The organism is Mesorhizobium sp. M6A.T.Ce.TU.016.01.1.1, assembly GCF_003997065.1.
Classification (GTDB): Bacteria; Pseudomonadota; Alphaproteobacteria; order Rhizobiales; family Rhizobiaceae; genus Mesorhizobium; species Mesorhizobium mediterraneum.
This window is the reverse complement of record NZ_RZTJ01000004.1, coordinates 1-115,343: the sequence shown is the minus strand read 5'-3', so window position 1 is coordinate 115,343 and position 115,343 is coordinate 1. Positions and strand designations below refer to the sequence as shown.

Annotated in this window: 99 protein-coding genes, 1 tRNA gene and 1 pseudogene (1 of these 101 running past the window's edge); 48 read left to right on the top strand and 53 right to left on the bottom strand. The window is 63.3% G+C overall.

Annotated features, from left to right (window positions below):
• On the top strand, positions 1-1,502 hold the 3' portion of the coding sequence (locus EOC94_RS09300; protein ID WP_127289995.1) for a glycosyltransferase. The gene continues 73 nt to the left of window position 1, outside the view; only the last 1,502 of its 1,575 coding nucleotides appear in the window; its start codon lies off the left edge, out of view; it ends in the stop codon at positions 1,500-1,502.
• A 52-nt stretch (positions 1,503-1,554) separates the two neighbouring features.
• On the opposite strand, the gene EOC94_RS09295 is transcribed toward EOC94_RS09300, so the two are convergent.
• Together EOC94_RS09295 and EOC94_RS09290 are read right to left on the bottom strand one after the other, a co-directional pair.
• A complete protein-coding gene (locus EOC94_RS09295) occupies positions 1,555-2,463 on the bottom strand; it encodes a hypothetical protein (protein WP_245465530.1) in 909 nt (302 codons plus the stop codon).
• A gap of 109 nt (positions 2,464-2,572) precedes the next feature.
• Positions 2,573-4,009 carry an aldehyde dehydrogenase family protein gene (locus EOC94_RS09290; protein WP_185928209.1) on the bottom strand — a complete coding sequence of 479 codons (1,437 nt, stop codon included), beginning with the start codon at positions 4,007-4,009 and terminating at the stop codon, positions 2,573-2,575.
• Positions 4,010-4,283: 274 nt separating this feature from the next.
• Between EOC94_RS09290 and EOC94_RS09285 the strand changes: the two genes are divergently transcribed.
• Positions 4,284-5,315, top strand: a complete 1,032-nt coding sequence (locus EOC94_RS09285) for a hydroxyacid dehydrogenase (protein WP_127289989.1) — start codon at positions 4,284-4,286, stop codon at positions 5,313-5,315.
• A 28-nt stretch (positions 5,316-5,343) separates the two neighbouring features.
• Here the strand turns inward: EOC94_RS09285 and EOC94_RS09280 are convergent, their stop codons facing one another.
• The 13 genes from EOC94_RS09280 to EOC94_RS09215 all read right to left on the bottom strand — a co-directional run bounded on the left by EOC94_RS09280 (position 5,344) and on the right by EOC94_RS09215 (position 20,174).
• Entirely contained in the window at positions 5,344-5,829 is a 486-nt protein-coding gene (locus EOC94_RS09280) for a hypothetical protein (RefSeq protein ID WP_127289987.1), read from the bottom strand.
• A 103-nt stretch (positions 5,830-5,932) separates the two neighbouring features.
• Complete coding sequence (locus tag EOC94_RS09275; protein ID WP_127289985.1) at positions 5,933-8,770, bottom strand: nitrate reductase; 2,838 nt, start codon at positions 8,768-8,770, stop codon at positions 5,933-5,935.
• Positions 8,771-8,772: 2 nt separating this feature from the next.
• Positions 8,773-9,102 (bottom strand): nitrite reductase small subunit NirD, encoded by a 330-nt coding sequence (nirD, locus tag EOC94_RS09270; protein ID WP_127289983.1) that lies wholly within the window; start codon positions 9,100-9,102, stop codon positions 8,773-8,775.
• Between the two features lie 5 nt (positions 9,103-9,107).
• Complete coding sequence (nirB, locus tag EOC94_RS09265) at positions 9,108-11,558, bottom strand: nitrite reductase large subunit NirB (RefSeq protein ID WP_127289981.1); 2,451 nt, start codon at positions 11,556-11,558, stop codon at positions 9,108-9,110.
• 19 nt (positions 11,559-11,577) lie between these two features.
• Complete coding sequence (locus EOC94_RS09260; RefSeq protein WP_127289979.1) at positions 11,578-12,879, bottom strand: nitrate/nitrite transporter; 1,302 nt, start codon at positions 12,877-12,879, stop codon at positions 11,578-11,580.
• 55 nt (positions 12,880-12,934) lie between these two features.
• Positions 12,935-13,126: a hypothetical protein gene (locus EOC94_RS09255; RefSeq protein WP_095484334.1), complete on the bottom strand. Its 192-nt coding sequence runs from the start codon at positions 13,124-13,126 to the stop codon at positions 12,935-12,937.
• 397 nt (positions 13,127-13,523) lie between these two features.
• Positions 13,524-14,321, bottom strand: coding sequence for an ABC transporter ATP-binding protein (locus tag EOC94_RS09250; RefSeq protein ID WP_095484335.1), 798 nt, complete (start codon positions 14,319-14,321; stop codon positions 13,524-13,526).
• Positions 14,322-14,331: 10 nt separating this feature from the next.
• On the bottom strand, positions 14,332-15,228 hold the full coding sequence (gene ntrB / locus EOC94_RS09245; protein WP_127289977.1) for a nitrate ABC transporter permease: 897 nt from the start codon (positions 15,226-15,228) through the stop codon (positions 14,332-14,334).
• A gap of 65 nt (positions 15,229-15,293) precedes the next feature.
• Positions 15,294-16,610, bottom strand: coding sequence for a CmpA/NrtA family ABC transporter substrate-binding protein (locus tag EOC94_RS09240; protein WP_127289975.1), 1,317 nt, complete (start codon positions 16,608-16,610; stop codon positions 15,294-15,296).
• Positions 16,611-16,970: 360 nt separating this feature from the next.
• Positions 16,971-18,209: a CmpA/NrtA family ABC transporter substrate-binding protein gene (locus EOC94_RS09235; protein ID WP_185928197.1), complete on the bottom strand. Its 1,239-nt coding sequence runs from the start codon at positions 18,207-18,209 to the stop codon at positions 16,971-16,973.
• A gap of 2 nt (positions 18,210-18,211) precedes the next feature.
• On the bottom strand, positions 18,212-18,811 hold the full coding sequence (locus tag EOC94_RS09230; protein ID WP_095484340.1) for an ANTAR domain-containing response regulator: 600 nt from the start codon (positions 18,809-18,811) through the stop codon (positions 18,212-18,214).
• Between the two features lie 725 nt (positions 18,812-19,536).
• A tRNA-Ala gene (locus EOC94_RS09220) sits at positions 19,537-19,612 on the bottom strand.
• A 172-nt stretch (positions 19,613-19,784) separates the two neighbouring features.
• Positions 19,785-20,174 (bottom strand): TIGR02300 family protein, encoded by a 390-nt coding sequence (locus EOC94_RS09215; RefSeq protein ID WP_095485047.1) that lies wholly within the window; start codon positions 20,172-20,174, stop codon positions 19,785-19,787.
• Positions 20,175-20,368: 194 nt separating this feature from the next.
• Between EOC94_RS09215 and aroA the strand changes: the two genes are divergently transcribed.
• From aroA to EOC94_RS09190, 4 genes are all read left to right on the top strand, one after another.
• Positions 20,369-21,727, top strand: a complete 1,359-nt coding sequence (aroA, locus tag EOC94_RS09210; RefSeq protein ID WP_095484342.1) for a 3-phosphoshikimate 1-carboxyvinyltransferase — start codon at positions 20,369-20,371, stop codon at positions 21,725-21,727.
• Between the two features lie 275 nt (positions 21,728-22,002).
• Positions 22,003-22,653 (top strand): (d)CMP kinase, encoded by a 651-nt coding sequence (gene cmk, locus EOC94_RS09200; RefSeq protein WP_095484343.1) that lies wholly within the window; start codon positions 22,003-22,005, stop codon positions 22,651-22,653.
• Between the two features lie 203 nt (positions 22,654-22,856).
• Positions 22,857-24,554, top strand: a complete 1,698-nt coding sequence (gene rpsA, locus EOC94_RS09195; protein WP_095484345.1) for a 30S ribosomal protein S1 — start codon at positions 22,857-22,859, stop codon at positions 24,552-24,554.
• Between the two features lie 216 nt (positions 24,555-24,770).
• On the top strand, positions 24,771-25,073 hold the full coding sequence (locus EOC94_RS09190; protein WP_127289971.1) for a hypothetical protein: 303 nt from the start codon (positions 24,771-24,773) through the stop codon (positions 25,071-25,073).
• A 57-nt stretch (positions 25,074-25,130) separates the two neighbouring features.
• Here EOC94_RS09190 and EOC94_RS09185 read toward each other — a convergent pair whose 3' ends face one another.
• From EOC94_RS09185 to EOC94_RS09175, 3 genes are all read right to left on the bottom strand, one after another.
• Positions 25,131-25,838 (bottom strand): SDR family NAD(P)-dependent oxidoreductase, encoded by a 708-nt coding sequence (locus tag EOC94_RS09185; RefSeq protein ID WP_127289969.1) that lies wholly within the window; start codon positions 25,836-25,838, stop codon positions 25,131-25,133.
• 162 nt (positions 25,839-26,000) lie between these two features.
• Complete coding sequence (locus tag EOC94_RS09180; RefSeq protein WP_127289967.1) at positions 26,001-27,581, bottom strand: 5-guanidino-2-oxopentanoate decarboxylase; 1,581 nt, start codon at positions 27,579-27,581, stop codon at positions 26,001-26,003.
• A complete protein-coding gene (locus tag EOC94_RS09175) occupies positions 27,578-28,426 on the bottom strand; it encodes an arginine deiminase family protein (RefSeq protein ID WP_164897457.1) in 849 nt (282 codons plus the stop codon). Before EOC94_RS09175 ends, EOC94_RS09180 begins: the two co-directional genes overlap by 4 nt.
• A 219-nt stretch (positions 28,427-28,645) precedes the next feature.
• Here EOC94_RS09175 and EOC94_RS09170 point away from each other — a divergent pair, with 219 nt between their 5' ends.
• The 7 genes from EOC94_RS09170 to EOC94_RS09140 all read left to right on the top strand — a co-directional run bounded on the left by EOC94_RS09170 (position 28,646) and on the right by EOC94_RS09140 (position 34,993).
• Positions 28,646-29,458, top strand: coding sequence for an ABC transporter ATP-binding protein (locus EOC94_RS09170; RefSeq protein WP_127290421.1), 813 nt, complete (start codon positions 28,646-28,648; stop codon positions 29,456-29,458).
• A gap of 51 nt (positions 29,459-29,509) precedes the next feature.
• Positions 29,510-30,304 (top strand): transporter substrate-binding domain-containing protein, encoded by a 795-nt coding sequence (locus tag EOC94_RS09165; RefSeq protein ID WP_127289963.1) that lies wholly within the window; start codon positions 29,510-29,512, stop codon positions 30,302-30,304.
• Between the two features lie 216 nt (positions 30,305-30,520).
• Complete coding sequence (locus tag EOC94_RS09160) at positions 30,521-31,186, top strand: ABC transporter permease (RefSeq protein ID WP_095484354.1); 666 nt, start codon at positions 30,521-30,523, stop codon at positions 31,184-31,186.
• Positions 31,186-31,995 carry an ABC transporter permease gene (locus EOC94_RS09155; protein ID WP_127206013.1) on the top strand — a complete coding sequence of 270 codons (810 nt, stop codon included), beginning with the start codon at positions 31,186-31,188 and terminating at the stop codon, positions 31,993-31,995. Before EOC94_RS09160 ends, EOC94_RS09155 begins: the two co-directional genes overlap by 1 nt.
• Positions 31,996-32,089: 94 nt before the next feature.
• The gene (locus EOC94_RS09150; protein WP_126103912.1) at positions 32,090-33,091 is read left to right on the top strand and encodes an Ldh family oxidoreductase; all 1,002 of its coding nucleotides are present in this window, start codon (positions 32,090-32,092) and stop codon (positions 33,089-33,091) included.
• 340 nt (positions 33,092-33,431) lie between these two features.
• Positions 33,432-33,884, top strand: coding sequence for a DoxX family protein (locus tag EOC94_RS09145; RefSeq protein ID WP_127289961.1), 453 nt, complete (start codon positions 33,432-33,434; stop codon positions 33,882-33,884).
• Positions 33,885-34,018: 134 nt separating this feature from the next.
• Positions 34,019-34,993 carry a complex I NDUFA9 subunit family protein gene (locus tag EOC94_RS09140; RefSeq protein ID WP_127289959.1) on the top strand — a complete coding sequence of 325 codons (975 nt, stop codon included), beginning with the start codon at positions 34,019-34,021 and terminating at the stop codon, positions 34,991-34,993.
• 16 nt (positions 34,994-35,009) lie between these two features.
• Here EOC94_RS09140 and EOC94_RS09135 read toward each other — a convergent pair whose 3' ends face one another.
• Entirely contained in the window at positions 35,010-36,380 is a 1,371-nt protein-coding gene (locus tag EOC94_RS09135) for a cytochrome P450 (RefSeq protein WP_127206010.1), read from the bottom strand.
• 345 nt (positions 36,381-36,725) lie between these two features.
• Here EOC94_RS09135 and gyrB point away from each other — a divergent pair, with 345 nt between their 5' ends.
• Positions 36,726-39,197 carry a DNA topoisomerase (ATP-hydrolyzing) subunit B gene (gyrB, locus tag EOC94_RS09130; RefSeq protein ID WP_127206009.1) on the top strand — a complete coding sequence of 824 codons (2,472 nt, stop codon included), beginning with the start codon at positions 36,726-36,728 and terminating at the stop codon, positions 39,195-39,197.
• 255 nt (positions 39,198-39,452) lie between these two features.
• A complete protein-coding gene (locus EOC94_RS09125; protein WP_095484363.1) occupies positions 39,453-40,370 on the top strand; it encodes a hypothetical protein in 918 nt (305 codons plus the stop codon).
• 110 nt (positions 40,371-40,480) lie between these two features.
• Here EOC94_RS09125 and EOC94_RS09120 read toward each other — a convergent pair whose 3' ends face one another.
• From EOC94_RS09120 to EOC94_RS09070, 11 genes are all read right to left on the bottom strand, one after another.
• Positions 40,481-41,980, bottom strand: coding sequence for a hypothetical protein (locus tag EOC94_RS09120; protein WP_127289957.1), 1,500 nt, complete (start codon positions 41,978-41,980; stop codon positions 40,481-40,483).
• A 161-nt stretch (positions 41,981-42,141) separates the two neighbouring features.
• A complete protein-coding gene (locus tag EOC94_RS09115) occupies positions 42,142-43,539 on the bottom strand; it encodes an NAD(P)(+) transhydrogenase (Re/Si-specific) subunit beta (protein ID WP_127289955.1) in 1,398 nt (465 codons plus the stop codon).
• Positions 43,540-43,545: 6 nt separating this feature from the next.
• Positions 43,546-43,968 carry a proton-translocating transhydrogenase family protein gene (locus EOC94_RS09110; protein WP_127289953.1) on the bottom strand — a complete coding sequence of 141 codons (423 nt, stop codon included), beginning with the start codon at positions 43,966-43,968 and terminating at the stop codon, positions 43,546-43,548.
• Positions 43,968-45,221, bottom strand: a complete 1,254-nt coding sequence (locus tag EOC94_RS09105; RefSeq protein WP_127289951.1) for a Re/Si-specific NAD(P)(+) transhydrogenase subunit alpha — start codon at positions 45,219-45,221, stop codon at positions 43,968-43,970. The genes EOC94_RS09110 and EOC94_RS09105 overlap by 1 nt, the downstream gene beginning before the upstream one ends.
• A 100-nt stretch (positions 45,222-45,321) precedes the next feature.
• Complete coding sequence (locus tag EOC94_RS09100) at positions 45,322-45,546, bottom strand: aa3-type cytochrome c oxidase subunit IV (protein WP_095484367.1); 225 nt, start codon at positions 45,544-45,546, stop codon at positions 45,322-45,324.
• A gap of 193 nt (positions 45,547-45,739) precedes the next feature.
• Positions 45,740-45,889: a DUF3096 domain-containing protein gene (locus EOC94_RS09095; protein ID WP_065006071.1), complete on the bottom strand. Its 150-nt coding sequence runs from the start codon at positions 45,887-45,889 to the stop codon at positions 45,740-45,742.
• 127 nt (positions 45,890-46,016) lie between these two features.
• Positions 46,017-46,787 carry an acyl-homoserine-lactone synthase gene (locus EOC94_RS09090; RefSeq protein WP_095484368.1) on the bottom strand — a complete coding sequence of 257 codons (771 nt, stop codon included), beginning with the start codon at positions 46,785-46,787 and terminating at the stop codon, positions 46,017-46,019.
• Positions 46,788-46,935: 148 nt separating this feature from the next.
• The gene (locus EOC94_RS09085) at positions 46,936-49,248 is read right to left on the bottom strand and encodes an EAL domain-containing protein (RefSeq protein WP_127289949.1); all 2,313 of its coding nucleotides are present in this window, start codon (positions 49,246-49,248) and stop codon (positions 46,936-46,938) included.
• Positions 49,249-49,383: 135 nt separating this feature from the next.
• Positions 49,384-52,863, bottom strand: a complete 3,480-nt coding sequence (locus tag EOC94_RS09080) for an indolepyruvate ferredoxin oxidoreductase family protein (RefSeq protein WP_127289947.1) — start codon at positions 52,861-52,863, stop codon at positions 49,384-49,386.
• Positions 52,864-53,079: 216 nt separating this feature from the next.
• Positions 53,080-53,613: a hypothetical protein gene (locus EOC94_RS09075; protein WP_127289945.1), complete on the bottom strand. Its 534-nt coding sequence runs from the start codon at positions 53,611-53,613 to the stop codon at positions 53,080-53,082.
• Entirely contained in the window at positions 53,606-54,217 is a 612-nt protein-coding gene (locus tag EOC94_RS09070; protein ID WP_095485049.1) for a CGNR zinc finger domain-containing protein, read from the bottom strand. The genes EOC94_RS09075 and EOC94_RS09070 overlap by 8 nt, the downstream gene beginning before the upstream one ends.
• A 101-nt stretch (positions 54,218-54,318) precedes the next feature.
• On the opposite strand from EOC94_RS09070, the gene EOC94_RS09065 reads away from it, so the two are divergent.
• The 4 genes from EOC94_RS09065 to EOC94_RS09050 all read left to right on the top strand — a co-directional run bounded on the left by EOC94_RS09065 (position 54,319) and on the right by EOC94_RS09050 (position 58,889).
• On the top strand, positions 54,319-55,224 hold the full coding sequence (locus EOC94_RS09065) for a branched-chain amino acid ABC transporter permease (RefSeq protein ID WP_126103923.1): 906 nt from the start codon (positions 54,319-54,321) through the stop codon (positions 55,222-55,224).
• Between the two features lie 254 nt (positions 55,225-55,478).
• The gene (locus EOC94_RS09060; RefSeq protein WP_127289943.1) at positions 55,479-56,084 is read left to right on the top strand and encodes a TRAP transporter small permease subunit; all 606 of its coding nucleotides are present in this window, start codon (positions 55,479-55,481) and stop codon (positions 56,082-56,084) included.
• Positions 56,084-57,847 (top strand): TRAP transporter large permease subunit, encoded by a 1,764-nt coding sequence (locus EOC94_RS09055; protein WP_127290419.1) that lies wholly within the window; start codon positions 56,084-56,086, stop codon positions 57,845-57,847. Before EOC94_RS09060 ends, EOC94_RS09055 begins: the two co-directional genes overlap by 1 nt.
• A gap of 19 nt (positions 57,848-57,866) precedes the next feature.
• On the top strand, positions 57,867-58,889 hold the full coding sequence (locus tag EOC94_RS09050) for a zinc-dependent alcohol dehydrogenase family protein (protein ID WP_127289941.1): 1,023 nt from the start codon (positions 57,867-57,869) through the stop codon (positions 58,887-58,889).
• A 61-nt stretch (positions 58,890-58,950) separates the two neighbouring features.
• Here EOC94_RS09050 and EOC94_RS09045 read toward each other — a convergent pair whose 3' ends face one another.
• Entirely contained in the window at positions 58,951-60,060 is a 1,110-nt protein-coding gene (locus EOC94_RS09045; protein WP_126103926.1) for a TRAP transporter substrate-binding protein, read from the bottom strand.
• 286 nt (positions 60,061-60,346) lie between these two features.
• Here EOC94_RS09045 and EOC94_RS09040 point away from each other — a divergent pair, with 286 nt between their 5' ends.
• Positions 60,347-61,120, top strand: a complete 774-nt coding sequence (locus tag EOC94_RS09040; RefSeq protein ID WP_095484375.1) for a gamma-glutamyl-gamma-aminobutyrate hydrolase family protein — start codon at positions 60,347-60,349, stop codon at positions 61,118-61,120.
• Positions 61,121-61,168: 48 nt separating this feature from the next.
• Here the strand turns inward: EOC94_RS09040 and EOC94_RS09035 are convergent, their stop codons facing one another.
• The 6 genes from EOC94_RS09035 to EOC94_RS09010 form a co-directional block, all read right to left on the bottom strand.
• Positions 61,169-61,843: an outer membrane protein gene (locus tag EOC94_RS09035; RefSeq protein WP_185928196.1), complete on the bottom strand. Its 675-nt coding sequence runs from the start codon at positions 61,841-61,843 to the stop codon at positions 61,169-61,171.
• A gap of 346 nt (positions 61,844-62,189) precedes the next feature.
• The gene (locus EOC94_RS09030) at positions 62,190-62,576 is read right to left on the bottom strand and encodes a hypothetical protein (RefSeq protein ID WP_095484377.1); all 387 of its coding nucleotides are present in this window, start codon (positions 62,574-62,576) and stop codon (positions 62,190-62,192) included.
• Positions 62,577-62,660: 84 nt separating this feature from the next.
• Entirely contained in the window at positions 62,661-63,641 is a 981-nt protein-coding gene (locus EOC94_RS09025) for a 2-hydroxyacid dehydrogenase (RefSeq protein WP_127289937.1), read from the bottom strand.
• A complete protein-coding gene (locus EOC94_RS09020; RefSeq protein WP_095484379.1) occupies positions 63,638-64,660 on the bottom strand; it encodes a LacI family DNA-binding transcriptional regulator in 1,023 nt (340 codons plus the stop codon). Before EOC94_RS09020 ends, EOC94_RS09025 begins: the two co-directional genes overlap by 4 nt.
• Positions 64,661-64,729: 69 nt before the next feature.
• Positions 64,730-65,614 (bottom strand): DMT family transporter, encoded by an 885-nt coding sequence (locus EOC94_RS09015; RefSeq protein ID WP_185928195.1) that lies wholly within the window; start codon positions 65,612-65,614, stop codon positions 64,730-64,732.
• A 151-nt stretch (positions 65,615-65,765) separates the two neighbouring features.
• The gene (locus tag EOC94_RS09010) at positions 65,766-66,173 is read right to left on the bottom strand and encodes a DUF2000 family protein (protein WP_095484381.1); all 408 of its coding nucleotides are present in this window, start codon (positions 66,171-66,173) and stop codon (positions 65,766-65,768) included.
• Positions 66,174-66,208: 35 nt separating this feature from the next.
• Here EOC94_RS09010 and EOC94_RS09005 point away from each other — a divergent pair, with 35 nt between their 5' ends.
• Complete coding sequence (locus EOC94_RS09005; protein WP_127289933.1) at positions 66,209-67,087, top strand: AraC family transcriptional regulator; 879 nt, start codon at positions 66,209-66,211, stop codon at positions 67,085-67,087.
• Between the two features lie 16 nt (positions 67,088-67,103).
• On the opposite strand, the gene EOC94_RS09000 is transcribed toward EOC94_RS09005, so the two are convergent.
• Both EOC94_RS09000 and EOC94_RS08995 read right to left on the bottom strand, forming a co-directional pair.
• The gene (locus EOC94_RS09000) at positions 67,104-67,574 is read right to left on the bottom strand and encodes a MarR family winged helix-turn-helix transcriptional regulator (protein WP_095484383.1); all 471 of its coding nucleotides are present in this window, start codon (positions 67,572-67,574) and stop codon (positions 67,104-67,106) included.
• Between the two features lie 220 nt (positions 67,575-67,794).
• Positions 67,795-68,523, bottom strand: a complete 729-nt coding sequence (locus EOC94_RS08995; RefSeq protein ID WP_127289931.1) for an intradiol ring-cleavage dioxygenase — start codon at positions 68,521-68,523, stop codon at positions 67,795-67,797.
• A 177-nt stretch (positions 68,524-68,700) separates the two neighbouring features.
• Between EOC94_RS08995 and EOC94_RS08990 the strand changes: the two genes are divergently transcribed.
• Entirely contained in the window at positions 68,701-69,765 is a 1,065-nt protein-coding gene (locus EOC94_RS08990) for a GTP-binding protein (protein WP_127289929.1), read from the top strand.
• Positions 69,766-70,025: 260 nt separating this feature from the next.
• Positions 70,026-71,000, top strand: a complete 975-nt coding sequence (locus EOC94_RS08985; RefSeq protein WP_127289927.1) for a WD40 repeat domain-containing protein — start codon at positions 70,026-70,028, stop codon at positions 70,998-71,000.
• A 13-nt stretch (positions 71,001-71,013) separates the two neighbouring features.
• Here the strand turns inward: EOC94_RS08985 and EOC94_RS08980 are convergent, their stop codons facing one another.
• On the bottom strand, positions 71,014-71,469 hold the full coding sequence (locus EOC94_RS08980) for a hypothetical protein (RefSeq protein ID WP_127289925.1): 456 nt from the start codon (positions 71,467-71,469) through the stop codon (positions 71,014-71,016).
• Positions 71,470-71,636: 167 nt separating this feature from the next.
• Between EOC94_RS08980 and EOC94_RS08975 the strand changes: the two genes are divergently transcribed.
• The 3 genes from EOC94_RS08975 to EOC94_RS08965 all read left to right on the top strand — a co-directional run bounded on the left by EOC94_RS08975 (position 71,637) and on the right by EOC94_RS08965 (position 75,265).
• Positions 71,637-73,019: an aspartate aminotransferase family protein gene (locus EOC94_RS08975; RefSeq protein WP_127289923.1), complete on the top strand. Its 1,383-nt coding sequence runs from the start codon at positions 71,637-71,639 to the stop codon at positions 73,017-73,019.
• A gap of 13 nt (positions 73,020-73,032) precedes the next feature.
• Positions 73,033-74,454 (top strand): glutamine synthetase family protein, encoded by a 1,422-nt coding sequence (locus tag EOC94_RS08970; protein ID WP_127289921.1) that lies wholly within the window; start codon positions 73,033-73,035, stop codon positions 74,452-74,454.
• A gap of 76 nt (positions 74,455-74,530) precedes the next feature.
• A complete protein-coding gene (locus tag EOC94_RS08965) occupies positions 74,531-75,265 on the top strand; it encodes a UdgX family uracil-DNA binding protein (protein ID WP_337126997.1) in 735 nt (244 codons plus the stop codon).
• A gap of 2 nt (positions 75,266-75,267) precedes the next feature.
• On the opposite strand, the gene EOC94_RS08960 is transcribed toward EOC94_RS08965, so the two are convergent.
• The 4 genes from EOC94_RS08960 to EOC94_RS08945 all read right to left on the bottom strand — a co-directional run bounded on the left by EOC94_RS08960 (position 75,268) and on the right by EOC94_RS08945 (position 79,642).
• Positions 75,268-76,533, bottom strand: a complete 1,266-nt coding sequence (locus EOC94_RS08960) for a glycerate kinase (RefSeq protein ID WP_127289917.1) — start codon at positions 76,531-76,533, stop codon at positions 75,268-75,270.
• A complete protein-coding gene (locus tag EOC94_RS08955; protein ID WP_127289915.1) occupies positions 76,530-77,033 on the bottom strand; it encodes a heme-degrading domain-containing protein in 504 nt (167 codons plus the stop codon). The genes EOC94_RS08960 and EOC94_RS08955 overlap by 4 nt, the downstream gene beginning before the upstream one ends.
• Before the next feature lie 75 nt (positions 77,034-77,108).
• The gene (gene guaD / locus EOC94_RS08950) at positions 77,109-78,422 is read right to left on the bottom strand and encodes a guanine deaminase (RefSeq protein WP_127289913.1); all 1,314 of its coding nucleotides are present in this window, start codon (positions 78,420-78,422) and stop codon (positions 77,109-77,111) included.
• Positions 78,423-78,424: 2 nt separating this feature from the next.
• The gene (locus EOC94_RS08945; protein ID WP_127289911.1) at positions 78,425-79,642 is read right to left on the bottom strand and encodes a urate hydroxylase PuuD; all 1,218 of its coding nucleotides are present in this window, start codon (positions 79,640-79,642) and stop codon (positions 78,425-78,427) included.
• A gap of 140 nt (positions 79,643-79,782) precedes the next feature.
• On the opposite strand from EOC94_RS08945, the gene EOC94_RS08940 reads away from it, so the two are divergent.
• The 3 genes from EOC94_RS08940 (at position 79,783) to EOC94_RS08930 (ending at position 83,064) form a co-directional block, all read left to right on the top strand.
• On the top strand, positions 79,783-80,703 hold the full coding sequence (locus tag EOC94_RS08940; protein WP_095484394.1) for a LysR family transcriptional regulator: 921 nt from the start codon (positions 79,783-79,785) through the stop codon (positions 80,701-80,703).
• 76 nt (positions 80,704-80,779) lie between these two features.
• Positions 80,780-81,802, top strand: a complete 1,023-nt coding sequence (locus EOC94_RS08935; protein ID WP_127289909.1) for an LLM class flavin-dependent oxidoreductase — start codon at positions 80,780-80,782, stop codon at positions 81,800-81,802.
• Positions 81,799-83,064, top strand: a complete 1,266-nt coding sequence (locus EOC94_RS08930; protein ID WP_127289907.1) for an LLM class flavin-dependent oxidoreductase — start codon at positions 81,799-81,801, stop codon at positions 83,062-83,064. The genes EOC94_RS08935 and EOC94_RS08930 overlap by 4 nt, the downstream gene beginning before the upstream one ends.
• A 51-nt stretch (positions 83,065-83,115) precedes the next feature.
• Here EOC94_RS08930 and xdhC read toward each other — a convergent pair whose 3' ends face one another.
• The 4 genes from xdhC to uraH all read right to left on the bottom strand — a co-directional run bounded on the left by xdhC (position 83,116) and on the right by uraH (position 88,399).
• Positions 83,116-84,117: a xanthine dehydrogenase accessory protein XdhC gene (xdhC, locus tag EOC94_RS08925; RefSeq protein ID WP_127290417.1), complete on the bottom strand. Its 1,002-nt coding sequence runs from the start codon at positions 84,115-84,117 to the stop codon at positions 83,116-83,118.
• A gap of 74 nt (positions 84,118-84,191) precedes the next feature.
• Positions 84,192-86,540 carry a xanthine dehydrogenase molybdopterin binding subunit gene (gene xdhB, locus EOC94_RS08920; protein ID WP_127289905.1) on the bottom strand — a complete coding sequence of 783 codons (2,349 nt, stop codon included), beginning with the start codon at positions 86,538-86,540 and terminating at the stop codon, positions 84,192-84,194.
• Positions 86,540-88,021, bottom strand: a complete 1,482-nt coding sequence (gene xdhA, locus EOC94_RS08915; protein ID WP_127289903.1) for a xanthine dehydrogenase small subunit — start codon at positions 88,019-88,021, stop codon at positions 86,540-86,542. The genes xdhB and xdhA overlap by 1 nt, the downstream gene beginning before the upstream one ends.
• A 3-nt stretch (positions 88,022-88,024) precedes the next feature.
• Complete coding sequence (gene uraH, locus EOC94_RS08910; RefSeq protein ID WP_127289901.1) at positions 88,025-88,399, bottom strand: hydroxyisourate hydrolase; 375 nt, start codon at positions 88,397-88,399, stop codon at positions 88,025-88,027.
• Positions 88,400-88,574: 175 nt separating this feature from the next.
• Between uraH and puuE the strand changes: the two genes are divergently transcribed.
• The 10 genes from puuE (at position 88,575) to EOC94_RS08860 (ending at position 100,119) form a co-directional block, all read left to right on the top strand.
• Positions 88,575-90,005, top strand: coding sequence for an allantoinase PuuE (puuE, locus tag EOC94_RS08905; protein ID WP_127289899.1), 1,431 nt, complete (start codon positions 88,575-88,577; stop codon positions 90,003-90,005).
• A 32-nt stretch (positions 90,006-90,037) separates the two neighbouring features.
• A complete protein-coding gene (locus EOC94_RS08900; protein ID WP_126103941.1) occupies positions 90,038-90,901 on the top strand; it encodes a bifunctional allantoicase/(S)-ureidoglycine aminohydrolase in 864 nt (287 codons plus the stop codon).
• On the top strand, positions 90,898-91,401 hold the full coding sequence (locus EOC94_RS08895; RefSeq protein WP_126103942.1) for an ureidoglycolate lyase: 504 nt from the start codon (positions 90,898-90,900) through the stop codon (positions 91,399-91,401). Before EOC94_RS08900 ends, EOC94_RS08895 begins: the two co-directional genes overlap by 4 nt.
• Positions 91,401-91,994 (top strand): nucleoside deaminase, encoded by a 594-nt coding sequence (locus tag EOC94_RS08890; protein WP_126107271.1) that lies wholly within the window; start codon positions 91,401-91,403, stop codon positions 91,992-91,994. The genes EOC94_RS08895 and EOC94_RS08890 overlap by 1 nt, the downstream gene beginning before the upstream one ends.
• Positions 91,995-92,077: 83 nt before the next feature.
• On the top strand, positions 92,078-94,063 hold the full coding sequence (locus EOC94_RS08885) for a CocE/NonD family hydrolase (protein ID WP_127289897.1): 1,986 nt from the start codon (positions 92,078-92,080) through the stop codon (positions 94,061-94,063).
• A gap of 156 nt (positions 94,064-94,219) precedes the next feature.
• The gene (locus EOC94_RS08880) at positions 94,220-95,809 is read left to right on the top strand and encodes an ABC transporter substrate-binding protein (RefSeq protein WP_095484403.1); all 1,590 of its coding nucleotides are present in this window, start codon (positions 94,220-94,222) and stop codon (positions 95,807-95,809) included.
• Between the two features lie 16 nt (positions 95,810-95,825).
• Positions 95,826-96,785: an ABC transporter permease gene (locus EOC94_RS08875; protein WP_095484404.1), complete on the top strand. Its 960-nt coding sequence runs from the start codon at positions 95,826-95,828 to the stop codon at positions 96,783-96,785.
• Positions 96,786-96,795: 10 nt separating this feature from the next.
• Positions 96,796-97,620 (top strand): ABC transporter permease, encoded by an 825-nt coding sequence (locus EOC94_RS08870; protein ID WP_095484405.1) that lies wholly within the window; start codon positions 96,796-96,798, stop codon positions 97,618-97,620.
• Entirely contained in the window at positions 97,620-99,272 is a 1,653-nt protein-coding gene (locus EOC94_RS08865) for an ABC transporter ATP-binding protein (protein ID WP_095484406.1), read from the top strand. The genes EOC94_RS08870 and EOC94_RS08865 overlap by 1 nt, the downstream gene beginning before the upstream one ends.
• Positions 99,273-99,279: 7 nt before the next feature.
• The gene (locus EOC94_RS08860; protein WP_095484407.1) at positions 99,280-100,119 is read left to right on the top strand and encodes an alkaline phosphatase family protein; all 840 of its coding nucleotides are present in this window, start codon (positions 99,280-99,282) and stop codon (positions 100,117-100,119) included.
• 64 nt (positions 100,120-100,183) lie between these two features.
• On the opposite strand, the gene EOC94_RS08855 is transcribed toward EOC94_RS08860, so the two are convergent.
• Complete coding sequence (locus tag EOC94_RS08855; protein WP_095484408.1) at positions 100,184-101,188, bottom strand: NAD(P)-dependent alcohol dehydrogenase; 1,005 nt, start codon at positions 101,186-101,188, stop codon at positions 100,184-100,186.
• Positions 101,189-101,686: 498 nt separating this feature from the next.
• Between EOC94_RS08855 and EOC94_RS08850 the strand changes: the two genes are divergently transcribed.
• From EOC94_RS08850 to EOC94_RS08840, 3 genes are read left to right on the top strand one after another with little or no spacing between them, the layout of a single operon-like run.
• The gene (locus EOC94_RS08850; RefSeq protein ID WP_127289895.1) at positions 101,687-102,253 is read left to right on the top strand and encodes a sigma-70 family RNA polymerase sigma factor; all 567 of its coding nucleotides are present in this window, start codon (positions 101,687-101,689) and stop codon (positions 102,251-102,253) included.
• Positions 102,250-102,918, top strand: a complete 669-nt coding sequence (locus EOC94_RS08845) for an anti-sigma factor (RefSeq protein WP_127289893.1) — start codon at positions 102,250-102,252, stop codon at positions 102,916-102,918. The genes EOC94_RS08850 and EOC94_RS08845 overlap by 4 nt, the downstream gene beginning before the upstream one ends.
• On the top strand, positions 102,908-104,380 hold the full coding sequence (locus tag EOC94_RS08840; RefSeq protein ID WP_127289891.1) for a S8 family serine peptidase: 1,473 nt from the start codon (positions 102,908-102,910) through the stop codon (positions 104,378-104,380). The genes EOC94_RS08845 and EOC94_RS08840 overlap by 11 nt, the downstream gene beginning before the upstream one ends.
• 68 nt (positions 104,381-104,448) lie before the next feature.
• On the opposite strand, the gene EOC94_RS08835 is transcribed toward EOC94_RS08840, so the two are convergent.
• Positions 104,449-104,937, bottom strand: a complete 489-nt coding sequence (locus EOC94_RS08835; protein ID WP_127289889.1) for a RidA family protein — start codon at positions 104,935-104,937, stop codon at positions 104,449-104,451.
• Between the two features lie 197 nt (positions 104,938-105,134).
• Between EOC94_RS08835 and EOC94_RS08830 the strand changes: the two genes are divergently transcribed.
• Positions 105,135-105,830: a TetR/AcrR family transcriptional regulator C-terminal domain-containing protein gene (locus EOC94_RS08830; protein ID WP_127289887.1), complete on the top strand. Its 696-nt coding sequence runs from the start codon at positions 105,135-105,137 to the stop codon at positions 105,828-105,830.
• 14 nt (positions 105,831-105,844) lie between these two features.
• Here EOC94_RS08830 and EOC94_RS08825 read toward each other — a convergent pair.
• The 3 genes and pseudogenes from EOC94_RS08825 to EOC94_RS08815 form a co-directional block, all read right to left on the bottom strand.
• Positions 105,845-106,028: pseudogene (locus tag EOC94_RS08825) on the bottom strand (transcriptional regulator); the annotation flags it as partial.
• A complete protein-coding gene (locus tag EOC94_RS08820) occupies positions 106,019-106,915 on the bottom strand; it encodes an ankyrin repeat domain-containing protein (RefSeq protein WP_127289885.1) in 897 nt (298 codons plus the stop codon). The gene EOC94_RS08820 and the pseudogene EOC94_RS08825, both read right to left, overlap by 10 nt.
• A 275-nt stretch (positions 106,916-107,190) precedes the next feature.
• Positions 107,191-108,213 (bottom strand): substrate-binding domain-containing protein, encoded by a 1,023-nt coding sequence (locus tag EOC94_RS08815; RefSeq protein WP_127289883.1) that lies wholly within the window; start codon positions 108,211-108,213, stop codon positions 107,191-107,193.
• 364 nt (positions 108,214-108,577) lie between these two features.
• On the opposite strand from EOC94_RS08815, the gene EOC94_RS08810 reads away from it, so the two are divergent.
• The 5 genes from EOC94_RS08810 to ugpC all read left to right on the top strand — a co-directional run bounded on the left by EOC94_RS08810 (position 108,578) and on the right by ugpC (position 115,151).
• Positions 108,578-109,933, top strand: coding sequence for an ABC transporter substrate-binding protein (locus tag EOC94_RS08810; protein WP_127289881.1), 1,356 nt, complete (start codon positions 108,578-108,580; stop codon positions 109,931-109,933).
• Positions 109,934-110,174: 241 nt separating this feature from the next.
• Complete coding sequence (locus EOC94_RS08805; protein WP_127289879.1) at positions 110,175-111,188, top strand: sugar ABC transporter permease; 1,014 nt, start codon at positions 110,175-110,177, stop codon at positions 111,186-111,188.
• Position 111,189: 1 nt separating this feature from the next.
• Positions 111,190-112,344 (top strand): carbohydrate ABC transporter permease, encoded by a 1,155-nt coding sequence (locus tag EOC94_RS08800; protein WP_126103953.1) that lies wholly within the window; start codon positions 111,190-111,192, stop codon positions 112,342-112,344.
• Positions 112,345-112,348: 4 nt separating this feature from the next.
• Positions 112,349-114,013 carry an alpha-glucosidase gene (locus EOC94_RS08795; protein WP_127289877.1) on the top strand — a complete coding sequence of 555 codons (1,665 nt, stop codon included), beginning with the start codon at positions 112,349-112,351 and terminating at the stop codon, positions 114,011-114,013.
• A gap of 25 nt (positions 114,014-114,038) precedes the next feature.
• Positions 114,039-115,151: a sn-glycerol-3-phosphate ABC transporter ATP-binding protein UgpC gene (gene ugpC, locus EOC94_RS08790; protein ID WP_127289875.1), complete on the top strand. Its 1,113-nt coding sequence runs from the start codon at positions 114,039-114,041 to the stop codon at positions 115,149-115,151.
• The last annotated feature ends 192 nt before the right edge of the window (positions 115,152-115,343 follow it).

Genomic DNA, 115,343 nt, shown 5'->3' with positions numbered 1-115,343 from the left:
GCTGGAAACGGCACCATCCCCGCTGGACGACGATGTTCTGGAGCGACCGGAGGCTGCTCGATTTCATCGCCGAGCACTATCCGGATTTCCTGCCGGCTTTTTGCAGCTATGCACATGGTGTGCTGCGCGCCGATGCGGCACGCTATCTGCTCCTGTACCATTTTGGCGGCGTCTACGCCGACATCGACTGCGAATGCGTCGCCGCTTTCGATCCGATCATGAGCGAGGACCGGATCGTGCTCTGTAAGGAACCGGATACGCACGCGCTCGTCCAGGCAAAGTTTCGCGGCCTGCCCTATTTGCTGTTCAACGGCACGATGGCGAGCCCGCCCCGGCATCCCTTCTGGCTGCAGGTCTTGTCCCTGTTGCCGGGCCTGGTCCATGCCAAGGAAGCGCTCGACGCGACCGGCCCCTGTGTGCTGACCTCCGCGCAGCTCGGCTATGGCGACCAGGCGGCCTTCGCCATACACGGCTCCTCCTTGTTCACGCCGGTGGACTCGGCCGGGCGCACGGATATGCCAGCCGGCAGCAGAGCGCTGACGCTGTCGATCCATCACTGGGCGGGCACATGGTGGACGGCGCGGCCGGCAACGCGGCGGCGCGACAAAGTCCGCAACCACGCCTACCGGCTGTGGCACCATCTGACACGCGGCGCACATCTGGACGAGGCCGCGGCGAAAGCGAGCGTCAGCCAGGCGGCGCTTTCGGCATCGCCGCCGTCAGGCTCGAATCTCGCCATTCTGGTGCCGTTGCGCGATGCCGCCGACCATATCCAGCCGTTCCTCGATGCGCTGCAGGCGCTCGACTACCCCAAGGACAGGATCAAGCTGGTCTTCTGCGAGGGCGACAGTTCGGACGGAAGCTGGGAAAGATTGCAGGTGGCAGTGGCGCCGCTTGCCGGCAGCTATCGTGGCGTCGTCCTGCTGCAAAAGCGTCTGGGCACGCGCCTCGATCGGGCGAAGCGAACGAAACCGCGACAGCAGCGCGAGAGACGGGGCGCCATTGCCAAGGTGCGCAACCACCTGATCGATCATGGGCTGGATGCGGACGACGATTGGGCGCTGTGGATCGACATCGATGTGTGGCGATTTCCTAGCGATGTCGTGAATCGGCTGATCGGAAGCGGGCATCGGATCGCGGTTCCCAACTGCGTGAAGATCGCCGGCGGCGACAGCTTCGACCTCAACAGTTTCGTCACCACCCAGCCGGAAAAGAATTATCGCTACTATCGTGAAATACGTGGCGGCCTATACCAGCCGCCTGCCGATTCCATGGGCCGCCTTCACCTTAGCGATGTTCGGCATCTCGAAAGCATCGGTCTCGATGGGGTCGGCGGAACCATGCTTCTTGTCGACGCCGCCTTGCATCGTGGCGGTCTTCGATTCCCGGAAATTCCCTACCGCGATCTCATCGAAACCGAAGGCTTTGGCGCCCTCGCCAACGATCTGGGCATCAGGCCCGTCGGTCTCCCCAAGCTTGAGATACTCCACGTTCCGTGGTGATTAAGGCCGATCGACGCTGTTCGAGCTCCTGCCGGATCGGTTCCAGATAGGCTCACGGCCGCAGCCTTTGCCAGACGTAATCGCGATCGGTCAGATGCGCGACCTGGCCGACCCATTGTCGCATCATTTCGGGGTCCCGAACCTGCCGCCAATCGTCGACTATGATGACGGGCAGCCCTTCATAGAGAGGATCGAGCGGCGACGTCCTGGTCACCACGATGCAGCCTAGATACAGCAGTTCCCACGTCCTGTGGCAGTCGAGGCCGCTTCCAGCCGTCGAAACGACCAGCGGGTACTGTGAATAGCGCTCCCAGATCGAGTGCTGCGATAGCCGCCTGTCAAGAAAATCAACATGCGGGCACCCCTTCAGGGCATCGACCAGATCCCGTCGCTCCCTGGGACCCCTGCTCAAGTTGAGATCACAGAATATTCTGAGCGGGCGACGGTCCGGCGCGTCCTGCCGAAGGCGAATGGTTTCGAGAAGCCTCGCAAGCTGTCCGGGCGTGGTAAAGCCACGCATGGTGTGAAGATCGAGCCCGATCGGGAAAGGTTTGAGCTTGGGGTGATCGCCGACGCAGTTCTGGCTGTACCAGGACACCAGGAAAGGATTGGCGAGAAGCCGATCGACGGTATTTTTCGCGAGATTTGACGGCACCGACGCATCGCCATCCGTTGTCACCAGCGCGAACGGCGCCTTGATGGTCGGCAGGGCCACTTCCACGAAAGTGTCGAGATCGCAGACACGCAATTCCCTGGCCCGGGTGCTCAGGCGTAGCCAGACCACGCCATATGCACCGCTATAGTGCTTGCGGAAGAAGGCCTCCGTCTGTGCCGATTCGGTCGGTGCGTATCGATACCAGCGTGGACCGGCAAAATCGCAAAACTGCCCGATGCCCTTAGACCATAACAGCGGCGGAACGCGAAGAAAGGGCAGCGCGGCGGAATGAACCGCCTTTTGCAAGAGCTTTAGCCGACGAAACCTGCCCATCTGCAAGCATTAGCCCAGGCATCAGCGCCGTTGCAACGTGGGCACGGGCATGCTCGCCCGTGCACCCGCTCTGCCGGCTTTATTAGCCGGCGAACGTATAAGCGGTCTTCACCGTAGTGTAGAACTCCGCCGCATAGCGGCCTTGCTCGCGCGGACCGTAGCTCGATCCCTTGCGCCCGCCGAAAGGCACATGGAAGTCGACGCCCGCCGTCGGCAGATTGACCATCACCATGCCGGCCTCCGAATTGCGCTTGAAATGTGTGGCGTGCTTGAGGCTCGACGTGCAGATGCCCGACGTCAGCCCGAACGGCGTGTCATTGGCCACCGCCAGCGCCTCGTCATAGTCCTTGACGCGGATGACGTTGGCGACCGGTCCGAAGATCTCCTCGCGTGAAATGCGCATGGCGTTGGTGGCTTGCGTAAACAGCGCCGGTTGCAGGTAGAAGCCCCGGGTTTCGCGATCGAGCCGCTCGCCGCCGAAGGCCAGATCGGCGCCTTCCTGGCGGCCGATGGCGATATAGTCTTCGTCCTGTTTCAACTGGCTCTGGTCGACCACCGGTCCGATCTGGGTTTTCGCATCGAGAGCGTCGCCGACGACCAGCTTGGCCAGGCGATCTTTCATCGCGTCGACGAAGCGGTCATGGATGCCGTCCGTCACGACCAGGCGGGACGATGCCGTGCAGCGCTGGCCGGTCGAGAAGTATGCGCCATTGATCGCGCAGTCGACGGCGACGGCAAGATCTGCATCGTCGAGCACGACAAGCGGGTTCTTGCCACCCATTTCGAGCTGGAACTTGCGCATGTGCTCGACGCTGGCGGCAGCGACGCGCTTGCCGGTGCCGACCGAGCCGGTGAAGGTGATGGCATTGAGGTCAGGGCTGTCGAGCATGGCCTGGCCGACCACCGAACCCTTGCCCATGACGAGATTGAGCACGCCCTTCGGCAGGCCGGCGCGATGCAGGATGTCGACAATGGTCCAGGCACTCTCCGGAACCAGATCGGCCGGTTTGAAGACGATGGTGTTGCCATAGGCCAGGGCAGGAGCGATTTTCCACGCCGGGATGGCGATCGGGAAATTCCATGGCGTGATGATGCCGACGACGCCGACCGCCTCCCGCGTGATCTCGACACCGACGCCGGGCCGCACGCTTGGAACCAGCTCGCCCGACAGGCGCAGCGCCTCACCAGCAAAGAAATCGAAGATCTGGGCGGCGCGCACGGTCTCGCCAATGCCCTCGACCAGCGTCTTGCCTTCCTCGCGCGCCAATGCCCGGCCGATTTCATCTTTGCGCGCGGTGATCTCATCCGACGCCTTCCTCAGCACTGCGTGGCGTGCCAGCAGGCCCGATCGCGACCATGCCGGAAATGCCGCTTTCGCCGCCGCGATGGCCTGCCGGGCCTGCTCGGCGTCGCCCGACGCATATTCGCCGACCACGTCGTCGAGATTGGACGGATTGATGTTGCGGGAGCCGGCATCGCCAACCCACTCGCCATCGATGAGGTTCTTACGAATCGGGATCATGTCGCTATCTTCCTTGTCGTCCTTCGATTGCCGTCTATCTGGACCACCGGCCGCCACACCGCAAGGCCGCCGGCGCAAAGTTCTCCTCCTCGACAGGCATGTGCTAAGCAGGTTTCGGAAAAGTGTCCCACGGTTTTCCGATAAAAACCTGCGACAAACAAAAACCTATGCAGGCGAAGCATGGCGAAGCCCCGCAAGCCTGCTTAGGTGTCGCGGCGGCAAAATTTGATTCTAGTGTGGTGCGACGCGGATCGCGCCGGGAGGAACTGCCATGTCCGACAGCGCGTTGCCGCTGGTGATCAGCGCGCCCGAGCCACGCACGCTCGACCTGATTTTCACACCCGAGGCACTGGCGAGATTCCGTGCCAAATACCGTATCGTCGAAACGTCGCCCGAAGGCGTCGCGGCCCTGCCGGCCGACGTGCTCGCCGAGGCGCGCTACATTGTCGGCCAGCCGCCGATCGCGCCGGAGACGCTGGAAAGAATGACGGCGCTGCGCTGCGTCTTCAATGTCGAAAGCAACCTCATCAACAACATGCCGTATGAGACGCTGTTTACGCGCGGCATCCATGTCGTCACCACCGGCCTGGTGTTCGCCGAACCCGTTGCCGAGCTCGGCCTTGCCATGGCGCTCAACCTCGCCCGCGACATCGTCGACGCCGATCTCGCCTTCCGGCAGGGCAAGGAACTTTGGGGCGGCGACGGCAACCGGACGGCGCGACTTCTTTCCGGCGCGGATGTCGGCATCATCGGCTTCGGCGATCTCGGCCGTGCGCTCAACCGGTTGCTGTCGGGCTTTCGCACGCGGACCAAGGTTTTCGATCCGTGGCTGCCGCCGTCGATCCTGATAGAGAACGGCGCCGAGCCGACGTCGCTCGACACGGTTTTGTCGGAGAGCGATTTCGTTTTCGTCGTCGCTTCGGCGACCAGCGAAAATCAGGGTTTTCTCGGCGCTGAGGCCTTTGCCAGAATGCGCAAGGGAGCCGCTTTCGTCCTGCTCAGCCGTGCCGGCGTGGTCGATTTTCCGGCGCTGATGGAGGCCGTTCGCAGCGGTCATATCGTCGCCGCCAGCGACGTGTTTCCGGAAGAGCCGCTGGCGCAGGATCATCCCGTGCGCACGCTGCCCGGCTTCCTGCGCTCCGCCCACCGGGCCGGCGCGCTCGACATCGCCTTCAAGCGCATGGGCGACATGGTGCTGGAAGACATGGATCTGATCGACCGCGGCCTGCCGCCGATGCGTTCGAAGCGGGCCGAACGCGAGACGGTGTCGCGGATGCGTTCGAAGCCGGTCGACAAGAACTGAGCCGTTAAATCCAACGCCTGCGGGTTTCTCAGATGGTGAACGACCAGAACAGGCAGGCCAGCGTCGCTGCGGCGAAGACGACAAAGAACAGACTTCTCAGCAGGATGTTGCGGCGCAGCTCGTTCATGAAGAGATGGCAGCCGACGACTGCTGCGACAAACAGAAAGCGCCAGTTCAGCAGCGCAGGCAGGATATTGCTTCGATCGAAAGCCCATCTGGCGGCGAGGCAGCCAATGATGGCTGCGAACAACACGACGACTGTCCAGAAGATCGCATCCGCGGCGTTCGTCAGGATGACGCTGGCGGCCCTGATCGGCAGGATCATCATCAGCAGCGCGCTGAAGAAATAGACCGATGCAAGCGGGATAAACGTCCCGGCATCGGCGACGTCGTCCAGGCGTTTTGCGCCGATCGCACCATAGGGATAGCCATGCTGGGCCACTGCCAGGCTGAGCGCCATCAGCAAAGCCGTCAATATGGTGACCAGTACGAATGAAGTGAGGGCTTTGCTCATAAGGGTCCTGTTCGGAACGAATCGAATGAGGACGTTGGTAGCCCATGGTTTGTAAATTGCTGGTAAGCGTCGAGGCCCGGCGCGACAGAGTTTCTCGACGCGCTCACTCCGCCGCTTGAAGGCGTCGCGCCTCGATGATGGTCCTGATCTCGGCGCGGCAGGAGCCGCAATTGGTGCCGGCATTCAGTGTGGCGCCGATCGCTTCGACGCTGCTGCAGCCGCCGCGCACCGCTTCCGCGATCTGATTGGCGCCAACTCCGAAGCAGGAGCATACGATGGCGCCCCGGTCGGCGCGATTACCGCCCGGCCGCCCGGCGACGATCGCCAGCCGCCCGCGCCGATCGGCATGGTCCGCGCTCAACTGCTCCACCGCCCAGCTGCGCGACACCGCGACCGGCTTGGGCGCAAGATAGAGCGCGCCAGCCAGCCGGCTGCCGGCGAAGCGGGCAAAGCGATAGTTCCCGCCGGTGACGTCATGGTAGGCGAGCGTCTCGCCTTGCGCGTCCGTCCCGAAAAGCGAGCCTGCGAAAGCCGGCCAGTCCCGGCCGGCTTCCAGCGCAAGCTCGAGGCGCCAGCCGGCGGCGCAGCGGGCGAGGCTCCAATAATCAGCGTCGATTGAGGCCGGCCGTTCGGCAAACACGGCGAAGCCGAAGGCGGCAGCAGCGAAGCGTTCCACGCGGGCAGCAACATTCTTCGAGGCCGGCTGGCCTGAAATAGCATCGGTGATGGGCGCCACCAGCGTATCGACGCGAGCGCGCGCTGAGAACTGGTCCGTCCAGTGCATCGGCACGAAGACCGAGCCTGGCCGCTGCCGCGCTGTCACCAGCGCGCGAACCAGCACCTCGCCATGCACAGTCGAGACGCGCACGATGTCGGCATCGCCGATGCCGAAGTGCTGCGCATCCGCCGGGTGGATTTCGACGAAGGGCTCGGCCATGTGCTGGGACAGGCGCTGGCTTTTGCCGGTCCGCGTCATCGTGTGCCAGTGGTCGCGGACGCGGCCGGTGTTGAGGATCAGCGGATACTCCGGGCTGGTGCGGGTTTGCGCTGTCGGGCGGACGGCGATGAACTTCGCTTTGCGGTCGGGTGTGTAGTAGCCGCCATTGGCGAAGAAGCGGGTGCTGGGTGAGCTACGTCCAGCTTGAACACCCCCCTCTGGCCTGCCGGCCATCTCCCCCTCAAGGGGGGAGATTGGCGGTTTTGCCGGCTGCGCCCACTCATCAACCTTGGAGACTGGCGAAAGCCGAGCAGCAGGCTGATCTCCCCCCTTGAGGGGCAGATGGCCGGCAGGCCAGAGGGGGGTGCCTGGGCTCGGCGCTGGCCACTGGAAAGGCACCAGCACGTTGTAGTCTTCTCTATCGGTCCCGGCGTACGCGCCTATATCAAAATCGCGCGCGCCGTCATTCTCGAACGCCGACAGCGCGGCGTGCTCGGCGAAGATATCGGCCGGCGACGCATGCGAAAACGCTTCGCCAAAACCCATCCGCCTGCCCGCCTCGGCGACGATCCACCAGTCGGCTCTTGCCTCGCCGGGCGTGGCCAAAAAGGCGCGCTGGCGCGAGATGCGGCGCTCAGAATTGGTGACGGTGCCGTCCTTCTCGCCCCATGCTGCGGCGGGCAGGCGGACATGGGCGTGGCGGACCGTGTCGGTCTTGGCCAGCACATCCGATACCACGACAAACGGGCAAGCCTTGATCGCCGCCTCGACGGCATCGGCATCCGGCATCGAATCGACCGGGTTGGTCGCCATGATCCACAGCGCCTTGATGCGCCCGTCGGCCACAGCCTGAAACATCTCGACTGCCTTCAAGCCGGGTTTTTCGGCCACAGTCGGCGCGTCCCAGAAGCGCTGCACGCGGTCGCGATGTTCGGGGTTTTCGATCTCCATATGGGCAGCCAGCATGTTGGCCATGCCGCCAACCTCGCGACCGCCCATGGCGTTGGGCTGACCGGTCACCGAAAACGGCCCGGCGCCGGGCTTGCCGATGCGGCCGGTGGCGAGATGGCAGTTGATAATGGCGTTGACCTTGTCGGTGCCCGAGGACGACTGGTTCACGCCCTGGCTGTAGACGGTCACCGTCTTGTCAGTCGCGGCAAACAGGCTGTAGAAGCGGCCAAGCTCGTCCTCGCTCAGGCCCGTGGCAGCGGCGACACCGGCAAGGTCGAGCGCCGAGGCGGCGAAAAGGGCTTGCCCGAAGCCGGTCGTGTGCGCCGTGATATAGGTGCGGTCCAGCGCGTTATGCTGGCCGAGATAGGCGAGCAGCCCTGTGAACAGCGCGACGTCGCCATCCGGCGCGATCGCCAGATGCATGTCGGCGAGATCCGATGTCATGGTGCGGCGCGGGTCGATCAGCACCACTTTCATCTCGGGCCGTTTTTCCCGGGCGGCGGCGATGCGCTGGTAGAGCACCGGATGGCACCAGGCGAGATTGGAGCCGACCAGCACGATCAGGTCGGCAAGCTCCAGATCCTCGTAGCTGCCCGGCACCGTGTCGGAGCCGAAGGCGCGGCGGTGGCCGGCAACCGACGAGGCCATGCACAGGCGCGAGTTGGTGTCGATATTGGCCGAGCCGATGAAGCCTTTCATCAGCTTGTTGGCGACATAATAGTCTTCGGTCAACAACTGGCCGGAAACGTAGAAGGCGACCGAATCGGGGCCGTGCTCGGCAATGGTGTGCGAGAAGGTCGACGCGACGAGGTCGAGCGCTTCGTCCCAACCGGTGCGGCGACCGTGGATCTCCGGATAGAGCAGCCTGCCGTCGAGGTCGATCGTCTCGGCCAGCGCCGAACCCTTGGAACAGAGCCGGCCGAAATTGGCCGGATGGTCGGGGTCGCCGCGGACGATCACCTCACCGTCCGCAGCGACCTTCGCCAGCACGCCGCAGCCTACCCCGCAATAGGGGCAGGTGGTCCTCACCTCGCGCGCTTCGTCGATCTTCATGCTCAGGCCGCGCGACTGGCCAGCGCTTCTAGCGCAATGAACAGACGCTCGCCGTCGATCCGCACCGGAATGGTGCGCACCGCACCTTCGTCGGCGCCGAGCGCCTTGCCGGTCTCCAGCGAAATCACCCAATTGTGCAAGGGACAGGTCACCGCCGCGCCATGGACGATGCCTTGGCTGAGCGGCCCGCCCTTGTGCGGGCAATGATCTTCGATGGCGAAGACCTGGTCCTCTGCCGTGCGGAAGACCGCGACCTTACCTTGAGGCGTGGCGACGCAGCGCGCGCCGCGGCGCGGAATGTCTGATATCGAGCCGATTGATATCCAGTTCATCATGATCACTCCGCCGCCTGCGCGAAGCCGACCGAAGCCATCGGCCGGAACTCGTGCTTGTCCTTGCCGGAGACGCGTTCCGACCACGGATCGACCTGCGCGAATTTCTGCGAAAAGACGAAGCGGTCGAAATAGGCCTTGCGCTTCTCGCCATCGTCCATGATCTGGCGCTTGATCTCGGCGATGCCGATGCGCTTGGCCCATTTGTAGATGCGCTCGAGATAGCGGCCCTGCTCGCGATACATCTGCGTCAGCGCCACGATATGCTCCAGCGCCTCGTCCTCGGTCTTGACCAGGCCGAGCACCTCTGTGCCCTTGATGTCGAGGCCGGCGGCACCGGCGAAATGGATCTCGTAGCCTGAATCGACGCAGATCACGCCGACATCCTTGCACGTTGCTTCCGCGCAGTTCCTCGGGCAGCCCGAGACCGCCATCTTGACCTTGGCGGGCGTCCACGAGCCCCACATGAATTTTTCAATACGGACACCGAACCCCGTCGAATCCTGCGTACCGAAGCGGCACCAGTCCGAACCAACGCAGGTCTTTACCGTGCGCAACCCTTTGGCATAGGCGTGGCCGGAGACGAAGCCAGCCTGGCCGAGATCGGCCCACACCGCGGGCAGGTCTTCCTTGCGGATGCCGAGCATGTCGATGCGCTGTCCGCCGGTGACCTTGACCATCGGGATCTCGAACTTGTCGACGACGTCGGCGATGGCGCGCAGTTCGGCGGCATTGGTGACGCCGCCCCACATGCGCGGCACCACCGAATAGGTGCCGTCCTTCTGGATGTTGGCGTGGACGCGCTCGTTGATGAAGCGCGACTGGTAGTCGTCGGCATACTCGTCCGGCCAGTCGCAGACCAGATAGTAGTTGAGCGCCGGCCGGCATTTGGCGCAGCCGCAGGAAGTGGTCCATTCCAGCTCCTGCATGACGGCGGGGATTGTCTTCAGGCCCTTGGCCTTGATCAGCCGGCGGACTTCGTCGTGGCCGAGCGTGGTGCAGCCGCACATCGGCTGCACAGCCGCCGGATTGTACTTGTCGCCGATGGTCAACACCATCAGCTTTTCGACCAGCCCGGTGCAGGAGCCGCAGGAAGCGGACGCCTTGGTGTGGGCACGCACCTCGTCGAGCGAGGTCAGGCCCTTTGCCGTGATCGCGCCGGTGATCTTTCCCTTGCAAACGCCGTTGCAGCCGCAGATTTCCGCATCATCCGGCAAGGCTGCAACGGCCGCCATAGGGTCCAGGGAGGCGCCTCCCTGGTATGACTGGCCGAAGATAAGCGTGTCACGCATTTCCGATATGTCGGTCTGCTTCTTCTTGAGGTCGTTGAACCAGGCGCCGTCGGCCGTCTCACCGTAGAGCACGGTGCCGATGATGCGATCATCCCTGAGCACCAGCCGCTTGTAGACGCCGGCGGCGGCGTCGCGCAGCACGATCTCCTGGCGGTCCTCACCCTCGGCGAAATCGCCGAGCGAGAACAGCTCGATGCCGGTGACCTTGAGCTTGATCGGCGTGTCCGAATGGATGAAGGCAGCAGCCTCGTCGCCGGCGAGTTGGCTGGCAGTTACGCGCGCCATCTCGTAGAGCGGCGCGACCAGCCCGTAGACCTGTCCGTTGACCTCGGCGCATTCGCCGAGCGCATAGATGTCTGGATCGTTGCTGCGCATGCCGGCATCGACGACGATGCCGCGATTGACGGCAATGCCGGCTTCCTTGGCGATTGCGGCGTTCGGCCGGATGCCGACCGCCATCACCACCAGCGTCGCCGGGATGATGGTTCCGTCGGCAAGTTCCACCTGCTCGACCTTGCCGTTGCCCGTGATCGCCTGGGTGTTGGCCTTGGTGATGACCTTGATGCCGCGTTCTTCAACCGCGCGCTGCAGGAGATAGCCGGCGGCGGGATCGAGCTGGCGCTCCATCAGCGTCGGCATGACGTGCAGCACGGTGACGTCCATGCCTTGCGCGTTGAGGCCGGCCGCGGCCTCCAGCCCGAGCAGGCCGCCGCCAATGACCACAGCCTTGGCCCGCGACTGGGCGGCAAGCATCATGGCCCGGACGTCGTCCAGATCGCGATAGGTGAGCACGCCCGGCAGATCGTGGCCCGGCACCGGGATGATGAACGGTACCGAGCCGGTGGCGATGACCAGCTTGTCGTAGGACTCGGTCACGCCATGATCGGAGGTGACTGTCTTTGCCTGCCGGTCGATGGCAACGATCTTGTGGCCCTTGTAGAGGGTGATGCCGTGCTTGATGTACCAGCCGTCGCCATGGATGATGATCTCCTCATAGGCCTTTTCGCCGGACAGAACCGGCGACAGCATGATGCGGTCGTAGTTCACGCGCGGCTCGGCGTTGAAGATGGTGACCTGGTAGCGCCCAGGCGCCTTTTCCAGCAGGTGCTCCAGCATCCGCCCGGGGGCCATGCCGTTGCCGATGATGACGAGTTTTTCGGTCATATCCTGATCCACTCCGGTCTCACTCAGCCGCGTAGGAAAGGCCTGAAGCTTCGGCAGACGCCGTGCGCTCCATCCGCCGGATGGAAAAATGCATCCAGGCAAAGCAGGTGGCGACGATGACGAAGAGCAGCATGAAGCAGCTCGACCAGACGCCGGTGAGGTCGTTGAGTGCGCCGAAGGCGATTGGCAAGATAAAGCCGCCGAGCCCGCCAATCATGCCGACAACGCCGCCGACCGCGCCGACACTCTGCGGGTAGTAAGCCGGGATGTGCTTGTAGACGGCGGCCTTGCCAAGGCTCATGAAGAAGCCGAGCACGCAGGCAACGGCTATGAAGGCGAGCGGGCCGATCTCGAAATGGAAGGCGATCGGCCCGCTGATGCCGTGCACGACGTAGTCTGCCGAGGGGAGAGACAGAACGAGAGTCGCGACAGCACTGACAGCGAAGGTCCAGTAGAGCACGGTGCGGGCGCCGATCCGGTCGGAAAGCACGCCACCATAGGCGCGGAAAATACTTGCCGGAATTGAATAGGCCGCGCCGATCATGCCGGCGGTCGCAAGCCCGAAGCCGTAGACGCCGATCAGGTAGCGGGGCAGCCACAGCGACAGCGCGACGAATGCACCGAAGGCGAAGAAATAATAGAAGGCGAAGCGCCAGACCTGCAGATTCTTGAGCGGCGCGAATTCCTGCAAGAAGCTTCTCGCGGGCGCTGCCTTGCAGGCACGGCGCTCGCGGATGACCGGATCGTCGCCGGTCGTGAACCAGAAGACGGCGGCCATGACGACGAGTGCTGCCGCCCAGATTAGCGCGACCGACTGCCAGCCCCAGGAGAGAAGCACGAACGGTGCCAGGAACTTGGTGACTGCGGCGCCGACATTGCCGACACCGAAAATGCCAAGCGCCGTGCCCTGCCTGCCGGCCGGAAAGAAACGCGAGACATAGGCGACACCGACGGCGAAGGAACCGCCGGCGAGCCCAACGCCTAGCGCGGCGACCAGCATCTGTCCGTAGGTGTGCGCAAAAGCGAGCAGGAAGGTAGCGACCGCCGCCGCAAGCATGGTCGCGGTGTATACCAGCCGTCCGCCAAAACGGTCGGTCCAGACACCGAGCACCATGCGCACGAGCGAACCGGTGAGGATCGGCGTGCCGACCAGCAGGCCGAACTCCGTCTCGTTCAACCCAAGGTCCTGCTTTATACGCACGCCGATGATTGAAAAGATCGTCCACACCGCGAAGCAGACGGTGAAGGCGATGGTGGACATCACAAGCGCCTGCTGGGGAGCACTGTCCTGGCTGGGCGCGGCTGGGAGATTTGCAGTCAATGTCTGGCTCCGGTTTGCGGCGTGGGAGGCACCGCGGATGTTTGTGGGTGAATGATCAGCGGCGCGGCATCGGCGCGTGCAACGAGACCGGGTTCGCCACGGTCGGGTCTTTGCTTTCCGTCTTGGCGCCGACGGGAAACAGCAGGAGCGCGGCGGTGAACAGCGCCGCCGTCAGCGCGCTGCTGGCCAGAAAATCGCGGCGCGTGAAGTCCGCGAGGGACGCGCCAGTTCCGATCCGTTTCGTCATCGTCGTCTCCGGTTGGGCGCCGCTTGGGACCAGCGCCGTCGATCGCGTAAAAACAAAAAAGCCGCCGGCCAGGTCTTCGCGCGTCCGTCCATCCGGGATCGCGTATGACCTGAGCGGCAGCTTTGCCTGTGGCGCCCGCCATTGGACGCCGTGTCACTTGGCCCTTGCGGACCTACATTCTAAAAAGCAGGAAGCGTGCCAATTCGACAGCGCTCTAGATTACCGAATGAAATCAATGTGAATCGCAGCCGAGCGATTTTTGACCAAGCCCAGCATCGGATCAAAGATTAGTCAGAATGCCTTGCGCAGCAGCATAATATTTGTGCAATGCGATAGAATGCCCATTGCCGATGCAGATTGCCAATTGTCGATGATGACGCGTTTTTCGGTCATGGCCTTATTCCGCGGCTTCGACGAAGCGGTGGCGTTCGTAGAGGAACTTCAGCACCGCCTCGCGGCAGCGCAGGAAGGTCCGGTCGGAGGAAAGCTCGATGCGCCGGCGCGGCCGGGCGAGCGGCACGGGAAGCACCTCGCCGATGGTTGCCGCCGGGCCGTTGGTCATCATGACAATGCGGTCGGACAACAGCACCGCCTCGTCGACGTCATGGGTGATCATGATCGTCGTCGAGCCAAGCCGGGAATGGATATCCATCACTGCGTCCTGCAGATGGGCGCGTGTCAGCGCGTCGAGCGCGCCGAACGGCTCATCGAGCAGCAGGATCTTCGGCTCCATGGCCAGCGCGCGGGCGATGCCGACGCGCTGCTTCATGCCGCCCGAAATCTCAGCCGGACGCTTGTCCCTGGCATGCGCCATCTGCACGAGGTCGAGATTGCGCATGATCCAGTCATGGCGCTCGGCCCGGGTCCTGGTGCTGCCGAACACCTTCGACACCGCCAGGTTGATGTTTTCGTAGACGGTGAGCCACGGCAGCAGGCTGTGGTTCTGGAACACCACGGCGCGCTCGGGACCGGGGCTGTCGACCTCCTTGTCTTCGAGCAGGACCGCGCCGGCGGACACTCTCGTCAACCCGGCGATCAGGTTGAGCAAGGTCGACTTGCCGCAGCCGGAATGGCCGATGATCGAGACGAATTCGCCCTTGTCTATGGTCAGCCGAATGTCCTTCAGCACCTCGCTGACCTGGCCACCGCGGGCGAAGGATTTGTCGATATGGTCGAGTTTCAGGTAGGCCGTCATCGCTCTCTCCTCACTTTGCCGTTGTGCCGCGGGTGACGAAGGCGCCGACCGCCGCGACCAGGCGGTCGAGGCAAAAACCGGTGACGCCGATATAGGCGAGCGCGACGATGATGTCGGGCAGCCGCGACGAATTCCAGGCATCCCAGATGAAGAAGCCGATACCGACGCCGCCTGTCAGCATTTCGGCCGCGACGATGGCAAGCCAGGACAGGCCGATGCCGATGCGCAGGCCGGTGAAGATGTAAGGTGCCGCGGCCGGCACCATGATCTTCACGAAGAATTCGAGCTGGTTGAGCCTGAGGATTCGGGAGACGTTGCGGTAATCCTCTGGAATGTTGCGGACGCCGACGGCGGTGTTGATGATCACCGGCCAGATCGAGGTGATGAAGATGACGAAGATCGCCGACGGGCTGGAATCGCGGAAGGCAGCCAGTGACAGCGGCAGCCAAGCGAGCGGCGGCACCGTGCGCAGAATCTGGAACACAGGGTCGAGGCCGCGCATCGCCCAGATCGACTGGCCGACTAGAGCGCCGAGCGCGACGCCGACGATTGCAGCCAGGCCGAAGCCGATGGCGACGCGCTGCAGCGAGATCAGCACTCGCCAGGCCAGTCCGATATCCTGCGGACCATAGTCGAAGAACGGATGGGCGATCAGATCGTAGGCCTCGTTCCACACCTGGCTCGGTGGCGGCAAGCTGGCATTGGGCGACGCGCAGGCGATCTGCCAGATGATCAGCATGACGGCGATAACGACTGCCGGCGGCACCAGCGTGCTCGCCAGTTTGCCAGCGATCGCGGCGGGATCGAAGCGGCGCCTCACCTTGGCGGTGAAAGCTATAACCTCTGCGGGCTTGGCAGGCGTGGGGAACGCCTTCACCTTAGTGTCCTCGATGGCTTGGATAGACATTTCGCAAAAGCTCCTTGAGCACGTGGAGTGACAGGCGGCGCCAGCGGCGCCGCTTGCCGTCGACGTCAGGCCGATGCCTTGATCTTGAGGCTGTCGAGATAGGCGGACGGGTTGGCCGGATCGAAGATCTTGCCGTCGAAGAAGGTCTCCACGCCGCGCGATGAAGACGCCGGGATGTCGGCCGCAGCGACGCCGAGGTCCTTGGCCGCCTCGCGCCACAGATCTTCGCGGTTGACCTGATCGACCAGCGCCTTGATGTCGGTGGTCGCCGCGAATTTTCCCCAGCGGATGTTTTCGGCGAGGAACCAGCTGTCGTGGCTCTTGAACGGATAGGACACACCGCCCTTCCAGAACTTCATATAGAGGTCGGTGCCGGTGGCGACGCGGTCATTGCCGTAATTGATGTCGCCCTTGAGGCGACCGATGATGTCGGCGGTCGGCACGTTCATCCATTGCCGCTTGCCGATGATGGCCGCCATCTCGTCCTTGTTTTCCATGGCTTCGCACCATTGCTGGGCTTCCATGACGGCCATCAGGATCGCCTTGGTGGCGTTCGGGTTCTTGTCGATGAAGGCGGCGCGCAGGCCGAGGGCCTTTTCCGGATGGCCCTTCCACAACTCGCCCGTCGTGGCCGCGGTGAAGCCGACGCCCTGGTGGACGAGCTGCTCGTTCCACGGCTCGCCGACGCAGAACACGTCCATATTGCCAACCTTCATGTTGGCGACCATCTGCGGCGGCGGCACGACGATGGTCGAGACATCCTTGTCGGGATCGATGCCGCCGGCAGCCAGCCAGTAGCGCAACCAGAGATCATGGGTGCCGCCCGGGAAGGTCATGGCGGCCTTCACCTCCTTGCCTTCGGCCTTCTTGGCGGCGAAGGCGTCCTTGAACTTGGAGGCATCGAGGCCGACGCCGGTGCCGGCGTACTCCTGCGCGACGGAAATGGCCTGGCAGTCGTAGTTCAGCCGCGCCACGAGCGCCATCGGCATCGGCTGGTTGTTCTGCGTCACCTTGCCGGTGTGCATCAGGTAAGGCATCGGCGTCAGGATATGGGCGCCGTCGATGCCGTTGGCTTCGCCGCCGAGCATCAGATTGTCGCGCGTCGCGCCCCAGGAGGCCTGCTTGAGCACCTCGACATCGGGCATGCCGAATTTTTCGAACAGGCCCTTCTCCTTGGCGATCATCAGCGGCGCTGCATCGGTCAGCGCGATAAAGCCGAGCTTGGCGCCGGTGACTTCCGGAGCTGCCGTCGCCGCATAGGCGCCGGACGGCAGCAGCGCGCGCGCCGCCGCCAGCGTTGCCGCGGTGGCCGCGCTCATCATCAGGAAATCGCGGCGGGTGACGCCCTTGAGGGCGGATTGGGTTTTGATGCGTTTCGTCATCGTCGTCTCCCGTTGGGCACTGCTTGGGATCAGCGCCGTCGATTGCGTGTTCGGTCAAAACAAAAAAAGCCGCCGGCCAGGCCGCGCGCGTCCGTCCATCCGGGATCGCGTGTTGACCTGAGCGGCAGCTTTGCCTGTAGCGCCCGCCATTGGACGCCTATTCCGTGACCCCGAGAAGAGTCTGCCTATTGCAAAGCAGGAACCGTGCCAGTTTCGGAATGGCTGACAAACATCAATGAGATCAACGGCATGCCGCAATCGTCGGCGCGCTGGCCTGCTGGGCGAGCAAGCCAAAGATTGTTCATTAGCGCAGGCGCACGCATAATTTTTGTGCAATGCACAAGAATGGCGCGAAAATGATCAGGCTTCGGCGCGCGCCAATTTCTGCCCGGCAATGTAGGCGTCGATCTCGTCGGGATCGAATATCTGGCCATCGAAGAAACCATCGGGGCCGAGCACCAGACTGGCGCCGGCGGAGCCGACGGGTGTGGCAGACGCCAGCGCGCCCTCGACCTTAGAATTGGCGCCGGGAAGTGCGACGCCGAGCGGCTTCAGCGCCGACCGGTAAAGATCGGGGCGGTAGCAGTCGCGGGCAATAGCGAGGTTTTCCGGCGTGTGCGCGACATGCCCCCAGCGCACCATCTGCGTATAGAACCACAGCGCGTGGCTCTTCCATGGAAAATTCGCTGCCTTGCCGAAAGGAAGAAAGAAGTCCTCAACGGCCAGTTCCGCGCCACCGCCCAGCGCTACATGTCCGGTCAGGATCGGCATCTGCAGCGCCGGCGAAAGACCGAGAACGGAAGGCTGCGCCATCAGGACGGCCAGTTCGCCGCGGTTTGCCGGATCCTGGCACCAGCGGGCCGAATGATGCAGCGCGCGCAGCAGCGCCGCCAGCGCATCCGGATTCTGCTCCGCCCACGCCTTGCGCACGCCGACCACCTTTTCCGGGCTGTTGCGCCACAGCAGCGCCTTGACGGTGACGATATGGCCGGTGCCGGCAACGACCGAGGCGCTGTTCCAGGGTTCGCCGACGCAGTAGCCGTCGATCCTGCCGGCGGCGAGCGCGTCGGCCATGAAGGGCGGCGGCACGATGACGATTTCTATTTCGCGCGACGGATCGATGCCACAGGCCGCGAGCCAGTAGCGCAGTTCGTAATTGTGTCCCGAGTGCGGATGCACGACCGCAAAGCGCAGCGGGTCGCGACCGGCATTTGCCCGCTCACGGATCAGCGCTCCCAAGGCCTTGCCGGCTCGCGCCGGATCGAGGTCGGGCAAGGCGCCGTGCTCGACCATGCCCGCCCAGAGCGTGTTCGAAACCGTCACGCAGTTGCCGCCCAGTCCCAGCGAGAACGGCACGATCGTGTCGGAGGCGAGCGGGGTGAGCCCCAGATTGCAGGCGATCGGCATCGGTCCCAGCATATGCGCCAGATCGAAATGCCCGATCGCGATGCGGTCGCGGATGTTGGCCCAGGATGTCTCGCGGCTGAGCGTCAGATCGACGCCTTCGCGCGCGGCAAAGCCGATCTCTCTCGCTGCAACAAGAACCGCGCTGTCGAACAGCGGTATGAAACCGGCATTGATCTGGTGTTCGGCCGCCATGCTCAACTCTCTCCGGGATCCAGAAGGCCTGCGGCCGTCACCAGACTCTGCGCGATTTCGCTGATTTTGCGGTTCTGGTTCATCGCGGTCTTACGCAGAAGCGCATAGGCTGCGTCCTCCGACAGGCCGCGCGACCTCATCAGGATGCCCTTGGCGCGGTCGATGACCTTGCGGTCCTCCAATTCACTGCGGGCTTCTTCCAGCTCGCGCGCCATCCGCGAGAAGGCGTTGAAGCGACTGATCGCCATGTCGAGGATCGGCTTGACGCGCTCCTGGCGCAGCCCGTCGACGACATAGGCGGAGACCCCCGCTTCCACCGCGGCCTCGATCGAAGCCTGATCCGACCGGTCGACGAACATGGCGATCGGCCGCTTCACCACGCGCGAAAGCTGGAACATGTTTTCAAGCATGTCGCGGTTCGGATTTTCGAGATCGATGACGATTACGTCCGGCTCGATCTCGGCGATGCGCCGCGCTATTCCCGCAACATCGTGAACGACCGTGACCTGCTCATGCCCGGCCTCCCGCAATCCCGCCTCGATAATGGAGGCGCGGATGTGGTTTTCATCGATCACCAGGACGGTGAGGGATTTTCGGATCATGCCGTATTTTGCGCACGCCGCGCGATTGTGCAATGCGGCACGGCAATAATTGACGCAGTCATCTCTTCGAATTCAGAGGGACCACCATATGTTCGCGGAGCCGACCCGTTAAGCTTCTTTAAATACCATTAATAGGGCTGACTTTGGTTTTTGTATCCACTGCGCTATCTTCCAATTGCGAACCTTGTCTCGCTGCCTAGAAGATTGGAGGTTTCCATGGATCGGCGATCATTCTTGACAGGAATGTTTGGCCTTGCTGGGGCAGCAGCCCTTGTGAGCGCAGTTCGGCCTATCGACGCAATAGCCGGTGTACCGGACGCCAGAAGCGGCATTCTCGATGAACTCGACGCGCCGGATATAGAAACCTTCGAGGACGAAGATACTCAAGCAGAGCCGGTCCGCCATCGGCGGTGGCACCGCAGGCGGCGGCGCAGGCGGCGCGCTTGGAGAAGGGTCTGCCGTCGCTACTGGCGGAATGGCTATCGGCGCGTCCGGTGCCGTCGCAGGCGGGTTTGGGTCTGGGATTGGTATTATTAGCAAATAGTGTGCTGAAAACCCCGGTGGTTGCCGGGGTTTTCGCTTCAGGCGACCGCTAGGAACCCTGCGGCGGATGTCACCGCAAGGTGTCGGCTAGCAGAAATCCAGCGAACAGGAGGACCGACCGGTTTTGTGAGGCCTGCCAGTGATAGGCAGGCCTAAAGAGACTGATTTCCGTAGGAGAAAACTGGTGGAGCCAATCGGAATCGAACCGACGACCTCTTGAATGCCATTCAAGCGCTCTCCCAACTGAGCTATGGCCCCACTTCCGGCAGTCTACCGGCGCCGTTGCCGGCGAAGAGATCCGGCGCGGGTTGAGACCGCGCCGTTAGTGCAGGCGGCTTCTAACCCCGCCTTCCGTCAATATCAAGCCTTCAAGAGCGGCTTTTTCTTAAGACGCCGCGAAAGTCGGCGGGCGCTCGCGTCAGAGGCCGGATCAGACTTCGTCGTCGTCGTCGCCGACGCCGATCATGTCGGCGACATCATCGTCTTCTTCCTCTTCGTCGGCGAGGAAAGTATCGTCGTCGTCATCGCCGAGGTCCACATCGTCCTCGTCATCGCCGAGATCGGGAAGATCGTCGGCTTTCGCATCCTCGTCCGCCTCTTCGAGGGAGACGACCTCGACACCCTCTTCCTCCTCGGCGTCCGCTTCCTTCTCGGCAACTTCCTCTTCCTCCTCGATGGGGGCGACCTTGCCTTCCTCGAAATAGGAACGTGGATAGCTCTTGCCGGTATAGGGCGAGACGACCGGATCCTTGTTCAGGTCGTAGAATTTTTGACCCGTCTCGGGGTCGATGCGTTTGGTGCCAAGTTCGGGTTTTGCCACAGCAAGCCTCGTCGATGAAAGTTTGGTCCCCATAACCAGAGTTTACGGCGCTGTCAAAGCCTAAAGCCAACGTCATAAATCCCGGTGTTGAGAGACCTGTTGCAAGGGGATGACCATTTCGGTCCGCCGTGATACGAGACCGCCCAAACCAAAAGAAAAGGCCGGCTGCCGGCGTTTGATCCAGGGAAAACCCCATGTCGCACACTGCCGCCCCGAAACCGGCCACCGCTCGCAAATCGTCAGCGCTTTCAGGCACGGCGCGAGTGCCCGGCGACAAGTCGATCTCGCACCGCTCGTTCATGTTCGGCGGCCTCGCCTCCGGCGAGACCCGCATCACCGGCCTGCTGGAAGGCGAAGATGTCATGCGCACCGGCGCGGCGATGAAGGCGATGGGCGCGCATATCGAGAAGCACGGCACTGAGTGGGTGATCCGCGGCACCGGCAACGGCGCGCTGCTGCAGCCGGAAGGTCCGCTCGATTTCGGCAATGCCGGCACCGGCTCGCGCCTCACCATGGGCCTGGTCGGCACCTACGACATGGAAACGACGTTCATCGGCGACGCCTCGCTGTCCGGCCGGCCGATGGGCCGTGTGCTCGAGCCGCTGCGCCAGATGGGCGTGCAGGTGCTGAAGGCGACGCCCGGCGACCGCATGCCGATCACGCTGCACGGGCCCAAGCACGCAGCGCCCATCACCTACCGCGTGCCGATGGCCTCGGCGCAGGTGAAGTCGGCGGTGCTGCTCGCCGGGCTGAACACGCCCGGCGTCACCACCGTCATCGAGCCGGTGATGACGCGCGACCACACCGAGAAGATGCTGAAGGGATTCGGCGCCAATCTGTCGGTCGAGACCGATGAGCGCGGCGTGCGCCACATCTTCATCGAAGGCCAGGGCAAGCTCACGGGACAGACGATCGCGGTGCCGGGCGACCCGTCCTCGGCCGGCTTCCCGCTGGTGGCGGCGCTGATCGTGCCGGGCTCGGACATTACAATCGAAAACGTGCTTATGAACCCGACCCGCACCGGGCTTCTGTTGACGCTGCAGGAAATGGGCGCCCGGATCGACATTCTCGACCCGCGCAACGAAGGCGGCGAAGATGTCGCCGATCTGCGCGTGCGCTATTCCGAGCTGAAGGGCGTCACCGTGCCACCCGAACGGGCGCCGACGATGATCGACGAATATCCGGTGCTTGCGGTTGCGGCGAGCTTCGCCGAGGGCGAGACCCTGATGCTGGGGCTGGAAGAACTGCGGGTGAAGGAATCCGACCGGCTGTCGGCCGTCGCCGAAGGGCTGAAGCTCAACGGCGTCGACTGCACGGAGGGCGAGGCGACGCTTGCCGTACGTGGAAAACCCGGCGGCAAAGGGCTCGGCCAACACCCCAATGGGCACAACACCGTCGTCCAGACCCATCTCGACCACCGCATCGCCATGAGCTTTTTGATCATGGGACTGGCAACGGAAAAGCCTGTCACCATCGACGACCAGGCGATGATCGCGACCAGCTTTCCGGAGTTCATGGGGCTGATGAAGAGGCTGGGCGCGGAGATTGAGTGACAGTTGATGGCAATCAATAGCCTTGGAGGTTGGGGCCAAACTGGAACGTCGGCGGGACAGCGCCCCCCTCTGTCCTGCCGGACATCTCCCCCACAAGGAGGGAGATCGGCAGCTTCGGCGCTCCGCTCAATCCTGCAACGTAGACAATTGGCGAAAGCCGCGGTGACTGCCAATCTCCCCCCAAGTGGGGGAGATGTCCGGCAGGACAGAGGGGGGCGCGAAGGATCGCCACGCCTATCTGGATCATTGCGCTTTTCGGTTACGGTGGGCGGCGAATGACATCAACCTTCACCATCGCCATCGACGGCCCCGCCGGCGCCGGCAAAGGCACGCTGGCCCGCCGCCTGGCCGACCACTACCGGCTGAACCTGCTCGACACCGGCCTCACCTATCGCGCGGTGGCGCATGCGCTGCTTCGGCTCGGCCTGCCGCTCGACAATGTCTCGGCCGCCGAAACCGCTGCCCGCCAGGTCGATCTGGCAAAGCTCGACCGGTCGGTGCTGTCGGCGCATGCGGTCGGCGAGGCGGCCTCGAAAGTCGCTGTGTTCCCGTCGGTGCGGCGCATACTGGTCGAAAAGCAGCGTGAATTCGCCAAGGCGCCGCCCGGCGCGGTGCTCGACGGCCGCGACATCGGCACGGTGGTCTGCCCCGACGCCGACATAAAACTCTATGTGACGGCGAGCGCCGAGGTGCGGGCACAGCGACGGCTGGCCGAGATCGAGAGCATCGGCGGCACCGCCAATTTTGACGAGATCCTGGCCGATATCCTGCGCCGCGACGAGCGCGACATGGGCCGCGCCGACTCGCCGCTGAAGCCGGCCGCCGATGCGCACTTGCTCGACACGTCGGAAATGGCTATAGAAGCCGCGTTTCTTACGGCCAAGGCGATCATCGACGACGTTCTGGCCAAGAGAAACAAAGCCTGAGCCGGGATTTTCCACCCGTTGCCGATTGCCGGCGGCGAAAAGATACCCATCGGGCACGAACCAGCCTGCCAGCATTCTTCATGCGCCGGAATTGCCGCTTAGGCGGCCAAGGGCTTTTGCAAGCCCGGAACGCCGGCAGGCCAACGCAACGCTAACCCACGGCGCCCGCCCCGCTTGAGATGCGGGGCACTCCAGGAGAAACTATGTCAGTTGCAAATCCCACTCGCGATGATTTCGCGAGCCTGCTCGAAGAATCTTTTTCCGCCGGCCATTCCGGCGAAGGCCAAGTCGTCAAGGGCACGATCACCGCGATCGAAAAGGACATGGCTATCATCGACGTCGGCCTCAAGGTCGAAGGCCGCGTGCCGCTGAAGGAATTCGGCGTCAAGGGCAAGGACTCGACGCTCAAGGTCGGCGACACGGTCGAGGTCTATGTCGAGCGCATCGAGAACGCGCTTGGCGAAGCGATGCTTTCCCGTGAAAAGGCCCGCCGCGAAGAGAGCTGGGTCCGTCTCGAAGAGAAGTTCACCAAGGGTGAGCGCGTCGAAGGCGTCATCTTCAACCAGGTCAAGGGCGGCTTCACCGTCGACCTCGACGGCGCCGTGGCCTTCCTGCCGCGCAGCCAGGTCGATATCCGCCCGATCCGCGACGTCTCGCCGCTGATGCACAATCCGCAGCCTTTCGAGATCCTCAAGATGGATCGCCGCCGCGGCAACATCGTGGTGTCACGCCGCACCGTGCTCGAGGAAAGCCGCGCCGAGCAGCGTTCGGAAATCGTGCAGAACCTCGAAGAGGGCCAAGTGGTCGAAGGCGTCGTCAAGAACATCACCGACTATGGTGCGTTCGTCGACCTCGGCGGCATCGACGGCCTGCTGCATGTCACCGACATGGCATGGCGCCGCGTCAACCATCCGACCGAAATCCTCAACATCGGCCAGACGGTCAAGGTGCAGATCATCCGCATCAACCAGGAAACCCATCGCATCTCGCTCGGCATGAAGCAGCTCGAGAGCGATCCGTGGTCCGAGATCGGAACGAAATTCCCGATCGGCAAGAAGATCAAGGGCACCGTCACCAACATCACCGACTACGGCGCGTTCGTCGAGCTGGAGCCGGGCATCGAGGGCCTCATCCACGTTTCGGAAATGTCGTGGACGAAGAAGAACGTGCATCCCGGCAAGATCCTCTCGACGACGCAGGAAGTCGACGTGGTGGTGCTCGAGGTCGATCCGGCCAAGCGCCGCATCTCGCTCGGCCTCAAGCAGACGCTCGAGAATCCGTGGCAGGCTTTCGCCAGCAGCCACCCGGTCGGCAGCCAGGTCGAGGGCGAGGTCAAGAACAAGACCGAGTTCGGCCTGTTCATCGGCCTCGAAGGCGATGTCGACGGCATGGTCCATCTTTCCGACCTCGACTGGACCCGTCCGGGCGAGCAGGTGATCGAGGAGTACAATCGCGGCGACATGGTCAAGGCGCAGGTGCTCGACGTCGACATCGACAAGGAGCGCATCTCGCTCGGCATCAAGCAGCTGGCCAAGGACACGGCCGGCGAGGCGGCGACTTCAGGCGAACTGCGCAAGAACGCGGTCGTCACCTGCGAGGTCACCGGCGTCAAGGATGGCGGTCTGGAAGTGCGGCTGGTCGACAGCGGCATCGAGACCTTCATCAAGCGCTCCGACCTCAGCCGCGACCGCGACGAGCAGCGCCCCGAGCGCTTCACGGTCGGCCAGAAGGTCGACGCCCGCGTCATCGCTTTCGACAAGAAGACCCGCAAGCTGCAGGTCTCCATCAAGGCGCTGGAAATCGCCGAGGAGAAGGAAGCGGTCGCCCAGTACGGCTCGACCGACTCCGGCGCTTCGCTGGGCGATATCCTGGGTGCCGCGCTGAAGAAGCAGGGCAGCTAAGTCTATAAACGCCGCGCCTCGCGCGCGGCCTGTACACGCAACCCGCGGGCCGAAAGGTCCGCGGGTTTTTTCATGGCCGCGAGGAGTCGCGCAATGTGACTGGGTGGTCCGGCAGCCGATCGTGCTTGAAACGGCCGACGGAGCCTATAGTCTGCCGCATCGGCCCGAAAGATCCGTCCTGGATATGTATGCGAAACGATCGGAGGCGCGAGCTCTGTGATCCGCACCGGTTTTGGCCTTGCAATCCTGTTGGTCGGCACGATCGCGGCATCGGCGGCGTTGCCACCCTACTGGCAACGACAGGCCGAGATCCAGGCCATAGTCGACAGCGGTGCCGTCGCCGGCGTACTGGAAAGCCGCGGCCCGATCGATGCGGTCGAGCGCGTGGGAAACGACCATTACCGGGTGCGGGCAGGCACTTGCGCACTCGACGTGCTGATCGTCGACGATACCAGCGCGGCCTTGATGCCGGGACCGCGCAAGTTCAAGCTCAAGCTCGGCGATCTCGTCTGCAATTGAGCCGCCGGATGACGCTGGTTTTCCAGCGAGCCATCCGCCCGATCCGATACCGGCAAATCAGGCCCTGCCGTAAAGCGGCACCAGAGTGCCGCTCATCGCCAGATTGGCCGGCGAAGCGAGATAGGCAATGGCCTCCGCGGCCGCTTCGAGGCTGACCCATTTGCCGAAATCGGCGGCCGGCATGTCAGCCCGGGTAGCTGGCGTGTCGAGCGTCGAGGGCGCGACCGCATTGACCAGGATGCCCTTGCCCTTGAGTTCTTCGGCCATTGCCACCGTCATTGCCGCGACCGCCGCCTTGCTAGCGGCATAGGCGACCATGCCGGACCCGCGGCGCAGGTCGAGCCCGGCGCGCGCCGTGACATTGACGATGCGGCCCGACACGGAAGATTCCAGCATCGAGCGTATTGCCGCGCGGCAGCACAGGAAGGTGGTACGGGCGTTGGTGTCCATCATTTCGGCGAAGGAGGCGGGCTCGATCTTCTCGACCGGCGCGGCGGTGAAGCCGCCGGCCAGATGGATGGATGCCCACAAATCCGTAACACTGGCGTAGAATGCATCGACCTTGGCGGGGTCGGCGAGATCGACATTGTGCGCCAGCCGGACGCGCTCATGGGCCGGGAAGGGAAAATGCGCAGGCGCGGCAGCATGGGCATTGGGCACATGGCAGATCGCGCCCTCACCCAGCAGTTTGCCGACAACCGCGCCACCGAGCGCTCCGGTGCCGCCGGTCACCACAATATGTCTGCCGTCCAGTGTGTCCGTCATCTTCGACCGCTCCAGTCATTCATATGCCGCGCCGCCGCCGAAGGGTCGCGCCTTTCGCGCGATCACTCAACCAAAATCTCGATGACACAGCGTCGCTTGTGCGCGTCAAGCCGTCGGCTATCCATCGAAGATCGTATCTCCAAGCAGACGCTGCCACAGCACTCAATCGACAGTGATCTCGACGACATACGGCAGTCCGGTCGCCCGCGCGCGCTTAAGTGCGTCTGCCAGATGACCGGTGCCGGCGAGTCGCTCGGCGGCAATGCCATAGGCTTCGGCCAGCTTGCAGAAATCAGGCGGCGCCGGCGATACGCCGACCGGCTCGACGCCGACATCGAGCATCGAGGTTTCGATTTCGCGATAGCCGCGATTGTTCCAGACGACGAAGATCACCGGCGCCGCAGCATCGAGCGCGGCTCCCAGTTCCGGCAGCGTGAACTGAAACCCACCGTCGCCGGTGAGACAAACGACCGGCGCATCGGGCACGGCAAGGGCCGCACCGATCGCGGCCGCCGGACCATAGCCCAGCGCGCCGAAGCCGGTGGCGGCGTTGAACCAGCCGCCCGGGCGGTCGTGGTCGTAATAGAGGTTGGCGGCATAGACCGGCTGGGTCGAATCGCCGACGATGATCGAGCCCGGCAATGCATCACGGATCACCTCGACGGCGCGGGTTTGCGCTTGGAGACCCGGGCTGATTTCGGCGAACGCGGCTTGCCTGGTCGCAGCGGCGCGAGCCTGACCGTCGCCCGATGGCGCCTGGTCCCTACCAATTTCTGAAAGCAGCGCCTTGAGGGCTACGCCACAATCGGCCTGGATCGAAATCGTAGCTGGTCGGCGGGCAAGCTGGTCGGCGCCGATGTCGATGCGGATGAGATTGGTAGGCAGGACAAAGCCGCCATCGCCATATCCGTCATAGTCGGTCGGGCCAAACTCGGTGCCGGCGGCGATGACCAGGTCGGCGTCGGCAATCAGCGCGCGCACCGCCTTCAGGCTGGGGCTGGCCGGCACGGCAAGCGAATGGCGGTGCAGCAAGCCGCGGGCATTGGCGGTCTGAACCACTGGTGCTCCCAGCCTTTCGGCGAGGCGCTGCAACGGCGCTTCGGCTCTCCTGGCGCCGCCGCCGGCAAGGATCAGCGGTCGGCGGGCAGCCGCGCAAAGTCTTGCCGCCTCTGCTATCGCCGCCGCATCCGGTTCGGGCGGCGCTACATTCGTCAGCAAAGCCGCGATGCCGTCGGCCGGCTTGACCATAATATCGGTTGGGATCTCAATATGGACCGGACCGGGACGCGAGGACGAAAACAGGGCGAAGGCGCGGGCGAGCACGCCGGGCAGTTCGCCAGCCTCGGTGACACGGTGCGAGAATAGCGCGACCTTCTCCATCATGCCGCGCTGGTCGGGCAGCTCGTGCAGATGGCCGAGGCCCTTGCCCAGCGTCGTCGTGGCGTTGACGCCTGAGATCACCAGCATCGGAACCGAATCGGCGCGGGCCTGGCCCATGGCGGTGATGGGGTTGGTCAGCCCCGGCCCGGTGATGACGAAGGCGACGCCCGGCCTGCCGCTGGCGCGCGCATAGCCGTCGGCCATGAAGCCGGCGCCCTGTTCGTGGCGCGGCGTGACGTGGCGAATCTTCGAGCGCGCCAGCCCGCGATAGAGTTCGACCGTATGCACACCCGGAATGCCGAAGACGGTGTCTACACCATGGGCCTCGAGCAAAGTGATGAGCGCTTCGCCGACTGTCGTCATTGTCTGAGCACCGGACGTGTGAGGCAGGTCGGGCCGCCCTCGCAGGCGATGCACAGCGCGTCCGCCTCGAAGGTCGAAACCCTGCAGCCGGCGGCCGCCATGGCCGCCGCCGTCTTTGGGAAGCCGGCGACGGCGATCACGTCGCGCGGCGCGGTCGGCAGCACATTGAGGCTGAGGCCGTTGGAGGCGAAGAACTCCTGCGCGTCGCCCTCGACCAGGCGAATGCCGCGTGCCCGCAGCATCTGGTAGAAGGCAGCCGGCAAAAGCGGTGCATAGATCAGCGCCAGATCGTCGGCGAGCGGACTGATCACCGACATTAGATGCAGGCAGGCCTCCTCGCCGTGCCAGAGCGGCAGATCGTAACCGTAGACCTGGATACCCTTGGGTGTGAGCAGGTTGGCGAGTTGCTGGATGCCGTCCTGGTTGGTGCGCATGCCGCGACCGACGGCCAGCGTCCGTGAATCCACCCAGACGCAGTCGCCGCCCTCGACCTGTCCGGGATGCTCGATGCGACCAAGGACAGGCACGCCCATGCGCCTGTAGGCCGCCTCGTGCAGGCCGGGCTCGGCCCGGCGCAACGCCTTGCCCATGGCAAGGATGATGGCGCCGTGGTCGGTCATCAGCGACGGATCGTGGGTGAAGACGGAATCGGCAAGCCCGTCGTCGGCGTCGGTCAGCCATTCGATCTCGGCGCCAGATGCCGAAACCAGCGTCGCCAGCGCCTCATGCTGGGCAGCCGCCTTTTGCGGATCGAAGCCGGGGCCATAGTGCCATTCCGATGCTTCGGCGCGGTGCATGGCGCTTGCGGCGGACCGCATCAGCACGCGCTGCAGGGGTCCGGCCATGGACTGCGACCCGTATGCTCTACCCACCAAGTGCTCCTGAAACATCCCATCCAGCCAATAGCTACTCAGCGAGCCGTGATCAATGGTCCAAAAAGCATGGTTGACGGAGGCAAGCGGAACGGTCCATCTTGAGAATGAGAAGTCTGTCCAGTGATGGGTAATGAGTAAAAGATTCCAGCAGCGACGGGTCCAGCCGCTTCGTGAGGCACCGAAAAGGTGATAACGCAAGGCACGGCCCCCGCCCTGAAGCACACGGCGCAGAACAGCGCCGCCGAAGCCATCCATGTCGAGAACCTGCACAAGAAATTCGGCGAACTGCATGTGCTGAAGGGTGTTTCGCTGTCGGCGCGCGACGGCGAGGTCATCGCCATCATCGGCGGCAGCGGTTCGGGCAAGTCGACGCTGCTGCGCTGCATCAATTGCCTGGAGAACCCGACCAGCGGCATCGTCCGCGTCAATGGCGAGGAGATCCGGATGAAGGCCGACAGCCACGGCCACACGGTTCCCGCCGACCGCAAGCAGATCGAGCGCATCCGCTCCAAGCTCGGCATGGTTTTCCAGAATTTCAATCTGTGGAGCCACATGACGCTGATCGAGAACGTCATCGAGGTTCCGGTGCATGTTCTTGGCGTCAAGCGCGAGGTGGCTATCGCCGAGGCCGAAAAGCTGCTCGCCCGCGTCGGCCTGGCCGAGAAGCGTGACGTCTATCCGGCCTATCTGTCGGGTGGTCAGCAGCAGCGCGCGGCCATCGCCCGGGCGCTGGCCATCAATCCGCGCGTCATGCTGTTCGACGAGCCGACCTCGGCGCTCGACCCGGAACTGATCGGCGAGGTGCTGAAGGTGATCGGCGATCTGGCGCGCGAGGGCCGCACCATGGTGCTGGTCACCCATGAGATGAAGTTTGCCCGCGAGGTCGCGACGCATGTCGTCTATCTCTATAACGGGTTGGTCGAGGAAGAGGGACCGCCGGAGCAGATCTTCGGCGCTCCGAAATCCGAAAGGCTGAAGCAATTCATCCGCAACATCGGTTAAGCCGAGGCGGATGGAAAAACGGGAACAACAACAAAACTGGGAGTTATTGAAATGAAGACCGTTCTGAAGACATTTGCCGCAGCGCTTCTACTCGGCGTTGCCGCGATGGGCGTGGCCAAGGCCGATCCGGTCAAGGTCGGTGTCGCTGCCGAACCCTATCCGCCGTTCACCTCGCCGGATGCCTCGGGCAAATGGGTTGGCTGGGAAATCGAATTCATCGACGCGGTCTGCGCCGAGCAGAAGCTCGACTGCGTCATCACGCCCGTTGCCTGGGACGGCATAATCCCGGCGCTGACGACCAAGAAGATCGACGTCATCGCCAGCTCGATGACGATCACCGACGAACGCAAGAAGACGATCGATTTCTCCGACAAATATTACAACACCCCGACCGCCATTATCGGGCCGAAGGACCAGAAGTTCGGCGCTACCCCGGAAGATCTCAAGGGCAAAATCATCGGCGTCCAGGTTTCGACCGTGCATGCCGACTACGTCAAGAAGCACTTCACCGAAGCCGCGGAAATCAAGGAATACCAGACTCAGGACGAAGCCAATCAGGATCTTGCCGCCGGCCGCCTCGATGCCGTGCAGGCTGATTCCATTGCGCTCGATGCCTTCCTGAAATCGGATCAGGGCATGCAATGCTGCGACCTGAAGGGCATGGTCGCGCCGGATCTGGCCGTTCTCGGGCCAGGCATCGGCGCCGGCGTCCGCAAGGAAGACACCGAGCTGAAGGAGAAGATCAATGCCGGCATCAAGGCTGTCCGCGCCAACGGCAAATATGATGAAATCAGCAAGAAATATTTCGATTTCGACATCTACGGCGACGATCCACAGGCGAACTGACGACATGCATCCCTGAGCGAATAACCACGCGGCGCGGACGGCGCGCCGTGTGGCTTCGTCGAAATCCACCCTTGCAAGCTTTCCGCTGACGGCATCGCCGGCGGTTTTGGCGCCAGCAATTCGGGGGCGACGCTGATCGACGCATTTCTTCCGGCCTCTGCGGCCCGCATCATCGAACTCCTTTCGCCGACGCCGCCTGGCTGGGGCGGAACGCTTCTGGTTGGACTGCTCCACTCGGTCGAGATCGCTGCCGGTGCGTTCGGTCTCGGCCTCGTGATCGGCATTTGCGGTGCGTATGGCAAGCTCTACGGCGGACCCGTGGTGCGCGATCTGCTGGCAGTCTACACCACGATCGTCCGCGCCGTGCCGGAGCTGGTGCTGATCCTGCTGCTCTATTATGCCGGCACCGATTTGATCAACCAGCTGCTGACGGCAATGGGATATCAGCGCATCGACATCAGCGGGCTGGTGGCCGGCATTGCCGTGCTCGGCTTCGTCCAGGGCGCCTATTCGACCGAGGTGATGCGCGGCGCGATCCTTGCCATTCCGCAAGGCCAGATCGAGGCCGCAAGAGCCTTTGGCATGTCTCCCGGCCTCCTGCTGCGACGCATCACGCTGCCGGCGATGCTGCCCTTCGCCATACCAGGCCTTGCCAATCTCTGGCTGATCGCCACCAAGGACACCGCCCTGCTCGCAGTCGTCGGCTTCTTCGAACTGACATTGGCCACGCGGCAAGCGGCGGGCGTAACCAAAGCCTATCTCACATTCTTCCTCGCCGCAGGCATGATCTATCTTCTGTTGACGCTGGTCTCCAATCTGATCATCGGCCGCATCGAGGCCCGGGCCCGGCGCGGCATGCCTTCCGTCAAGGAGGCGCGTTGATGGCTGTCGAAGCGACCATCGTCAACGTAGCCGCCCGCGCGTCGCTGTGGCTGCAGCCGCACCGCATCGTGCTGGTCCTGATCGGACTGGCTCTGGTTCTGGCCGCCGCCTTCTTCATGCGCTGGGACTGGCTGCCGCAATATTATGAAATGGCGCTTGTCGGGATCTGGCGCACGCTCTGGATTCTCGCCGTCACCTGCATACTGGGCTTCACGCTCGCAGTGCCGCTCGGGCTGGCGCAGGCTGCCGGCCCTTTCTGGCTCGCGGCGCCCGCGAAGGCTTTCTGCACCGTCATCAGGGGAACGCCGCTGCTGCTGCAGCTCTGGCTCCTCTACTATGGGCTCGGCTCGCTGTTTCCACAGTATCCATGGATTCGCGAATCCTGGATGTGGCCGTATCTCAGGCAAGCGTGGCCCTACGGCGTCCTGGCGCTGACCTTGTCCTTCGCCGGTTATGAGGGCGAGGTGATGCGAGGCGCCTTTGCCGGGGTGCCGAAGGGCCAGCTCGAGGCCGCCCGCGCGTTCGGCATGAGCCGCTGGAAGATCCTCCGGCGGATCTGGCTGCCGCAAGCCTTTTACCGGGCGCTGCCGACGCTGACCGGCGAAACCGTGCTGCAGTTGAAATCGACGCCGCTGGTGGCGACCATCAGCGTGATCGACATATTCGCCGTCTCGTCCAAGGTGAGGCAGGGCACCTTCCTCACCTATGAACCCTTGCTGCTCCTGGCGTTGATCTATATGGCGATCACCGGCATCCTGGTCTTCGCCCTCGGCAAGATCGAGGCGCGGATCCCGAACAAGATCGGCTAGGGTTTTTAGTGAGTAGTCGGTAGTGAGTAGTGCGTAGGCAGTCGCTCACACTACTCACTAAATCACTACTCACTACTCACTAGAGGCACTCACAATGCAACTCAGTCTCGACCAGGCGACAGGGCTGTGCCGGATGGCGGCGCTCGGCGCCGGCGCCAATGAAGAAGCGGCGCAGTCGCTCGCAGCCTCCATCGTAGCGGCCGAAGCGGAAGGTCTGTCGACGGTCGGGCTGTCGCATTTCATCGACTATCTCGAAGCGCTGGAGGCCGGCCGCATCGACGGCAAGGCCGAGCCGGTCATCACCAGGCCGGCTTTGGCGATCTATCTCTCCGACGCGCGTGGCGGTCTGGCGCATACCGGCTTCGACCGCACGATCGACGGTCTCGCCAAGGCGGCGCGCCTGTTCGGCGTCGCCATCTTTTCGCAGAAGAACGCCTATACATGCGGCGCACTCGGCTATTTCACCGGGCGGCTGGCCGCGCAGGGGCTGGTGTCCTTCGCCGCGACCAACGGACCGGCCGTGCTTGCCGGCTCGGGCTCGGTCAAGCCGGTCTACTGCACCAACCCGATGTCCTTCGCCGCGCCCGCCGCCGACGGAGCGCCACTGGTCATCGACCAATCGTCGAGCGCCACGGCTTTCGTCAACATCCGCAAGGCGGCCGAGGATGGCAAGAAAATTCCCGAAGGCTGGGCCTTGGACGTCAGCGGCAACCCGACCACCGATCCCGCTGCCGCCATGAAAGGCGCGATGCTTGCCTTCGGTGGCCAGCGCGGCGCCAACATCGCGCTGATGGTCGAAGTGCTGGCGGCGGGCCTATCGGGCGCCAACTGGTCGCTCGATGCACCATGGTTCACCGACGGACCGGATAGCCCGGGAACCGGCCTCTTCGTGCTGGCCGTCGAGCCCAAGCTGCTCGATCCGGATTTCGAGAAGCGCATGAAGGACCAACTCGACCGGTTGCGCCGCCGCTACGGCGTGCATGTGCCCGGCCGCGCCCGAGCCGAAGCGGCGGAGAAGGCGGCGGCACGGGGCATAACGGCGCCCAAGGCCGTGGTCCAACGCATCTCCGAATTCGCCGCCCGGTATTCTTCGTAGAAAGTTTGTCTGCGTTTTTTTCGCCGTCGTTGAACCTTTTTGCGCTGTGCCGCGACCAATGCCTGTCCGGGGTGGGGTTTGCCCGGGCGGTGACATCCGGGCCCGATGTGTCCAAGGCTGAGGCGGGCGTCTCACGTCGTCCTGATACCGTCTCAGGTCAGGCCGCCTCGTCGGACCTTGACGCCGACCATGGAAGTCACCCGGAAAACCCCGCTTCGGCGGGGTTTTCTGCGTTCTCTCGGATCTGATCGGTTAACATGCCTGTTTTGTCAACTTTTGTTCATTTGACTTTAACCGAGGTGGTCGGGTGTTTGCGCCGAGCAGCAAAAGAGGAGCCCCAATGTCCGCAAGCACCGACAATTCCAGCAGAAGCCTTTTCTTCCCAGCGCTTGGCAGCCTCTATGCGGCGCTGAACACCGCCTCCGAAACCATCCTGCGTGCCGTGGCCGGCATCTTCCTCACCATCCATGGCTCGCACAAGATCACCGATCCGTTCGGCGCCGCCGAGATGGTCGAAGGCCTCGGCTTCTATCCCGGCGCATTTTGGTCTCTGCTGCTGGCCTGCACCGAGTTCTTCGGCGGCATTTTCATCGCCATCGGCCTACTGACCCGCCCGGCCGCTTTCGCCGGAATGTTCGTGCTTCTGGTGACGGTGTGGTTCCACTGGGTCACCATGGGTCAGGGTTTTTCCGGCGCCGAGAAATCGCTGCTGTGGGCGGCGATCCTGTTCTTCTTCGTCATCCGCGGCGGCAACCGCCAATCGACCGACGCGCGCATCGGCAGAGCGTTCTGAACCAGCCGAAGCAGAGGCATCGGCGACAATTGATCGCCCTTTGCCTTTGATGCGAAACCGATTATGAAACGGCTTCAGCCAAGCCCCAGTAGATCTGGGCCCCAGTAAATCTGGAAACTGCGCCGGAGCCAGCAATGACCGAAATCCTGCAGACCCCAAAGCTCGTCGTCGTGTTTGGCGGCTCCGGCTTTGTCGGCCGCCACGTGGTGCGGGCGCTGGCCAGGCGCGGCTATCGCATCAGGGTCGCCTGCCGCCGGCCCGATCTCGCCGGCCATCTGCAGCCGCTCGGCAATGTCGGCCAGATCCAGCCGGTGCAGGCCAATGTTCGCGTGCGCTGGTCGGTAGACCGCGCCGTGCAGGGCGCCGACCATGTCGTCAACCTGGTGGCGATCCTGCATGAGAGCGGCCGGCAGAAATTCACATCCGTCCACGAATTCGGCGCCCGCGCCGTCGCCGAAGCGGCGCGCGCCGTCGGCGCCGGCCTCACCCATATCTCGGCGCTGGGCGCCGATCTGAACGCGCAATCGGACTATGCGCGCACCAAGGCGCTCGGTGAGAAAGCGGTCCTGGAAACCATCGGCGATGCCGTCATCTTGCGGCCGTCGATCAATTTCGGGCCGGAGGACAGCTTCTTCAACCGCTTCGCCAACATGGCGCGTTATTCGCCGGTGCTGCCGCTGATCGGCGGCGGGCAGACCAAATTCCAGCCGGTCTATGTCGGCGATGTCGCCGAAGCGGTGGCGCGCTCGGTCGATGGCAAGGTCCAGGGCGGCCGGGTCTATGAGCTTGGCGGACCGCAGGTGCTGACCTTCAAGGAATGCATGCAGGAAATGCTTGCCATGATCGACCGCAAACGGCTTCTGGTGTCGGTGCCGTGGTGGGTGGCGAACATGCAGGCATCGATCCTCGGGCTTTTGCCCAATCCGCTGCTGACCAAGGATCAGGTCCTGCAGCTGCGCGAGCACAACATCGTGTCGGACGCGGCCACCAGGGAAGACAGGACGCTCGCCGGCCTCGGCATCCAGCCGCAGTCGATCGGCAGTATCCTGCCGAGCTATCTCTGGCGCTACCGCGCCGCCGGCCAGTTCCAGCGCAAGACAGCGGCTTAGCCAATCAGGCGCTCCACTAAAAGCGCCGTGTGACCTGCATCGGCAGGCCGCCCTGCGGTTGCGTCGTCAGTTTCTGCACCGGCCATGGCTTGGTCTCGGCGGTGGTGTCGAAGCGAAACCGCGACAGCATGATGGCCAGCGCGATGATCGCCTCCTGCATGGCAAAGCTGGCGCCGATGCAGACGCGAGGGCCGGCGCCGAACGGCAAATATTGGAAGCGGTCGATCTTCTCGCGATTTCCCGGATGAAAGCGTTCGGGCATGAAGGCGTCAGGCCTGTCCCACAGCTTGCGATGACGGTGAACGACCCAGGGCATGACCAGCACCGCGGCGCGGCGCGGTATATAGAGGCCGTTCCAGGTTTCGGGCTCGATCGGCTCGCGATTGATCGATGGCGCCGGCGGATAGAGCCTGAGCGCTTCGTCGAACGCGGCGCGGGTGAACGGCATGGCGTCGAGCCACTTTGTCGGGTCGGGCTCGCGGGCCAGCACGGCGTCGATCTCGCGCTCGATCTTTTCGCGCTCCCAAGGCGCTTCGGCCAGGCAATAGAGCGTCCAGCCAAGTGCTCGCGCCGTGGTTTCGTGGCCGGCGCCGATGAAGGTGATGATGTTGTCCTCGACCTCGGCGCGCGTCAGCCCATCCGGACCCTCCGCCTTGAGCAAAAGCGTAAGAAAATCCTGTGGCACCTTGTCCGGATCGCGCTTGACCCGCTCTTCGCGCATCTTGACGGTGTCGGTGACGATCTTGCGGAAATAGGCCATGGTCTTGCGGCCGCGGATGCGGGTCAGGCGCGGCAGCCATTCGGGCGCCCGCAACAGGTCGAGCGGATCAACCCGACCCATGGTCTCGAACAACCGGTCGATCTCCTTGGCGAAGCTGCCCGGTTCGCCTGATATTTCGCCGGAAAACAGCGTCTCGGCCAGGATGTCGAAGGTAAGCAGCGTCATGTCATGGGCGATGTCCGACGTGCCGCCGCTCTCGTAGCGCGTTACGAACTCCCGCGTGCGCCTCAGCATCGGCTCGGCAAAACCGAAGATGTGGCGCGGCGTGAACACCGGCGCCATCGCCTTGCGTGAACGCCTCCATACCTCGCCTTCGGCGGTCAGCAGGCCGTCGCGCAGGATCGGCCGCAGGATCATCTGGCGCACCGTCGCCATCTTGTAGTTTTTGGCGTTGTCGACCAGCACGTGGCGGATCAGGCCGGGGTCGTTGGCGATGACCAGCGGCCCCCCGATGCCGGTCACCGATATCCAGGGTTGGTTATAGGTCGGCTCGCCCCACAGTTCGAGCGGGTTGCGATAGACGATACGGATCATCTCCAGCGTCGAAGGCGGCGACGTGCGCGGTTTCGGCGCCGGCGGGACGAAGGGGGCGGGCTGACTGTCCATGGCGTGCTCCGCTGGTGAACTCAATGTAGGGGCTGGCAAGGCAACCGTCCATGTGGCCGAACGGCAAAGGCGAAGCATCCCGCTCCCGGATGTGACCGGAGCACCGCCAAGTGCCTGCTTGCCGGAACAGGCCGGCCTGCTCCTGTTGCCGCCGCTCTGTCCCCAACACCGGCTCGACTTCTCGGGTCCGATGCCCCAACCGGCCAGGCGTGCTCTTCCTCCATTCGGAAATGCTTGCAAACCTTGGAAAAACCGCCTTTTGCGCCTATATCTAGGGCATCAAGGACGCGCGATTCGGAGCCGATTTTTAGCGCTGGATATGCGGCATCAATCAGACAGGTTTTCATGAGCGATCAGATCGACAACGCCAGCGGCGCTGAGGCCGAGTACGGCGCCGATTCCATCAAGGTTTTGAAGGGGTTGGATGCCGTCCGCAAACGGCCGGGCATGTATATCGGCGATACCGACGACGGCTCGGGCCTGCATCACATGGTCTACGAGGTGGTCGACAACGCCATCGACGAGGCGCTGGCCGGCCATGCCGACCTCGTCACGGTGACGCTCAACCCCGACGGTTCGGTGACGGTCATCGACAATGGCCGCGGCATTCCGACCGATATCCATACCGGGGAAGGCATTTCGGCGGCCGAAGTGATCATGACGCAGCTGCATGCCGGCGGCAAGTTCGACCAGAACTCCTACAAAGTGTCCGGCGGCCTGCACGGCGTCGGCGTCTCGGTGGTCAACGCGCTGTCGGCCTGGCTGAAGCTGAAGATCCGCCGCAACGGCCAGATTTACGAGATGAGCTTCACGCACGGCAACGCCGACGCGCCACTGAGGGTCACCGGCACCTACGAGCAGCGCAAGGTTGCCGGCACCTATGAGGGGCGGAGCGGCAGCGAAATCACCTTTTTCCCGTCGTCCGAAACCTTTACCATGGTCGAGTTCGACTTCGGCACGCTGGAGCATCGGCTGCGCGAACTCGCCTTCCTGAATTCCGGCGTGCGAATCGTTCTGACCGATGCCCGCCATGCCGACGTCGTGCGCCATGAGCTGCACTATGATGGCGGGCTGGAGGAGTTCGTCAAATATCTCGACCGCGTCAAGAAACCGCTGATCGACAAGCCGATTGCGATCAAAGCCGAGCGCGACGGCATCACCGTCGAAGTCGCCATGTGGTGGAACGACAGCTACCACGAGAACGTGCTGGCCTTCACCAACAACATTCCGCAGCGCGACGGCGGCACGCACCTTGCCGGATTCCGTGGCGCGCTGACGCGCCAGATAACCGGCTATGGCGACTCCTCGGGCCTCACCAAGAAGGAGAAGGTGGCGCTGATCGGCGACGATTGCCGCGAAGGGCTGACGGCGGTGTTGTCGGTCAAGGTTCCCGACCCGAAATTCTCGTCACAGACCAAGGACAAGCTGGTCTCATCCGAAGTCCGCCCGGTGGTTGAAGGGCTCGTCAACGAGGCGCTCGGCACCTGGCTCGAGGAGCATCCGGCCGAGGGCAAGGTTGTCATCGACAAGGTCATCCAGGCGGCTGCGGCGCGCGAAGCCGCGCGCAAGGCGCGCGACATCACCCGCAAGAGCTCGCTCGGCGTCACCTCGCTGCCCGGCAAGCTGGCCGACTGCCAGGAACGCGACCCGGCGAAATCCGAAATCTTCATCGTCGAGGGCGACAGCGCCGGTGGCTCGGCCAAAGGTGGCCGTTCGCGGCAGAACCAGGCCATTCTTCCGCTGCGCGGCAAGATCCTCAATGTCGAGCGGGCCCGCTTCGACCGCATGCTCGGCTCCGACATGATCGGCACGCTGATCACCGCGCTCGGCACCTCGATCGGCAAGGACGAGTTCAACGCCGACAAGCTGCGTTACCACAAGATCATCCTGATGACCGACGCCGACGTCGACGGCGCCCACATCCGCACCTTGCTGCTGACGTTCTTTTTCCGGCAGATGCCGGAGCTGATCGAGCGCGGCCATCTCTATATCGCGCAGCCGCCGCTCTACAAGGTGACGCGCGGAAAGAGCTCGCAATACATCAAGGATGAAAGCGCCTTCGAGGAATTCCTGATCGGCTCGGGGCTGGAAGAGGCGTCGCTTGCGCTCAGCACCGGCGAGGTGCGGGCCGGACAGGACCTGCGCAGCGCCATCGACGATGCGCTGGCGGTGCGCCAGCTCATCAATGGGCTGCACACACGCTATAACAGAGGCGTGGTCGAGCAGGCGGCGATCGCGGGCGGGCTCAACCCGGAGGTTTTCGCCGATCTCGGCCGGGCCAACGCCATGGCCGAGCGTGTCGCCCGGCGTCTCGACATCATCGCCGAGGACACCGAACGCGGCTGGACCGGCCGCATGTCGACCTCGAACGAAGGCATCGGCGGCTATGTGTTCGAGCGCACGGTGCGCAGCGTCAAGGAGTTCGCGCATCTCGATCTCGCGCTGATCAATTCGGCCGATGCCCGCCAGCTCGACCGCTATGCGCCGCGCCTGGCAGAGGTCTATGGCGAGCCGCCGGTGCTGCGCCGCAAGGATGTGGCCGAAACCATCTCGGGACCGCTGGCACTGCTCAACGCCGTGTTTGCCACCGGACGCAAGGGCCTGACCATGCAGCGCTACAAGGGCCTCGGCGAGATGAACGCCGAGCAGCTCTGGGAAACCACGCTCGACCCGAATGTGCGCTCGCTGCTGCAGGTCAAGGTCAATGACGCGACGGACGCCGACTCGCTGTTTTCGCGACTGATGGGGGACGAGGTCGAACCCAGGCGCGAGTTCATCCAGGAAAACGCGCTGTCGGTCGCTAATCTGGATATCTGAAGCCCAAGCCGGGTGCTCAATTTCGGATGTTTGAGACATAATTGGTAGGCTTAAGCTTACCAAACATGTCTACCGCCCCCAACAAAGATCACTGAGGGCCGGCCGGAACGGAACGGCTTCCAAGGCATTGTAATCGATCAACGATCACAATAGCCGCAGGAGGCACTCATGGGACGTGGCATTTTGCTCTGGCTTCTCGGAGTCCCGATTCCGATCATTATTCTCATCATGCTTTTCGCACGGTAGGGGGCTGACATGCAGTCAACCCTAACGGCTGTCGACGTTTCCACGCCGACGGAATCCTCCTCCACCGCTGTCAGCTGGGGGCCGATCATTGCCGGCGCGTTCGCTGCCTCGACGCTGACCTTGATCCTGATGCTGCTCGGCTCCGGGCTCGGGCTGACCATGGTTTCGCCGTGGTCCGGCTTGAGCACCTCGGTCACAACTTTCGCGGCCTCCACCGCGGCGTGGCTGATCATCGTGCAGTGGCTGTCGTCGGCTCTCGGCGGCTATCTTGCCGGGCGGCTGCGCACCAAATGGGTCGGCGTCCACACCGATGAAGTCTTTTTCCGCGATACCGCTCACGGCTTCCTCGCTTGGGCGCTTGCGACCTTGCTCGTTGCCGCGGTGCTCGGTTCGGCGCTCTCCGCGGCTATCGGAACTGGTGTCCAGGCCGCTTCGACTGTCGCGTCTGGCGCGGCAATGGGCGCTTCGGCAGGTGCTAGTGCGAACGTCGGAAGCGGCTCGACCGACAACGCAACGTCGTACTTCGTCGATACGTTGTTCCGCCCGGCCGATGCGGCCAGGCTTGCTGCCGCCAATCCGGAGAGCGATGCGGCGGCCACGGCGCAGGCTTCACGCATTTTGATCGCGAGCGCAGCTGCAGGCGAAGTTTCGGCAGACGACAAGACCTATCTGTCGCAGTTGGTGGCTGCCCGCACGGGGCTGTCGGAACCGGATGCCAAGGCCCGTGTGGATGCGGTGATTGCCAGGGCACAGGAAACAAAGGTCCAGGCCCAGCAGGCCGCCGATACCGCCAGGAAGGCCGGTGCCAGTTTTGCGCTGGTTGGCGCGCTGTCCCTGGTCGTCGGCGCCTTCATCGCGAGCGCGGCGGCCGCCCTTGGCGGCAGGCAACGCGACGACGAGGAGGCGGTCTTCCTGACCAACCGTTGATCGGTGCTTGACGGTGCCCTCCATGCCGGACTGTGAGCCGGCATGGGCCTGTTGTTTTAATGGCGATCGCCATGGATTGCGCGCGCTGATTCGCCGAGACGAGCGGGCTCCTATTTTCCAGCAGCGATCGTCGGCACTGCCTGACTTGGCTCGAATTTGCGGCCGAGGTCGACTGCGTCGCGCAGCACGTCAATATGCGAACGCGGCGTGCCGGCGGCTGGGGCGATCTCGATACCGGTAGCCTTCAGTGACCAGTAGAGCGTGTGGGTGAAGATGCGACCACGCGAACTGCGCAACTTGACCTGAATGTCCTCCACGCCGGGGCCGAAATTTTCTGCCATCGGCCCGGAAATCGGGTCGCCCGTCAGCCAGCCATTGCCCCGGTCGAAGATATTGGTCCAACGGGTCGCGGCAAACACCGCACCATGATGCACCGCCCGCTGTGGCTTGCCCGAACGGCTGCGCCCTTCCTGGTAAAGGACGGTTCCACCGGCCGCCGTCTCGGCAATCGGCGGGCATGCCGAGAACAGCCGCTCAGCGATGCCGCGCCTGAATTCGGCGAGATTGTAGGTCACCAGAAATTCGCTGTGAGTCAGCGGACTGCCAAGCGTGACGAAATCGCTGATCTTCCATGGTAATGGATGATCGGCGTCCCTGACGCGAAGCTGCCGATAGAGCTCCCATTGGGCGCGCCGGAATCCGGAAAAATCATCCAAGCTGGGCCACGCAGCACCATCTGACTTGAGCGTGGCCTTGTCGACGGCGTGGATTGCCTTCAGCCTCGCCTTGTCGCGGGCAGCTTCCAGCTTTCGGGGCCTGAAATCGGCCCACAATATCTGCAGCAGATCATAGGCGATGATTGATCCCAGGCTGTGCGAGACCAGCACGATCCGGTCGTAGCCATCGTCCATCATGAGACGCCTCAGCAGCGTCAGGCCACGGTCGCGGACAAGCGCGCGCTTCTCGACCGTTGCCGCTTCAGCACGCACATAGGCGGCCACATCGCCGAAATAAGGCAGGCCAAATCGGTCCACCAACCAGATGACGAACGAGGCCAGGATCGTGACGAGCGTGCCCGTGGTCCAGGAAAGATACCCTTGCGAGGCCGATGTCGCGAGCACGAGCGCCGCACACAGGACCGTTATGACGGCCAGAAGCGTGACGACATAAAGCCCACGGGCATCGCGCGGAATGTCGGCGGGCTTGCGCCAGAGCAGGCTCGTCACCCAGGCTGCAAGCCGGCCCCGTGTCGTGCCTTGCGTGATGTCGGCCCAATAGAGCTCGTAGAAATCGGTGCGGCGGCCAGCGACGTCGTAAGGGGTGGTGATCCGGCGAAGCTCATGCGAATTCGTCCGGCTGTCGGGCGTGATCCAGCTCCGGTTGATCTTCTCGCCGGCGGGCCGGCCCGGATCGGAGACACGGGCATAAAACGGCACGCGAGCGGGATCGTGACTCCAAACAGCCTGAACAAATTCCCTCAGCGTGCTCATGGGCTGCTGTTCGCCCATGCCATGCACGATGACCACAGCCTGACTGAGCTTGCGCGGCGTTTTACCCGGGGCCGGCGTACTGCCCGTGACCGGCGACGCAGCAGGATGAAGGTCGGACACCAGTGCCTCCGTTGGTGAAAATCCCGGAACAGAATTCGCCCATCGTAGCTCTGAAACCGGCATGGAAGCAAAGACGTCGGATGCTCAGGGTCAAGAAAAAACCCGGCGGGGAGCCGGGCTTAATTCGAGCAACCGGCGGTGTATCGGCGCCGCGAAGCCGGTCAGTGATCCATCGCCTTGACGATCTCTTCGGTCATCTTCTTGGCGTCGCCGAGCAGCATCATGGTGCCGTCCTTGTAGAACAGCGTGTTGTCGATGCCGGCGTAGCCGGAGCCGAGCGAGCGCTTGACGAACAGGCAGGTGCGCGCCTTGTCGACATCGAGGATCGGCATGCCGTAGATCGGCGACGACTTGTCGTCACGAGCCGAAGGGTTGGTGACGTCGTTGGCGCCGATGACATAGGCGACGTCGGCCTGCGCGAATTCGGAGTTGATGTCCTCCAGCTCGAATACTTCGTCGTAAGGCACGTTGGCTTCGGCCAACAGCACGTTCATGTGGCCCGGCATGCGGCCGGCGACCGGATGAATGGCGTATTTCACGTCGACACCGGCTGCCTTGAGCTTGTCCGCCATCTCGCGCAGCGCATGCTGCGCCTGGGCGACCGCCATACCGTAGCCCGGCACGATGATGACCTTCTGTGCGTTCATCATCAGATAGGCGGCATCGTCGGCCGAACCCTGCTTGACCGTGCGCTCGATGCCGTCGTCCGCTGCGGCGGAAGTCTCGCCGCCGAAGCCGCCGAGGATGACCGAGATGAAAGACCGGTTCATGCCCTTGCACATGATGTAGGACAGGATCGCACCGGACGAGCCGACCAGCGCGCCGGTGATGATCAGCGCCAGATTGCCGAGCGTGAAGCCGAGTGCTGCCGCAGCCCAGCCCGAATAGGAATTCAGCATCGAGACGACCACCGGCATGTCGGCGCCGCCGATCGGGATGATGAGCAGGACGCCAAGGACAAGCGATGCCGCGACGATCAGCCAGAACACCAGCTTGGACTCGGAGGTGACCAGCAGCACGATCAGCACGATCAGCGCGATGCCAAGCGCCGCGTTGATGACGTGGCGGCCGCCGATCATGATCGGCTTGCCCGACATGCGGCCGTCGAGCTTGAGGAAGGCGATGACCGAGCCGGTGAAGGTGATGGCGCCGATGGCGACGCCGAGGCTCATCTCGATCAGCGCCTGAGCATGGATATCGGCGACTGTGCCGATGCCAAAACTTTCCGGTGCATAGATGGCGGCAGCCGCCACCATGACCGCGGCGAGGCCGACGAGCGAGTGGAAGGCGGCGACCAGCTGTGGCATCGAGGTCATGGCGATGCGCCGTGCGGTGACCGCGCCGACCGAGCCGCCGATCAAAAGGCCGAGCACGATGAGGCCGAAGCCGCCCGCCGAAGGGGTCGCCAGCGCCAGCGTGGTGGCGATGGCGATGGCCATGCCGATCATGCCGTACATGTTGCCCTGGCGGCTGGTGGTCGGGTGTGACAGGCCACGCAATGCCAGGATGAACAGGATTCCGGAGACCAGATAGAGGAAGGAGGCGAAGTTGGCGTTCATGGCGCTCTACTTGTCCTTCTTCTTGTACATGGCCAGCATGCGCTGGGTGACGAGAAAGCCGCCGAAGATGTTGACCGAGACCAGCATCAGCGCGACGAAACCGAAGCCGGTGGCAATGCCGGACGCCGAGATGCCGACTGCAAGCAGCGCGCCGACGACGATGACCGAGGAGATGGCGTTGGTCACTGCCATCAGCGGCGTGTGCAGCGCCGGCGTCACCGACCAGACGACGTAATAGCCGACGAAGATCGCCAGGACGAAAATGGCGAAACGGAAGACGAACGGGTCGATCGCCCCGCCGGACAGCGCATGCGCCGCGTCGCCGGCCGCATCGGCTCCGGGAGCAGTGGCCAGATCCTGCACAGCGAGCCGGACGGCGGCGGTCGCCTGGTCGAGCTGGTCGAGGGCTTTCTGCAAGGTCTGGTCCATCACGCGATCCCTTTCGACTTATTAGCGGGCGATTTGGGTGCGGCAGGTTTCTTTGTAGCGGCCGGTTTCTTTGCAGCAGCGGGCTTCGCAGGTTCGGCCGAGGCGATCATCACCGCCGGCTTGCCGGCGAAGGCCGGATGCACGACCTGGCCGCCGTCGGTCAGCATCGTCGCCTTGACCAGATCGTCGTCGCGGTTGATGGCAAGCGTCTTCGTGGTCTTGTCGACCAGCGTCTCGATGAACGCGAAGAGGTTCCTGGCATAGAGCAGCGAGGCGGATGCCGCGACGCGGCCCGGCACGTTGAGATGGCCGACGATCTTTACCCCGTTGGCCGTGGTCACCACCTGCCCGGGCACGGCGCCTTCGACATTGCCGCCGCGCTCGACCGCGAGGTCGACGATCACCGAGCCGGGCTTCATCGAGGCGACCATGGCCACTGAGACCAGCTTCGGCGCCGGGCGGCCGGGGATCAGCGCCGTGGTGATGACGATGTCCTGCTTGGCGATGTGCTCGGCGGTCAGCGCCGCCTGCTTGGCCTGATACTCCTTCGACATTTCCTTGGCATAGCCGCCAGCGGTCTCGGCTGCCTTGAACTCCTCGTCCTCGACCGCCAGGAACTTTGCGCCGAGCGAGGCGACCTGTTCCTTTGCGGCGGGGCGCACGTCGGTGGCGGTGACGACGGCGCCAAGCCGTCTGGCCGTCGCAATGGCCTGCAGGCCGGCGACGCCGACGCCCATGATGAAGGCTTTCGCCGCCGGCACCGTGCCAGCTGCCGTCATCATCATCGGCAGCGCCCGGTCATATTCGGCAGCCGCGTCGATCACTGCCTGATAGCCGGCGAGGTTCGCCTGGCTGGACAGGACATCCATGGACTGGGCGCGGGTGATGCGCGGCATGAACTCCATCGAGAAGGCGGTGACGCCGGCCCTTGCCAGAGCATCGACGGCAGCATCGTTGCCGTAGGGATCCATGATGGCGATGACCGCTGTGCCCCGGCGATAGGCCTTCAGCTCCGCTTCACTAGGCCGGCGCACCTTCAGCACCACATCGGCCTTGGCGACATCGCCGGCCTTACCGATCACAGCGCCGATCTTGGCAAACTCCTCGTCGGGAATGCGCGACGCCGTGCCGGCCCCGCTTTCGACGATCACGTCGAACCCCAGCCCCGCCAGCCGCTTCACCGTGTCCGGCGAGGCGGCAACGCGCGGCTCGTTCGCATCGAGCTCACGAGGGATGAAAACCGTCTGTCCCACCGCATGATCCTTTCGGCTGGAACCTGTCTGCGCAGGACGCCGGCCGGACTTCCGGCGATGTCGCGGGCAAGGGTTTGAAGGGCAAGGGGTTTTGAAGAATTTACCGGAGAATGAAGGCGCCGACGGCGAGGATCAGAACGAACAGGATAAACCCGGAGAAGAAGCCGCCCGCAAAGAAGCCGAAAGCCATTGCCAAGAGCACGGCGGCGCAAAAGAGCGATCCGTATTTGGCGAGCATGACAAAGCCGGCATAGGTGCGGTCGTGCTCGGCATAGTCCATCTTCGCGCCCAGTTCGACAGGACCGGTCGGCGTGTGATCAGCCATAGGAATACCCCTTCGAAGACATCTTTGAGGCACATAGCGAAAAGCCGGGCCGAGGGCAATGGCGCTATTGCCGCATCGCCGGAGACAACAGCCTCAAAGGAAAGTTGAAGCCGCCAAGGATGTTCCGGAGGCGACCGTTGCCGCCGCCTTGCGCTTGCTTGCCGGCTAACGCTCGCCGCGCCAGCCGGCATTTTCAGCCGGCGAGCTGTGGAAACAACCCGAGCAGGCCGACGACGATCAGATAGAGCGCGACGATGTAGTTGAGGAGCCGCGGCATCACCAGGATCAGCACGCCGGCAATCAGCGAGATCAGTGGAGTGAGTGCGAGCGTGGAAATGGTCATGTCGGTTCCTTTCGATAGAATTGCCGCCGGAGCGATGCAGATTGACGTCGTCCACGCGCCACCCGCGCGCCTCCCAGAACGCCGAAGCGGCCGGAAAGCTCCAGCCGCGCTCTAAATTTGCCAGATGTCAGGCGGCTTCGCGATAGTATTTGGCTGTCGGCAGGATGGTCAGCGGCGCGAGTTCTCCGGCCGGCGGCTTGCCGAACATCAGGCGCTGTTCCATCGGCGTCGACCGGAAAAATGGGAACCGGGCGTAGGTCTCGTTCTTGATCGCCAGGACATCGGCTTGATAGAGCAGCGCAAAACAGTTGATTACGCCAGCATAAGGACGCGCGTCGCCGATCGGCCGTGCCCGATAGATACGTTTGTAAAAGGCGGCATGATCTTCGCGGATCATGGATATGCAATAAGGCGCGTGGAAGTGGAAGCACGCCATGCCGGCCAAGCGCAGCGTGACGTAAGGGATCTGCGGATAAACCCGCGACCACTCGGCGTCTACGGCAAAACGGCTTGGGTCGATAAAGAGCTCGCCAGCCGCCAGACGCGGCGTCAACAGGTCCTTGTAGACGCTTAGAGCCGGCGACGCTGGGTTGTCGGCGGACACATCGTGCAGGCGCATCGTACTGACCAGCCGCCCGTCTATGTAGATGCCGAACGTATGGCAGTTCGGCAGCTCGTCGAACTCGTCATGGACCTCGCGGGAAGCATTCTCGGGTACCAGCGCGTTCATCCGATAGGCGTTGTAGCGCAACCTGTAGATACTTTCGAAATCCTCGCCGGTTTCACAGCGGCGGTATTCCGTCCGGTCGAGGAGCGCATAAACGTGACGCGCGAAAGTAGACATATTCTCATGTTCAGCGCCCGCCGCCTGGCGAGGCGAAGTCAACTCAACAACCATGAACTCAAACCCCGCAAACTGCCCCCGCGAGCAACACTACGGCGGGGTCGTACGATGTAAAGATGAAAACTGGATAGGGGTCATTTACCAGTCATTAACCTTAATAATAGGTAAAATTATACTAAAGTACGAGATTTTTCGTCAGGAATTAGCGGCGTGTCGCCTTCCTGCCCGTCTTGATGTCCTTAGCAAAGGGCCAGACCGTGCTCGACATGGTCTCGATGCCGGATGCGCTGAGCGCTGAGCCGAACAGGAATCCCTGGACCAGGTCCGGCTTGACCTGCAACGAGAGTATCTTGAGCTGTTCGAAGGTTTCGACGCCCTCGACGGTCACCGAAAGCCCCAGCGGCCGTGACAGATTGACGATGCCCTTGAGCAATTCGAGCGAACGGCTGTTCTGGGTGACGTCTATAAGGAACGAACGGTCGATCTTGATCTTGTCGAGCGGCAGTTTGTGGAGATAGCTCAGGCTCGAATAGCCGGTGCCGAAATCGTCGAGCGCGATGCGCACGCCAAGCCGTTTCAATTCCTCGATGTACTGACGCGTCAGCGACTTGTCGTCGAGCAATGCCGTCTCGGTGACTTCGATCTCCAGGCGGCCGGCGGCGAGACCGGAACTGGCGAGCGCATCGCGAACCTTCTGGATAACGTCGCGGTTGCGGAAGTCCTTGGCCGAGAGATTGACCGAGACACTGGTCTGCGCGTGCCATTTGGCGCATTCAGTGCACGCGGCATGCAGGACGAAGGTGCTGATCTCGGAAATGATGCCCATTTCTTCCGCCAGCGGAATGAAGATGCTGGGCGAAATCGGTCCGAGCTCGGGGTGGTCCCAACGGCACAGCGCCTCGCAACTGACGATGCGCATCGTGCTCATCGCCACGATCGGCTGGTAGACCACCCGCAACCCCTTGCTTTCCACTGCGGTGCGCAGATCCGCCTTCATCAGCTGGCGGTTGCGGAAAGCGGCGTCCATCGACGCTTCGAACAATCGCCAAGTGTTCTTGCCGAGTTCCTTGGCCTTGTAGAGCGCGAGATCCGCCTTGACGATCATGGCGTCGACATCGGTATCCTTGACCCGCGACAGCACGGCGCCACCGCTGGCCTGGATGCGCAGTCCATGGCCGGCTACGTCGACCTCGCCCTGCAAGTCGACGAAAATCCCGTCGAGTTGGCCGATCAGATGACTTTCGTCCTCGACACGGTCGAAGAAGATCATGAACTCGTCGCCGCCGAAACGGCTGATGGTGATGCCTGGGCCGGCGACCGCCGCCAGCCGCTCCGCGACGGCGTAGATCAATCCGTCGCCGACCGGGTGACCAAGGGTGTCGTTGACGTTTTTGAAGTCGTCGAGATCAAGCACGGCGAGCCCGCAAAGGCGCTCAAGGTCGCCGGACGCCATCGCCTCTCCGATCAGCTCGTGGAAATAAGCGCGATTGGGCAGGCCGGTGAGGCTGTCGTAACGCGCCATGAAGCGGATTTTGTCTTCCGCCTCAACGCGGGCCGTCACGTCCTCGAAGGTGATGACGCCCAGTTCCTGGCTACCCTCGCGCGCCGAGAACTCGTAATGCTGACCGTTCGCGAGCGAGACGAGAACCTTGCGGTCGCGCCCTTCGCGCAGGGCGCGCGTAAGCTGGGCTTCGATGTAGCGGCAGTCTTTCGGCGCCAGCATGCCGCCGGCAACGCCGCGCATCAGCAGACCGTGGATCGACCGCCCGAGCAGCGCGTCGGGGGACTTGAGCGACATCAGATGCGCGGGTTCGGCATGGGCCACCGCCACTCGGCCGTCGGGGCCGAGCATGACAAGGCCATGCGACATGGTGTTCAACGCCCGATTGAACCGTTGGGCGATGCGATTCGCCTTCTTCTCCTCGGACAGAGCGGTAAACAGGACTTCGCGGACGATATCGGCAAACCGTTTGATAGCGAACAGGAAGGGAGCCGACATCAGACCAAGTATGACATGGTAGACATCGCCACGCAGGATGAAACCCAGTGATATCGGCCATGTGGTGGTCATGATGAAGATCATGACCATCCGCGGCGAGCCATAGTTGCGGCCGGCGATCGACGTGACCGATGCCAGCGTAACGCAGACAGCGGCTATTTCGGCATAGCTGTCGTGTGCCAGATAGATGCCGACGAAACAGAAAGCACCAAGCATGAAGCCGTGCATCGAACCATAAATGATATAGTCGTTTTCGCGGGCGCGCGCTTCCTCCCAAGTCGTCGGGGAAGGACGCCGCAAATACTTTTTGATATTGCGAAGGCGCAGCGTGCCTACGATGATCAGCCCAGCGGCGACCAGAAGATACGTCACGTCCATGGTCTTCCAGTAGACCAGAATGACGAGGAGCGTCTGCGCGACGAGACCAATCGACAGCGTGAAACCGTCGCGAAACAGAGTTTCCACGAACGGAATGTAGACGTCGACCGGGATCTCGTTCTTTCTTCTTAGATTCACGCTTGAATCCCAACCCTGGGGAGCCAAGCTGTGTCACATTCGCCTTAAGAAAGGTTTAGAGAGGCCGTTTCGGGCCCCGCCACCAACCCCGTTGACCCAACGTGAGGCAGGTTTCAGGTAAATAGGGCATATCGATCACTCGGCGGCCTGGAGTTCCCGCCGTACCGGCGTCTTTGCCAACCGATCGAGCAGCCTCTGGCGCTCGCCAGCGGCCTTTTCGGCACTGGCCTGCCTGACGTGACCATAGCCACGAATGAGCGCCGGCACCGAGGCAAGCGCTGCGGCGGCCTCGACCTTGCCCGGCGCGAGTGCTGCGGCGACAAGCTCCAGGTCAGCCTCGTACTGCACAAGAAGCTGCCGTTCCATACGCCTCTCGGTGCTGTAGCCGAACACATCGAAGACCGTGCCGCGCAATCCTTTCATCGCTGCCAGCAGGCGAAACCCCTTCATCATCCAGGGACCGAAGCTCGATTTCCTCGGCTTGCCATCCTTGCCGCGCCTGCCCATGATTGGCGGCGCGAGATGAAATTCCAGGCTGTCGTAGCTCTGGAACTGCTTGCCCAGCTCGGCGGCGAAGGAGCCGTCGGTATAGAGCCTCGCCACCTCGTATTCGTCCTTGATCGCCATCAGCTTGAACAGGTTCCTCGCGGCGGCCTCGGTCACATTGGTCGAACCGGGCACCGCCTTGGCTTCAGCCTTGCGCAGCGCGGCCAGTCTGTCGGCATAGCGCTTGCCATAGGCGGCGCTTTGATAGGCGGTGAGGAAGGCGACGCGGCGGGCTATGATGTCGTCCAGCGTTTCGGCGACAGCGGCCGTCTGTGCAGTCTTGCCCGGCTGGGCAACGAGGCCGCGCACGAAATCCGGCTGGTGGGCGGCACGGCGGCCCCAGCGGAAGGCTGAGACGTTCATCGCCACGGCCTGGCCGTTGAGCTCGATCGCCTTTTCGACTGCCTCGGCTGACAGCGGCAAGCCGCCATGCTGGAAGGCGAAGCCGAGCATGAACATGTTGGCGCCGAGCGAGCTGCCGAACAGCGCGGTGGCGGTGCGGGTGGCATCGAAGAAATGCGCCTTATCCTCGCCGGCGGCAGTGCGGATCGCCTTTTTCAGCCGCTCGACAGGCAGCGAGAAATCCGCCGAACGGGTAAACTCGCCGGGCATGATCTCGGCGGTGTTGGCGAGGAAGATCGTGTGGCCTTCGCGCACCGCGGCGAGCACCTTCTGGGCGCCCGACACGACGAGGTCGCAGCCTAGCACGAGGTCGGCCTTCCCGGCCGAAACACGGATGGCATGGATATCGTCCGGGCTCTGCGCGATGCGGACATGGGTGAACACCGAGCCGCCCTTCTGGGCAAGGCCGGCCATGTCGATCATGCCGCAGCCCTTGTCTTCGAGATGGGCCGCCATGCCGAGCACCGCGCCGATGGTGACGACGCCGGTGCCGCCGACGCCGTCGATGATCGCCGCCCAGCCTTGTTCGCCGAGCGGAAATTCGGCGGGCGCGGGCACGCCGTCGAGCGGATCGGTCGTGCCGGCCATACCCTCGGCCTTCCTGATCTTGGCGCCATGCACGGTGACGAAGGACGGGCAGAACCCGTTGATGCAGGAGAAATCCTTGTTGCAGCTCGACTGGTCGATCCTGCGCTTGCGGCCGAATTCGGTCTCGACCGGCTGGATCGACACGCAATTCGACTGCACCCCGCAATCGCCGCAGCCTTCGCAGACCAACTCGTTGATGAAGACGCGCTTGTCGGGATCGGGGAAGGTGCCGCGCTTGCGGCGGCGGCGCTTTTCGGCGGCGCAGGTCTGGTCGTAGATCAGCACGGATGTGCCCCTGACCGCGCGCAATTCGCGCTGGACGAGGTCGAGGTCGTCGCGATGATGGATGGTGGCGCCGGCGGGGAATTCGACCTTGCCGGCATATTTGTCCGGCTCGTCGGTGACGATGGCGATGCGCTCGACGCCCTCGGCGCGCACCTGCCTGGCGATCATGTCCACCGTCAGGCCGCCCTCGTGCGGCTGGCCGCCGGTCATGGCGACGGCGTCGTTGTAGAGGATCTTGTAGGTGATGTTGGCGTCGGTCGACAGCGCAAAGCGGATCGCCAGCGCGCCGGAGTGGTTGTAGGTGCCGTCGCCGAGATTCTGGAAGATGTGGTCGCGCTTCGAGAACGGCGCTTGGCCGACCCATTGCGCGCCCTCGCCACCCATGGCGGTGAAACCAACGGTGTTGCGGTCCATCCAAAGCGCCATGAAATGGCAGCCGATGCCGGCGGCGGCGAGCGAGCCGTCCGGCACCTTGGTCGAGGAATTGTGCGGGCAGCCGGAGCAGAAGAAGGGCGTGCGCGAGGCGATGTCTGACGTGTCGGCGAGCATCGCCTGGAACTGGCGAAGTTTCGCCACCCGTGCGGCAATCTCGTCCGACGGACCGATCGTTCGCAAGATCCTCTCGCCGAGCGCTATGGCGATGTCGTTGGGATCGAGGGCGCCCTTGGCCGGGAACAGCCCGTCGCCGCGCTCGTCCTTCTTGCCGACGATGACCGGCTGCGTGGCGGTGCCGTAAAGGTTCTCGCGCAGTTGCACCTCGATCAGCGAGCGTTTCTCCTCGACGACGACGACGGTGTCGAGGCCGCGAGCGAAGTCGGCGATGTGCTGCAGGTCAAGTGGCCACGGGCAGCCGACCTTGAACAGCCTGATGCCGATGCGGTTGGCGGCGACCTCGTCGACGCCGATGTCTTCCAGCGCCTGGCGAACGTCAAGATAGCTCTTGCCGATGGTGACGATGCCAAGCTTCGGGGCACGTCCACCGGAATAGACGATCCGGTTCAGCCCGTTGGCATGGATGAAGGCCGAAGCGGCGGCGCGCTTGTATTCATGCAGCCGCTCTTCCTGGCCGAGCATGTCGATCTCGTTGCGGATGTTGAGACCGCCGGGCGGCATGTCGAAGTCCGGGACGACGATATCGAGCCGTTCGAGCGCGGCATCGACCGAAGCCGTCGATTCGATGTTGTCCTTGACGCATTTGATCGCCGCCCAGGTGCCGGCGAAACGCGACATGGCAAAGCCGTAGAGCCCGTAGTCGATGATCTCCTGAACCCCGGCCGGATTGAGAATCGGCACCATGGTGTCGACGAACAGGAATTCGGTGGCGTGCGCGTTGGTCGAGGATTCGGCCATGTGGTCGTCGCCCATCAGGGCAAGCACGCCGCCATATCTGGACGAGCCGGCGAGATTGGCATGGCGGAACACGTCGCCGGAGCGGTCGACGCCCGGTCCCTTGCCGTACCAGACTGAAAAGACGCCGTCATGCGTGCCCTCGCCGAGCAATTCGGCCTGCTGCGATCCCCAGCAGGCGGTGGCTGCCAGTTCCTCGTTGAGACCGGGCTGAAAGACGATGTCCGACTGGGCGAGCTGCTTCCTGGCCTTCCAAAGCTGCATGTCGAGCCCGCCGAGCGGCGAGCCGCGATAGCCGGAGACGAAGCCGGCAGTGTTCAGGCCAGCCCGCCGGTCGCGCTCGCGCTGCATCAGAAGCATACGGATGACCGCCTGCGCGCCGGAAAGGAAGATGCGCTCCTTTCCCAAGTCGAACTTGTCGTCGAGCGCGACATCATGCAGCGTCATTAGGCATTTCCTCTGCGGAGGCCGCAAGCACAGCCAACGTCGGGAGCGGATGCTACAGTGTTTCTCCCCTTGCCGGGCAGGTCAAACAAAATCGAAGATACCAAGGCGAAGCGCAACAAACGATCCGGTCCGCGCCCGATGGTGTAAGAAACCGCACACCGGTTGCTCGCCAGCGCAATGAAAATTCCGGCCGCAGCCGATACCGGCGGCGACGCGTCAGCCGGTCTTCGAACAGTCGGGCTTAGGCGCGCCCGGCAGCTTGCCGTCAGGATGGCCGGCAAGCTCGGGGTTGGGCGTATAGAGCTGGTCGATGACCAACGGCCGGTCGGGCAGGACCGATTGGTCCTGCGTCGACATCAGCGTGGTGTCGATCTTCTGGAGAACCGTACCGTCGGCATCCTTGATGCTGATCGAGATCGCATAGGGCTTGTCCTTGACGATGCAGAAAAGCGCCGGGCTCTCGAGCGACACCTTGCCGAGCTTCGGCCAGACTTTCTGCTCGACGACCAACGGCTCGCCGCCGGCCGGATTCTGGAAGCTGGCGACCGCGACCTGCCCTTCCTGCATAGGCTGCAACGGTCTCAGCGTGACGACATAGGTCGCCCTTGCGAGGCGGTAGTTGAAGACGAACAGCTTGCCGGAGATCTCGAACAATCTGCCTTCGCCGTCCCTGCCGGTATCGCGGCAGGCGCTGAGCATCGTCGCTGCCACGAGCGCGGCACCGACCAGACGCAAGATTTTCCTAGACATTGGCTGTCCCTCCGGCTGCCGTTCGGCGGCGACGATAATGGCGGCTCGCCTTCTGGCGGTTGCCGCACACCGCCATGTCGCACCAAAGACGGCTGGAATTGCGGCTTCGGTCGAGGAACAGCCAAGTGCAGTTGGGGCAGACCCTCAACCTAGCGACGGTGTCGCCCTGTAGCAGCGACAGTGCCGAAACCGCCAGTGCCGCCTCGAAGGCGATAGGCGTCGCCGGATCGCCGAACGGCCGTCCCGGCGCACGAATTTCGGTGCGGCTGTGCGCGAGACCCTCGGCGCAGGCCTCCAGGAAGCCAGGCAGATCGCCCGTGGCGACCGCGCCTTTCGACGCCGCACCACGAAACAGCCGGTCGGTCGTCTCGCGGATCGCCAGCACGACCGGCGCGATCTTACCCGGCAACGGCGCTTCGAGCCGCCTGCCGCCAAGCTCGGCGGCGCGAAAGACGCTTGCCGCGTCGGCGAAACGGGCGATCTCTGCCGGATCTTTGAGCCGGTCGAAGGTTTTCTGGGGATCGCCACGCAGCACGACGGTGTTCGCCGTATCGAGTGCAAGAAGGCCACCAGTGAAGCGGTGCGGAGTCCAGGAAACCGTCATGAGCGCCATTTCTAACCGATAAATCGCGTTTGACAAGTTAGATTACCCGATGCAAATCTGCTTCGCATGGACGCGGTTTTCCGCGATCCAAGGACGTTCGCATGCTCTATTTCTTCCAGCAGGTCCTGAACGGACTGCATTCCGGCGCGCTCTATGCGCTGCTCGCCTTCGGCTATGTGCTGACCAACGGCATTCTGCACCGGACGAACCTCGCCTACGGCGCGCTGTTCGCCTTTTGCGGACAGACGATGATCCTCACCGCAGCCTTCGGCTATCAGGCCCTGTGGCTGACCCTGTTCGCGGCCGTCGCGCTCGGCATTGTCGCTGCGTTCCTGTATGCGGCGCTGATCAGCCATGTCCTGTCGCGTAGCATCTTCGAGCCGCTGGTCGACCGCACGCCCAACGCGATTGTGGTGACGACGCTGGGCATATTGCTGCTCCTGTCAGAGGTAAGCCGCATCGCCGCCAATACCCACGACCTGTGGCTGCCGCCAATGCTGGCCCAGCCCATCATTTTTGCGCGGGGAGCCAATTTCAATGCCACGCTGACGCTCATCCAGTTGCTCGACTGCGCAGTCGTCGCGGCAACCATAGGGCTCGCCGCCTGGATGTTCGCCCGCTCTAGCTTCGGCCGGCGCTGGCGCGCCGTGTCCGACGACCCCAAAGCCGCGGCCATGTGCGGCGTCGATGTGCGCGCGGTGTTTCGGCACGCAGTGCTCGCCGGCGGCCTTTGCGCGGCGCTGGCCGGCGTCCTTGCCGGCCTTTACTATGGCAACATCAGCTTCGGCTCCGGCCTGGTCTACGGGCTGAAAATCCTTTTCGTGACGGCGGTGGGCGGCTATCTCTCGCCGTTGCGGGCAGCACTTGGCGCTGCCGCCTTCGGCATGGCCGAATCGCTCTGGGCCGGCTATTTCCCGGTCGAGTGGCGCGACGCCTGGATGTATCTGTTCCTCGTCGCCATGCTGGTGCTGGTCGGCGCCGGCCGCGACCAGAGCAAGATTGCCTGAACCGCCTCGGGCTTTGGTAGACTTTGGTTGCATGACGCTCGGTCAGGCGGCTGTTTCGCCCTTGCTCACCTCACAAGATTGTTTACTCGGCTTGCGCCGTGTTGACCCGCCGGGCCACGCACGGCATACCGTTGGGCCACAGCGGCGCGACGAAAAACAAGCGGGAATCGGCCGCCGCTGACACTTTGAGTCACGCATCGTGCTTTCCGAAAATCGACACCGATTTTCGGGCCGATGCGTAAAGGGAGGAATGCATGGCAGGGCTTCTCGCTCTATCCAGAACCATTGACCGTGTGAACGAATTCATCGGCAGATGGGTGTCGTGGCTGATCCTGCTGGCAATTCTGGTCAGCGCCGCCAATGCCATCATCCGCAAGACGTTCGACATGTCGTCGAACGCCTGGCTGGAACTGCAGTGGTATTTGTTCGGCGCCGCCTTCATGCTGGCCGCCGCCTATACGCTGAAGCAGAACGACCATATCCGCATCGACATCGTCTACGGCATGTTCTCGCGCCGCGTGCAGCATTGGATCGACCTTCTCGGTCACCTCTTTTTCCTGATGCCGTTCGTGACGCTGATGGTGATCTATTTCGTCCCCTATGTTTCGCTGTCGTTTCGCAGCGGCGAAATGTCGAACAATTCAGGCGGGCTGATCATCTGGCCGGCGAAGGCGATCCTGCTGGTAGGCTTTTTCCTGCTCGCGCTCCAGGGCATCTCCGAGATCATCAAGAAGATTGCCATCATGCGCGGCGACATGGACGATCCCACGCCGTTCATATCGGTGCATGAGCAGGCCGAACTCGAAGCGAAAGCGCTCGCCGACGAAGCGAAGGCGCTCGCCGAAGAGGTGCGCTCGTGATGGAGTTCATCGCCCAGAACATGGCGCCGATCATGTTCGCCTCGCTGATCATCTTCCTGCTGATCGGCTATCCGGTCGCGTTTTCGCTCGCCGCCAACGGCCTCATGTTCTTCTTCATCGGAGTGCTGCTGTCTCCCTATTCGGGCGGCTCGATCAATCTCGCCTGGCCGCTGCTGCACGCACTGCCGGACAATTTCTACGGCAGCCGGGTGATGTCGAACGACACGCTGCTGGCCATCCCGTTCTTCACCTTCATGGGCATCGTGCTCGAACGATCGGGCATGGCCGAGGACCTCCTCGACACGATCGGCCAATTGTTCGGACCGATCCGCGGCGGCCTCGCCTATGCCGTGATTTTCGTCGGCGCGCTGCTTGCCGCAACCACGGGTGTGGTGGCTGCTTCCGTCATCGCGATGGGCCTGATCTCCCTGCCGATCATGCTGCGCTACGGCTATGATCGCCGTGTAGCGTCCGGCGTCATTGCCGCATCGGGCACGCTCGCCCAGATCATTCCGCCCTCGCTGGTGCTGATCGTTCTGGCCGACCAACTCGGCCGCTCGGTTGGCGACATGTATGCGGGCGCGCTGATTCCGGGGCTGGTTCTGACCGGCCTTTACACGATGTATATCGTGATCATGTCGATCGTCCGGCCGAAATCGATGCCGGCCCTGCCGCTGGAGGCCCGCACGCTCGGCCACGGTGTCCTGTCGCTGCTGTTCGCGGTGCTGGCGGCAGTCGTGGTTTCCTACGCGGCGTATCGCTATCTTGCGCCCTCGCAGGGCCAAAACGCCGACATTCTCGGCGCCACCATCGGCGTGATCCTCATCTATGTCGTGGCGATCGCCGACCAGCGCCTGAACATCAACATGATGTCGCGGCTGGCGCAGCAGGTGATCATCGTGCTGATCCCGCCGCTGGCGCTGATCTTCCTGGTGTTGGGCACCATCTTTCTGGGCATCGCGACACCGACCGAGGGCGGCGCCATGGGCGCTGTCGGCGCGCTGATCATGGCGGCAATGAAGGGGCGGCTGTCGCTGGATGTGATCAAGCAGGCGCTGGCGTCCACGACGCGGCTGTCGTCCTTCGTGCTGTTCATCCTGATCGGCGCGCGGGTGTTCTCGCTGACCTTCTACGGCGTCAACGGCCATATCTGGGTCGAGCACCTCCTGACCTCGCTGCCGGGTGGCGAAGTCGGCTTCCTGATCGGGGTGAACATCCTCGTCTTCTTGCTCGCCTTCTTCCTCGATTTCTTCGAGCTCGCCTTCATCATCGTGCCGCTTTTGGCGCCGGCCGCCGACAAGCTCGGCATCGACCTGATCTGGTTCGGCGTGCTGCTCGGCGTCAACATGCAGACCAGCTTCATGCATCCACCCTTCGGCTTCGCGCTGTTCTACCTACGTTCGGTCGCCGCCCGCGTGCCCTATCTCGACCGCCTCACCGGCAAGCAGATCGCGCCGGTGACAACCGGCCAGATCTATTGGGGGGCGGTTCCCTTCGTTTGCATCCAGGTCATCATGATCGGGTTGACCATCGCCTTCCCGCAGATGGTGATGCATTACAAGGGCACGCCAGTCGATCCGGGCACGATCGATTACCAGGTGCCGGAAACGCCAAGCCTGTCGCCGCTCGGCGCACCGCCGGCGGATGGCGGCACGGCGCCGACTGCACCGGATCTGTCGCAGCCGCCGAGTTTCGGTGAACCGCCGCCTGCCAAGCCAGCAGCGCCGGCACCCGATCTGTCCCAACCGCCGAGTTTCAATTGATGCCGGAGGCCCAACAGACATGAGAGCGGTGCGGCTGGAGGGCGTGGGCAGCATTGCCCTGCGCGAGGTCGGCAAACCATCCGCCGGGCCGGATGACCTCCTGGTGCGGATCGAGGCGTGCGGCGTCTGCGGCACCGACCGGCATCTTTTCCATGGCGAATTTCCCTGTACGCCGCCGGTGACGCTCGGACATGAATTCTCCGGGATCGTCGAGGCGATTGGAGCCGCTGTGTCTAGCTTTTCGGTCGGCGATCGCGTCACCGGCGATCCCAACATCGCCTGCGGGCGCTGTCCGCACTGCCATGCCGGTCGCATCAATCTCTGCCATAATCTGATTGCCATCGGCATCCGCCGCGACGGCGGTTTCGCCGAATATGTCGTGCTGCCTCAGAAGCAGGCTTTTCTCCTTCCGAAAGACCTGAAGCCGACGCATGGCGCGTTCTGCGAACCGCTTGGCTGCTGCCTGCATGGCATGGACCTGGCCCGGATAAAACCCGGCTCCTCGGTCGCCGTGCTTGGCGGCGGCGTGATCGGCCTGCTCACCGTGCAACTGGCGAGGCTTGCCGGCGCGACCACAATCATCCTGTCGACGCGCCAGGCCTCGCGGCGTGCCCTCGCCGAAGAATTGGGCGCAACAGCGACGGTCGACCCCAGCGCTTGCGATATTGTCGATACGGTCGGCGGCCCGTCGGGTCTGCTGCCGGGCGGCGTCGATGTGGTGTTCGAATGTGCTGGCGTAAGAGAGACGGTCGAGCAATCGATGCGGCTCGCCAGGGCCGGCGGCACAATCGTCGTCGTCGGCGTGATGCCTCAAGGCATGAAGGCGGAATTCGAACCCTTCGACCTGCTGTTCCGGGAATTGAAGGTTCTGGGCTCGTTCCTCAATCCGTTTACGCATCGCCGGGCCGCCGATCTCATCGCCTCGGGTGCGATCGAGATCGACAAGCTCATCTCACGGCAGGTAACGCTTGAGGAGGCGGCCGCGGTGATCGCCAACCCGCCTGCGCCAGGTGAAGTCAAGGTGGTGGTGGTGCCGCGCTGATCGGCAAATCGAAATGTTACGGCGCCACGCGTCCGAAGAACGTGTGGCGCCGTGACTGTTGTCAGAGCTTGCCGGTGCGCTGCTGGACCATCATGAAGGTGTCGTAATTGTATTCGGCCACCTGCGCCCAGAGATAGTGCTCCTTGCGGAAGGCTTTGATCGAGTCCCAGATCTTCTTGAACGGCGCGTTCGAGGCTTCCATCTCGGCATAGACCTCGTTCGCCTTTTCGAAGCAGGCTGCCAAGATTTCCGGGCTGAACGGGCGCAATTTGGCGCCCCCGGACACCAGCCGCCTCACGGCCGCCGGATTCAGATAGTCGTATTTCTGCAGCATGTTGGCGTCGGCGGCCTGCGCGGCGGTGTGCACCAGCGCCCTGTAAGCCGGCGAAAGCTCTTCGTATTTCGCCTTGTTGAACATCAAATGGACGGTCGGTCCGCCTTCCCACCAGCCGGGATAATAATAGTTGGGCGCGACCTTGTAGAAGCCGAGTTTCTCATCGTCATAGGGGCCGACCCATTCGGCGGCATCGATGGTGCCTTTTTCCAGCGCTGGATAGATATCGCCGCCGGCGATCTGCTGCGGCACGACGCCGAGCCTTTGCACCACTTTGCCGGCAAAGCCACCGATGCGCATCTTGAGGCCCGAAAGGTCGGCGACCGTGTTGATCTCCTTGCGGAACCAGCCGCCCATCTGCACGCCGGTATTGCCGCCCGGCAAGCCAAAAAGACCCTGCGTGGCCAGAAACTCGTTGAACAGGTCGATGCCGCCGCCGTGGTAATGCCAGGCATTGATGCCGCGTGCGTTGAGCGAGAACGGAACCGCGGCGCCCAGTGCCCATGTCGGATCCTTGCCCCAATAATAATATGCCACCGTATGGCAGGCCTCGACGGTGCCGGCGGTGGTGGCGTCCGCAACCTGCAGGCCGGGCACGAGTTCACCGGCGGCAAAGACCTGGACCTGGAAATTGCCGTCGGTCGCCTCCGAAAGCATCTTGGAAAAGACCTCGGCGCCGCCATAGATCGTGTCCAGGGATTTCGGGAAGGACGACGCCAGGCGCCATGTCACTTTCGGATTGGATTGAGCGATGGCCGGCGCGGCAAGCGCTGCTGTAGCCGCAGCGGCGCCCACACCGGTCGCGCCGGCCTTGCGGATGAATGATCGACGATCCATGAAGTCCTCCCTATTGGATCAACAGACCGACGTACGGAAAATGCTCTGTTCCCCGGATCGGCTTCGCGGCAAACAATACACGGGCAAGAAGTCGAGTCCAGCTTGGCAGCCGGTTTTGCCGGCGGCGTTTCCACGAAATTCGCGAGGTGAGCGCGCCTCCTGCAACTATAGTCTAACGACCGCTCCGTGGCCCATGCGACATGCCGAAACTTGTCATGGCAAAGCGCGTTCGGATCGCCTATTTTAAAGGCAGAATATGTCCCTGCACTGAATGGACCCGGATAAAATGCAGCAGCCGCTCGTCGCCATATCGACCGACGTCCGCCAGTTCGACAACTACACCTGGCATGCCGCTCCGCAGCAATATCTGGAGGCGGCGCTTTCGGCCGCCGGCGTGTTCCCGTTGCTTGTGCCGTCCTTCGGCGACCGGCTCGATTTCGATGAACTCCTGTCATCGGTCGACGGCGTCATGGTCACCGGCTCGAAGTCCAATGTGCATCCGTCGCTCTACGGCGGCGATGCCAGCGAGGCCAATGGTCCCTACGATCCTGCCCGCGACGCCACGACGCTGCCGTTGATCCGCAAGGCAGTTGAGCGCGGCGTGCCGCTGCTCGCCATCTGCCGTGGCATCCAGGAGATGAATGTGGCGCTGGGCGGCACGCTGGCGACCGAAATCCAGGAGCGCGAGGGTTCGCTGGACCATCGCGCGCCGGCGAGCGACAATCAGGACGAACGTTTCGCCATCCGCCAAGCCATTTCGATCAAGCCCGGAAGCTGCCTCGCCGGTGTGTTCGGGGCGGGCGACATAATGGTCAACTCGGTGCATCGCCAGGCCGTCGACCGGCTCGGCCCGAAGCTGCAGATAGAGGCGGTCGCCAGCGACGGCACGGTCGAGGCGGTTTCGGTGCGGGACGCCCGCGCCTTCGCCGTCGGCGTCCAGTGGCATCCCGAATACTGGGTCAAGTCGGACAGCGTCTCGGCAAGGATATTCCGTGCCTTCGGCGACGCCGTGCGCCTGCACGCCGCGGCGAAATCCGGCGCGCGCGCCGCCGCGGAATAGACGATCGCGGGGTCCGGCCCTTGGCGCAGAACCCGCGATCAACCCATATCAGAATTTGTAGCTGACGCCGAAGCGAACAGATTGAGTGGTCACTTCGGTCGGGTAAAGGAATTCACTGTCGGTCGCCGGATTGTCAGTGAACGTGCCGAAATCGCTGTAGCGGTACTCGACGCGCGTCGTCCAGTTTTGCGCGAAGGCATATTCGACACCGGCGCCCAGCGTCCACCCTGCCTTCGTATGGGAAGAACTGTCAGTCGTTGTGCCATCGTCATATTTGGTGTCGAAGTGAGCAACCGCGAGACCGCCCGTGGCGTACAGGAGGGCCGGTCCCATCGCGTAGCCGAGACGCGCCCGCAGCGAACCCTGAACGTCGATATCGGTTTTGATATTGCCGGCAAAGGTCGAATCAACGGAGCCACTCGCTCCCGAGGCTTCGATATCGGCTTCAACACCGAGAACGATCGAATTGAAGGCCTGATTATAGCCGATGTGAATACCGCCTATCACTCCGTCAGCTTTCCAGGAGTCAGCCCAGTCGGAAAAACTGGGGTCCAAGATATCCACGTCGTGACTATCGACGTCGCCCCAGCCGTACCCCAGTTGTGCACCCACATAGAAGCCGCTCCATTCGTAGCCCACCGGAGCCGCGGCAATCGAGTCAGCAGCAAAAGCGCTGCCCGAAACGGCCAAGAGAATAGTCGATGCGAGTAGGATCGATTTCACGTAAGTGCCCCCTAATTGAATGGGGCATAACGATCGCGCTTCGGTTGCAATGCAAGCGCTTACGTGTCCTGAAGCTTCTTTCTAACCTGGCGTTGCAGAAAGGCCACGCTTTTCTGCCGAATGCCGCTCTCCGGCTAGGCCTTTGATGCTCACCTACACGGTTTCCGCCATCGGGATCAGCAGCCGGCGGTCGACTAGCTTGGCCCGAAGCTGCAGATCGAGGCGGCCGCCACCGACGGCACGATCGTCACAGTCGGAGAGCGTCTCGGCAAAGATACTCCGCGCCTTCGGCGATGTGGTACACTAACAAGCTATGGCAAAATCGGGCGCGCTGCCGCGGAATAGTTCAGTTGCTGGCCGCCAGCGACATCAGCGGCAGGGCCGGTGCGTAGGATTCATAACCGTCGCCGTCGGCGATGGCGAAAGTGACGATCGGGTCGATGCCGTTCGCGCTGAAGGCGATCGTGTCGTCATCCTGCTCACGCCAGAATTTCGCGCGCTCGATGCCGGGTAAAATCCGGCGGCAGTTCGCAGCGACCGTCAGCAGCGACAGGCCATCGGAAATTTCGGCACCGCGCTTGACCGCGCAGGACGCTTCGTCGCCATTGGCCACCAGCTTGTAGCTGCCGGACGGCGGCGTTGGCTCACTGGCTGCTTCGCCACCACCGCCGCGAAGCAGCTGAACGCTACCGAACAGCGCGGCGGCCGCCATCAATGCGGCAAGTGCTTTCATCCTGTATTCTCTGCTTATTTGGCGAGAGATACAGAATGATTTCAAAGCGTTAAGCCGACGTTAATAAATATGAAAGGTCACCGCTTAGCTCTGCGCCTTTACCTTTTCCGTCTCCGGCACCGGCGTCAGCGCCTTTCCCCGGGAAAACCAGGAAACCAGATTGTCGACGCACAGATCGGCCATGGCGCGGCGGGTATGTTCCGAGGCCGAGCCGACATGCGGCAAAAGCGAGGTGTTGGGGGCGGCGAGCAGCGCCTGCAGCACGTTCGGCTCGTCGGCGAAGACGTCGAGCCCAGCAGCGGCAATGGTGCCGTCGGCAAGGGCTGCGGCAAGGGCTGCCTCGTCCACCGTGCTGCCACGGCCGATGTTGACGAAGACGCCGTCAGCGCCCAACGCCGACAGGATCTCGGCGTTGACCGCTTTTTCGGTCGAGGCGCCGCCGGGCGCTACCGAGATCAGCGTGTCGACCGCCTCGGCAAGGCCTTTCAGGGTCTGGTGATAGTCGTAGGGCAGGCCTTCGACTTGGCGCCGGTTGTGGTAGGCGATCGGCAGGCCAAAGGCCTCCAGCCGCCGGGCAATGGCGAGACCGATGCGGCCCATGCCGAAGATGCCAACGCCGCGGCCGCGCAAGGTCAGCCGGCTTAGCGGATAGTTGCCTTTGCGCTTCCAACTGCCGTCGCGCAGCCAGGTCTCGGCGCGTGGCAGATCGCGGACGGTGTTGATCAGCAGCCCGAGCGCCGTGTCGGCGACCTCCTCGGTCAGCACGTCAGGCGTGTTGGTCACCATGATGCCTCGCTGCGCGGCGTGACGGACATCGACCGAATCATAGCCGACACCGAAATTGGCGATGATCTCGAGGTTCGGCAACGCATCCATCAGTGCGGCATTTATGCCGCCAAAGGCGGCAATGCCGCGCACCGAGCGGCGCAGCTCATCGGTGACCAGTGACGCATCGGGCCGTTCGATCCCCACGCGGCTAAACGTCCGGTCGATGCGACCGACCGCGTGGTCGTTGAATTGGCCCGGCACCAGAATGGCGACTGTTTGCTGTTCGGCTTCTGTCATGCACGTTCCACCGGTTTGCCGGTCGACTGGCGCACATGCAGTTCCGGCTTGATCAGTTCCTGCGACGGCCGCACCATCTGCCCATTGAGCTTGTCGAGCAGCGCGCTGGCGGCGCGGCGACCGACCTCGCGCTGGCCGTTCCAGACGGTGGTCAGCGCCGGCGTCGCGATCGCGGCCTCCTCGAGATCGTCATAGCCGGTGACGGATATGTCAATGCCCGGCACCAGCCCGGCGCGCGCGATGCCGTTCATCAGGCCGATGGCGACGAGGTCGTTCCAGCAGCAGGCCGCGGTAGGCTTGTCCTTCAGCGCCAGGAACTGCCCAGCGGCTTCGAAGCCGGCCTGCTTGGTGCGCGGACCGGCGATGCGCCAGGACGGCCTGACCTCCAGCCCGGCCGCCTCCATGGCATTGACATAGCCTTGGTAGCGGTCGCGGCCGGTCGAGGTCTGGTCGGTGCCCCCGACCATGGCGATGCGCTTGTGCCCGAGCGAGATCAGATGGTTGGTGGCAAGCGCGGTGCCGTAGGCATCGTCGCCGCGAAACACCGGCACGTCGGCGCCTTCGACGGTGCGCGCGATCAGCACCGCCGGCAAGCCGTTTTCCTCGGCCATCAGGATGTCTTCGGGCGGCGTGCCGATGGCCGGCGACATGATGACGCCGTCGGCGCCGAGTTGCAAAAGCGTGTCGATGAAGGTGCGCTGCTTTTCGAGCTGGTCGTAATGGTTCGACAGGATGAAGGTCTGCCGGCTGCGATCGAGCTCGCTTTCGATCGAGCGCAGTATCTCGGCGAAGAAGGGATTCATGATGTCGTGAACGACAACGCCGACGATGCCCGAGCGCGAGGTGCGCAGGCTGGCGGCGCGGCGATTGTAGATATAGCCGATGGCGCGGGCATGTTCCTTGATGCGGTCACGGGTGGTTCCGGCGACCAGCGGGCTGTCGCGCAGGGCTAGCGAAACCGTGGCCGTGGACACGCTGAGCGCGTCCGCGATCGTCGAAAGCTTGATCTTCTGTGCCAGCGCTCTTCGCTCCCCGAGCTTCTTTAAACTGTTTAAAGGCGGGCTCTTATGCCATCGATCGGGAGCAAATCAAAGTTTTTTTGCCAGCGCTTCCATCTCGACGTCGAGGGCGGCGCGATTGCGCACGCGGAGCCTGTGCTCGCGATGGACGATGTAAAGGCCGCTGGCGACGATGACGGCCGCGCCGACGAGCGTCCACCAATCGGGGAACTGGTTGAAGACAATCCAGCCGGCAATGATCATCCAGATCATCTGCGAATAGGGATAGGGGGCCAGTGCCGTGGTGGTGGCGAGACGATAGGCCTGAACCAGGAGCCAGTGGCCGATTGCGCCGAAGACGCCAAGCATCAGCAAGATGAACCAGTGCCAGCCATCCTGCGGCAGGGAGAGCGAAAACGGCAGCATCGGCAGGAGCAGCACGGCGGGCGCCAGCGCCGAAAAGAGGATGAGGCTCTCCGAGGTTTCCGTGGCCGACATGCGCCGCGTCATGATGACGTAGAAACAGTTCGACAGCATCGAGCCTAGCGCGAAGAGGTGGCCAAGGCCAAAGACGCCAACGCCCGGCCGGGTGATGATGAGGACGCCGACGAAGCCGCTCAGGATCGCCAGCCAGCGCCGCCAGCCGGCCCATTCGCCGAGCAGCGGACCGGCGAGTGCTGTGATCACCATCGGCGCGAAGAAGTAAATCGAGGTGGTTTCGGCCAGTTGCAGGGTCCGCAGCGCCATGACGTTGCAAATGGTCGATCCGAACAGGAAGGCGCCGCGCAGGATATGCGCTGGCAAATTGTTGGCGCGAAAGCGCGCCGGCTCGCGCCATCCGCGGAGAAAGATACCGACAAGCACGACGTGGACGGCGAAGCGAGCCCAGGCGACGATCAACGCCGAGGCCCCGGCCAGGACAAGATATTTGCTGCTGGTGTCCAGAAAGGTAAAAAACACATAGACGGAAAGCATGCAAAGGATCGCCGCCGGAGGCGTCGCGCTTTCTTCTTGTGTTGGGGGAGCAGTCAATTTCGGGCCGGATAGTGAGGTAGAGCCCACCTTTGCGGGAATTGCCACTTGCCGGCAAGCCAAAAAGACCGACTACGATTTTCGGGCCGATGCACTAGGGATGCATACGGGCGCCCTTGGTGATCTTGTCGACAAGCTTCTTTTCGGCGCGCAGCGCGATGCCGACGACCTTGGCGTCGTCGGGCGCGAATTCGGCAAAGACGGCGCGGTTGGCGGCATCGTGTCCAGTCGAAAACATTTCGTCGACGTAGAGCGAAGTTGTCACGCCGCGGTCCAGCGCCCGCCGGTGGATCGCACTGAGCGTCGGGCGGTCGGCCGAAAGCACGATGACCGGCTGGATCGAGAGCGGGTTATAAATGTTGCCGGCGCGGTCGCGATAGGGTTCGCCGATGATTTCTGTATACTGCGCGACGATGCCGCTGGTCAGGAAGGCGGTGACATTGAGCTTTTGCCAGACGGGAAGATCGTCCTGCAGCACGATTGCAAATTTCGTATCGAACATGAGACATTTACCATTCAAGGTTTGCGAATGAAGCGATGTCACACGGTCTAGATGGCGAGGCCTTTCAGGGTCTTGGACGTTTGTGCGTTGACGTGGCTGAAAACTGCGTCATCTCGGCCCCCGATTCCGTCGGCATGGAGCGTATCGAGGCACGGTTCCACGGCAGCGCCTTCGATCTCCATCGTCACGATACCTACGCCATCGGCGTGACGCTGCATGGCGTGCAGACCTTCCGTTATCGCGGCGCGACGCATCACAGCCTGCCCGGCCAGATTATCGTGCTGCATCCCGACGAATTGCACGACGGCGGTGCCGGCACCGAAGACGGCCTGCGTTACAGGATGCTTTATCTGGAGCCGTCCGTCGTGCTGGACTGCCTCGATACGATCAACGCACCGCTGCCTTTCGTCAGGGATGCCGTGGTGACGGATCCAGTTTTCCGCACGAGGCTGCTTTCGGCGCTGGGGCCTTTGGACCAGAAGCTGGACGATCTTTTTGTCGCCGACTTCATTGCCCAGCTGATGCAAAGCCTGACACGGCATGCAGGCCTGCCGGCGAAACCGATCCCAAGGACAGCCTGGCGGGCAGCCAGCCTGGCACGCGACTATCTGGAAGAAAATGTTTTCCGTATCGTCCGTTCCGAGGAGCTGGAGGCGATCACCGGGCTGGATCGCTACGCCCTATCGCGGCATTTCCGTGCCGCCTTCTCCACCAGCCCGCATCGCTTTCTCTTGATGCGCCGGCTTCAACGGGCACGCCGCATGATCGAGGCGAACGAACCATTGGCGCAGATCGCGATTGCGGCCGGCTTCAGTGACCAAAGTCATTTTATCAGGCACTTCAAGAAGGCGTTCGGCGTCACGCCGGGCCGCTGGTCGGCCTTGATCCATGGGTCGTCGGCAGCGGCTGCCTGATGGCGTCAGCCGCGGATCATTCGTCGGCGTCGATCTCGTCGTCGACGAGAACCATCTCCCCGTTCGAGAGGTTCGCCTCAACGCGGGCGAGCAGCTTGAACAGCGCCTTCTGGTCCTTTTTGTCGAGACCTTTCAGCGCCTGCTTCTCGGTCTTCTTCACCGATTTCTCGATGGCGTGAATGATTTCGCGGCCGGTGTCGGTCAGGAAGATATGGGCCTGGCGGGCATCGGCGGCCGAGGCGCGCTTTTCCAGGAAACCCTGCGCCTGAAGCCGGTTGATGGTCTTGGTGATGGTCGGCGGGCGAACACCGAGGCGGCCGGCAAGATTGCCGGGCGTCTGCCCGTCCTCGCGGTCGAGCGCCAGCATGATCTGGTCCTGGCCGGCATAAAAGCCGTGCCCTAGGAGCCGCGCCGCCAGCGCAGTACGTGCCAGCCGCGCCGCCGAATGCAGCCGGCTCATTGTCGCAGTTTTGTCCGCCTTGGCCATGGTCATCCCTCTTCGGCCGAACCGGTGCGGACAGCATAGAGGCAGCCGCCCGGTTGGCAATCGACGATCAAAAAGATCCGGCTCTGCAAAACAGCTTTGCCGGCAAGCAATGCGATGTCCGCCGTGGCTAATGCCAGATGTTTATTTCAGTTAGATGACAAACGACTTTTCAGTGCAGGTGGGAGCTTTCCGCAGGAGCGCCGCACACACGAAACGAGACTCAATCAGCCTTTACCGCGACGATCATCAACGCCTGGTAGGCGTCCGCCACCTCACGCAGCGCCGCCTGCGACAGCGGCCCGGCGCGCCGGGCGATACCGTCCCTGGCATTCAGCGTATCCCGCCTGCCGGACCGGTCGGTGTAGGGCGCGACAGTGGTGAATATCTGCTCGCTCAGGCTGTCGGGGAAAAACAGCTGGCCGGTCATCACCGAATTGTCGTTGGGGAAGACCTTGAAGTGGATGTGGGTGGTGCGGCCGCGATACCAGCCGGGATAAATGGTGGCGAAGGAAACGATGCCGGTGTCGTCCGTCTTTTGCCAGCCGCGCAGAAAACTCTGGCCTGACGTGTCGACATCCTGGCCGTCACCTTGTCCCGGATAGCCCGAATAATGCCCCTGCGCATCGCAATGCCAGATGTCGACGCGCGCGCCGGCAAGCGGCTGGCAGCCCGCGTCGACCACCTGCAGCCGTACATTGAGGGCAATGCCCGCTTTGCCTTCGGTGATATCGGCGCGCTCGAGCTTCGGGTCGAAATAGAACGGTCCCTCGGTCGTCTCCGGCGTGATCGCGCAGACGCCGGCGCCACTATCGAACAGGGCAAGCCCGGCAAAGGGCGAGGCTTCTTCGGCCCTTGCAGCTGGAAGGAAAATGCCGCCGCCGGCAGTGACGGCGATGAGGCCGAGCGCCCGACGCCGGTTCAATGGAAATAAGGATGGATTGTCGGGCATCCGGCGCCACCTTCATTCTTGTCGAGCAACTCACCTTGTTCTTATCTAGGCAGTGAGGCCAGCCCGCACTAATGAAAGTTCGGCAATGTTGGCGACCTGTTTGGCCCATTGGTTTGCTGCGTGCAAAAGCGAGGCGCACATCCTATATGGAGCCAACAATCCTTTTCGAGGCCCAACATGAGCGATGCACAGACGACGCAGATCCCCGTAACCGTTCTCACCGGCTATCTTGGCGCCGGCAAGACCACGCTGCTCAACCGCATCCTTTCGGAAAACCACGGCAAGCGCTACGCCGTCATCGTCAATGAGTTCGGCGAGATCGGCATCGACAACGAGCTGATCGTGGAATCCGACGAGGAAATCTACGAGATGAACAATGGCTGCGTCTGCTGCACGGTGCGCGGCGACCTGATCCGCGTCGTCGAGGGCCTGATGCGCCGGCCAGGCCGCTTCGACGCCATCGTGGTCGAGACGACCGGCCTCGCCGATCCGGTGCCGGTGGCGCAGACCTTCTTCATGGACGACGATGTGCGCTCCAAGACCAGGCTCGACGCGGTGGTGGCGCTGGTCGACGCCAAGCATCTGCCATTGCGGCTGAAGGATTCCCGTGAAGCCGAGGACCAGATCGCCTTTGCCGATGTCGTCGTGCTCAACAAGACCGATCTCGTCACGCCGGAGGAGCTGAGCAAGGTCGAGGCGACGATCCGCGCGATCAACCCGGCGGCCAGGATCCACCGCACCACGCGCGCCGGCGTAGCGTTGTCCGAGGTGCTGGACCGCGGTGCCTTCGATCTTTCGCGGGCGCTGGAGAACGACCCGCATTTCCTCGAGGCGCATGACGATCATGATCACCATGAACATGACCATCACGATCACGATGGCCACCACCATGATCACGACGGGCACGATCACCATCATCACGCGCACCCTTCCGATATCCATGACGTGACGGTGCAATCGGTCTCGTTGCGCGGCGGCGAGATGGACCCGAAGAAATTCTTCCCGTGGATCGAGAAGATCACCCAGATGGAAGGCCCGAACATCCTGCGGCTGAAAGGCATCATCGCGCTCAAGGGCGATGATGAGCGCTATGTCATCCAGGGCGTGCACATGATCATCGAGGGCGACCACCAGCGCGCCTGGAAGGACGGCGAGAAGCACGAGAGCCGGCTGGTGTTCATCGGCCGCGAGCTCGATGCCGAGCGGCTGAAGAAGAGTTTTGACGCCTGCCAGGCCGCTTGATTTCCAAACCTTATAACGATAGCGCTGGCCCTTCTTCCTTCTCCCCTTGTGGGAGAAGGTGGCCGAGCGAAGCTCGGTCGGATGAGGGGTGTTCCAGCTTGGCACTGACGGCGTTTCGTCCAGCACCCCTCAACCGTCTTGGCGCTGCGCACCAATCCACCTTCTCCCACAAGGGGAGAAGGTCGCGTCGCACCTAGCCACGCTAACGATTCCTCTGCGGCGGCAAGGCGACCACAACGATCTCTAATGGAACAGCTCGCATGCCCACAGTCGCCCCGCTTGATCTCGATGGCCATTGCATCGCCGCCGTCTTCCTTGACAACGTGCCGCACTTTGCCCTGGCCGACGGCACCATCCATCGGCTCGACCATGGCCACAAGACTGTGCAGGCCAATGACGGCTTGCTCGCGGCCTTCCACGACGCGGCCAACGACCGGCTGATCACCGGCGGCGAGGACGGCAAGGTCTTTGCCGTCACCGCCGGCGGCAATGCGGCGGAACTGGCAAGCGCCGGCAAAAAATGGATCACCAGCGTCGCTGCCGGGCCGCAAGGCGCCATTGCCTACGCCTCGGGCAAGACCGCGTATGTGCGCTTCGCCGACGGCAAGACCAGGGAATTCTTGCATCCGCGTTCGGTCGAGGGGCTGGCGTTCTCGCCCAAGGGCATGCGCTTTGGCGTCGCCCGCTACAATGGCGCGACGCTGCATTTCCCGGCGGCCGACGGCAAGCCTGTCGAGCTCGAATGGGCCGGCGCCCACACCGGCATCACCTTCTCGCCGGACGGCGCCTTCCTCGTCACCACCATGCAGGAAAACGCGCTGCATGGCTGGAAGCTGGCCGACGGCAAGCACATGCGCATGAGCGGCTATCCCGGCAAGGTCAAAAGCCTGTCGTGGAGCGCCAAGGGAAAATGGCTGGCCAGTTCCGGCGCGCCGGCGGCGATCGTCTGGCCTTTTTCGGGCAAGGACGGGCCGATGGGCAAAGCGCCGCTGGAGCTCGGCACGCGCGGCAACGCCATGGTGACCTCGGTCGCTTGCCATCCAAGCCAGGACGTCGTCGCCGTCGGCTATGACGACGGCATGGTAATGGCCGTGCGCTTCACCGACGCCAAGGAAGTGCTGTTGCGCCGGCCGGGCAAGGGCGCCATCACCTCGATGATGTGGGACAGGCAAGAGCGGCGCGTCGCCTTCGGCAGTGCGGCCGGCGACTGCGGCGTTATCGATATTTCGGCATAACTAGCCGGGAGTTCTACTCGGCCCCGCAGGAGACCTTGCCGGTCAATTCGACAGGCTTGCCGTCTTTGTCCGCGGCAGCCGCGCCGTCATAGATGGCAAGCGAATAGCGCCCGTCATAGACGCCTTCCTCGCTGGCCTTGGTCAGGATCGTCAGTTCGACTGAGCTATAGGTGTTTGCGACCTCGTGCTCACGATAGACGAGCAGCCGCAGTTCCTTGCCGTCGAGCCAGTATTGCGTGAGGTTGGAATCCTCGAACATGGTCTTGCGCAGATCGTCGCCAACGGGCCTGCCAAGAATTTCGAGGTCGCCGCGGAAATTGAACGTTGGACCGCCCATGCCTCTGGTGACGCCGGCTTCGACCTCGAATTTCACCGCCGCATTATCCTCGGCTGAGCACCAGATGCCGCCGGTGGCGAAGGCCGTGCCGGCCGACAGCAGCAGCGTTGTTACACAGAAGATCGTCCGCATCTTTTCTCCCCCAAGCCACATACCCACCCGCATTGATGCTGGAGGATGCCCTGAGGTCAAGCGCCAGTCCTCTTCTATCGTGGCCGCTGAACCAATGCAGGGCGGCCGCGCGGCCAATTGCGGTTCCGGATGCCGATTGGCTAGAGTGACGTACGAGAGGGGCCTTCATGCATACAATCGACCATTCAAAGACATCCATCGGCGGCATCAGCACTGCCCGCATCGCCGATCTGCGCGAGACCGAGGCCGAAGCCTTCCGCAAGGCACGGCCAAAATCGGCAGCGAAGGCCGGCAATGGTCTGCCGGGCTTCTTCGGCGGCGTGCCGATGCACTGGATGAACGACTGGCCGACGCCATTCCCGATCCTGGTCGGCAGCGCAAAGGGCGCCACCATCACCGATATCGACGGCAACAGGCTCGACGATTTCTGCCTCGGCGATACCGGCTCGATGTTCGGCCATTCGCCGCCGCCGGTCGCCCGCGCCATCCGCCGGCAGGCTGGACGCGGCCTCACCTACATGCTGCCTTCGGAGGATGCACTCGCCATCGGCCCACTGCTGCAACAGCGCTTCGGCCTGCCGTTCTGGCAGATCGCGACGACGGCGACCGATGCCAACCGCTTTGCGCTGCGCGTTGCCCGCGCCATCACCGGCCGGGAAAAGATCCTAGTCTTCAACGGCTGCTATCACGGCTCGGTCGACGAGACGATGGTGCGGCTGGTCGACGGCAGACCGGGCAACCGGCCGGGACTGGCCGGCGAATTTCGCGACCTGACCCGGACAACCGATGTCATCGAGTTCAACGATGTGCCGGCGCTTGAGGCCGCGCTCCGGGACGGGGATATCGCCTGCGTCATCGCCGAGCCGGTGCTGACCAACTCCTGCATGGTGCTGCCAGATCATGGCTTCCACGACGCGCTGCGACGTCTCACCCACGCGGCCGGCACCCTGCTTCTGATCGACGAGACGCACACGATCTCGACCGGTCCGGGCGGCTACACCGAGAAACACGGCTTGGAGCCTGACCTGTTCGTGCTCGGCAAGCCGATCGCCGGCGGCGTTCCGGCCAGCGTGTGGGGCATGAGCGACGACGTCGCCACGCGCTATGCTGCCTATAATAGCCAGAAACAGCCAGGCTATTCCGGCATGGGCACGACGCTCTCGGCCAATCCGCTGCAATTCGCCGCAATGCGCGCCACGCTCGAAGAAGTGATGACCGACGAGAGCTACAGCCATATGGACCACCTGGCGCGGCGGCTCGACGCCGGGTTGACCGCTGTCATCGACCGCTACCGCCTGCCCTGGCATGTCGCTCGAGTCGGCGCGCGCGTCGAGTTCATCTGCGCACCCGGCCCGTTGAGGAATGACGGCGAGGCGGAAACAGCGCACGCGCCGGAGCTCGAAGCGGCGATCCATGTCGCGCTGGTCAATCGCGGCGTGCTGATCGCGCCGTTCCACAACATGATGCTGATCTCGCCGGCGACCAGCGCCACCCAGGTCAACCGCCTGATCACCGCCTTCGGCGCGGTTGCGGCAAGGCTCGCGGCATGAGACAAGCTAGCGCATGAGAGAAGCGCACAAGCAAACTTTGAACGCCATCATCGCCTCCCCTTCGGGCTCGACGCCCGCCGAGGCGCAAACCTTTCTCGACGCCCACCCGGAGATCGAAGCGTTCGACATCGTGCTGACTGACGCCAATGGTGTCGGCCGCGGCAAGATCGTGCGCCGGCACGAGTTGATGAGCATCTTCGAGGGCGGCCGGCACATGCCGATATCCATCCTCGGCCTCGATATCACCGGCGAGGACGTTCACGAGACCGGACTGATCTGGACGACCGGCGACGGCGACCTGCGGGCATGGCCGATCCCCGGCACGCTGGTGCCGCTGTTCGGTACACAGCCGCCGCGCGGCCAGGTGCTGATGGCGATGTATCATCTCGACGGTCAGCCCATGTCCTCCGATCCGCGGCTGGCGCTGGCCCGGCAGGTGGAGATACTGGCGGCCAAGGGCCTGCATCCTGCCGGCGCCTTCGAGCTCGAATTCTTCCTGCTCGCCAACGAGCGCGACGCCGACGGTAAGGTGCGACCGGCGAACGCGGTCCTCGACGGCCGACGCTCGGCCAAGACCGAGGTCTATTCCGTCGACCATCTGCACGGCATGGAACCGCTGTTTTCCGACATCTATGCCGCGGCCAAGGTGCAAGGCATCCCGGCCGAGACGGTCATTTCCGAATATGCGCCCGGCCAGTACGAGCTGACGCTGAACTATCGCCAGGATGTGATGCAGGCGGCCGATGATCTCGTCATGCTGAAGCGGCTGGTGCGGGCACAGGCGCGCCGCCACGGCGTCACCGCTTGCTTCATGGCCAAGCCGATCGAGAAATATGCCGGCTCCGGCATGCATTTCCATGTCTCGCTGCAGGACAAGGCCGGCAAGAACGTCTTCGCTGAAGCCAGCGGCGAGACCTGGTCCTTGCCGCTGCTGCGCGGACTGGGCGGCCTCATCCAGACCATGGCCGAATCGATGCTGGTGTTCGCACCGCACGCCAATTCATGGCGTCGCTTCGTCTCGCAATCCTATGCCCCAGTGGCGCCGACCTGGGGCGTCAACAACCGCTCGGTGGCGCTGCGCGTGCCGGCAGGCGATGCGAAAAACCGGCGCATCGAGCACCGGCCGTCGGGCGTCGACGCAAACCCCTATCTGGTCGCCGCTACCGTGCTGGCCGGCATCACCAGGGGTCTCGACGAAGGACTCGACCCCGGCCCCGAAACCACCGGCAATGGCTACGAATCGGCAATCACGCGCACGACCATGCCGGTAGACTGGCGCGCCGCGATCGAGGCCGCTCGCGCGTCGACGTTCCTCAAAGGAGCGTTGGGCGAAGACCTGCACCGGACATTCGTTGCGATCAAGCAATCCGAATATCTGCGGGTGGCGCGCACCGTCAGCGAGTTGGATTATCATCTCTATCTGCATGAGGTGTGAGGATCGCATCGCCGGTCATTCTCCCGGCGAAAGCCGGGTCCGAGCTATTTGAAGGAACCTTTCCGGGGCTTCGCTCATTCCGCATCTGATCGCAGCAGCGGACAAGGCCGCATCAGCCATGATCGCCAGGATGCAGACAAATCCCGCGCCACGCCACGCCAAGGTGCAGGCAAGACGCTGGCCCAAGCCTGAATTGCCTGAGACGGCGGAAGACGACGGCGCAAGCACCATTCCCGAACTCAGCGAAGTGGCGAAAGCCTGCCGCCGATGTTCACTGTGGCGCAATGCGACACAGACCGTGTTCGGCGAAGGCCCTGATAAGGCCAAGGTGATTTTCGTCGGTGAACAGCCCGGCGACCAGGAGGATCTGGCCGGCAAACCTTTCGTCGGGCCTGCTGGCAAGGTCTTCGACGCAATCCTGGACGAAGCCGGCGTCGACCGGCTGAAAGTCTATGTCACCAACGCGGTCAAGCATTTCAAATTCGAGCCGCGCGGCAAGCGGCGCATCCACTCCAAGCCGAATGCCGGCGAGGTGCAGGCCTGCCGCTGGTGGCTCGACAAAGAGCTCGATCTGGTAAAACCCAATCTGGCTGTGGCGCTCGGCGCAACGGCGGCGCAGTCACTGCTCGGTAAAGTCGTGCCGATCATGAAGATGCGCGGCGCGGTCGTGGAGCGCGAGGATGGCCTGCGTGTGTTCGTCACGATCCATCCGTCCTTCATCCTGCGTATCCGCGAGCCGGCGGACAAACAGGCCGAACGCGAGCGGTTCCTGAAGGATATGAAGGCGGTGAAGACGCTGATGGCCGCCTGAACCTATCTGATCAGTATCGCCCGGAGATCATTGACGTTCGTCCCGGTCGGGCCGGGCACGAAAAGATCGCCAATAGCATTGAATGCCGTCCAGGCATTGTTGCCGGCAAGCATCGCCTTGGCATCGACGCCTGCCGCCCGCATCCGCGCCACAGTCGAACCGTCGGCAAAGGCGCCGGCGTTGTCCTCAGAGCCGTCGATGCCGTCGGTGTCGGCGGCCAGCGCGTGGACGCTCGCCATGCCGCTGATGCCGATTGCGAAGGCAAGCAGGAATTCCGAGTTGCGGCCGCCCTTGCCTTTTGTGCGCACGGTCACTGTCGTCTCGCCGCCCGACAGGATCAGCACCGGCTTTGGGAAAGGCCGGTTGCGCGTCGCCACCTCACGCGCGATCGCGGCGTGGACGCCGCCCACCTCGCGCGCCTCGCCCTCGATGGAATCGGAGAGGATGACCGCTTCGATGCCTTGGCGTCTGGCTTCGGCCGCAGCCGCTTCCAGCGACACGCCGGCCGAGGCGATCAGATGCACTTCATTGCGCGAAAAACGCGGATCGTCGCCGCACGGCGCCTCTGCGGCCGGCGAATTGATATGCGCCATCACCGCGGCCGGCAGTCTCATGTCATAGGCGGCGATCGACGCCAATGCGTCTTCGCGGCTGCCGGAATCGGGAACGGTCGGGCCGGAAGCGACCAGCGCCGGATTGTCGCCCGGAATGTCGGAGACGACCAGCGACACCACCTTGGCGGGATATGCTGCCGCCGCCAGCCTGCCGCCCTTGATCGTGGATACATGCTTGCGGATGGTGTTCATTGCGGCGATCGGCGCGCCGGAGGCGAGCAGCGCCTCGTTGACGGCGATCTCGTCGGCCAGCGTCAGACCTCCAGCAGGCGACGGCAGCAGCGCCGAGCCGCCACCCGAGATAAGCGCCACGACCAGATCGTCCGCGGTCAGCCCCTGCACCTTTTCGAGCAGCCGGCGCGAGGCTTCGAGACCGGCTGCGTCCGGCACCGGATGCGCCGCCTCGATGATCCCGATGCGCTGGCAGGTCGCGCCATAGCCGTAGCGGGTGACGACCAGCCCTTCGATCGGCCCGTCCCATACTTTTTCGAATGCCGCCGCCATCTGCGCTGAGCCTTTTCCGGCGCCGATGACGATGGTGCGCCCTTTCGGCATTGCCGGCAGACGATCCCTGATGGTTCTCTGGGGATCGGCAGCGGCGACGGCGGCGTTGAAAATGGCGGTGAGGAAGGTCTTGGGATCGATCTCAGTCATTTTGCTTCCGGCGGCAGTGCCAATTGGCGCCCGTCGACACCGAGATGGCTGCACAACGCGTCGACGACGACGCCGTGATCCTCGCGCTCCGGCAAGCCCGAGACCGCGATCACACCGATCACGCCGGCACCTTTGACCGTTACGGGAAAGCCGCCACCGGCAAGCACATAGTCTGATATGTCGAGGCCCTCGCCCGGCTTGAAGCTGCGGTCGGGGCGCTGTTGCTCCAGCACCAGGCGGTAGGTGCTTCTCAAAAACCGGCGCACGACGTTGATCTTGCGCCGCGCCCAGTCCGGATTGGAGGCGTTCGAGCCTGGCATCGCTGCATAGAACAGCGGCCGGTCGAAGGTCCTGATGTCGACGATGATCGGCAGGTCTTCGGCTAGCGCTCGGTCGCGGATCGCCGAGCCGATCTTGAAGGCAACAGCCTCGTCGAAGACGGGAAAGACAAGCGTGGCTTCCTGTTTCTTGATCAGAGCGATGTCGTCCGCAACGGCCATGTCGTTCCCCTGTCAACTTCGCTGCAGGCTTTGACCGATGGCTGCCGCCCGGTCAAGACGGAACGTGCGGGATAGCTAAACCGCCATATCGCTCTTCGCCGCCCGCCCGGCGACATAGACTTCGCGCACGGCGCGGTCGTCGCCGAGCGTCTGCAGCATAAACAATTCCTCCGCCAGCGTGTCCGCCGTCTCCATCCGCAGCCGCATCGCCGGCGTGGCGCGGGCGTCGAGCACGATGATATCGGCATCGCTGCCTTGGTCCAGCGTGCCGATTCTTTCCACGACCGACAGCGCCTCGGCATTGCCGCGGGTGAGCTGCCAGAACGACTGGAACGGGTTGAGCTTTTCGCCGTTCAGCGCGATCACCTTGTAGCCCTCGTCCATGGTGCGCAGCATCGAGTAATTGGTGCCGCCGCCGACATCGGTGGCGGCCGCGATGCGGAGAGCTTTGTCTCGCGTGCGGTAGCGCTGATAATCGAACAGGCCCGAGCCGAGAAACAGGTTCGAGGTCGGGCAGAACACCACCACCGAGCCTGAATCCGAAAGCGAATCCGCCTCGCGTTCCGACAGATGAATGCAGTGGCCGAACAAGCTTTTGCGCCCGAGCAGCCCGTAGTGCTCGTAGACGTCGGTATAGTCGCGCGCCTTTGGATGGAGCTGCAGCGTAAAGGCAATCTCGGCGTGGTTTTCCGACAGGTGCGTCTGCATGTGCAGATCAGGATATTCGCGGCAGAGCGCGCCCGCCATTTCCAACTGCTCGGGTGACGAGGTGATGGCGAAGCGCGGCGTGATGGCATAATGCTGGCGTCCCTTGCCGTGCCAATCGGCGATCAGCGCCTTGCTATCGTCATAAGCCGATTGCGCTGTATCGAGCACACCCTCCGGCGCGTTACGGTCCATCATCACCTTGCCGGCGATGTTGAGCATGTTGCGGTCATGCGACTCGGCGAAGAACGCTTCGGCGGACTCCCTGTGGACCGAGCAATAGGCGGCGACTGTCGTCGTGCCGTGACGCACCACCTCATCGAGAAACAGCCTGGCAATGCGGCGGCCATGCTGGGCGTTCTGGAATTTGGTTTCCTCAGGAAAAGTATAGGTGTTCAGCCAGTCGAGCAGTTCCGCGCCATGGGAGGCGATGACCTGCATCTGCGGAAAATGCGCATGCGCGTCGATGAAGCCCGGCAGCAGCAGATGTGGGCGGTGATCGATCTTTTTTGCGCCTTCATCAGCCTTTTTCTCGACCTCGGCATAGGTGCCGGCGGCTGCGATCCTGCCGTCGCGGATCAGCAGGCCGCCGTCCTCCTCGTAGCGCCAGGCGGGATGGTCGTCGACGGTCTCAGGCCAGCGCAGAAAGGACAGTGTGCGGCCGCGCAGGAGTGTGCTGATCATGCTTATTTCTCCGCCTCCTCGAACCATGCCACCAGCAGTGCCCGTTCCTTGTCGGTAATCTGCGTGACGTTGGCGGGCGGCATGGCGTGGCTGCGGCCGGCCTGCAGGTAGATCTCGCGGGCTTGCTCGGCGATACCGGCGTCCGTGTCGAGCATCACACCTTTTGGCGCGTGATAGATGCCCTCGTAGGACGGCTCCTGCGCATGACACATCGAGCAGCGGCCAAGCACTGTGTCGCGCACGGCGGGAAAATGCGCCGAGGCGACATAGATTTGTGCCGCCGAGGACGCCTTGGCTTCGCCGGTCAGCACTTTCGGCACCGTCGACAGCCACATGATGACGACGAACAGGACGGCGGCAGCCAGCCAAGTCCAGGTCGGGTTGCCCTTGCGCGCATGCATGGTGTTGAAATAATGCCGGATCAGCACGCCGATGATGAACACCAGCGAGGCGATCACCCAGTTGAACTCAGTTCCGAACGCCAGCGGGTAGTGGTTCGACAGCATGAGGAACAAAACAGGCAGGGTCAGGTAATTGTTGTGCAGCGAGCGCTGCTTGGCGATCTTGCCGTATTTCGGATCTGGCTTCCTACCGGCGATTAGGTCGGCGACGACGATCTTCTGGTTCGGGATGATGACCATGAAGACATTGGCCGACATGATCGTCGCTGTGATGGCGCCAAGATGCAGGAATGCGGCGCGGCCGGTGAACAAATGGGTAAGACCCCAGGCGATGAACACCAGCACGGCGTAGAGCACCAGCATCAGGCCGGTGTCGCTTTTGCCGAGCGGCGAGCGGCACAAGAGATCATAGACCACCCAGCCGACGCCGATCGTCGCCAGCGACAGCAAGATGCCTGTAGGCACCGACATGGCAAGCACATTGGGATCGATCAGGAAGAGGTCCGCCCCGGCATAGTAGACGACGCACAGCATGGCAAAGCCTGACAGCCAGGTGGCGTAGGATTCCCATTTGAACCAGGTCAGGTGCTCGGGCATCTCGGCCGGCGCCACCAGATATTTCTGGATGTGGTAGAAGCCGCCGCCATGCACCTGCCATTCCTCGCCGAAGGCGCCGGCGGGCATGCCCGGACGCTGGCGCAGGCCGAGATCGAGTGCGACGAAATAGAAGGATGAGCCGATCCAGGCGATGCCGGTGACGACATGCAGCCAGCGCACGGCGAAACTCAGCCAGTCCCAGAAAATCGCGAAATCCATCATTGAAAGATCGTCCCTGCCGATTGGGTGACTTTACGGGCTGGAGCGCAAACGGAAAGGGCCGAGCTGCACGATGACTTTCAAAAAAAATTGGAAAATACTAGGCTCGTTACACGCAGCTGCATGAGAGCCACGAAACCCGCATGGCCTACCTCGACAACATCGCCGTCTTCGTCCGCGTCGTCGAGCTTGGCAATTTGTCGGCGGCGGGCCGCGACATGCGCATCTCGCCGGCGGTCGCCTCCAACCGCATCAAGGAGCTCGAGAAGCATCTTGGTGTCAGGCTGTTCAACCGCACGACCCGGCAGCTGATGCCGACCGAGCACGGCACCGTGTTCTACTCCGGCGCCAAGCAGGTGCTGGAGGCGGTCACCGAGGCGGAGGCTGCGGTCAGCGCCTTATCCGGCCAGCCGCGCGGCACCATAAAAGTGACAGCGCCGCTCGGCCTCGGCCGCCGGCTGGTGGCGTCGGGCATCCCCGATTTCCACGACAAATATCCTGATATCGAGGTTCGGTTGAGACTTTCAGACCACAATGTCGACATTATGAAGGAAGGCATCGATGTCGCCTTCCGGCTGGGCATCATCGAAGATTCCAGCCTCAGGATGCGCGGGATCATGGAGTGCGAACGGGTGCTGGTGGCGGCACCGAAATATCTGGAGGCGCGTGGCGAGCCGACCGAGCCGCAGGAATTGATCGGCAAGAAGCACGACTGCCTGATGCTGCGCTATTCCGGCGCGCGCGAATACGTCTGGACGCTGCAGACGGCCGACGGCCCGCGAAAATTCGAAGTGCACGGACCCTATGACACGGACGATGGCGACGTGCTGACCGGCTGGGCGCTGTCCGGCCGCGGCATCATCAACAAGCCGCGATTCGAGGTCGAGCCGTTCATCCGCGACCAGCGGCTGAAGGTGATCCTGTCCGACACGCCGCCGACGCCGGTGCAGTTCGCCGCCGTCTATCCGCACAAGAAGCTGCAGGACCCGAAGGTGCGGCTGCTGCTCGACTTCATGGCCGAGCGCTGTCAGCGGCTGATCAAGGATATTCTGGCCGGCAAATGATCGCCGACTGGCCGGTTGCTTTCCGTCCAGCTGGTGAAGATAATTCCTGCGGAATCTCACTCACCAGGGAAGACCGATGGCCGACGGCGCCACAATGCATCTTGCCGTTTCACTGGTTCCGGAAGCCGCGCCCTCCCATCCGTCCGACGCCGGCCCGGATTTCAGCCTTCTGGCCCGGTTCGTGCAAAAGGCCGAAGCAGCCGGCTTGGACATGGTGGTTCTTGCCGATTCCGCGCCCGCTGCACGCGGCGACGCGCCGAACCGGCAAGTGCCCTTCGAAGCGACGACCCTGCTGGCGGCGCTGGCGACGGTCACAAGCAGGATCGGCCTGATCGCCGCCGCGTCGACGGTTGCCCACCAGCCCTACAATCTGGCGCGCCGTTTCGCCTCGCTCGACGTCATCAGCCATGGCCGTGCCGGCTGGAACGCGAGCATGTTCCCCGATCCGCGCGAGGCAGCCAATTTCAGCCGTCCGGAAGGGTTTTCCGGCGACGACTTCCGCCGACGTGCGGAGGAATTCATCGGCATCGTGCAGGGCTTGTGGCAAGGCTGGGATACGGATGCCCTGCTGTTCGACAAAAGCGGCGGCCGCTTCTTCGATCCCGAAAAGATGCACCTGCTCGACCACAAGGGCGAGTTTTTCTCTGTGGGCGGCCCGCTGAATGTTGCGCGGTCGCCGCAGGATATGCCGGTGCTCGTCATGTCTGGCCTGTCGGAGGCCGACATGGATATCGGCGCCCGCGTCGCCGACGTCATCCTGTTGGACGAGCCATCGGTCGTGGGCGCGAAGGCTGACGATCTGAAGCGCCGCGCACTTGCGTTCGGGCGTAGTCCTGGCGCGATAAAGGTGCTGATGAACGTCGCGCCGAGTGCTGAAATGGCCGCCAGGCCGGACCTGATCGGAGACAAGCTCGAAGAGTCCTTCCGATCGAAAAGCTGCGACGGTTTCAACATACTCATGCCGCCGGCGCTGTCTGTGCTCGACGATTTCGTCGATCACGTGCTGCCGGAGCTTCGTCGCCGCGGCCTTCTCCGGTCGGATTATCCCGGCGCGACGCTTCGCTCCCATCTCGGACTGGTCGGGGAGGAGGGACAATGACCGCCCGTCAGATGAAGCTCGGCGCCTTCCTTTGGGCAACAGGCCACCACATCGCCGCCTGGCGCCACCCAAAAGCGCATGTGACAGCGGGCGTCGACATCGAGCACTACATCCAGCTGGCGCGAACGGCGGAGGCGGCGAAGTTCGATATGCTCTTCTGCGAGGACGCTGCCGGCGTGCGCGAGGCCAATGTCAATATCGCTAGCCAGACCTCGCGCTCGATCGGCTTTGAGCCGATCAGCCTGCTTTCGGCTCTCGCAGTCCAGACCAGCCACATCGGCCTCGTCTCCACGGCATCGACGAGCTACAACGAGCCTTACGGGCTGGCGCGGACCTTCTTGTCGCTCGACCATCTGAGCGGTGGGCGCGCCGGCTGGAACCTGGTTACCTCCGCCAGCCACATCGAAGCCGCCAATTTCGGCTCGACCGGCCTGCGCCCGCATGCCGATCGCTATGAGCGCGCGCGTGAATTCGCCGAAGTCGTCACCGGACTTTGGCACGGCAAGCTCGATGGGGCTTCCGGATCCGGTCACGACGGCCAGAGCTTTTCTGTTCGCGACCCGCTCGACCTGCCGCGCTCCCCCCAGGGCGCGCCAGTGATGGTTCAGGCCGGCGCCTCGGACGTTGGCCGGGACCTTGCCGCCCGCACCGCCGACGTCGTGTTCACAGCGGCGCAGACATTCGAGGAGGCGAAATCCTTCTACGAGGATCTCAAGGGTCGCCTGGCGACCTATGGGCGCGAGCCTGATGATATCAAGATCATGCCGGGCGTCGCACCGATCGTGGCGGCAACCGAGGCTGAAGCGCAGGAAAAATACGAGGAATTGCAGGAGTTGATCCCCGACGATGTCGGCATCGCGCTGCTTTCCAGCTATCTCAGCATTTCCGATCTGTGGCGCTATCCCATCGATGGACCATTGCCGGAGCTGCCGGCAAGCGAAGGCATGCAGAGCCGGCAAGCTCTCGTCGTCGATCAGTCGCGCCGGGACAAGCTCTCCATCCGGCAGCTTGCGCGCCACTTCGCCGGCGCGCGCGGCCACTGGCGCGTCGTCGGCACGCCGGCTCAGATCGCCGACGAACTCGAGGCACGCTTCGAGGGCGGCGCCGCTGACGGCTTCAACGTCATGCCGTCCTGGTTTCCCGGTGAACTCGATGCCTTTGCCGCGCTCGTCGTGCCGGAATTGCAGCGGCGCGGCCTGTTCCGCACGGAGTACGAAGGCCGCACCTTGCGCGACCATCTGGGCCTGAAGCGGCCGATCTGAGCAGCACGCTATGGAAGCGCGCCTGCACGAACAATGCAGCTCGGCAGTATGTTAGCCGTCAGCGGCCATCGCCTTGCCACGAGAGGCGGGGTGCGGAGCCGCTGGTGCGACGGCGTGAGCGGCCAGCGCCGTCATGATCTCGGCCGCCGCCAAGGCCGCAATCACTTGCGGTCGCTTGTCCTTGACCGTTTCGCCGCCGATCGGCGAGACGAGGCGAGCAAATCCCGCCTCGCTGCCGTCCGCCGACTTCAGGAACCAGCTCCTGAATGTCGCCTTTTTGGTCTTCGAGCCGATCATGCCGACATAGGCGGCATCCCGGCGCTTCAGCGCCTCAGTGGCGATCAGGAAATCCAGCGCGTGGTCGTGGGTAAGAATGACGAAGGCGCTCCCGGCCGGAGCCTCGCGCACCATCGCCTCCGGCATAGGCGTCAGGCTGGTTTCGATCGTGTCCGGCATGCCATCCAGCGCCTCGGCCCTCGTCTCGACAACGGCGACACGCACCGGCAGCAAGGCCACCGCCGATGCCAACGCCTGGCCGACATGACCACCGCCGAATATGTAGACATGCGGCAGTTGAGCCTCCGCGGCTTCCGCCGCCGCGACAAGCTCTTGCGCCAGCGCAGCATCGACCAGCCGGATCAGCACCTCGACCCTGCCGCCGCAGCATTGGCCGATTTCCGGTCCGAGCGGGATGTCGAGGGTGGCTCGGATATCCCTCCCCCTTGAGGGGAGGGTGGCGGCGAAGCCGCCGGGTGGGGTCGCCGCGGCAGTGCTCGACATTTTTTTAGGTCGCGCGCTCCCTCTACCGACCCCCTCTGGCCGCTCCGCGGCCATCTCCCCCTCAAGGGGGGAGAAAAGCATCTGCCGCGCCTTGTCGATCGCCATATATTCGAGTTGGCCGCCGCCGATCGTGCCAAAAATCGCCGCGCTCGAGACGAGCATGAAGGCGCCCTTCTCGCGTGGCGTCGAGCCTTTTGTTCCGGCCACCTCGACCAGGGCCACCCGGCCGGCGCGCGCAAGAAAGGCTTTCAAGCTTTGCACCTTCGCGTTCATCATTCGCATTCCCTATCGGGAAATATAGAGTTTTCGGCCTGAATTGCACGCTTTCTGGGATTCCGAGGCAGGGTTCACGTGCCGGCCTTGGCCTCACCCTTCAGCCGTTCGATCGCCATCAGCACCCGCTCCGGTGTCGCCGGTGGGTCGAGGCGCGGACAGATCCGGTGGTCGGCAACGCTCGCCACCGCATCCGACAGCGCATGCAGCACCGATATGCCGAGCGGGAGCGGCGGCTCGCCGACCGCCTTGGAGCGGTGGACCGTCGGCTCGCTCGCCTCTGGCCAATCGGCCAAAGTCACGTTGAATATCTTCGGCCGGTCCGAGGCCAAGGGGATTTTGTAGGTCGACGGTGCGTGGGTGCGCAGCCGGCCTTTATCGTCCCACCACAGTTCCTCCGTCGTCAGCCAGCCCATGCCCTGGATGAAGCCGCCCTCGACCTGGCCGAGGTCGATGGCGCGGTTCAGCGAGCGGCCGGTCTCGTGCAGTATGTCGGTGCGCTCAACCATGTATTCGCCGGTCAGCGTGTCGACCGAGACTTCCGAGCACGAGGCGCCATAGGCGAAATAGTAGAAGGGACGGCCCTCGCCCTTGTCACGATCCCAGTGGATTTTCGGCGTCTTGTAGAAGCCCGCCGCAGAAAGCTGGATGCGGGCCATGTAGGCCTGCCTGACGAGGTCGGCGAAGGCGATCTCCTGATTGCCGATGCGCACCCGGTTGGGCAGGAACAGCACCTGGTCGCGCGGCACCTGATATTTTTCGGCGGCGAAATTGGTCAGCCGCTCCTTGATCTGCCGGGCTGCGTTCTGCGCCGCCATGCCGTTGAGATCGGAGCCGGACGATGCGGCGGTCGCCGAGGTGTTCGGGACCTTGCCGGTCGTCGTTGCGGTGATCTTGACCTGGTCGAGGTCGATCTGGAATTCTTCCGCGACCACCTGCGCCACCTTGACGTAGAGGCCCTGCCCCATTTCGGTGCCGCCGTGGTTCAGATGCACCGACCCATCGGTGTAGACATGCACCAGCGCGCCGGCCTGGTTGTAGTGCGTTGCGGTGAACGAGATGCCGAACTTGACCGGCGTCAGCGCCAATCCACGCTTGATGAAGCGACTGTTGGCGTTGAAGGCACGAACCGTGCGGCGGCGCCTCGCATAGTCGCAACTCGACTCCAGCTCGGCGACGATGCGGTGGATGATGTTGTCCTCGACCGTCTGGTGGTACGGCGTGACGTTGCGGTCGCTGGTGCCATAAAAGTTCTTCTTGCGAATCTCCAGCGGGTCCTTGCCGACGGCAAAGGCGACCTCTTCGATGACACGCTCGGCGCCGACCATGCCTTGCGGCCCGCCGAAGCCTCGGAAGGCTGTGTTCGACACGGTGTTGGTGTAGAGCGGCGCCGATTGTGCGTGCACCGCCGGCCAGAAATAGGTGTTGTCGCAATGGAACAGCGCGCGGTCAGTAACCGGGCCTGAGAGGTCCGCCGAGAAGCCGCAGCGCGCCGCGAACATGAAGTCGACGCCGAGGATATTGCCCTCGTCGTCGAAGCCGGCCTCGTAGTCGACCAGAAAGTCATGACGCTTGCCGGTGGCGATCATGTCGTCGTCACGGTCAGGTCGGATTTTCACGGCGCGATGATGTTTCTTCGCGGCGATAGCGGCCAATACTGCAAACTGGTTGCCTTGCGTTTCCTTGCCGCCGAAGCCGCCGCCCATGCGGCGGATCTCGACCGTGACGGCATGGCTCGGCACCCCGAGCGCATGGCTGACCATGTGCTGGATTTCGCTCGGATGCTGGGTCGAGGAATAAATCGTGACGTCCTGGTCCTCGCCGGGAACGGCCATGGCGATCTGGCCTTCGAGATAAAAATGGTCCTGGCCGCCGATGCGCATTTTTCCCTTCAGCCGGCGCGGCGCCGCTTTGATGGCGGCAGCAGCATCGCCACGCTTCAAGGTCAGCGGCGGGGTGACCAGCTTGTCCTTTCGGGGATCGAGCACGCCGATGTCGGCGACGAAGGGCAATTCCCGGTATTCGAACTTGGCCAGCCTCGTGGCGCGGCGCGCCTGCTCGCGGGTTTCGGCGATGACGCAGAAGATCGGCTGGCCGAAAAACTGCACCTTGCCGTCGGCGAGCACCGGCTCGTCGTGACGGCCGGTCGGCGAAATGTCGTTTTCACCCGGCACGTCGCTCGCCGTCAGCACGTCGACGACGCCGGGGGCTGCGCGCACCGCCGACAGGTCCAGGCTGGTGATGGTGGCGTGCGTAGCCGTCGAAAGTCCGAGGCAGCCATGCAGCGTGCCTGATGATTCCGGCATATCGTCGATATAGACGGCCGTGCCGCGGACATGCTTGTGCGCGGAATCATGGCGCTGGTCGGTGGCAACGCCACCCGAGATTTTTTGCGCCTTGAGGTTTGGGGCATGTTTGGTCATCACGCCGTCTCGTATCTTGAAACCTGGATCGGCGCCTTGGTGCCGCTGGTCTCGGCAAAGAAGCGCAACAGCAGGTTCCGTGCCGCCAACGCCCGGTATTCGGCGCTCGCTCGCATGTCGGTCAGCGGGGTGAAATCCCTGGCGTATTCGGCCATCGCCGCCTCGACTGTCGCCTCGGTCCAAGGCTTGCCGAGCAACGCCTTTTCCACGCCGAAAGCCCGTTTGGGCGTTGCCGCCATGCCGCCATAAGCGATACGCACCTCCGCCACCGTGCCGTCCCTGGCCAGCGTCAGCAGGAACGCGCCAAGTGCTGCGGTGATGTCCTCGTCACGGCGCTTGGTGATCTTGTAGACGGCGAATTTGGTGTCTCGGCCTGGCACCGGGACATGCACGGCCTCGACGAATTCGCCCAGCTGCCGGTCCTGCTTGCCATAGGCGATGAAGAAATCTTCGAGCGGGATGGTTCGCCGCTTGTTGCCGCGGCGCAGTGTCAGCCGCGCACCCAGAGCGATCAGCGGCGGCGGCGTGTCGCCGATCGGCGAGCCGTTGGCGATGTTGCCGCCGATCGTGCCCATATTGCGCACCTGGTCGCCGCCGATGCGATCGAAAAGCGGCCCGAGCGCCGGGACGCGTTTCGCCAGCGTCGAGAAAGCCTCGGTATAGGTGACGCCGGCACCGATCGAGATGACGCCCTTGTCCTCGGAGATCCCGCACAGACCGTCGAGATTGCCGATGAAAATCGCCGGCGCAATATCGCGCATATGCTTGGTTACCCAAAGGCCGACATCGGTCGAACCGGCAACGATGGTGGCGCCCGGCTCCTTGTCGAGCACGGTGGCGAGATCGTCGGCATCGGCCGGCACGACCAGCCGCTGCTTGCCGGCGCCGATCTCGATGCGCGCACCGTCTTTCATGGCCGCAAGCTTGGCCGTGATGGCCTCGCGCTCCGCCGCCAGCGGGTCCTTCGCCGCCTTGCCGTAGCTGGAGATGGCACGCGCCGCCCGCATGATCGCCTCGTAGCCAGTGCAGCGGCAGAGATTGCCCTGCAGTGCCTTTTCGATGGCCGCATCCGACGGCTCCGGCGACCGCATCCACAGCGCATAGAGCGACATGACGAAGCCCGGCGTGCAGAAGCCGCATTGCGAGCCGTGGAAGTCGACCATGGCTTGCTGCACCGGATGCAGCCTATCGCCCTCGCCGCGCAGATGCTCGACGGTCACGACATGCGTGCCGTCGAGCGAGCCGAGGAAGCGGATACAGGCATTGACGCTTTCGTAAACCAACCGGCCGGCCGAGAGCCTTCCGACCAGCACAGTGCAGGCGCCGCAATCGCCTTCGGCGCAGCCTTCCTTGGTGCCGCGCAGCGAGCGCTCGAGCCGCAACCAGTCGAGCAAGGTCTCGTCGGGCGCCACGGTGGTTAGCGCAACGTTCTCGCCATTGAGGATGAAGCGTATCTCATTGCGTTCCGTGATCTTGGCCATATCTCAGCTCCCCCGGTAAGTCGAATAGCCGTAGGGGGAGACAAGCAGCGGCACATGATAGTGCACCGGCTCGGCCATGCCGAAGCGGATCGGCACGCTGTCGAGGAAGGCCGGTTCCGGCAGCCTCAACCCCTGCCGGCGCAGATAGTCGCCGGCAGCGAAGACCAGCTCGTATTCGCCGGTGCGGAATTCCGCGTTGGCAAGCAGCGGCGCGTCACAGCGGCCGTCGGCATTGGTGACCGCCGTCTTCAAATGCGTCCGCATGTCGCCGTCGATACGGTAGAGCTCGATGGACAGGCCCGCCGCCGGCCTGCCGGTCGCGGTATCGAGGACATGGGTTGTCAGACGTCCGCCTTCGGCTTTCGACGTTTCCGCCACTGGCTGCTCCCATTCCCGGTACAGTCGAAACATACTTGACGAATTGTGCGCCAATTAAAGGCGATGCATAAGTCCCGGTCGAGCGGAGTGCTGCAAAAACACTTTCAAAATTTTCGGGGGAATGCGCAAGCCGCCCTTTCGACTATCCTGATCACACCATCCGGCAGGAGTGACGATGCGTTACGAACGAGACATGCGCGGCTATGGCGCCAATCCACCGGATCCGAAATGGCCTGGCGGCGCGCATGTCGCGGTGCAGTTCGTCGTCAATTACGAGGAAGGCGGCGAGAACTGCGTCCTGCATGGCGACAAGGCTTCGGAGGCCTTCCTGTCCGAGATCGTTGGCGCCGCACCGTGGCTTGGCCAGCGCCACTGGAACATGGAATCGATCTACGAATACGGCGCGCGCGCCGGCTTCTGGCGATTGCTGCGCCTGTTCACCGAGGCTGAGGTGCCGGTGACCTGCTACGGCGTCGCCACGGCGCTGGCGCGCTCGCCCGACCAGGTCGCAGCGATGCAGGAGGCCGGCTGGGAGATCGCCTCGCATGGGCTGAGATGGATCGACTACCGCGATCATGCGCCGGAGGACGAGCGCCGCGACATGGCGGAGGCGATCCGGCTGCACTACGAAGTCACCGGCGCGCGCCCGACCGGCTGGTACACCGGCCGCACCTCGATCAACACTGTGCGGCTGGCGGCGGAAGAAGGCGGCTTCGACTATGTGTCGGACACCTATGACGACGAACTGCCTTACTGGCTCGAGCATGATGGGCCGGACGGGTCGACAAAGCCGCAACTCATCATCCCCTACACGCTCGACGCCAACGACATGCGCTTCGCGACGCCGCAAGGCTTCAACTCGGGCGACCAGTTCTTCGCCTATCTCAGGGACAGTTTCGACACGCTCTATGCCGAGGGGAAGCTAGGGCGGCCGCGCATGATGAATATCGGCCTGCACTGCCGTCTCGTCGGCCGGCCGGGCCGGGTCGCGGCGCTCAAGCGCTTTGTCGACTACGTCAAATCGCACGACAAGGTATGGCTGGCGCGGCGCATCGACATCGCCGGGCACTGGCAGGAGACCCATCCGTTCCGGCGGCCGGCGCTGCGCCCGTCGAAAATGGAGTTCGAGGCCTTCGTCCAGGCATTCGGTGGGATGTTCGAGCATTCGCCGTGGATCGCCGAACGCGCCTACGAGTTGGAGCTCGGCCCGGCGCATGACAGCGCCGGCGGCCTCCATAATGCACTGTGTCGTGTCTTTCGCGGCGCCAGCGAGGCCGAGCGGCTCTCCGTGCTCAACGCCCACCCCGACCTTGCCGGCAAATTGGCGCAGGCCAAGCGGCTGACGGCGGAATCGGCCAGAGAGCAGGCTTCAGCCGGGCTCGACGCACTGACCGACAAGGAGCGCGAGCTGTTCTCAAAACTCAATGCCGCCTACGTCACGTCCTTTGGCTTTCCCTTCATCATCGCGGTGAAAGGCAAGACCAAGGTGGAAATCCTGGCGGAGTTCGAGGCGCGCAGCGGCAACACCCGCGGCGTCGAATTCGACACCGCTTGCAAACAGGTCGAGCGCATCGCGCTGCTTCGCCTCAAGGACTTACTTCCGTAATGGGCTTTGGCTCCCGCAATAGGCTTGAACTCATGGATACGATCAAGATGGCCGACCGAACCTATTACGCGCCGCATGGCGGCCACCCCGGCCAGAGCGAGCTGCTGACCGGCCGGGCCGTCTTCACCGAGGCCTATGCAGTCATTCCCCGAGGCGTGATGCAGGACATCGTCACCAGCGCCTTGCCGTTCTGGGACAAAACCCGAGTCTGGGTGCTGTCGCGCCCATTGTCCGGCTTCGCCGAGACGTTCTCGCAATATATCGTCGAGGTCGCGCCCGGCGGCGGCAGCGACCGGCCGGAACCGGATGCCGGCGCCGAGGGCGTCTTGTTCGTGGTCGAGGGCGAGCTGAGCGTCTTGCTGGCTGGCGAGAAACATGTCCTGCAGCCGGGTGGCTTTGCTTTCCTGCCGCCGGCCAGCGGATGGACCGTTCGCAACGAGAGTGGTGCTGCTGTCCGCTTCCACTGGATCCGCAAGGCCTACGACGCCGTTGAAGACATCGATCCGCCGCAGGCCTTTTTTGCCAACGAAAGGGACATCGCGCCCACGCCCATGCCCGGCACCGAAGGCAGATGGGCGACGACGCGCTTCGTCGATCCTGAAGACATGCGCCACGACATGCATGTCACCGTCGTCACGCTCGAGCCCGGCGCGGTTATCCCCTTCGCCGAAACCCATGTCATGGAGCACGGCCTCTATGTGCTGGAAGGCAAGGCGGTCTATCGCCTCAACCAGGACTGGGTCGAGGTCGAGGCCGGCGACTATATGTGGCTGCGCGCCTTCTGCCCGCAGGCCTGCTATGCCGGCGGGCCCGGCAAATTCCGCTATCTTCTCTACAAGGACGTCAATCGGCACGCCAAGCTTGGCGGTGCCGGCATCGCGAAGCGCGTGCCATGAGCCGCATTGTCGCCCGGCCGCTGACCCGCGAGAGCTTCGCCGAATTCGGCGACGTCATCGATATGGGCGGCGACAATCACTACCCGATCAATGGCGGCAAGGCCGAGCGTTATCACGACCTCGCCACGGCGCAAGCGCTGGGGCCGAATGCGCGCGTGCTGATCTCCATGGTGCGGGGCGCGCCCTACGATTTTCCGCTGAAGCTCACCATGGTCGAGCGTCACCCGTTCGGCAGCCAGGCCTTCATCCCGCTGTCGCCACGGCCGTTCCTGGTCATCGTCTGCCATGATGGCGACGAAGGTCCAGGCGAGCCGCACGCCTTCATCACCGCGCCCGGGCAAGGCGTCAACTATCCGCGCAATCTGTGGCACGGCGTGCTGACGCCGATCGGCGAGGCCCAGGATTTTCTCGTCGTCGATCGCGGCGGCGACGGCTCCAACCTCGAAGAGTGCCATTTCTCGCACGCCTACGAGATCCACCTTCCCGATGGGACCGCATGATGGCCGACGTCTCGCTGATCGACCGCCTGCTCGACGTCATCGAGCATGACATCGTGCCGAAGACGGCCGAAGGCGTCGCCCACGGCAATAAGCTGTTCGGCGCGGCGATCATGAGAAAGGGCGACCGCTCGCTGGTGCTCGCTGAAACCAACAACGAGACGGAGAATCCGCTCTGGCATGGCGAAGTGCACTGCCTGAAGCGATTCTATGAAATGCCGAAGGCCGAGCGCGTCGACACCAAGGACGCCATCTTCCTCGCCACGCACGAACCCTGCTCGCTCTGCCTGTCGGCGATCACCTGGACCGGCTTCGATAATTTCTACTATTTGTTCAGCCACGAGGATTCGCGCGACAGCTTCGCCATTCCGCACGATTTGAAAATCCTGAAGGAGGTCTTCACCCTCGACCCCGGCGGCTACAATGCCGAGAACGCCTATTGGAAGAGCTTTTCGATCCGCAAATTGGTGCGGTCACTGCCCGAGGCCGAGCGCCTGCGGCTGGAAACGCGGATCGGCACCATTTCGGCGCGCTATGACGAACTGTCCAGCGCTTACCAGGCGAGCAAGACCGAGAACGACATTCCGTTGAGTTGACGCGGATTGACCAGCCGAATTCGTTGGCTGGCCCACGACGCGGCAGGCTTGGGCTCCATCATGCAGTCACCTAGGAGCCCAGCATGAAAACCGTCACTGAATTTCCCCGCAAGGTCGTCGAATTTCCGGATATGGGGATCGTCATGCCGGATGGCTGCCGGCTGTCGGCGCGAGTGTGGATGCCCGACGACGCCAGCGACGATCCGGTGCCGGCGATCCTTGAGCATCTGCCTTACCGCAAGCGCGACAGCACGATCTTTCGCGATCAGCTGACGCATCCCTATTTCGCCGGCCACGGCTACGCCTCGATCCGCGTCGACATGCGCGGCAATGGCGATTCCGAAGGGCTTATGGATGACGAATATTCCGAGCAGGAATTGCAGGACGCCTGTGATGTGATCGCCTGGGCGGCGGCCCAGCCCTGGTGCAACGGCAAAGTCGGCATGATGGGCATCTCCTGGGGCGGCTTCAACTGCCTGCAGACAGCAGCCAAGCAGCCGCCGGCGCTGAAGGCGGTGATCAGTCTCTGCTCGACCGTCGACCGCTATGCCGACGACATCCACTACAAGGGCGGCTGCCTGCTGATCGAGAACTTCGGCTGGGCCTCGACCATGCTGTCCTATTCGTCGCGACCGCCGGACCCGCTGCTGGCCGGCGACAACAGATGGCGCGACCTGTGGCTGACCCGGCTGGAGAACCAGCCCTTCCTGGCGCCGCTGTGGCTGAGGCACCAGCACCGCGACGCCTATTGGAAGCGCGGCTCGATCTGCGAGGACTATTCCGCCATTAAAGCCGCCGTGCTGTCGATCGGCGGCTGGCATGACGGCTATCGCAACACCATTTCCCATCTCGCCGCCAATATCGAGGCGCCGGTCAAGGGCATCGTCGGCCCCTGGATCCACAAGTACCCGCACTACGCAGCACCGAAACCAGCGATCGGCTTCCTGCAGGAGGCCTTGCGCTGGTGGGACCGCTGGCTAAAGGGCATCGACACCGGCGTCGAGGCCGACCCGGCCTACCGCGCCTATGTGATGGACAGCGTGCGCCCCGCGCGCTGGCATCCGGAGCGGCCGGGCCGCTGGGTCGCTGAATCGGTGTGGCCGTCGCCCGAAATCGAGACACGTGAGATCGAGCTGATCCATGAAGGCGCCAAGCCGGTAATCGTCGCTTCGCCGCAAAGCTGCGGCCTTGCCGGCGGCGAATACTTTCCCTTCACCTTCGGCCCGGAATTGCCCGGCGACCAGCGCCCCGACGATGCATTATCGGTGTGTTTCGACCAGCCGGTGCTAACACAGGCGATCGACATTGTCGGCGCGCCGGAAGCACTGGTCAGGGTTTCGTCCGACCGGCCTCAAGCGAACATCGCGATCCGGCTGTGCGACGTGCATCCCGACGGCGCGTCGGAGCTGATCTCCTATGGCGTGCTCAACCTGACGCATCGCAACTCGCACGAATTCCCCGAGGCGCTGGTGCCGGGCGAAACCGTCAGCGCCCGTGTGGTGCTCGACCAGTGCGCCTATCGCGTGCCATCAGGCCACCGCCTGCGTATTGCCGTTTCGAACGCCTATTGGCCGATGATCTGGCCATCGCCGGAGCCGGTCCGGCTCGACCTGTCGGCGGCGACACTGAAGCTGCCGTTGCGCCCGCTGGCGCACCGCGATGAAGTCACGTTCCCCTCGCCCGAGGCCGCCGCGCTCTGGGCGACCGAAACGGTCCGCGTCGCCAATTCCGAACGTCATGTCGACCGCGACGAGAAGACCGGAATCGTCACGCTTTCCATCGTCGACGATTTCGGCGAGGTGCGCGACCTGGAGCATGGCCTTGCCAATGGCAGCATCGCGAGTGAGACATGGGCGATCCATCCGGACAATCCACTGTCGGCGTCGGGCAAGACGCACTGGACGCAGACGCTGTCGCGAAATGGATGGTCGGTGCGCACCGAAACATCAGCCGAAATGCGGTCCGACGCGCAAAGCTTCATGGTAAGCGCCAGAATCGAAGCCTATGAAGGCGAGAAACTGGTTTTCGAGCGCTCTTTCGAAGAGAAAATCCCGCGCGCGCTGCTTTGAGCGCTTATGCGGATTGGTCCAATTGCGACGTACGATTTACGCCACGGCATGTCGCATTCGGTCTTGCTTACGGCGTTCCCTTGCGGTCATTATTCTCCTCACAAGAAATGATAAAAAACGACCACAAGGTCGAACCAACAGAGTGAGGAACTCAACATGTCGAACGAACTGGAATTTCTCAGCCGGCGCGTCGCGTCCGGCAAACTGAGCCGTCGTGATTTTCTCGGCCGGGCGGCAGCGCTCGGCGTCACCGCGACCTTCGCCAACTCGCTGCTTTCAAGTGCGGCGCGCGCCGCGGGTCCGGTCAAGGGCGGCACGCTGAAGGCCGGCCTGGTCGGCGGCGAGTCCACCAACAGCCTCGATCCGGCCCTGTTCATGACCCAGGTGCCGTTCGCCTTCGGCAAGATGTGGGGCGAACTGATCGTCGAGCTTTCCCCGGAAGGCAATCTCGAGAACCGCATCGCCGAGGAGATCGGCTCGTCGGACGACGCCAAGGTCTGGACGCTGAAGATCCGCGACGGCGTCGAATTCCACAATGGCAAGACGGTGACCGCCGAGGACGTGGCCGCCACGCTCGAACGCCATTCGGACGAGAAGTCGAAGTCGGGCGCGCTCGGCTACATGAAAGGCATCGAGAGCATCAAGGCCAGCGGCAAGGAAGTCGTGCTGACGCTGAAGGAAGCCAATGCCGACCTGCCCTATCTGCTTAGCGATTACCATTTGATCATCCAGCCCAATGGCGGCAAGGACAAGGCCGACGCCGGCATCTCGGCCGGACCCTACAAGATCACCACCAACGAACCCGGCGTGCGCCATGGCGGCGAGCGGTTCGCCAATTACTGGCAGGCCGACAAGATGGGCCATGCCGACCAGATCGAGATCATCGTCATCAACGACGCCACGGCGCGCACTTCTGCCTTGCAGGGCGGCCAGGTCAACATGATCAACCGCGTCGAGCCGAAGATCGTCGACCTGATCAAGCGGCTGCCCGGCGTTACCATCCGCAACCATGCGGGTCCTGGCCACTACGTCTTCATCATGCATTGCAACACGGCGCCGTTCGACAACAACGATTTGCGCATGGCGCTAAAGCTGGCGATCGACCGCGAGGAGATGCTCGACAAGATCCTCAGAGGCTATGGCTCGCTCGGCAACGACTTTCCGATCAACTCGGCCTATCCGCTGTTTTCCGAGGACATCGAGCAGCGCAAATACGATCCCGACAAGGCAAAGTTCCACTACAAGAAGTCGGGCCATGACGGCGCCGTCCTGCTCAGGACATCGGACGTCGCCTTCCCAGGCGCAGTCGACGCCTCGCAACTGTTCCAGCAGAGCGCGGCCAAGGCCGGCATCACGCTGGAGATCAAGCGCGAGCCGGGCGACGGCTACTGGTCGGAAGTATGGAACAAGCAGCCCTTCTGCGCCTCCTACTGGGGCGGACGCTCGACGCAAGACCAGATGTATTCGACTGCTTACCTGTCGACGGCCGACTGGAACGACACGCGTTTCAAGCGTCCCGATTTCGACAAGATGGTGCTGGCGGCGCGTGCCGAGCTCGACGAAGCCAAGCGCAAGGCGATGTATCGCGACATGGCGATGCTCGTCCGCGACGAAGGTGGCCTGATCCTGCCGATGTTCAACCAGTTCATCGACGCGACGGGCGCCAAGGTCGCCGGCTGGGTCGACGATCCGCATCAGGAGCTGATGAACGGGTACGCTCTGGCAAAGTGCTGGCTCGAAGCCTGAGCCCGGCCTTGCGGATATGTCCTCACCCATCGTGAAACTGGTGGCCCAGCGCATTGCGCTGGGCATTCTCCTGCTGTTGGCCGTATCGGTCCTGATCTTCGCCGGCACCCAGATCCTGCCCGGCGACGTCGCGCAAGCCATCCTCGGACAGTCGGCGACACCGGAGTCGCTCGCCAATCTGCGCGAGCAGCTCGGCCTCAACGATCCGGCCTTTATCCGCTACTTCCGCTGGCTCGGCGGCGTCGTGACCGGCGATCTCGGCACTGCCATGTCAAGCGGGCAGGATATTGCGACGTCGATCAAGGGGCGGTTGTGGAACACGCTGTTCCTCGCCTTCTGGGCGGCGGTCGTGGCCGTGCCGCTGGCGATCATCCTCGGCCTGATCGCAGTGCGTTACCGCAATGGCTGGGTCGACAAGCTGATCTCCGGACTGGCGCTTGCCTCGACGTCGTTTCCCGAATTCTTCATCGGCTATGTGCTCGTCTATTTCTTTGCCGTGAAATACCAGATCTTCCCCGGCATCTCGACGGTCTATGACGGAATGCCGTTCGGCGAGCGCATGCAGGCGATCATGCTGCCGGCGGCGGCACTGACGCTGGTGGTGCTCGCCCACATGATGCGCATGACGCGCGCCGCGATCCTCAACGTCATGCAGTCGGCGTATGTGGAAACCGCCGAGCTCAAGGGGCTTTCGGCATTCGCCGTCATTCGCAGGCATGCCTTCCCCAATGCGATTGCGCCGATCATCAACGTCGTCATGCTCAACCTCGCCTACCTGATCGTCGGCGTCGTCGTCGTCGAAGTGATCTTCGTCTATCCGGGCATGGGCCAATATCTCGTCGACCACGTCACCAAGCGTGACGTGCCGGTGGTGCAGGCGGTCGGCCTGATCTTCGCCGCCGTTTATATCAGCCTGAACATCGTTGCGGACATAGCGGCGATCGTCGCCAATCCGCGTCTCAGACACCCGAAATAGGGGAGAGGGCATGCTCGACATAAAACGCATCCCCATCCCTGCGCTGATCGGCCTGGTGCTGACGGCATTGTTCGTGCTGGCGGCGATCTTCGCGCCGTGGATCGCGCCGTACGGCAATGGCGAGATCGTCGGCGACGTCTGGGCACCGATGTCGGCGACACATTGGCTGGGCACCGACAATCTCGGCCGCGACCTCCTTTCGCGCATGATCTACGGCGCCCGCGTCACGCTGTTCATCGCGGTGCTGGCCACCGCCCTGTCCTTCTCGCTCGGCGCCATCCTCGGCTTCTCGGCGGCGGTTTTCGGCGGCTGGTTCGACACGCTTATGTCGCGCCTTGTCGATCTCCTGATGTCAATTCCGACGCTGATCATGGGCCTCGTCGTGCTGTCCGTGCTGCCAACCAATCTGGTGACGCTGATCCTGGTCATGGGCATCCTCGACTCGACCCGCGTTTACCGCCTGTCGCGGGCAGTCGCCGTCGACATCAACGTCATGGATTTCGTCGAGGCGGCCAAGCTGCGCGGCGAAGGCAGCATGTGGATCATTTTCCGCGAAATCCTGCCCAACGCGTTGTCGCCGCTGGTTTCGGAACTTGGCCTGCGCTTCATCTATGCCGTGCTGTTCCTGTCGACGCTGTCCTTCCTCGGGCTCGGCGTGCAGCCGCCTAGCGCCGACTGGGGCGGCATGGTCAAGGAAAACAAGGATGGCATCGTCTTCGGCATCGCGGCGGCGCTCATCCCTGCGGCGGCGATCGCCATGCTGGCGATTTCAGTCAATCTGGTCGCCGACTGGGTGCTCAACCGCACGACAAGCCTGAAGGGAGGGCGCGGGTGATGGCTGACCAGCGAGCAAAGTCCGTGCTGCTCGATATCCGCAATCTGCGCATCGAGGCCACGGTGTTCCCGCCAGGCGAGCCGCCCAAGAACATCGTGCTTGTCCACGACGTCTCACTGACGCTCGAGAAGGGCAAGGTGCTCGGCCTGATCGGCGAGTCCGGCGCCGGCAAGTCGACCATCGGCCTGTCCTCGATGGGCTATGGCCGCGGCGGCGTCCGCATCACCGGCGGCGAGGTCATCCTGAACGGCCGCGACATCCTGAAGGGCGGCAAGGAGGGCTTTCGCAAGCTGCGCGGCCGCGAGGTCTGCTATGTCGCGCAATCGGCCGCGGCGGCCTTCAACCCGGCGCACAGGCTGATGGACCAGGTGGTCGAGGCGACGCTGCTGCACGGCACGGCGACACGGGCCGCGGCCGAGAAGCGCGCCGTCGCACTGTTCAAGAAGCTCAGCCTGCCGAACCCCGAAAGCATAGGCGAGCGGTTTCCGCACCAGGTGTCGGGCGGCCAGCTGCAGCGCGTGATGACGGCGATGGCGCTCTGTTCCGAGCCCGACCTGATCGTCTTCGACGAGCCGACCACGGCGCTCGACGTGACGACGCAGATCGACGTGCTGGCGGCGATCAAGGACGCCATCCGCGACACCCATGTCGCGGCGCTCTACATCACCCACGACCTTGCCGTCGTCGCCCAGGTCTCGGACGAGATCATGGTGCTGCGCCACGGCCGGCTGGTCGAATGGGGCGGCACCCGTCAGATCATCAAGGAACCGCGCCAGGAATACACCAATGCGCTGGTCTCGGTGCATGAGATCGAGCACCAGGAACAGAAGCCCGGCACGACGCCGTTCCTGTCTGTCAAGAACATCACCGCCGCCTATGGCCGCAGTCACATCAAGGTGCTGAAGAACGTCTCGGTCGACATCTATCCAGGCCAGACGCTGGCGGTGGTCGGCGAGTCCGGCTCGGGCAAGTCGACGCTGGCGCGCGCCGTCACCGGCCTGTTGCCGCCCGAACAAGGCACCGTCACCTTCGACGGACGTCCACTCGCCAACCGGCTTGCCGACCGGCCGAAGGAGGATCTGCGCCAATTGCAGATGATCTACCAGATGGCCGACGTGGCGATGAATCCGCGCCAGACCGTCGGAACCATCATCGGCCGGCCGCTCGAATTCTATTTCGGTCTGCGTGGAAGGCAACGTGACGCCCGCGTCGCCGAGCTGCTCGACAAGATCGAGATGGGCAAGGGCTTCGTCGACCGCTACCCGGCCGAGCTTTCCGGTGGCCAAAAGCAGCGCGTCTGCATTGCCCGCTCGCTTGCCGCCAAGCCGAAGCTGATCATCTGCGACGAGGTCACCTCGGCGCTCGACCCACTGGTGGCCCACGGCATACTGAAGCTGCTGCTCGAGCTGCAGAAAGAGGAAAACGTCGCCTATCTGTTCATCACCCACGACCTCGCCACGGTGAAGTCGATCGCCGATTCGATCGCGGTGATGTATCGCGGCGAGGTGGTGCGCTACGGCGCGAAGAGCCAGGTGCTGGCGCCGCCCTTCGACGACTATACAGACCTTCTCTTGTCCTCGGTGCCCGAAATGGAGATCGGCTGGCTGGAGAAGGCGATCAAGGGACGGCGCATGGCAAGCGCCGGGAATTAGACACCCGGTGGCGTTGAATACAAAACTTCTGCTCATCATCCTCGACGGCGTGCCTTACCGCAATTGGCGCCGGCTGATGGGCAATCTCGAAGGCTGGGTGCAATCGGGCGAAGCGCGTGTCTGGAAGATGCGCTCCGTTCTGCCGTCGACCTCAGCCTGCTGCTATGCGTCGATCCATACCGGCGTGGCACCGCAAGTGCATGGCATCCTGACCAACGAGAGCCGGTTCCGCGTCAAGCAACCGGATATATTTTCGGAGGTCAGCAAGGCCGGCGGCAAGACCGGCGCGGTCACTCATTCCTACTGGTCCGAATTCTTCCGGGCCTATCCGTTCGATCTGGTCGAGGACATGGAGTTCGACGAGCCCGGCGGGCCGATCACGCATGGCCGGTTCCACACCATGACCGGCTACAACGCCCGCAACCAGATGACGCCGAGCGACGTCGACCTGTTCGCGACGCTGACCATGCTGACCAGGCGCCACCGCATCGACTACGGCATCCTGCACACCTGCACGCTGGACTCGATGGGCCACCGCTTCGGCCATGACTGCCATGAGATGGATCACGCCGTCTATGCGATGGACGGCATGCTCGCAGCCTTCCTGCCGCGCTGGCGGGAAGCCGGCTACGAGGTCATCGTCACAGCCGATCACGGCCAGACCGATCGCGGCCATCATGGCGGCCATGACGACGAGATGCAGGATTTTGCTCTGTATTATTTCGGACAGGGCGAGGGGCCGGAGGCCGGCACGCTGTTAGACCAGTTGCAGCTTGCGCCGACCGTGCTTGCCCGCCTCGGCGTGCCGGTGCCTGCGACGATGAAGGCCACGCCGTTCCTCGACTGAATGAATGCTGGCCCTCTCTCCTGCAGGCGCCGTGGCGCGATAGGGCAGCGACGCATATGTCGTATCAAAGTTCGAGACAAACCTTGCCAAAGTGCTTTTGGGATTCGTAGTACTTGAAGGCATTGGCGATCTCCTGCAGCGGAAAACCGCGGTCGATAGCTGGCTTCAAACGGTTGGCCTCGATGGCACGAATCATGTCTTCCTGGTCTGCCCTGCTGCCAATAGAAATTCCGCTGATCCTAATCTGATTGGAAAACAGGGCCGGGATCGAAACTTGTCCGGCAAAGCCAGTCAGGACGCCGATCAGGGCGATGTGGCCGCCCATCCTGCAAGCTGTTATCGACTGCGCCAACGTGCCCGGCCCGCCAACCTCGATCACGTGATCGACGCCGCGTCCGTCCGTCAAAATCCTTACCTTCTGGCCCCAATCCGGCACTGCCTTGTAATTGACGACAATGTCGGCTCCAAACCGCTTCAGCTTTTCCAGCTTTTCCTCCGATGAAGAGGTGGCAATAACGCGAGCGCCCGCAATTTTTGCGAATTGCAGCGCGAACAGCGATACACTTCCCGTGCCAAGGACCAGCACCGTATCACCGGGCTTCACCTGGCCGCACACCATCAGGGCTTTCCAGGCGGTAACGCCGGCACAGGTAAGCGTTGCCGCCTCCATATGCGTGAAGTCTGCCGGTGCCCTTGTGAAGGCATGCCAGGGCATGCACACATATTCGCGAGCATAGCCGTCAACATCATCTCCCAATTCGCCCGTCTTATTGGCTGGCGTCGGTTCGCCGGCCAGCCAATGGGGCCAATAGGTGCTGACGACGGCATCTCCGGCCTTGAATTGTTGGACATCGTCTGAGGCCGCAATCACTTGTCCAGCGCCATCGGACAGCGGGATTCGGCCATCGGCGCACGGTTTGTTTCCCAGCGCCACCATGCTGTCGTGGAAATTCAACGAACACGCTCGTATCCTGACAAGCAACTCACCCGGCCCTGGTTTCGGACAATCTTCCTCGACCAGCTTGAGATTTTCCAAGCCTCCCGGCGCTTTCAGCCTAATCAGTCTCATGGAAAGGTCCTTCCGATCGCGCAAGGCTTCATGCGCCTCACCAGTCGCATGGACGATTGACCGCGTCGAACACCGCCATCGGCGACTGATCCACGAGTCGCGGCCGAAAAGCTGTTGTTGGTCATGACTTTCACTTCTTCAGAGGGTTGCGGTTTGCGATCGGGACCTTAGTCGCCCGGCAGCGGACCGGTGAGTTACAAACCTGTCGGGAATCCCCTGTGCGGCGGCGTCGTCCAATGACGCTCCGCCCGAGGCTGAACGACTGCACCTTGCCGACTGGGATGAGCCGCCTAGTGGCCGCCATCATGGCGAGCCTGACGGCTGCCTTTTGCTTGGTGCCCCTGACTGAGACTGACCCCTAAAAACGGGGGGCAACGGTATACTCTGGCAACCTTTCCGCTCTTCGGTTAGCCTCCGCAAAAATCCGGGCGGAAAGCGGTGAACCTTTTTGGGCCGATCGGCGACAGAGCAGACAGGAGCCAGGCGGCTCGACCGGCCATGACGGCAGCGACGGAAACCGACCGCGCGCTTGTCAGCCGGGTCGCGAAGGGCGACCGTGCCGCCGTGCGGCTCCTGTTCATGCGCCACCACGCGCGGGTCTACCGCTTCGTGGTGCGCCAGACGGGATCGGAAATGATGGCCGATGATATCGCCAACGAGGTGTTTCTCGAACTCTGGCGCCAGGCGCCAGGCTTCGAGGGGCGCTCGGAAGTCTCGACATGGCTGCTCGGCATCGCCCGCTTCAAGGCGCTGTCGTCGCTGCGCAAGAAGAAGGAAGACTGGATCGACGACGATGACGCGGCCCAGGTCCCAGACAGCGCCGACACGCCGGAAGTCGTCACCATGAAGGAAGACAAGGGCGCCGCTTTGCGGCGCTTCGTCGATGCCTTGCCGGAAGAGCACCGCACGGTGATCGACCTTGCCTATTACCACGGACAGTCGGTGACCGAGATCGGGGAGGTGCTCGGCATCCCGGTTGCTACCGTCAAGACCCGGATGTTCTACGCCCGCAAGAAACTCGGCGAGGCGCTCAAGGCCGCCGGTTACGACAGGGGGTGGCCATGAGCGCCGCTGAAAAGATGTCGCGCCGCGACGAAATGGAAACGCTGCTGCCGTTCTATCTGAACGGCTCGCTGGAAGGATCGGAACTCGAAGCCGTCGAGGAATGGCTGGCGTCCGACCCGGCGGCGCTCACCGCACTGGGCGAGGCCGAAGCCGAATTCTCCAGCACCGCTGCATCCAATGAGGCGATCCGCCCGCCGGCCGATGCGCTCGGCCGCTTCACCCGGGCGCTCGACGCCGAGGCCGGCCCCGTGCGCGCGCCGGCGGCTTCATCCTGGCTGGCGCAGGCATGGGGCCGCTTCATGGCGGTGCCGGCCGGCGTCGCCTGGGCTGCAGCTGCCGCTCTGCTTGCCCTCGTCATGGTGCAATCGGTTGTTCAGCCAGTCGGCAAGGGCGGCGATTTCGAAATTGCCGGCCAACAAGGCGATCTGGCGAAAATGCCGTTCGCGCTGGTGACGTTCAAGCCGGATGCGAAGATGGCCGACATTGTCGCTTTTCTTGGCGAACACCAGCTGAAGATCGCCGGCGGGCCGACCGCCGACGGTGTCTTCCGCCTTGGCATCCCCGCCACGACGGCCGCCGACTATGAAAAAGTGCTCGGCCTTATTGCCGCCCAGCCGTTCGCCGAGGCTGTGGTCGAGGGAAGGAAACCGGTTGATGGCGGCTAGGGCGGTCATTGGGTTTGCGGCGCTCGTTGTGGCGGCGATGACGCTCGCCGCCGCGCCCGCTTTGGCGCAGACCAATGATCCAAACCTCACCCAGACGGAAATCGACTGCCTCAACCGGGCGACGGCGGCGGCCGACTGTATCGAGGACGATACAAGAGACGGCAGCGGCGAGAAGCCCGGCGCAGGTTCCGCCGCGACAAATGCGGTCGTTCTTCCTGCGCTGATCGTTGACCTGTTTCCCAACCCGGTCGGCGGCGGCCAAGCTCCGCTGCCGACGCCCGATCCACGCCGCAATCCGGCCGGTCGGGCACTGCCGCCGCAGGCCGCCGGTGCGCCTGCGATACAGGCCGCCGCGACGGGCGGTCCGATCGTTTCGCCCAGCGATCTCGTCGCGGCCGAGCCGCCGCGCGCCGTCATCGGTGATTTCGTGCCCGACGAGGTGCTGGTGACGGTAGACGGCGACGCCGTCCAGCAGATCGCCGCCTCATTTGGCCTCGAGGTGCGCTCGCAGCGCCAGTCTCTGCTGCTCGGCACCACGCTGGTGCGCTTCGGCATTCCCGATGGCCGACCGGTCGGCGTCGTGCTGGCGCAGCTTGCCGCCGACAGCCGCACCGTGCGGCGCGAGCCCAACCATATCTACTCGCTGCAGCAGGCAGCCAGCATCGTCAATTATGCCTTCGAGCGCATCGCGCTGGATTCGAAAGCGGCGAGCGGCGAGAACGTGCGCATCGCCGTCATCGACACCGCCATCGACGATGCCAATCCAGCACTCTCCGGCGTCATCGCCGATCAGTTCGACGCCATGCCCGATGTGCCGATCGAGGCGCGCGATCATGGCACCTCGATCGACGGCCTGATCGCCGGCGTCGGCGCGCTCAAAGGCATGGCGCCCGGCGCGAAAATCTACCATGCCCGAGCTTTCGAGGGCGGCAAGTCGACCATGGACATCATCCTGTCGGCGCTCGACTGGGCGGCAAGCCAAGATGTTCTCATCATCAATATGAGCTTCGTCGGACCGAAGAACGACCTGCTCGGCATCGCCTGCCGCAATGCCAGGGCGCTCGGCATCGTGCTGGTCGCCGCCGCGGGGAATAACGGGCCGAAAGCACCCTATGGTTACCCGGCCGCCTTCGACGGCGTCATTGCGGTGACCGCCACCGATGCGAAGGACGGGCTGATGGAGCAGGCCAATCGCGGCGCCTATGTCTTCCTCTCCGCCCCCGGCGTCGAGATGGTGGCGCCGAGCGGCGCCGGCTCGGATGTGGTCACCGGCACCTCGTTTGCCGCAGCGATCGTGACCGGCGCGGTCGCTAATCTGTTGCATGCCGCGCCCGACCGTTCCGCCGACTGGGTCGAGAAGGCATTGGCCGCCACCGCCAAGGATCTCGGCCCCAAGGGACGAGACAATGATTTCGGCTACGGCCTGTTGGACACCAAGGCGGCCGAAGCGGCCAAGGAATAAGTCCGCGACAATCGGCGGCGCGCTCGACCCATTTCAATTCGAGCGATCGGGCCAACAGCGCCGCCCGACTATTCCAGAATGACCACGGCCTCCACCTCGAACAGCATGGGGTCAATCGCAAGCTTGGGAACGGGAAGCAGTGTCTGCGCCGGCAGCGCCTCGCCGAACATTTCCTTGACGTTCCTGGTCAGCACCTCAAGCTTGGACATATCGTGATCGACCACGAAGACCGTGAGCTTGGCGACCTGATCGGGCCTGGCACCGAGCGCATCGAGGGCGGTGCGCAAATTTGCGTAGGCCTGCTCAACCTGAACAGCGAAGTCGGGCGACAAGGCTCCCGTGCTGTCTTGGCCGCCCTGTCCGGAGATGAAGGCCACCCTGGCATTGCGGGGCGTGATCACCGCCGTGCTGTAGCCATTCGGCGACGGGTCGTAGAGGTTTTGTGGATTGACGATGGTCAGCTTGAGATCATTCTCATTCGCTGTCGTGGCAGCGGGAATTCCCATGGTCATGATGATTAGCCCTCCGATAAGCAGATGCTTGGTTGCGCGTGACATGATTTTCTCTTGGCTCTGCGGACTGCGAGCAACGTGGCCTCGCGGCCGGCATGATTGAACTTTAGCCATATCGCCCATACGATTGACTCGTACGAGGTACGATCAATCATATGGTACGCCGTACGAGTCAATCGTTCAAGATCGACATTCGTCGCGTTGCCGGTCAAAATCGACGTGCTGAACAGCGAGGAAGACGGATGGCAGCCAAACGTAGCGGCGCCCGGAGCAAACGGTCTCAACAGATAGGTGAGCGGCTCCAGCCCGTTCAGGAGCCGCGCAGTGAACCGCCGCTCTCTCGGGAACGCATCGTGGTGACCGCGGTGGAACTGCTGGACGCCCAGGGAGTCGACGGATTGACGATGCGCCGGCTGGCCGATCGCCTCGGCTCGGGCGTGATGAGCCTATATTGGCACGTCGACAACAAAGAGGATGTCTTTGATCTGGCGCTCGATTCGGTGCTCGAATATCGCGGTCCGCCGCAAATAGTCGAGTCTCAAGACTGGCGCGGAGAAGCCGTTAATATGCTCGAAGACTGGCGCGCCAGCATGCTGCGCCATCCTTGGTCGGCATCGCTGTTGCCGCGCCGGGCGCTCGGCCCGAACATCCTCAGTCGCCTAGAATTGCTGAGCAAGACCTTGTCCAAAGCCGGTGTGGCGGACGCCGATGTGAACGTCGCGATATGGTCGCTCTGGAACTATGTGATGGGCGCCACCATCACCCGGGCGAGCTTCGACCTCTCGGACGAGGACCGGGCCGCCGCGCAGCAGCGCCTTACACGTCTCAGCGAACGCTACCCGACAATCGAACGCTCTCGTCTGCTGTTGGATAATGATTGGGATGGTGCTTTCCGGAAAGGCCTCGGCTTCCTGCTGGATGGCCTCTCTCCGAGATAATGAGATAATGACCTCTAACCCGGCGCGCCGGCGACCGATCCCCTGATCACCAGATCGACCGGCCAGACTTCGCCGCGGGCGCCCTCCTCCAATCCGGAAATCCGCGCCGCCAGCCGCTCGGCGATGCGCGCCGGCCAAGCGGATCGACGAACGCGTCGTCGACAACGGCACCGAAAAATTCTCCGGCTTCAGCCAGGGGGCAGCGGGATCGGCTTGTCGCTGAGTGTGCGCAAGTACGCGATCAGGTCGACCCGTTCGGTCTCGTCCGGCACACCGGGAGTCTCCATCTTAACGCCCGGCGTGGTGAGCATGGGCCCGAAGAGAAATCTGTTCAGGTCCTCGTACGTCCATACACCCTCCCAGCCCATCAAGGCGTCGGAGTAACGCATGTCTGCCATGGATGCCTTGTCGCGGCCGACGACGCTCCACAAGTTGGGTCCTATTTTGTTTCCTCCCTGTGGCTCGGCGTCGTGGCAAGTAGTACACCGGCGGCTGTATTCGGTTCGGCCTTTCTCGACATCGGCAGAAGCCAACTTCATTGAGATTGGGGCTGGTGTTGGCAAGACGACGCCATGCGCCAAGAGATAGTCGGCAACTTCGCGTTGCCCCCTGTTTTTTGCCAGATGGAGCGGCGTCTTGCCGTGCATTGCCTTCGCATTCACGTCCGCTCCGGCCTCGACCAGTGCCTTCACGCAGTCGAAACAATCGAGAGTGACGGCGACATGAAGGGCGAACTCGCCACCACGATCGGAATTTGGATCCGCGTCCCGCTCCAGCAACAGGTTTAACAGATCGATCTTGCCTGTCCCGACAGCCGCCATCAGTGGGGGACCACCAGTCGTCTGGGCGTTGACGTCGGCACCACGTTCTATGAGCAGTTTTGCCGCTTCGATGTGGCCCATAAAGACCGCGAGATAGAGCGGCGTTGCGCTTCCATCACTCTCATCTACATCAGCGCCTGCATCCAGCGCAGCCGTGATCGCTGCGACATCGCCGTTCATGGCGGCATCGTGAATGTCGGCGGCATGCGATACAATCGGGATTTTTACAAGCAGCAGTGCAATGAAGAGCAAGGACACGCGCATTCGGCATCTCCCAAGGCAAACCGCAGTAAGGGTCACGGTTTCAAGCCGGCAAAGTATACCACGAATGCCTGATCGTAGCCACGCCCATCGACGGCTCAATGAATGGTGGCAGCCCTGAAAGAATGAAAGTTTTCAGGAAGACCGGCCATGTCCTTACCAGCCGTTTGGTAACGGGCCGAAAGTTTCCATCCACGTCACTTGCGCGGTCGCGCAAGTGACGTGGATGACTGGAATGGGTCGAACTCCGTCGCTCAGAGCGATTTGGATTTGGACCTCTAACCCGGCGCGCCGGCGACCGATCCCCTGATCACCAGATCGACCGGCCAGACTTCGCCGCGGGCGCCCTCCTCCAGGCCGGAAATCCGCGCCGCCAGCCGCTCGGCGACGCGGGCGCCGGCCAGGCGGATCGACGAACGCGTCGTCGACAACGGCACCGAAAAATTCTCCGGCTTCAGCCAGGGGAAGACGTCGTCATGGGCGATCAGCGACAGGTCGCCCGGGATGGTCAGGCCGAGATCGCGCACCGCGCGCACGACGCCGAGCGCCATGATCAGGCTGGAGCAGGCGATCGCTGTCGGCGCATCGCTCTGCTCGAGCAACCGTCTGGCGGCGCGGTAGCCGTTCTCCTCGGTCATGGCGAGGGAACAGACATGGCCTTCGCCAAGCACCAGACCGCTCGCTGCCAATGCCCGGCGCACGCCTCGCTCGCGGTGGATGGCGAAAGTCTCGCGGTCGTCGCCGTTGATCAGCGCCAACCGCCGGTGACCGAGTTGGACGAGCAGCCGTGCCGCCTCGTGGAAGGCACCCTCATTATCGATGTCGGTGAAAGGGTAGTCGAAATCGAGCCCTTCGCTGCGGCCATGGACGATAAACGGGATGCCGAGCGTGTTGACCAGCGCCACCCGCCGGTCGGCCGGCTTCGGCGAGGAGATGTAGACGGCGTCGACCTGCCGGTTGGCGACAATACGCCGGTAGGTCGTCTCCTGGTCGTCGGCATCGGCCGGGGACAGCGCCAGGTCGAGTTCATGCGAACGGGCATAGTCGCCGAGACCGGACAGGAATTCGACGAAATGCGGGTCGATGTCGACGGCCGTGCCGGTCGGCAAGACATAACCGATCATCCCGGTCTTGCCGGTGGCCAGCCGGCGCGCGCTCGGGTTGGGTCGGTAGCCGTGGCGCTTGGCTGCGTCGATCACCCGCCGGCGCGTTTCCTCATTGACTTCCGGGTAGCCGTTCAGCGCGCGGCTTACCGTTGTCTGCGAAAGCGCCAGCATGTGGGAGAGCTGTTTGAGGTTCACCGGAGGCCTCCAAGCCTCAAAGCGCTTTAACTATGAATCGGCCTAGCCGCTACGGGCAGCCCTGCCTGATGCAAAGACCATAAGCACCGTTTCCGACCAGTTTGAAGCAAAATATGCTGCCGCAGCGCCAAAAAAGCATGCTGCAGCGCACTTTTGTTGCTCTTATATCGCGAAAATTAAATCGATTAGCACGCGACCCTCTTGACTCCTGATCGATTCAGTGGCGTGATCGAAAAGACCAAAGCGCTTTGGAAGACTCTTCGAAAGGTTGCGGTTCCTTTCCGACTGAGTCACAGTCCTGCAGCGTCGGCGGACGGAATGGAGGTTCCGTCCGAGTGTTTGTCACCACTGGGAGGGAATACCGATGAAGAAAATGCTTCTGCTGAGCGCCGCCTTTGTCGCGCTCGCCCTGGGCGCGCCGGCGCAGGCCGAACTGAAGTTCAAGCCGGGCGAAGATCCCCGCTTCAACTGGGCGAATTACGAAGACCTCAAGAAGGTCGACCTCAAGGGCGAGACGCTGTCGATCTTCGGGCCATGGCGCGGCGAGGACGAGGGCCTCATCCGCACCGTTCTCGACTATTTCTCGGAAGCCACCGGCGCCGAGATCAAATACTCCTCGTCGGAAAATTACGAACAGCAGATCGTCATCGACACGCAGGCCGGCAGCCCGCCCAACATTGCCGTGCTGCCGCAGCCGGGCCTGATCCAGGACCTGGCGTCCAAGGGCCTGCTGACGCCGCTCGGCGACGACACCGCCAACTGGATCAAGGACAATTACGGCGCCGGCCAGTCATGGGTCGATCTCGGCACCTTCAACGACAAGGACGGCAAGCCGGGCTTCTTCGCCTTTCCCTACAAGGCCGACGTGAAATCGCTGGTCTGGTACTCGCCTGACAATTTCGAGGAAGCCGACTACGAGGTACCGAAGACGCAGGAAGAGCTCGCCGAGCTCGAAAAGAAGATCATCGCCGACGGCGGCACGCCATGGTGCATCGGGCTCGGTTCGGGCGGCGCCACCGGCTGGCCGGCGACCGACTGGGTCGAGGACATCATGCTGCGCACCCAGACGCCCGAGACCTACGACAAGTGGGTGAAGAACGAAATTCCGTTCAACGATCCCGCGGTGGTCAATGCCATCGACATTTTCGGCAAGATCGCGACCGACGACAAAATGGTCGACGGCGGCGCCAAGGCGGTTGCCGCGACCGACTTCCGCGACAGCCCGAAAGGCCTCTTCTCGGTGCCGCCGAAGTGCTATTTGCATCATCAGGCGTCGTTCATCCCGACCTTCTTTCCGGAAGGCACAGAGATCGGCCAGGACGCCGACTTCTTCTACTACCCACCTTACGCCTCCAAGTCCGACCTCGGCACCCCGGTGCTCGGCGCCGGCACGCTGGCCATGATCACCAAGGATAGCAAGAGTGCCCGCGCGTTCATCGAATTCCTGAAGATGCCGCTCGCCCATGAGATCTGGATGGCCCAGGGCGGTTTCGTGACGCCGCTCAAATCGGTCAACAAGGATGCCTATGCCAGCGACGCGCTGAAGAAGCAGGGCGAAATCCTTGCCGAAGCCTCAACCTTCCGCTTCGACGGATCCGACCTGATGCCGGGCAAGATCGGCGCCGGCGCCTTCTGGACCGGCATGATCGATCTTGTCGGCGGCAAGTCCGCGCAGGATGTCGCCACCGACATCCAGAAGAGCTGGGACGCGATCAAGTAGGCGTCCCCGGCTGAACGTGCGGACTACCGATCCTGAATGGATCCGGGCCTCAATGGCCCGGATCCGACCGGCGGCCCGCGCCGCACCGATTGTCACGAGTACAACGACATTCCAGCTTGGAGTGCGATCAGCAATGGTGGAAACCGGTTTGCGTTCGATCGCTCTCAACAACTGAATCGGCCCATGATCCCGTCGCCAAAGCCATTTTCGACTGGCGGATCATGCGCAGAGGGAGGGACCCGTGGCGGCTCAGATTTTCTCGGCCATAACAGTCATCATTGTCGGCGTCGGCGGCTGCGTCGCCTATTTCTGGGGCGCCAACAAGCTGGTGGACATCATCTTCCCGTCGCGCGGCGTTGCAGGTGCTGCGGCCATCGACAATTTGCGCCGGCAGGGAATGATCCGGCCGTGGCTGTTCGTCGGCCCGGCCATGATCATCCTCACCATCTATTTGATCTACCCGGTGGTGGAGACGCTCAGGCTGTCGTTCCTCGATCGCGGCGGCGCCAATTTCGTCGGCTTCGCCAATTATGAATGGGCGTTCGGCGACCGCGAGTTCCGCACCTCCATCCTCAACAACATCATCTGGCTGGCGGTCGTGCCTGCCGCCTGCACCTTCCTCGGGCTGATCATCGCCGTCCTCACCGACAAGATCTGGTGGGGCACCATCGCCAAGAGCCTCATCTTCCTGCCGCTGGCCATCTCCTTTGTCGGCGCCAGCGTCATCTGGAAATTCATCTATGAGTATAGAGGCGCCGGCCAGACGCAGATCGGCTTGCTCAACGCCATCATCCAGTATTTCGGCGGCCAGCCGCAGGTCTGGATATCGCTGCCGTTCTGGAACAATTTCTTCCTGATGATCATCCTGATCTGGATCCAGACCGGCTTTGCCATGGTCATCCTGTCCTCAGCCTTGCGGGGGATTCCCGAAGAGACGCTGGAAGCGGCCGTCATCGACGGCGCCAATCCGTTCCAGATCTTCTGGAAGATCATGGTGCCGCAGATCTGGGGCACGATCGCCGTCGTCTGGACCACCATCACCATCCTGGTGCTGAAGGTGTTCGACATCGTGCTGACCATGACCAACGGCCAATGGAATAGCCAGGTGCTGGCCAATCTGATGTTCGACTGGATGTTCCGCGGCGGCGGTGATTTCGGCCGTGGCGCGACCATCGCCATCATCATCATGGTCGCGGTCATTCCGATCATGGTCTGGAACATCCGCCAGGCGAACAAAGAGACGGGAGGACATTGAGATGGCCGTGGCGACCGGAAAGTCTTTTGCCAGCCGTTTCGGCGTCCATATCGCCGTCTTCATCTTCGTCGCGATCTGGACCATCCCGACCCTCGGCATTCTCGTCTCGTCGCTGCGCGACAAGGATCAGATCATCGCCTCGGGCTGGTGGAACTCGTTTGCCAGTTCCACCCAGACGGAAGCGGGCCGGCTGCCACCCGCCTCGGCGCAAGTCGAGAAGGACGGCAAGTTCGTCCTCGAGGGCAACATCTTCGGCGAGGATGCGGCCCGCGACATCAGCGCCTTCGGCGTCAAGTCGGCGGCGCCGACGCAATATCCCGCCGGCACGACAGCCGATCTCGGCGACGGCGAGACCTTGCAGCTCAACGCCGACGGCAGTTTCGTCATGACCTCAACGAAGCCCTTCGAGGGCAAGCGCGGCCAGCGCGTCTACTACGCCTCGTCGGCGCCGCCGAAGTTCACCACCGACAATTACAATACGGTGCTGTTTTCGGAGGGCATCGGCCGCTCGTTCATGAATTCGCTGACCGTCACCATCCCGGCGACTGTCATCCCGATCCTGATCGCGGCGTTCGCGGCCTATGCGCTGGCCTGGATGCGCTTTCCCGGCCGGGCATTGCTCATCGCGGTTATCATCGGCCTCCTGGTCGTGCCGCTGCAAATGTCGCTGATCCCGCTGCTGAAGCTCTACAACGGCGTCGGCAGCTTCTTCGGCGTGCCGTCGAAAACCTATCTCGGCATCTGGTTGGCGCATACCGGCTTCGGTCTGCCTTTCGCTATTTATCTCCTGAGAAGCTACATTGCCGGCCTGCCGCGCGAAATCATGGAATCGGCGCGCATCGACGGCGCCAGCGATTTCGAGATCTTCGTCAAGATCGTGCTGCCGCTGTCGTTCCCGGTGCTGGCCTCCTTCGCCATCTTCCAGTTTCTGTGGGTGTGGAACGACCTGCTGGTTGCGATGGTTTTCCTCGGCACTGAGGGCGACCAGATCGTGCTGACCGCCAAGCTCAATGCGTTGCTCGGCTCGCGCGGCGGCGACTGGGAGATCCTGACGACATCGGCTTTCATCACCATTGTCGTGCCGCTGATCGTGTTCTTCTCGCTGCAGCGCTATTTCGTCCGCGGGCTGCTCGCCGGCTCAGTGAAAGGTGGTTGAGATCATGCAATCCGCTGTGAAAGCGACGTTGAGCCCCGACCTCGCCGTCGGCCGCGACTGGTGGCGCGGTGCCGTGATCTACCAGATCTATCCGCGCAGCTATCAGGATTCGAACGGCGACGGCATCGGCGACCTCAGGGGCATCATCGCCAGGCTCCCGTATATCGCTGCGCTCGGCGTCGATGCCATCTGGATCTCGCCGTTCTTCAAATCACCGATGAAGGATTTCGGCTACGACGTGTCAGACTATTGCGACGTCGATCCGATGTTCGGCACGCTGGCCGATTTCGATGCCTTGACCGCCGAGTCGCACAGGCTCGGGCTCAAGGTGATGATCGACGAGGTGCTGTCGCATACGGCCGACATCCATCCGTGGTTTAGGGAAAGCCGCTCGAGCCGCACCAATCCCAAGGCAGACTGGTATGTCTGGGCCGACGCCAAGCCCGACGGCACGCCACCCAACAACTGGCTGTCAATCTTCGGCGGCTCTGCCTGGCAGTGGGACACCAGCCGCCAGCAATATTACCTGCATAATTTCCTGGCCGAGCAGCCCGATCTTAATTTCCACAGCCGCGCCGTCCAGGACGCGCTGCTCGATGTCACCCGCTTCTGGCTGGAGCGCGGCGTCGACGGTTTCCGCCTCGACACCATCAACTTCTATTTCCACAGCCTGGGCCTGGAGGACAATCCGCCGCTGCCGCCCGAAGAACGCAACGACCAGACTGCTCCTTCCGTCAACCCTTACAACTACCAGGACCACCTCTACGACAAGAGCCGCCCCGAAAACCTCGGCTTCCTCGAACGCTTCCGCTCGTTGCTCGACGACTATCCGGCGACGGCGGCGGTCGGCGAAGTCGGCGATTCACAGCGCGGGCTGGAGGTGGTGGCGGCCTATACGGCCGGCGGCAAGCGCGTGCACATGTGTTATTCGTTCGACTTCCTGGCGCCCGAAAAAATCAGCGCGGCCAAGGTGCGCTCGGTGCTGGAAGCCTTCGGCAAGGTCGCCAGCGACGGCTGGTCGTGCTGGGCGTTCTCCAACCACGACGTGATGCGCACTGCCTCGCGCTGGGCGGCCGGCGAAGCCGACCAGACCGCCTATCTCAAGGTGATCTCGGCGCTGCTGATGTCGCTGCGCGGCTCGGTCTGCATCTATCAGGGCGAGGAGCTTGGTCTTGGCGAAGCGGAATTGCAATTCGAGGATCTGCAGGACCCCTACGGCATCCGCTTCTGGCCGGAATTCAAGGGCCGTGACGGCTGCCGCACGCCGATGGTCTGGGATGGCGCCGACAGCAATGGCGGCTTCTCCAAGGCAAAGCCATGGCTGCCCGTGCCCGCCAAGCACCTTTCGCAAGCGGTCGATGTGCAGCAGGGCGACGACAGCTCGCTGCTCGAACACTACCGGCGCTTTCTCGCCTTCCGCCGTTTGCATCCGGCGCTGGCCAAGGGCGATATCGACTTCATCGAAAGCGAGGGCGATACGGTCGCCTTCACGCGCCGCGAGGGCAACGAGCAGATCGTCTGCGTCTTCAATCTCGGCAGCCGACCGGCGGAAGTCAATCTCGGCGGACGCTCGCTGCAGCCCTTGCCGGGGCACGGGTTTTCGGGACAGACTGGCGCCGGCTCTATCCGCCTCGGCGGCTACGGCGCCTGGTTCGGGCGCATCGACTGAGTTTGCAATTCACTGGAGGGAACCCATGGCCGATGTCACGCTAAGGCAAGTGAAGAAATCATACGGCAATCTCAACATTCTCCACGGTATCGACCTCGACATAAAGTCGGGCGAGTTCATCGTCTTCGTCGGCCCTTCGGGTTGCGGCAAGTCGACCTTGCTGCGGTCCATCGCCGGGCTTGAGGAAATCACCTCCGGGGAGCTCAAGATCGCCGGCGAGGTGGTCAACGACGTGCCACCGTCGAAGCGGGGCATTGCCATGGTGTTCCAGTCCTATGCGCTCTACCCGCACATGACCGTCTACGACAACATGGCGTTCTCGATGAAGATCGGCAAGGAGAGCAAGGCCGAGATCGACAAGCGGGTGCGCCAAGCGGCGGAAATCCTGCAGCTGACCAAATATCTCGACCGCTTGCCCAAAGCGATGTCGGGCGGCCAGCGCCAGCGCGTCGCCATCGGCCGCGCCATCGTGCGCAACCCGAAGGTCTTCCTGTTCGACGAGCCGCTGTCGAACCTCGACGCGGCACTGCGCGTCGCCACCCGCATCGAGATCGCCAAGCTCAAGGAGTCGATGCCTGCCACAACAATGATCTACGTCACCCACGACCAGGTCGAGGCGATGACGCTGGCCGACCGCATCGTGGTGCTCAAGGACGGCCATATCGAGCAGGTCGGCACGCCGATGGAGCTCTACAAGAAACCCGGCAATCTGTTCGTCGCCCAGTTCATCGGCTCGCCGGCAATGAACATCCTGCCGGCGACGATCGACAAATCAGGCAACCCGACCATCGTCAGCCATGTCGGCGGGCGCAAGGCGACGGTGCCGATCGCCACGCCGGCCTCAGCGAAGGGCGCTTCGGTGAGCTTCGGCGTGCGGCCGGAGGATCTGATGATCGCTAGCGGCGCGGATTATCTTTTCGAGGGAACGGTAGATTATGTCGAGCAGCTCGGCGAGGTCCAGCTCGTCTATGTCGACATCGGCCGCGCCGACCTGCCGCTGGTGACCAAGCTGCCCGGAAATGTCGAGGTCAAGCGGGGTGCGACGCTGCGGTTGAGTGCCGATGCCGGCGACCTGCATATTTTCGATGCCGACGGGCGGTCCTTCACGCTTCACGAAGCGGAAGCAAAGGCGGCCTGAGAACGGCAGCAAGACTGCCGGGTATAACCAGTTTGGCGAAGCCAAAAACAAGAGCGGCGGGCAAAGCCCGCCGCTCTTGCGCGTTCAGGTCGCTGTTAGAGCGACGTGCGTCCAAGTGGACGCACAAAGTACGCTCTCACACTTTTAACCTACGCATCCTGCTTTTCCTAAATCGAATTCGATTTTCTGGCC

Excerpts from the sequence above, each read along its gene's own strand:
- EOC94_RS08840 (WP_127289891.1), top strand. The coding sequence starts at position 102,908 with ATGGCGGCTAGGGCGGTCATTGGGTTTGCGGCGCTCGTTGTGGCGGCG.
- EOC94_RS09000 (WP_095484383.1), bottom strand. The coding sequence starts at position 67,574 with ATGGCCAAGGCGGACAAAACTGCGACAATGAGCCGGCTGCATTCGGCG.
- EOC94_RS08810 (WP_127289881.1), top strand. The coding sequence starts at position 108,578 with ATGAAGAAAATGCTTCTGCTGAGCGCCGCCTTTGTCGCGCTCGCCCTG.
- EOC94_RS09115 (WP_127289955.1), bottom strand. The coding sequence starts at position 43,539 with ATGAACGCCAACTTCGCCTCCTTCCTCTATCTGGTCTCCGGAATCCTG.
- EOC94_RS09280 (WP_127289987.1), bottom strand. The coding sequence starts at position 5,829 with ATGAGCAAAGCCCTCACTTCATTCGTACTGGTCACCATATTGACGGCT.
- EOC94_RS08855 (WP_095484408.1), bottom strand. The coding sequence starts at position 101,188 with ATGAGACTGATTAGGCTGAAAGCGCCGGGAGGCTTGGAAAATCTCAAG.
- EOC94_RS08830 (WP_127289887.1), top strand. The coding sequence starts at position 105,135 with ATGGCAGCCAAACGTAGCGGCGCCCGGAGCAAACGGTCTCAACAGATA.
- EOC94_RS08800 (WP_126103953.1), top strand. The coding sequence starts at position 111,190 with ATGGCCGTGGCGACCGGAAAGTCTTTTGCCAGCCGTTTCGGCGTCCAT.
- EOC94_RS09055 (WP_127290419.1), top strand. The coding sequence starts at position 56,084 with ATGGAGTTCATCGCCCAGAACATGGCGCCGATCATGTTCGCCTCGCTG.
- EOC94_RS09285 (WP_127289989.1), top strand. The coding sequence starts at position 4,284 with ATGTCCGACAGCGCGTTGCCGCTGGTGATCAGCGCGCCCGAGCCACGC.
- EOC94_RS08845 (WP_127289893.1), top strand. The coding sequence starts at position 102,250 with ATGAGCGCCGCTGAAAAGATGTCGCGCCGCGACGAAATGGAAACGCTG.
- cmk (WP_095484343.1), top strand. The coding sequence starts at position 22,003 with ATGACATCAACCTTCACCATCGCCATCGACGGCCCCGCCGGCGCCGGC.
- EOC94_RS09230 (WP_095484340.1), bottom strand. The coding sequence starts at position 18,811 with ATGATCCGAAAATCCCTCACCGTCCTGGTGATCGATGAAAACCACATC.
- EOC94_RS08945 (WP_127289911.1), bottom strand. The coding sequence starts at position 79,642 with ATGATGGATTTCGCGATTTTCTGGGACTGGCTGAGTTTCGCCGTGCGC.
- EOC94_RS08995 (WP_127289931.1), bottom strand. The coding sequence starts at position 68,523 with ATGCCCGACAATCCATCCTTATTTCCATTGAACCGGCGTCGGGCGCTC.
- EOC94_RS09255 (WP_095484334.1), bottom strand. The coding sequence starts at position 13,126 with ATGACGAAACGGATCGGAACTGGCGCGTCCCTCGCGGACTTCACGCGC.
- EOC94_RS09165 (WP_127289963.1), top strand. The coding sequence starts at position 29,510 with ATGAAGACCGTTCTGAAGACATTTGCCGCAGCGCTTCTACTCGGCGTT.
- EOC94_RS09090 (WP_095484368.1), bottom strand. The coding sequence starts at position 46,787 with ATGGTTGTTGAGTTGACTTCGCCTCGCCAGGCGGCGGGCGCTGAACAT.
- EOC94_RS08985 (WP_127289927.1), top strand. The coding sequence starts at position 70,026 with ATGCCCACAGTCGCCCCGCTTGATCTCGATGGCCATTGCATCGCCGCC.
- ugpC (WP_127289875.1), top strand. The coding sequence starts at position 114,039 with ATGGCCGATGTCACGCTAAGGCAAGTGAAGAAATCATACGGCAATCTC.
- EOC94_RS08900 (WP_126103941.1), top strand. The coding sequence starts at position 90,038 with ATGGATACGATCAAGATGGCCGACCGAACCTATTACGCGCCGCATGGC.
- EOC94_RS09050 (WP_127289941.1), top strand. The coding sequence starts at position 57,867 with ATGAGAGCGGTGCGGCTGGAGGGCGTGGGCAGCATTGCCCTGCGCGAG.
- EOC94_RS09185 (WP_127289969.1), bottom strand. The coding sequence starts at position 25,838 with ATGACGGACACACTGGACGGCAGACATATTGTGGTGACCGGCGGCACC.
- EOC94_RS09010 (WP_095484381.1), bottom strand. The coding sequence starts at position 66,173 with ATGTTCGATACGAAATTTGCAATCGTGCTGCAGGACGATCTTCCCGTC.
- EOC94_RS09045 (WP_126103926.1), bottom strand. The coding sequence starts at position 60,060 with ATGGATCGTCGATCATTCATCCGCAAGGCCGGCGCGACCGGTGTGGGC.
- EOC94_RS09015 (WP_185928195.1), bottom strand. The coding sequence starts at position 65,614 with ATGCTTTCCGTCTATGTGTTTTTTACCTTTCTGGACACCAGCAGCAAA.
- nirB (WP_127289981.1), bottom strand. The coding sequence starts at position 11,558 with ATGACCGAAAAACTCGTCATCATCGGCAACGGCATGGCCCCCGGGCGG.
- EOC94_RS08975 (WP_127289923.1), top strand. The coding sequence starts at position 71,637 with ATGCATACAATCGACCATTCAAAGACATCCATCGGCGGCATCAGCACT.
- EOC94_RS08850 (WP_127289895.1), top strand. The coding sequence starts at position 101,687 with ATGACGGCAGCGACGGAAACCGACCGCGCGCTTGTCAGCCGGGTCGCG.
- EOC94_RS09180 (WP_127289967.1), bottom strand. The coding sequence starts at position 27,581 with ATGACGACAGTCGGCGAAGCGCTCATCACTTTGCTCGAGGCCCATGGT.
- xdhB (WP_127289905.1), bottom strand. The coding sequence starts at position 86,540 with ATGACCAAACATGCCCCAAACCTCAAGGCGCAAAAAATCTCGGGTGGC.
- EOC94_RS08935 (WP_127289909.1), top strand. The coding sequence starts at position 80,780 with ATGGCCGACGGCGCCACAATGCATCTTGCCGTTTCACTGGTTCCGGAA.
- rpsA (WP_095484345.1), top strand. The coding sequence starts at position 22,857 with ATGTCAGTTGCAAATCCCACTCGCGATGATTTCGCGAGCCTGCTCGAA.
- ntrB (WP_127289977.1), bottom strand. The coding sequence starts at position 15,228 with ATGTCTATCCAAGCCATCGAGGACACTAAGGTGAAGGCGTTCCCCACG.
- nirD (WP_127289983.1), bottom strand. The coding sequence starts at position 9,102 with ATGAACTGGATATCAATCGGCTCGATATCAGACATTCCGCGCCGCGGC.
- EOC94_RS09145 (WP_127289961.1), top strand. The coding sequence starts at position 33,432 with ATGTCCGCAAGCACCGACAATTCCAGCAGAAGCCTTTTCTTCCCAGCG.
- EOC94_RS09240 (WP_127289975.1), bottom strand. The coding sequence starts at position 16,610 with ATGACGAAACGCATCAAAACCCAATCCGCCCTCAAGGGCGTCACCCGC.
- EOC94_RS08930 (WP_127289907.1), top strand. The coding sequence starts at position 81,799 with ATGACCGCCCGTCAGATGAAGCTCGGCGCCTTCCTTTGGGCAACAGGC.
- EOC94_RS09110 (WP_127289953.1), bottom strand. The coding sequence starts at position 43,968 with ATGGACCAGACCTTGCAGAAAGCCCTCGACCAGCTCGACCAGGCGACC.
- EOC94_RS09005 (WP_127289933.1), top strand. The coding sequence starts at position 66,209 with ATGTCACACGGTCTAGATGGCGAGGCCTTTCAGGGTCTTGGACGTTTG.
- xdhA (WP_127289903.1), bottom strand. The coding sequence starts at position 88,021 with ATGGCCAAGATCACGGAACGCAATGAGATACGCTTCATCCTCAATGGC.
- EOC94_RS09250 (WP_095484335.1), bottom strand. The coding sequence starts at position 14,321 with ATGACGGCCTACCTGAAACTCGACCATATCGACAAATCCTTCGCCCGC.
- EOC94_RS08940 (WP_095484394.1), top strand. The coding sequence starts at position 79,783 with ATGGCCTACCTCGACAACATCGCCGTCTTCGTCCGCGTCGTCGAGCTT.
- EOC94_RS08980 (WP_127289925.1), bottom strand. The coding sequence starts at position 71,469 with ATGCGGACGATCTTCTGTGTAACAACGCTGCTGCTGTCGGCCGGCACG.
- EOC94_RS08970 (WP_127289921.1), top strand. The coding sequence starts at position 73,033 with ATGAGAGAAGCGCACAAGCAAACTTTGAACGCCATCATCGCCTCCCCT.
- aroA (WP_095484342.1), top strand. The coding sequence starts at position 20,369 with ATGTCGCACACTGCCGCCCCGAAACCGGCCACCGCTCGCAAATCGTCA.
- EOC94_RS09100 (WP_095484367.1), bottom strand. The coding sequence starts at position 45,546 with ATGGCTGATCACACGCCGACCGGTCCTGTCGAACTGGGCGCGAAGATG.
- guaD (WP_127289913.1), bottom strand. The coding sequence starts at position 78,422 with ATGATCAGCACACTCCTGCGCGGCCGCACACTGTCCTTTCTGCGCTGG.
- EOC94_RS08880 (WP_095484403.1), top strand. The coding sequence starts at position 94,220 with ATGTCGAACGAACTGGAATTTCTCAGCCGGCGCGTCGCGTCCGGCAAA.
- EOC94_RS08885 (WP_127289897.1), top strand. The coding sequence starts at position 92,078 with ATGAAAACCGTCACTGAATTTCCCCGCAAGGTCGTCGAATTTCCGGAT.
- EOC94_RS08875 (WP_095484404.1), top strand. The coding sequence starts at position 95,826 with ATGTCCTCACCCATCGTGAAACTGGTGGCCCAGCGCATTGCGCTGGGC.
- EOC94_RS09095 (WP_065006071.1), bottom strand. The coding sequence starts at position 45,889 with ATGACCATTTCCACGCTCGCACTCACTCCACTGATCTCGCTGATTGCC.
- EOC94_RS09135 (WP_127206010.1), bottom strand. The coding sequence starts at position 36,380 with ATGGACAGTCAGCCCGCCCCCTTCGTCCCGCCGGCGCCGAAACCGCGC.
- EOC94_RS08990 (WP_127289929.1), top strand. The coding sequence starts at position 68,701 with ATGAGCGATGCACAGACGACGCAGATCCCCGTAACCGTTCTCACCGGC.
- EOC94_RS09065 (WP_126103923.1), top strand. The coding sequence starts at position 54,319 with ATGCTCTATTTCTTCCAGCAGGTCCTGAACGGACTGCATTCCGGCGCG.
- EOC94_RS09025 (WP_127289937.1), bottom strand. The coding sequence starts at position 63,641 with ATGACAGAAGCCGAACAGCAAACAGTCGCCATTCTGGTGCCGGGCCAA.
- EOC94_RS09060 (WP_127289943.1), top strand. The coding sequence starts at position 55,479 with ATGGCAGGGCTTCTCGCTCTATCCAGAACCATTGACCGTGTGAACGAA.
- EOC94_RS09155 (WP_127206013.1), top strand. The coding sequence starts at position 31,186 with ATGGCTGTCGAAGCGACCATCGTCAACGTAGCCGCCCGCGCGTCGCTG.
- EOC94_RS08870 (WP_095484405.1), top strand. The coding sequence starts at position 96,796 with ATGCTCGACATAAAACGCATCCCCATCCCTGCGCTGATCGGCCTGGTG.
- EOC94_RS09125 (WP_095484363.1), top strand. The coding sequence starts at position 39,453 with ATGCAGTCAACCCTAACGGCTGTCGACGTTTCCACGCCGACGGAATCC.
- EOC94_RS08865 (WP_095484406.1), top strand. The coding sequence starts at position 97,620 with ATGGCTGACCAGCGAGCAAAGTCCGTGCTGCTCGATATCCGCAATCTG.
- EOC94_RS09175 (WP_164897457.1), bottom strand. The coding sequence starts at position 28,426 with ATGGCCGGACCCCTGCAGCGCGTGCTGATGCGGTCCGCCGCAAGCGCC.
- EOC94_RS09235 (WP_185928197.1), bottom strand. The coding sequence starts at position 18,209 with ATGGCGGCCGAACACCAGATCAATGCCGGTTTCATACCGCTGTTCGAC.
- EOC94_RS09275 (WP_127289985.1), bottom strand. The coding sequence starts at position 8,770 with ATGAAGATCGACGAAGCGCGCGAGGTGAGGACCACCTGCCCCTATTGC.
- xdhC (WP_127290417.1), bottom strand. The coding sequence starts at position 84,117 with ATGAACGCGAAGGTGCAAAGCTTGAAAGCCTTTCTTGCGCGCGCCGGC.
- EOC94_RS09140 (WP_127289959.1), top strand. The coding sequence starts at position 34,019 with ATGACCGAAATCCTGCAGACCCCAAAGCTCGTCGTCGTGTTTGGCGGC.
- gyrB (WP_127206009.1), top strand. The coding sequence starts at position 36,726 with ATGAGCGATCAGATCGACAACGCCAGCGGCGCTGAGGCCGAGTACGGC.
- EOC94_RS08820 (WP_127289885.1), bottom strand. The coding sequence starts at position 106,915 with ATGCGCGTGTCCTTGCTCTTCATTGCACTGCTGCTTGTAAAAATCCCG.
- EOC94_RS09040 (WP_095484375.1), top strand. The coding sequence starts at position 60,347 with ATGCAGCAGCCGCTCGTCGCCATATCGACCGACGTCCGCCAGTTCGAC.
- EOC94_RS08795 (WP_127289877.1), top strand. The coding sequence starts at position 112,349 with ATGCAATCCGCTGTGAAAGCGACGTTGAGCCCCGACCTCGCCGTCGGC.
- EOC94_RS09070 (WP_095485049.1), bottom strand. The coding sequence starts at position 54,217 with ATGACGGTTTCCTGGACTCCGCACCGCTTCACTGGTGGCCTTCTTGCA.
- EOC94_RS08955 (WP_127289915.1), bottom strand. The coding sequence starts at position 77,033 with ATGGCCGTTGCGGACGACATCGCTCTGATCAAGAAACAGGAAGCCACG.
- EOC94_RS09075 (WP_127289945.1), bottom strand. The coding sequence starts at position 53,613 with ATGTCTAGGAAAATCTTGCGTCTGGTCGGTGCCGCGCTCGTGGCAGCG.
- EOC94_RS09030 (WP_095484377.1), bottom strand. The coding sequence starts at position 62,576 with ATGAAAGCACTTGCCGCATTGATGGCGGCCGCCGCGCTGTTCGGTAGC.
- EOC94_RS09150 (WP_126103912.1), top strand. The coding sequence starts at position 32,090 with ATGCAACTCAGTCTCGACCAGGCGACAGGGCTGTGCCGGATGGCGGCG.
- EOC94_RS08835 (WP_127289889.1), bottom strand. The coding sequence starts at position 104,937 with ATGTCACGCGCAACCAAGCATCTGCTTATCGGAGGGCTAATCATCATG.
- EOC94_RS08960 (WP_127289917.1), bottom strand. The coding sequence starts at position 76,533 with ATGACTGAGATCGATCCCAAGACCTTCCTCACCGCCATTTTCAACGCC.
- puuE (WP_127289899.1), top strand. The coding sequence starts at position 88,575 with ATGCGTTACGAACGAGACATGCGCGGCTATGGCGCCAATCCACCGGAT.
- EOC94_RS08890 (WP_126107271.1), top strand. The coding sequence starts at position 91,401 with ATGGCCGACGTCTCGCTGATCGACCGCCTGCTCGACGTCATCGAGCAT.
- EOC94_RS08895 (WP_126103942.1), top strand. The coding sequence starts at position 90,898 with ATGAGCCGCATTGTCGCCCGGCCGCTGACCCGCGAGAGCTTCGCCGAA.
- EOC94_RS09080 (WP_127289947.1), bottom strand. The coding sequence starts at position 52,863 with ATGACGCTGCATGATGTCGCGCTCGACGACAAGTTCGACTTGGGAAAG.